The organism is Streptomyces sp. HUAS 15-9, assembly GCF_025642155.1.
Lineage (GTDB): Bacteria > Actinomycetota > Actinomycetes > Streptomycetales > Streptomycetaceae > Streptomyces.
This window is the reverse complement of record NZ_CP106798.1, coordinates 6,043,041-6,158,383: the sequence shown is the minus strand read 5'-3', so window position 1 is coordinate 6,158,383 and position 115,343 is coordinate 6,043,041. Positions and strand designations below refer to the sequence as shown.

The following is a 115,343-nucleotide window of genomic DNA, read 5'->3' as shown; positions in this document are numbered from 1 at the left end:
TTGATGATGGCGACCTTGATCGGGATGTTGTTCAGGGCGCAGGTGGTGAGTTCCTGATTGGTCATCTGGAAGCAGCCGTCGCCGTCGATCGCCCAGACCGCGCGGTCCGGCACGCCGGCCTTGGCGCCCATCGCGGCCGGGACCGCGTAGCCCATCGTCCCGGCGCCGCCGGAGTTCAGCCAGGTGGCGGGCTTCTCGTACTGGATGAAGTGCGCGGCCCACATCTGGTGCTGGCCGACGCCCGCCGCGAAGATCGTGCCCTCCGGGGCGAGCCGGCCGATGCGCTCGATGACCTGCTGCGGGGACAGCGAGCCGTCCTCGGGCTGGTCGTAGCCGAGCGGGTAGGTGTCGCGCCAGCGGCTGAGGTCCTTCCACCAGGCGGTGTAGTCGCCCTTGCGGCCCTCGCTGTGCTCCTTCTGGACGGCCTGGATCAGATCGGCGAGGACCTCGCGGGCGTCACCGACGATCGGCACGTCGGCCTCGCGGTTCTTGCCGATCTCGGCGGGGTCGATGTCGGCGTGGACGATCTTGGCGTACGGGGCGAAGCTGTCCAGCTTGCCGGTGACGCGGTCGTCGAAGCGGGCTCCGAGGGCGACGATCAGGTCGGCCTTCTGCAGCGCGGTGACGGCGGTGACCGAACCGTGCATGCCCGGCATTCCCACGTGCAGCGGGTGGCTGTCGGGGAACGCGCCGAGCGCCATCAGGGTGGTGGTGACGGGCGCTCCGGTGAGCTCGGCGAGAACCTTGAGCTCCGCGGTGGCGTGTGCCTTGAGGACACCGCCGCCGACGTAGAGGACGGGCCGCCTGGCGGAGGTGATCAGCTTGGCGGCCTCGCGGATCTGCTTGGCGTGCGGCTTGGTGACGGGCCGGTAGCCGGGCAGGTCCATGACGGGAGGCCAGGAGAAGGTGGTCTTCGCCTGGAGGGCGTCCTTGGCGATGTCGACCAGGACCGGGCCGGGGCGTCCGGTGGAGGCGATGTGGAACGCCTGCGCGATCACCCGCGGGATGTCCTCGGCCTTGGTGACGAGGAAGTTGTGCTTGGTGACGGGCATCGTGATGCCGACGATGTCCGCCTCCTGGAAGGCGTCCGTGCCGATCGCCTTGGACGCGACCTGGCCGGTGATCGCCACGAGCGGCACCGAGTCCATGTGCGCGTCGGCGATCGGCGTGACCAGGTTCGTCGCACCCGGGCCCGAGGTCGCCATGCAGACGCCGACCTTGCCGGTGGCCTGCGCATAGCCCGTGGCCGCGTGACCTGCGCCCTGCTCGTGGCGGACCAGGACGTGGCGGACCCTGGTGGAGTCCATCAGCGGGTCGTACGCCGGCAGGATCGCGCCGCCGGGAATGCCGAATACCGTGTCAGCGCCGACCTCCTCGAGCGAACGGATGAGGGACTGCGCACCCGTGACGTGCTCGACGGTCGCGGACTGCTGTCCGGAACGGGGCCGCGGCTGCGGATGGTGGGCCCCGGGGGCCTGCTCGGTCATCGGCATTCTCTTCTCGATGCTGAGGGTTTTCGCGAGGTTCGTACGGGTTTGTACGTCCGTACGGATGGTGCTGGTGCAACAAAAAACCCCTCGTGCCAAAAGGCAAGCGAGGGGAGCGCGCCGGTGTGGTCGCTGGGGTTTCCGGATCGTCCTCCGGTGGGCCCCAGGTCAGCCGACGCGCTGTCCAAGTACGAGAATTCGGGTGCGCATGGCACTGACCCTCCCCCCGACGCGCACCACGTGTCAAGTGGGTGGGACGGGAGTCTCATTATGTGAGCGAAGGGCACTTCCGCCTCCGAAGACAGCGGGCACACCACTTGTGTACACCCCCGCGCCGCCGCCCGCGAACGCCGGCTCGGCCGGTCCCAGCGGAACCGGATAATGGCCGGATCCGAGCGCCCGGCGCAGGCGGTACTCGTCGAGCGGTCCGGCGAACGCCATGCCCTGCCCGTGCGTGCAGCCCATCGAGCGCAGCGCGACCACCTGCTCCGGGAGGTCGACGCCCTCGGCCACGGACTGCATGCCCAGGTCGGCGGCGATGCGCAGCAGCCCATTGGTGATCTTGTGCAGCCGCGCGGACTCGACGACGCCCTCGACCAGGCTGCGGTCGAGTTTCAGCACGTCGACGGGGAGCCGCCGCAGGGCGGTGATCGCCGCGTAGCCGCTGCCGAAGCCGTCCAGCGCGATCCGGACTCCCAGCCGCTTGAGGGCGCCGAGACGCCGCTCCAGCTCGTCCAGGGAGACCCGTGGGTCGGTGTCGGACAGCTCGATCACCAGCGCGCCGGAGGGCAGCCCGTGCCGGGTGAGCAGGGCCTCCACCGAGCCGAGCGGCATCGACCGGTCGAGCAGCCGCCGGGCGGACATACGCACGCCCACGGGCACGGTGAGCCCCGTCGCGGCGCGCTCGGCGGCCTGCTCCACGGCCTCCTCCAGGATCCAGCGGTCCAGTTCGGAGGCCTTGTCGCTGTCCTCGGCGACCCGCAGGAACTCGGCCGGGGTGAACAGCACTCCCTGGGAGGAGCGCCAGCGCGCCTGCGCGGAGACCGCCGTGATCCGGCCGTCGGCCAGGCACACCACCGGCTGGTGCAGCAGGGCGAACTCGCCGTCGTGCAGCGCGGCACGCAGGCGCGTGGCCAGCTCCGCCTTCCGTACGACGTCCTGCTGCATCTGGGGCTTGTACAGCTCGACCCGGCCCTTTCCGGCCGACTTGGCGCGGTACATGGCGAGGTCGGCGTTGCGCAGCAACTCGCCCGCGCCCAGGCCCGGCTCGGCGAAGGCGACGCCGATGGAGGCGTTGACACGGACATCGTTGCCGTCAATCAGATACGGCTGGGAGAGGGTCAGCCTGAGGCGGTCGGCGAGCTCCAGGATGTGCCGCTCCCGGGCACTGCGGTCACGGGTGCCGTCCCCGACGATCAGGGCCGCGAACTCGTCGCCGCCCAGCCGGGAGGCGGTGTCGCCGTGCCGCACCGCGTCGTGGAGTCTGCGGGCGGCCTGGACGAGCAGTTCGTCCCCGGCCTGGTGCCCGATCGTGTCGTTGACGGCCTTGAATCCGTCCAGGTCGATGAAGAGGACGGCGGTGCCGCGCAGATGGGCGCCGCGGTCGGAGGCGCGGCGGCCGGACACGGCCTGCTGCACGCGCTGGGTGAACAGCGCGCGGTTGGGCAGGTCCGTGAGCGGGTCGTGCTCGGCGTTGTGCTGGAGCTGCGCCTGCAGCCGCACCCTCTCGGTCACGTCCCGGCTGTTGAAGATGAGGCCGCCGTGGTGGCGGTTGACCGTGGACTCGACGTTGAGCCAGCCTCCCCCACCGCCGGACCGGAACCGGCACTCGATGCGGGTGGTGGGTTCCTCCAGGGGGCTGGCGGCGAGGAACCGGCGCACCTCGTGCACCACGCAGCCCAGATCCTCCGGGTGGATGAGAGTGGCCAGCTCGGTGCCCACCAGGTCCTCCGCGGGCCGGCCGTAGACCCCGGCGGCGGCCGGGGAGACGTAGCGGAGGATGCCGTTGGGCGCGGCGATCATGATGACGTCGCTGGAGCCCTGGACCAGGGAGCGGAAGTGGTTCTCCTTCTGGGCCAGTTCCTGGGTGAGCGTGATGTTGTCGAGCAGCATGATGCCCTGGCGCACGACGAGCGCGAGCACGACGGCACCGGCGGTGATGAGCACTACGTGGTCGGGACTGCGGCCGTTGAGGACGTTGTACAGGATGCCCAGCGTGCACACGGCCGCGGCCAGATACGGGGTGAGCGCGGCCAGCGAGCCGGTGATGGGCCGGCCGGCCGGATACCGGCTGTGATCACCCCCCTGAGCGGGCGGGGGCACCTGCGGGTGACCGGCCTGCGGGTGGTCGGCCTGCGGATGGTCGACCGGCAGACAGCCGGCCTGCGGATGCCCGGCCGCACGCTGGCCGGGCACGTGCTCGTGGACCACGCGCGTGTGCCCGTCGCCGCCCGGTCGCTCGGGCTCCGGCGGGCCAGGCCGCCAGGGTGCGGCCCAGGGCGCGTAGGCGAGGAGCAGTGAACCGGCGAACCAGCCCGCGTCGAGCAGCTGGCCGGAGTGGTAGCTGCTGTGCAGCAGCGGCGAGGTGAACAGGGCGTCGCACATCACGGTCAGGGCGAGCGCGCCGATGGCGGTGTTGACCGCCGTGCGGTTGCCCGGCGAGCGCCGGAAGTGCAGCGCGAGCACCATGCTGACCAGGGCGATGTCGAGCAGCGGATACGCCAGCGACAGCGCGGTGTGCGCCACGCTCGGCCCGTCGAACCTGGCCGCCTGGGCGAGCGCCAGGCTCCAGGAGAGGGTCAGCAGCGAGCCGCCGATCAGCCAGGCATCGAGCGCCAGGCAGATCCATCCCGCCTTCGTCACCGGCCGCTTGGCGAGCACCAGCAGCCCCACGATCGCGGGCGGCGCGAAGCACAGGAAGAACAGATCGGCGTAACTGGGGCTGGGTACGGGCTCGTCCAGGACGACCTCGTACCACCCCCAGACCGCGTTGCCCAGGGCCGCCATCGCCGAGGAGAGGGCGAACAGCAGCCAGGCGGGTCGAAAGCGGATCCGGGGTGTGCGCGCGTAGAGGAAGCACGAGACGGCGGCGGTGCCCGCCGCGGCGGTCAGTCCGAAGTCACCCATGATCAGCGCGACTTCGTTCGAACCCCAGCCGAGCGCGGAACCGACGGCGTATCCCGCGCTCACCAGGGCCAGGACGAGTTGGTGGACCAGGCCGGACCCGCCGCCGAGAGCCGGCGGCCGGGTCAGCGGCGTCCTCGACGGAGGCTGCGCCCGCAGCGTCCCGTTGAGGGCGGTCGGCACTGCGGGCGGCGGGCTCACCGGGTGCTCCCGGTCCGCGTCGCTCCCGGGTCCCTCGGGCTCCGGGGCGCTGGGTGCGCATGCCTCCTGCGTCCGCTGGGCTTGTGGTGGTGATGGCTGCTGTGGTGATGGCTGCTGTGGTGGCCGCGTCTGCGCGCGGTCGTGCGCCAGGGTCGCCGCCGGCGACTCCGCCGCGTCGGATCGTTCGTCCATAGGCCGTGCATCGCCCGTCGCCCCCCTCACATATCTGAAATGTCCATCCCCGGCGCCGAACGGTGCGCGGCGCAACCCCTGTCGGGACGATACACCAGTCTCGTCACTCAGGGACATAGCTTCTCTACGCTCCGTGACGATCAGCGGCGAAAGGCGCACGCACCGCGTTTGGAAGACTGCGGAGGGTACCCGAAGCGGATTACACGCCTGTTGCGCTCGTCGTCATGCGCCGGTGGAGCCCGTCGTAAGGATCACGTTGCGCAGGGGTTCCCGGTTCACGAACCGGTGCAACTGGTCCACCAGCAGCCGCTTCGCGCGCGGCAGGAAGGCCGAGGTGGGCCCGCCGACGTGGGGGCTGATGAGCACACCGGGCGCCTGCCACAGGGGGTGCCCCGGGGGCAGCGGCTCCGGGTCGGTGACGTCGAGGGCCGCGCTGAGCCGCCCGGTCTCCAGCTCCGTGAGCAGGGCCTTCGTGTCGACGATCGGCCCGCGGGCGACGTTCACGAGCAGCGCCCCGTCCTTCATCCGGGCCAGGAACTCGGCGTCGACCAGGCCCATCGTGGACTCCGTCAGGGGCGTGGACAGGATGACGACGTCCGCTTCCGGAAGCAGAGCGGGCAGTTCGGTGAGCGGGTGCACCAGGCCGCGCGCCGTGGTGCGCTCGGAGCGCGCGACGCGCGCCACCCGCGCCACCTCGAAGGGCACGAGCCGGTCCTCGATGGCGGAGCCGATGGAGCCGTAGCCGACGATCAGGACGGACTTGTCGGCCAGGGCGGGGTGGAACTCGCTCTGCCACTGCCCCTGTTGCTGCGCCAGGACGAACTTCGGGATGCCGCGCAGGGCGGCGAGGGTGAGGGCGAGCGCGAGCTCGGCGGTGCTCGCCTCGTGCACACCGCGCGCATTGCAGAGCCGGACGCCGGGCACGATGGACGACAGTCGCGCGGTGACGTCGTCGACGCCGGCTGTCAGGGTCTGGACGACCTGGAGGTTCCGCATCGGCTCCAGGGGGCGCACCTTGACGGACTGGCGCTTCATGTACGGCACCACGTACACCACACAATCCGCGGGATCGCCGGGAAACGCCTGATTCCCGTCCTCGCCCCCGTCCCAGAACAGGTAGTTCAGCCCGTCGGGAAGCCCCTCGATGTCCTGCGGCGGAATGGGAAGCCATACGTCTGAGGTCATGGTCAGGAGGCTATGTCAGGTACCCGGGCAGGCAGAGGTTAGGTTGGGGGCCGGCACAGGGAGGTTCACGAGCAGGTGGAGCGCAGGACGATCGGCGCGGGGGCGCTCGCGGTGGGGGCCGTCGGACTTGGCTGCATGCCGATGAGCTGGGCCTACAGCGGGTCGCGGCAGCGGGGGGACGAGTCGCTCAGGGCGGTGCACCGGGCGCTGGACCTGGGCTCGACGCTGCTGGACACGGCCGACATGTACGGGCCGTTCACCAACGAGCTGCTGCTGGGCCGGGTACTGAAGGAGCGGCGCGCCGACGCCTTCGTGTCGACGAAGGTGGGCCTGCTGGTGGGCGATCAGCACATCGTGGCCAACGGGCGGCCCGGATATGTGAAGCGGGCCTGCGACGCCTCGCTGCGCAGGCTGCAGACGGATGTGATCGACCTCTATCAGCTGCACCGCGCCGACCCTGAGGTCCCCGTCGAGGAGACCTGGGGCGCGATGGCGGAGCTGGTGCGGGCCGGGAAGGTACGGGCGCTGGGTCTGTGCGCGGTGGGCGCGCGCGGCGGACGCCGGTCCGGAGCGCGGCTGCACGACGCGACGCTCCGGCAGCTGGGGCGGGTGCAGCAGGTCTTCCCGGTGAGCGCGGTACAGGCCGAGCTGTCGGTGTGGTCGCCGGAGGCCCTGGACGCGCTGCTGCCGTGGTGCGAGGCGCGGGGCATCGGCTTCCTGGCGGCGATGCCGCTGGGCAACGGGTTCCTGACCGGCACGCTCACGCCGGGCGAGGGGTTCGAACCCGACGACCTGCGGGCCCGCCACCCCCGCTTCACGGCCGAGATGATGGCCGCCAACCAGCCGATCGTCGCGGGCCTGCGCCGGGTGGCCCGTCGGCACGGGGAGGAGGTCACCCCCGCGCAGGTGGCGCTGGCCTGGGTGCTGTCCCAGGGCCGGCACGTGGTCCCGGTACCCGGCACCAAGCACCACCGATGGGCCACGGAGAACGCCGACGCGGCCGACGTACACCTGACCCCGGAAGACCTGACGACACTGGCCCAGCTGCCACCCGCACAGGGATCGTGGGACTGAGACATCGGACCGGGCTCCGATTCCCGGAGATCGGGAACCCGGGCGGTGTGCGCGGGTGTAAGAGAAGTAGGACCTGCCGCCGGGCCGCCGCGTCGAAGGGACGATGATCGTGCAACGTCGAGCTGTGACAGCCGTACTGGCCGCGGCCGCGCTCCTGCTGACGGCCGGCTGTTCCTCGGGGGGCGGGGGAGCGCCGTTCGGGGGCGTGAGTACGACGCCGAAGGGGACGGCGTCCGGTGGCTCCCCGTCCGGGTCGGCGACCGAGTCGACCCCGCCCGCGAAGGGCTCGGTGAAGGTGCTGCGTACGGTCGCCGAGGGTCTGAAGACCCCGTGGGGCCTGGCTCCCCTGCCGGACGGCGGGCTGCTCGTCTCCTCCCGCGACGACGGGACGATCACCCGCGTCGACGAGAAGACGGGCAAGAAGACCGAGCTGGGCACGGTCTCCGGGGTGTCCGCGGCCGGCGAGGGAGGCCTCCTGGGCATCGCCCTCTCCCCCGACTACGCCTCGGACCACATGATCTACGCGTACTTCACCTCGGCCTCGGACAACCGCATCGTCCGCATGATCTACGACGAGCACAGGCCCGCCGGTGATCAGCTGGGCGCCCCCGACACGATCTTCAAGGGCATCCCCAAGGGCTATATCCACAACGGCGGCCGGATCGCGTTCGGCCCGGACAACATGCTCTACGCGGGCACCGGCGAGAGCGGGCAGCGGGGCCTCGCCCAGGACAAGAAGTCGCTGGGCGGCAAGATCCTGCGCATGACCCCGGAGGGCGAGCCGGCCCCGGGCAACCCGTTCCCCGACTCTCCCGTGTACACCTATGGCCACCGCAATGTGCAGGGCCTCGCCTGGGACGACAAACAGCGGCTGTTCGCCTCGGAGTTCGGCCAGGACACCTGGGACGAGCTGAACGCGATCAAGCCCGGCGACAACTACGGCTGGCCGGAGGCGGAGGGCAGGTCGTCCGACCCCGCCTACCACAACCCGATCGCCCAGTGGCACACCGACGAGGCCTCCCCGAGCGGCATCGCCCATGTCGACGGGGTCATCTGGATGGCGGCCCTGAAGGGACAGCGCCTGTGGCGCATCCCCCTGAAGGGCACGCAGGCCTCGGCGGCCACGCAGGCCTTCCTCACCGGTGAGTACGGCCGCCTGCGCACGGTGTTCGCGGCAGGCGGCCACAAGGTGTGGCTGGTCACCAGCAACACCGACGGCCGGGGCACGCCGAAGAAGGGCGACGACCGGATCCTGGAACTGGAGGTGCGCTGACCGTCGGTCTACTCCTCCACAGACTCGTCAGCAGGCTTGGGCCGGCGCACCACGACCCTCCCGGATTCCAGGTCTATCGGCCCCCGCCCGGGATCGTTGTCACCCACGTCCTCCCGGGTCAGCTCCAGCCTGTTGGCCTCGTCGCGTGTGTGCTTACGGCCCGGTGCGAACAGGTCATCGAAGATGTTGAACACGGCGCCTCCCCCATGCCGGTCCTCACGGTGTCGGACTCACCCCGCCGTCCTGGCGCGGTGCGGGCCGGACGGAAACAGCCCCAGCCGATGGGCCACCGCCGCCGCCTCACCCCTTCCTGAGACGCCGAGCTTGCCCAGGATGTTCGACACGTGGACGCTCGCGGTCTTCGGGGAGATGAAGAGTTCCTCTGCGATCTGCCGGTTGGTGCGGCCGGCGGAGACCAGGCGGAGCACGTCGCGTTCCCTGCTGGTGAGGCCGAGCGCCTCGACGGGGTCGGCGGGGCCGGGCGTCTGCCGCGGGGCGCGGGTCAGGCCGAGGCGGGCGCGCTGGGCGAGGAGTGCCACGGCGTCGGCCAGCGGGCGGGCGCCGAGGTGGTCGGCGACGGCCCGGGCGAGGCGCAGCAGTTCCGTGGCCCGGTCGCGCTCGTCGTCGCCGCCGTCGGCGAGCAGGGCCTCGGCGAGGCGGCGGCGTACGCGCGCGCGAGGTCGTAGGGGCGCTCCAGCGACTCGAAGGAGGTGACCACCTCCGACCAGATGTCCGGGGTGTCCGTGCCCTCGGCGCGGTGGAGTTCGGCGCGGACCCATCTCTCGTGGGCGAGCCAGACGGGTGCACCGGTGGTGAGGCTCTGGGCGGTGTCGCGCACCCGGTCGAGGGCCTCGGCGCGGCCGGGCTCCGCGGCGGGCAGGGTGCGGGCGTCGGCCTCGGCGGTGGCGGCGGCGAGGAGCAGGGGCCAGGCGTAGCGATGCGTGCCGGGCGGGAGGCCTCCTCCAGGGCCCGCTCCAGCTCGGCGCGGGCGTCCAGCAGCCGGCCTTCCGCGGCGGCCACGCCCACAGCGGTGCGGGCGAGGGGCAGCCACTGCTGGGGCATGGGGTCGTGGGTGCCGAAGTGTCGGCGAGCCGCGGCGAGTTGACGGGCCGCCTCGGCGAGGTCGCCGGCGCCCAGGGCGAGATGGGCCAGGCACATCGCGGCCGCGCCGAGCGGCTTGGCGCTCGGTCCCCGGCGGGCCGCGTCGGCCGCGGCACGAGCGGCCTCTTCCCAGCGGCCGAGGGAGTACAGCGACTTGGAGAGGTTGGCCCACACCCAGGCCTCGGAGCCCAGCAGTCCGAACTTCCGGGTGAAGCGGGTGCCTTCCTCCAGGATCGGGGTGGCTTCCCGGGAGCGGCCGACCGCTTCGAGCTCGGAGGGGAGGTTCACATAGGCACGTCCGGCGACATAGGGGAAGCCCTCCTGGAGTGCCTGCTCCTTGACCCGGAACATCTCGGCGAGGCCCGCCTCGACCGCGCCCGAGTCGACCATGAGGCCGCCGAGCGTGACGCGCGCGTTCAGCTCCGTCTCGCGGGCGTCGACCATGCGCGCGTACTCCACGGCCCGTTCGGCGGCGGCGAGGGCCTCGGGGCCCGGCTCGTGCAGCATCGACCAGTTGGCGACGCTGCTCAGCACCTCGGCGTGCACCTCCGAGGGCGGCAGACCGCGCACCAGGTCCTGCGCCGTGGCCAGTTCGTGCCAGCCGTCGCCGCGCCCCATCGCCTGGACCAGGCTGGAGCGCTGGTTCCAGAACCAGGCGGCGCGCAGCCGGTCGTCCTCGTCCTCCAGCAGGCGCAGCGCCCGCTTGGTGATCTTCAGGGCGCGCTCGCGCTCCCCGCACAGCCGCCCGGCGACGGCGGCCTCCGCCATCAGGTCCAGAAAGCGCAGGGGTGAGGTGGCGGGGTCACAGCCGCAGGGAGGGTAGACGTCGGTGTAGTCGACGGGGCGCAGGGCGGCCCGTATGTCCTCGGGGGCGGCGTCCCACAGCTCCATCGCCCGCTCCAGAAGCCGTAGTTGCTCGCTGTAGGCGTGCCGGCGGCGGGCGGCGACGGAGGCGTCCAGGACTGCGGGCAGGGCCTTGGCGGGGTCGTGGGCCTGGTACCAGTAGCTGGCCAGGCGGGTGTCACGCTCGTCGGCGGGGACGAGTGCGGGGTCCGCCTCCAGGGCTTCGGCGTAGCGGCGGTTGAGGCGGGAGCGTTCGCCGGGCAGCAGGTCGTCGGCGACGGCCTCGCGGACCAGGGAGTGGCGGAAGCGATAGCCGTCGCCGCCGGGCGCGGCGATGAGGATGTTGGCGTTCACGGCGGCCCGCAGCGCCTCGATGAGGTCGTCCTCGGCGAGCCGGGCGACCGCGGCGAGCAGCCGGTACTCGACGGTGGAGCCGCCCTCGGCGACGATCCGGGCGACCCGCTGGGCGGACTCCGGCAGCGTCTCGACGCGCACGAGGAGCAGGTCGCGCAGGGAGTCGGTGAGTCCGGTGCAACAGCCCTCGTGGGCGGCGACGGCGAGTTCCTCGACGAAGAAGGCGTTGCCGTCGGAGCGCCGGAAGATCTCCTCGACCTGGACGGGGTCCGGTTCGGCGGCCAGGATGCCGGCGATCTGGCGGCCGACCTCGGCGCGGTTGAAGCGGTCGAGTTCGAGGCGGCGGACGGTGCGCAGCCGGTCGAGTTCGGCGAGCAGCGGGCGCAGCGGGTGGCGGCGGTGGATGTCGTCGGAGCGATAGGTGGCGAGGACGACGAGTCGGCCGGTGCGCAGGGTGCGCAGGAGGTAGGACAGGAGGTGCCGGGTGGAGGCGTCGGCCCAGTGGAGGTCCTCCAGGGCGAGGACGACCGTACGGTCGGCGGCGACGCGTTCCAGCAGGCGGGCGGTGAGTTCGAAGAGTCGGGCCATGCCCTCCTCGTCGTGCCGGCCCGCGGTCCGGGTCGGCGCGGCCTCGTCCAGCTCGGGCAGGAGCCGGGCCAGTTCCTCCTCCTGTCCGGCGGCCGCGGCGGCGAGTTCGCCGGGCAGGGCGCGGCGCAGGGCGCGCAGCGCGGTGGAGAAGGGCGCGAACGGCAGTCCGTCGGCGCCGATCTCCACACAGCCGCCGAACGCCACGACGGCGCCCCGGCGGCAGGCGGCGGTGGCGAACTCCTCGACGAGGCGGGTCTTGCCGACACCCGCCTCACCACCGACCACCCATGCCTGCGGCTCGCCCGCGTCGGCACGGGCGAGCGCGTCGTTCAGCATTGCCAACTCATCGGTACGACCGACGAAAACGGGACTGACGGACCTGGTCTCCACGGGTCCGAGCATCGCACGGGGGTCCGACAGCACGGCATCGGTTTTCCACAGGGCGACGGCATTCGTCGTACCGGACGCGACAGGTGTCGTACGGCGGACCGGGGAACGTTCCCCACGGCCGTACGGGAGGAGGCGGCCGACCCCCGTGCGGCCGCCCTCCCCCGTCCCGACGGTCATGCGGCACGGGCGAATCGGGGCCTGCGTGGGCGGTCGGTATGGGCCTCGGCCGTGGCGGCCCGGTGGGCCTCCTCCTCTCGGCGGGCGGCGCGACGGCCGCGTACGGCCGCGCGGGCCAGGCGCTCGTGCTCGGCCCGGCGGAGCAGTTCGGCGGCACGGAATCGGTGGAGTTCGTACTCGAACACGGTGTGTCCCCCAGTGAGTTCGGTTTCGGGCTTCGCTCTCTGCGATGCCTCTACCTTCGTCTCCCAGGGGGGTGTGCCACATCGGGAGAGTTCCGCATCTTGGGGCGGGCGACGGGCCCTGGACGCGCGTAAGGGGCCTTAGGAGCTCCGTAAGGTGCTTACGGATGCCCTAAGGCCCCTTGTGGACCGGGGTGATTCAGCTCGTGGTCGGCAGCGCGAGGAGTGCGTCGGAGTACTTGAGGACGGCCAGGAGCAGGCCGATGACGCCGAGCGAGACGCCCGCCCAGGCGACCGACTTGATCCAGGGGGCCTGCGGCCTGCCGGGGGTGCCGAACGCGGGACGGGCCAGGACGGCGACGCCGGTGATCAGCGCGGTCAGGGCGAACAGGCCGGCCCACAGCGCGGTGGTGTGCCAGGCGTCGCCGTACACCTCCTTGATCTGCTGGGCGACGGCCGCGTTCGACGCGGTCCGGAGCTGGCCTATGAGGGTCTCGCGGGCCGCGGCCACGGTGCCGACCCAGCCGCCCGTGAGCGAGACGAGGCCCAGGACGGCGGAGACGACGGCTGCGGCGCCCTGGCCGACGCCCGAGGGGCCCTCGCCCTCCGCGGCAGCTGTCTCATCGGCTGTCTCATCGGCCGTCTCGGGTTCGGCCACGTCATCGGGCCGGTCCTCGGCCTCGGTGACGTCCACCGCCGGATCGGCGTTCTTCGCGTCGTTGTCGTTCTTCACCTCGGTGCCCGTCCCGGCACCGTCGTCTGTCTTCGTTGCCATGCCCCGCACCGTACGGAGGCTGTCTGAGAGGTCCCTTAATGATCGCCGCGGGACGCACGCGCGCGTGCCGCTCGCCACTCGGGTGCCAGTACCGACCACACCTCGATGTCGTGCCGCACCCCCCGGTGCAGGCGGCTCTCGCGGAGCACCGCGTCCCGGGTCATCCCCAGCCGCCGGGCGACGTTGATGCTCGGCCCGTTGGCGGTCGCCGCGTACCACTCCACGCGGTGCATCCCGCGCTCGTCGACCGCCCAGTCGATGAGGACCGTGATCGCGCGGGTGACGAGTCCCCGTCCGGCCGCGGCGGGCTCCAGCCAGCAGCCGGCCTCGCAGTTGCCCTGCGCGGCGTCGAAGGTCCGGAACAGCACCCCGCCGACGAGCTTCCCGTCCAGCCAGATCCCGTGCAGGCTGCCGCTGTCCGCGGCGCGCTTCTCGGCGTAGGAGGTGAGCAGGGCCCGCGCGGAGTCCACGTCCGTCTCCCGCGCCCCGAAGCCGATGTACTGGCCGATGAACTCCCGCCCCCGGTCGAGGTGCGCCAGGAACTCCTCGGCGTGCCAGGGCTCCAGGGGGCGCAGTTCGGCGCCGTCGTCACCCAGGGAAATCGCGTACATCCTGCCGCCGCTCCTTCGTCAGTTCCTCCATGGCCTCGGTGAGCCTCTCATGGGCGGCGCGGCACTCGGGCGGTTCGATGCTGATCCGCGGCATACGGCGGTCCAGCCAGCGCGGGAGCCACCAGTTGGCGCCGCCGAGCAGATGCATCAGGGCGGGCACGAGGAGGGTGCGCAGGACGAAGGCGTCCAGGGCGACCGCGGAGGCCAGCGCGATACCGAACATGGCGATCACGCGGTCGCCGCTGAGCACGAAGGCGAGGAAGACGGAGATCATGATGACCGCGGCGGAGTTGATCACCCGGCTGGTCTCGGCCAGCCCGACGCGGACGGCCCGCCGGTTGTCGCCGGTCTCCAGCCACTCCTCGTACATCCGGCTGACCAGGAAGACCTGGTAGTCCATGGAGAGTCCGAAGAGGACCGACACCATGATCACGGGGAGGAAGGGCTCGATGGGGCCGGCCCGGCCGAGGCCGAGCGGTTCGCTGCCCCAGCCCCACTGGAAGACCGCGACGACGATGCCGAAGGCGGCGGCGACGGCGGCGATGTTCATGGCGGCGGCCTTCAGCGGGATGCCGAGCGAGCGGAAGGCGAGCAGGAGCAGCACGCAGCCGAGTCCGATGACGACGCCGACGAACAGCGGCAGCTTGCCGACGATCACCGCGGCGAAGTCGTCGTAGCCGGCGGTCACTCCACCCACCTGTAGATCGAGCGAGGTGCCGGTCTCCGCGCGCGGGAGGACCTCGGTACGCAGCCGGTCGACCAGGTCGCTGGTGCGCCGCGACTGGGGCGCGGAGTCGGGGACGACGGTGAGGTAGGCGGTGCCGCCGCCGGTGTCGAACCTGGCCGGTGTCGCCGAGGCGACGCCCGCGGTCTCGCGCAGCGTGGTGTCGAGGTTGTCGAGGGCGAGCCGGTCCGCGGCGCCGTCGACCCGGGTGACCAGGGTCAGCGGGCCGTTGACGCCGGGTCCGAAACCCTCGGCGAGCAGGTCGTACGCCTGTCGTGTGGTCGACGCCTCGGGGTCGTTGCCCTGGTCGGACGTGCCGAGGCGGAGGGAGAGCGTGGGCAGTGCGAGGGCCGTGATGACGGCCACGGCGAGGGTGCCGAGCAGCTTGGGGTGGCGCTCGACGAAGGCGGACCAGCGGGCGGCCAGTCCGGTCGGCAGCTCCGGCCGCGGCCCGCGCCGGGCCAGCCTGCGCCGCTCCCGGCGGCTCAGGGCGCGGGGTCCGATCCAGGACAGCAGGGCGGGCAGCAGGGTGACGGAGGCCGCGACGGTGAGCACGACCGCCAGCGAGGCGGCGACGGCGACGCCGTTGAGGAAGCTCAGCCGCAGGATCAGCATGCCCAGCAGGGCGATGCAAACGGTGGCGCCCGCGAACACGACCGCGCGGCCCGTGGTGGCGACGGCGTCGGTGGCGGCCTCGGTGACGGTCAGGCCGCGCTTCAGCCCGCGCCGGTGTCGCGTCACGATGAACAGCGCGTAGTCGATGCCGACGCCCAGTCCGATGAGCATGCCGAGCATGGGCGCGAAGTCGGCGACGGTCATGGCGTGTCCGAGCAGCACGATCACGGCGTACGCGGTGCCGACGCCCACCAGCGCGGTGGCGATGGGCAGCAGGGAGGCGGCGAGCGAGCCGAAGGCGAGGAACAGCACGACGGCGGCGACGACCACGCCGACCGCCTCGGCGACATGCCCGCTCGACGACTCGGTGAGCCCGACGGCGCTGCCGCCGAGCTCGACCTGGAGCCCGTCGGCCTCGGCGGACCTGGCGGCGCGGACGACGGCCAGAGCCTCGGCCTTGTCGATGTCCTCGGCCGGGTCGGCGAAGGTGACGGTGGCGTAGGCGGTGTGTCGGTCGTGGCTGATGCGACGGGTGCCCCGGCCCTCGTAGGGGCTGGTCACGGAGGACACACCGGGCAGGTCGGCGATCTCGTCGAGGGTGCGGGTCATCGTCTGCTCGACGTCGGCGGCGCGGACGGTGCCCGAGGTGGTGTGCCAGACGACGGTGTCGGTGTCGCCGCCGAGGCCCGGGAAGCCCTCCCGCAGCAGCTGGGCGGCGCGGCCCGACTCGGTGCCGGGCACCTCGTAGTCGTTGGAGTACGCGGAGCCGGTGACGGCGGCGGCCGCGGTGGCCCCGCCGAACGCGAGGAGCCAGAGCAGAACGGCGACCAGGCGGTGCCGGACACACCAACGCGCAAGGGCTGCCACGGACGTGCTCCCAGGTGACGATTTGAGGATCTTTGACCGGGAAGGATCGTCCATGAACTGAACAGCCCGCAAAGAACGCATGAGCAATCGGAAGGCACTCTTGCAGGTGAAAGTGATCGTTTATCGCGTTCCGGGGGTTCTCCACCAGAGTGGGAGGCACATCACAGGACAGTTCGGTGAACTCTGTCGCCCCGCCGCGCACTTCAGTCGAACTGGTCCCCCAGCGCCATGATCATCGTGCCCACGATCAGCAGCCACAGGGCCCGGCGGGTACGGCCCCGGGAGCCGAGCACCGCGGCGAACGTGCACACGGCGGCCCCGAAGGCGTAGGCGGCCGGGACGAGCACCGGGGCGGCACCGCTCAGGCGCAACAGGGCCGCCGCCAGGCCCGCGAGGGACAGCAGGGCTCCGGTGCCGGTCGCCGTCCAGCGGGCCCGGCGCGCCTGACCGGCGGGGTCCTCTTCGTCGTCGTCCACGTCGTCCATGTCGGCTGCGCCGTCCACCTCGGCCGTCTCGGTTCGGGTATCGGAATCCGTGCGTCCACTCATGGCGGGCGAGCGTAGTACGTGTGCCTGAACAATGCGGGTGCGGGGAGCGGGAAGCGCTGTTAGCGTCCCGGCGTCCGCGGTCCCCGAAGCCGGCACCTCGCCGCCGACCGAAGCAGGTGCGTTGTTCGACGGTCCGACCGAGCTCCTCCGCATACCTCTCCCGTACGAAGGACTCAAGGAGCCCGTTCACCGATGTCCGACAGCATGTCCGACGCCACATCCAAGACATCCACGACCTCCGACAACCCTGACACCCCTCTGGCCGACCGCCTGACCGACCCCCGCCACCCGCGCAGCGACCGCTACGACGTCCGCTGGACCATCGAGAACCAGATGGGCCCGCACGCCCTGTGGCTGCTGGAGTGGCTGGCGCCCGCGCTCGGCCTGGCGGATCTGCGCCCCGGGGCGCGCGTCCTCGACCTGGGCTGCGGCCGCGCCATGACCTCCGTCTTCCTCGCCCGGGAGTACGACGTCCAGGTCGTCGCCGCCGACCTGTGGGTGAAGCCCGACGACAACGCCGCCCGGATCGCCGAGGCCGGCGTCGCCGACCGGGTGCTGCCCGTGCACGCCGAGGCGCACGCTCTGCCCTTCGGCGAGGGGACGTTCGACGCGATCGTCTCCGTCGACGCGTACCAGTACTTCGGCACGGACGACCTGTATCTGCCCACACTGACCCGGCTGCTGAAGCCCGGCGGACGGATCGGCGTCGTCGTACCGGCACTTCGCGAGGAGCCGCGGGGCACGGAGCCGCCGGCGCATCTCGCGCCGTGGTGGGAGCCGGACTTCTGGTGCTTCCACTCCCCCGACTGGTGGCGGCGCCACTGGACGCGCGGCGGGGCCGTCGAGGTCGAGGCGGCCGACTGGCAGCCGGACGGCTGGCGGGACTGGCTGCTGTGGTGCGAGGTGGTCGCCGAGGAGAGCCCGGAGGAGTTCCATCGCACGATGGCCCGCCGGGTCGGCGAGATGGTCCGCGCGGACGAGGGCCGCGCACTGGGCTTCATACGGGTCGTGGGACGCCGTAGATAGCCGTACGGCCCCGGAGGCGACGCCTCCGGGGCCGTACCACACGCGGGACTCAGCCCTCGCCGACGCCCAGCTTCTCCAGGATCAGCCCCTTGACGCGGGCCGCGTCGGCCTGGCCGCGGGTGGCCTTCATGACCGCGCCGACCAGGGCGCCCACCGCGGCCACCTTGCCGCCGCGGATCTTGTCGGCGATGCCCGGGTTGCCGGCGATGGCCTCCTCGACGGCGGCCGTCAGCGCGCCCTCGTCGGAGACGACCTTCAGACCGCGCTTCTCGACGACCTCGTCCGGGGTGCCCTCGCCCGCGAGGACGCCCTCGATGACCTGACGGGCCAGCTTGTCGTTCAGGTCACCGGAGGAGACCAGGTGGGCGATCCGGGCGACCTGCTCGGGCGTGATGGCCAGCTCGTCGAGCGCCTTGCCCGACTCGTTGGCGCTGCGCGCCAGCTCACCCATCCACCACTTGCGGGCCGAGGCCGCGCCGGCACCGGCGTCGATCGTGGCGACGATCGGGTCCAGCGCGCCCGCGTTGAGGATCGCCTGCATGTCGGTGGCCGAGATGCCCCACTCCGCCAGCAGACGGGTGCGGCGGGCAAGCGGCATCTCCGGCAGCGCGGCGCGGATCTGCTCGACCCACTCGCGGGAGGGGGCCACCGGGACGAGGTCGGGCTCCGGGAAGTACCGGTAGTCCTCGGCCTCCTCCTTCACGCGGCCCGAGGTCGTGGACCCGGTGTCCTCGTGGAAGTGACGGGTCTCCTGGATGACCTTGCCACCGCCGTCGAGCACGGCCGCGTGCCGCATGATCTCGAAGCGGGCCGCGCGCTCCACGGAACGCAGCGAGTTGACGTTCTTCGTCTCGGAGCGCGTGCCGAACTTGTCACCGCCCTTGGGCATCAGCGACAGGTTCACGTCGCAGCGCATCTGGCCCATCTCCATACGGGCCTCGGACACGCCGAGCGCCTTGATGAGCTCGCGCAGCTCACGGACGTACGCCCGGGCGACCTCGGGAGCGCGCTCCCCGGCACCGACGATCGGCTTGGTGACGATCTCGATGAGCGGGATGCCGGCGCGGTTGTAGTCCAGCAGCGAGTGCTGCGCGCCGTGGATGCGGCCGGTGGCGCCGCCGACGTGCGTCGACTTGCCGGTGTCCTCCTCCATGTGGGCGCGCTCGATCTCCACGCGGAAGGTCTCGCCGTCCTCCAGCTGTACGTCGAGGTAGCCGTTGTAGGCGATCGGCTCGTCGTACTGGGAGGTCTGGAAGTTCTTCGGCATGTCCGGATAGAAGTAGTTCTTCCGGGCGAAGCGGCACCACTCGGCGATCTCGCAGTGCAGCGCGAGACCGATCTTGATCGCGGACTCGACGCCGGTCGCGTTGACGACCGGGAGCGAGCCGGGCAGGCCGAGGCAGGTCGGGCAGGTCTGCGAGTTGGGCTCGGCGCCCAGCTCGGTCGAACACCCGCAGAACATCTTGGTCTTGGTGCCGAGTTCGACATGGACCTCGAGGCCCATGACGGGGTCGTACGACGCCAGCGCATCTTCGTACGACACCAGGTCGGTCGTGGTGGTCACGGTGAAACTTCCCTCTCAGCCCAGCAGGACGTCGTCGTCGCCCAGCCGCTTCAGCTCGCGGTACAGGATGGCGAGGCCGGTGACGATCGCGACCGCGGAGACGGTGGCGTCGATGAGCCGCAGCGTGTCGTGCTCGGCGCGAGCCTTCTTGATCTGCTTGGTGACACCGATCGCGCCGAACGCGGTCGTTGCCATCGACAGGTACGTACCGGACTTGGACTTCTTGAAGCCCTTGGCCTTCGACAGTGCATTGCTCACAGCGACGGAGCCTCCTCGAGCAGCGGGTGACCCCACTTTTCCACGAACGCGGCCTCGACAGCGGCGCCGACCTTGTAAAGACGGTCGTCCTTCAGCGCCGGGGCGATGATCTGCAGACCGACCGGGAGGCCGTCCTCCGGGGCCAGACCGCAGGGCAGCGACATGGCCGCGTTGCCCGCCAGGTTGGTGGGGATGGTGCACAGGTCGGCGAGGTACATCGCCATCGGGTCGTCGGCGCGCTCGCCGATCGCGAAGGCGGTGGTCGGCGTCGTCGGGGAGACCATCACGTCGACCTGCTCGAAGGCCTTCTCGAAGTCGCGCGTGATCAGCGTGCGGACCTTCTGCGCGGAGCCGTAGTACGCGTCGTAGTAGCCGGAGCTCAGCGCGTACGTGCCCAGCATGATGCGGCGCTTGACCTCGGGGCCGAAACCCTCCTCACGGGTGAGGGAGGTGACCTCCTCGGCCGAGTGGCTGCCGTCGTCGCCGGTCCGCAGGCCGTAGCGCAGGCCGTCGAAGCGGGCGAGGTTGGACGAGCACTCGGACGGGGCGATCAGGTAGTACGCCGACAGGGCGAGGTCGAAGGACGGGCAGTCCAGCTCGACGATCTCGGCGCCCAGCTCCTTCAGCAGTTCGACGGACTCGTCGAAGCGCTGGATGACGCCGGCCTGGTAGCCCTCGCCGCGGAACTGCTTGACCACACCGATCCGCATGCCCTGGACGCTGCCGTTGCGGGCGGCCTCGACCACCGGCGGCACCGGGGCGTCGATGGAGGTGGAGTCGAGCGGGTCGTGTCCGGCGATCACCTCGTGCAGCAGCGCCGCGTCCAGGACCGTACGGGCGCAGGGCCCACCCTGGTCGAGGGAGGACGAGAAGGCGACCATGCCGAACCGGGAGACCGCGCCGTAGGTCGGCTTCACACCGACCGTGCCGGTGACGGCGGCCGGCTGACGGATGGAGCCGCCGGTGTCGGTGCCGATGGCGAGCGGGGCCTGGAAGGAGGCGAGGGCGGCGCTGGAGCCGCCGCCGGAACCGCCGGGGATCTTGGTGAGGTCCCAGGGGTTGCCGGTGGGCCCGAAGGCGCTGTTCTCCGTCGAGGACCCCATGGCGAACTCGTCCATGTTGGTCTTGCCGAGGATGACCACGTCGGCGGCCTTCAGCCGCTTGGTGAGCGTCGCGTCGTACGGCGGGATCCAGCCCTCGAGGATCTTCGAACCGACGGTCGTCGGAACGCCCTCGGTGGTGAAGATGTCCTTGAGCGCGAGGGGAACGCCGGCCAGCGGCCCGAGCTTCTCCCCCTTCGCCCGCTTCTCGTCGACGGCACGGGCCTGCGCCAGGGCGCCCTCGCGGTCGACGTGCAGGAAGGCGTGCACCTTCTCGTCGACGGCCTCGATCCGGGCGAGGTGGGCCTCGGTGACCTGGACGGCCGTGAGCTCACCGGAGGCGATCTTCTCCGCGGTCTCGGCGGCCGTGAGCTTGATGATGTCCGTCATGGATCAGTCCTCCCCCAGGATCTGCGGCACCTTGAAACGCTGCTGCTCCTGGGCCGGGGCGCCGGAGAGCGCCTGCGCGGGGGTGAGCGAGGGACGGACCTCGTCCGCGCGCATGACGTTCGTCAGCGGGAGCGGGTGAGAGGTCGGCGGTACGTCTTGGTCGGCGACCTCGCTGACGCGTGCGACCGCGCCGATGATGTCGTCCAGCTGGCCTGCGAAGTGTTCGAGTTCTTCGGGCTTCAGCTCCAGACGCGCCAGCCGGGCGAGGTGGGCGACCTCCTCGCGCGTGATGCCAGGCATGCAGCGATCCTCTGGGGTGAGAGTTTGTGGTTTGGGCCCAATCCTATGGGGCGGGGTGCGAAGACCGTTAAACGGTTTGCTCAGCGCTCGGGCCCTCGGCGGTGGGCGTCCCAGGCCGGGCTGCGCAGGAAGTGGTTGTCGTACAGGTCCTGCACCCCCAGAAGGCTCTCCGGGGTGGCCTCGCCGAGGGCGATGCGCCGCAGATGACGGAAGTACTCGAAGCGCTCGACGCCCGGCGTGATGACGATGAGCAGGTCGGCGTCGCAGCCGGGGACGGCGGCGAAGGCGTGCGGCCTGCCGGGCGGGACGACGACCAGGTCCCCGGGCCCGGCGGTGACGACCTCGTCGCCGGAGAGCAGTTCGGCGGCGCCGTCGAGCACGAAGAACATCTCGGCCGAGCCGTCGTGGCGGTGCGGGGAGGCGCCGTCGGCGCCCTGGGTGAGGGCGACGCGCTGCGTGGACAGGGCCCCGCCGGTACTGCCGCTGTCGGCCAGCAGCCGGACGGTGGTGGGCGCACGGCCGACGACCTCGGCCTCCGCCTGCCGGACGACCACGGTCTCGTCGAATGTCGGAACGATCAGGGACATGGCTGGTGGCATCGTCTTTCTGTACGGGCCCCGTACCGGTCCCGCGACGGCCGCGGCGGCCGTGCCGGGCTAGCCGATCCGCCCCGGGTCGTCCGCGGCGGCCGCCGGGAGGGCTGCCCTCGGACGCTGCCAGCCCCGCGAGCCGCGGGCACGCAGCCACGCCGTGGTCTCCTCCGGCGGCATCGCCGCGGCGACCAGCCAGCCCTGTACGGCGTCGCACCCCAGGTCGCGCAGCCGCTCCCAGGTCTCGTCGTCCTCGACGCCCTCGGCGACGACCAGCAGCCCGAGGGAGTGCGCCAGGTCGACCGTGCACCGCACGATCTCCGCGTCCTCCGTGTCCACGGCCAGCCGGGCGACGAACGAGCGGTCGATCTTCAGTTCGCTGACCGGCAGCCGGCGCAGATGCACCAGCGAGGAGTAGCCGGTGCCGAAGTCGTCCAGCGACATCTTCACGCCGTGCCCGGTCAGCCCGGCGAGGGTGTCGGCGGCCCGCTGCGGGTCCTCCAGCAGCACGTGCTCCGTTATCTCCAGTTGGAGCGCTCCCGCCGGAACGCCGTGCCGGGCGAGCCGCGCGGCCACGGATCCGGCGAAGCCGGGCGTGTGGACGTCACGCGGGGAGACGTTGACCGCGACCGGCACGCACAGGCCCTGAGCGCGCCACCGGGCGACCTGCGCGAGCGCCGTCTCCAGCACGTACTCCGTCAGATGGGGCATCAGCCCCGAGGACTCGGCGATCGCTATGAACTCGTCCGGCGGCACCTTGCCGCGCTCGGGGTGCACCCAGCGGACCAGCGCCTCGAGCCCGGCGACCTGGCCGTCGAAGCGGACCTTGGGCTGGTAGTGCAGCTGGACCTCGTGCGCGTCCAGGGCCCGGCGCAGATCGCCGAGCAGGCCGAGCCGGTCCGGGGTGTTGGAGTCCCGCTTCGACTCGTACACCTCGACGCCCGTACGGTCCCGCTTCGCCTGGTACATGGCCACGTCCGCCCGGCGCAGCAGCCCTTCGGCGTCCAGGGCGTGGTCGGGGAAGACGGCGACACCCGCGCTGGCCTCCAGGACCAGGGTGAGTCCGTCGAGGTCGAGCGGGGAGCTGAGGGCGGCCACCAGGCCGCGGGCGACCCGGGTCGCCGACGTCGTGGAGTCGGCGACGGGCAGTAAGACGGCGAACTCGTCGCCGCCGAGCCGGGCGGCCTCCGCACCGCGGGGCAGTGCCAACCGCAGCCGGTCGGCGATCTGCAGCAGCAGCCGGTCACCGGCGAGATGACCGAGGGTGTCGTTGACCGAGCGGAAGCGGTCGAGGTCGATGAGCATCAGGGCGGCCCGGGCGCCGATGCGTTCGGCGTCGTCGAGGGCCGTCCAGATCCGCTCCAGGAGCCACTGCCGGTTGGGCAGGCCCGTCAGCGGGTCGCGCAGCTGCTCCTCCGCCCGGGCCCGGGCTATCCACAGGGTGGAGTCGAGGGCGACGAGGGGGATGGAGAACAGCGGGAGCAGGACCGGCTGGGCGTCGGCGACCACACAGACCAGGGGTGCGATGCCGAGCAGCGCGACCGCGACCAGGCCCTGTCTGACCAGGGCCGTCCGGGCGACGGTGGGCAGTCCGCCGCCGCGCGGGGCGTGCAGGAACCACAGCAGACCGCGGGTGACGGCGAGATAGGCGGCCGCGACGAGGACGACCTCGGGGGCGGTGGCGAAGGTCCAGCTGTCGGGGTTCCAGGGCGACTCGACGGTCGGTACGCGACCGAAGGCGCCCAGCACCAGGGCGCCGGCGCCGATGCCGAGGATGTCCACCGCGCCCTGCAGCACGCCCTGTCGCCAGCGGTTGCGGCGGGCTGTGCCGACCAGGACGACGACGGTGAGGCTGACCATGCCGGCGGGCACCCAGCCGTAGAGCAGGAGTACGGCGAGGGTGAGGGCGGCGCCGGAGCCGGTGCCGCCCCACCAGCGGGAGCGGCCGAGCATGACGAGGTGGCCGACGATGATGCCGGTCAGCACGGCCAGCGACCAGCCGACCGTGCCGGACGGGAAGAGGGCGTGACCGTCGGTGAACGCCTGCAGGAAGCCGGCGCCCAGCGCGAACCCGGCGGCCGCGACGACGGCCGCGGGCAGCGCGGGCCAGGACAGTCGGCGTTCGTGGTCCGCGCCCGGGAGTTCCGGGGCGGCCTCGATGGCCAGGGGGCGGGGCCGAGCGGGTCCGTCGCGACACGCGGTCCCGCGGCGCGGACCGCCGCGCCCGCCCGCTCCGCGGCCCGTCCCGTCCACCGGCTCCCGCGCCAGGCGCCCATCTTCAGGCGCAGGCGCAGCCGTGCGTCAGGGGCGGCGCTCTCGGTCGGTTCCATTCCCGTCCCTCTCACAGCCGGCGGTGCCCACGCCACGCGGTCCGATGCCCGACGACCATCAACGGCTCCGCGTTGGAAAACCCTTCCCCGTGCTCATCAAGAGCACGGGGATGCCCCGACCGCAGCTGGGCACGGCAGGCGCACATCTCAACAGTAGGCCGCAGAAGGCTTCCACGGGCAGCGGTCGTCCACGGTTGCCCGAATGCGCCCCAGCCACCCGTATGCATCTGATATGCACCGATCGGGTGGCCTTCAACCGCTACTCCCCGGTCGGAAGGGCGACTTCGGCCGCAGCCTCCGGTCCCTGCTCCAACAGGACGCCGAAGCCGTCCTCGTCGAGCACCGGCACCTTGAGCTGCATGGCCTTGTCGTACTTCGATCCCGGGTTCTCCCCCACGACGACGAAAGACGTCTTCTTCGACACCGAACCGGTTACCTTCGCTCCGCGGCTCTGCAGCGCCTCCTTGGCGCCGTCGCGGGTGTGGTTCTCCAGGGTGCCGGTGACGACGACGGTAAGCCCTTCCAGCGGACGCGGGCCCTCCTCCTCGCCGGACGTCTCGTCCTCCAGCCGGACTCCGGCGGCCTTCCACTTGCGGACGATCTCGCGGTGCCAGTCCTCGGCGAACCATTCTCTGAGCGCGGCGGCGATGGTCGAGCCGACGCCCTCGATGCGCGCCAGCTCCTCCTCGCTCGCCTGTTCGATGCGGTCGATGGAGCGGAACTCACGCGCGAGGGCCTGCGCCGCGACCGGGCCGACGTGCCGGATCGACAGCCCGTTCAGGAACCGGGCGAGCGGCCGCTCCTTGGCGGCCTCGATGTTGGCCAGCAGCGCGAGGGTGTTCTTCTTCGGCCCGCCCTCCTTGTTGGCGAAGACCGTGGCGACCTTGTCCTCGCCCGTCCTGGGGTCCCGCTTGGGCAGTCCGCTGTCCGGGTCGAGGACGTACGCCTTGATGGGCAGCAGCTTGTCCACCGTGAGGTCGAACAGGTCACCCTCGTCGGCCAGCGGCGGGTCGGCCGGCTCCAGCGGCCGGGTGAGCGCGGCCGCCGCCACCTCGCCGAAGTGCTCGATGTCCAGGCACTCGCGGCCCGCGAGGTAGGAGACACGCTCCCTCAACTGGGCCGGGCAGGTACGGGCGTTGGGGCAGCGGAGGTCGATGTCGCCCTCCTTCATGGGCCGCAGGGCCGTCCCGCACTCGGGGCACTCGGCGGGCATCACGAACTCGCGCTCGCTGCCGTCGCGCAGGTCGACGACCGGGCCGAGGATCTCCGGGATCACGTCACCGGCCTTGCGGATCACCACCGTGTCGCCGATGAGCACGCCCTTGGCCTTGACCACCTCCTGGTTGTGCAGGGTGGCGAACTCGACCTCGGAGCCGGCGACCGTGACCGGCTCGACCTGGGCGTACGGCGTGACGCGGCCGGTGCGGCCGACGCCGACCTTGATGTCGATCAGCTTGGTGTTGACCTCCTCCGGCGCGTACTTGTACGCGATCGCCCAGCGCGGCGCGCGGGCCGTCGAGCCGAGCCGGCCCTGGAGGCGGATCTCGTCGAGCTTGACGACCACACCGTCGATCTCGTGCTCCACGGAGTGCCGGTTCTCGCCGTAGTACGCGATGAACTCCCGTACGCCGTCGAGGTCGTCGACCACCTTGTTGTGCGGAGAGGTGGGCAGGCCCCAGGTCTTGAGCAGGTCGTAGGCCTGCGAGAGGCGGGTGAGGCCCCCGTAGCCCGCCAGCGCGCCGATGCCGTGGACGACCATGTGCAGCGGGCGGGAGGCGGTGACCCGCGGGTCCTTCTGGCGCAGTGAACCGGCCGCCGCGTTGCGCGGGTTGGCGAAGGGCTTGTCACCGGCCGCGACCAGGCGCTCGTTGAGCTCGAGGAACTTCTCCATCGGGAAGTAGACCTCGCCGCGGATCTCCACGAGATCGGGGACCTGGTCACCCGTCAGCCGGTCCGGGATCTCCGCGATCGTACGGACGTTGGGGGTGATGTCCTCGCCGGTGCGGCCGTCGCCGCGGGTCGCCGCGCGCGTGAGGCGGCCGTGCTCATAGGTGAGGTTGACGGCGAGGCCGTCGACCTTGAGCTCGCACAGGAAGTGGTAGTCGGAGGTGCCGACGTCCTTGGCGACGCGCTCGGCCCAGGCGGCCAGTTCGTCGTCGTTGAAGGCGTTGTCGAGCGACAGCATGCGCTCGCGGTGCTCGACGGAGGTGAACTCCGTCTCGTACGCCCCCGCGACCTTCTGGGTCGGGGAGTCGGGCGTGCGCAGCTCGGGGTACTCCTGCTCCAACGCCTCCAGGGTGCGCAGGAGTCGGTCGAACTCCGCGTCGCTGACGACGGGAGCGTCCTTCACGTAGTACCGGAAGCGGTGCTCCTCGATCTGCTCGGCGAGCTGCGCGTGCCGCTCCCGTGCCTCGGCGGGCACCGCCGTCTCCGCTTGCTGCTTGTCGCCGGCCACCGTGTTGTCCTCCCGTTACTCTGGGTTGTCCGCAAGTGATCTCGCCGCCCGGACGCAATGGGCGAGAGCCTTGCGTGCGTACGCGGGGGAAGCGCCCGCGAGGCCGCACGAGGGGGTGATGGTGACCGCCTCCGCGAGAAGCCCCGGATGCAGCCCCAGCCTGCGCCACAGCGTCCTGACACCCATGACGCTACCGGCAGGGTCTGACAACGGGCCGTCCGTGCCGGGCACGACACCGGCGAACAGTCGCGTGCCGCCTTCCACGGCCTCGCCGATGGTGTCGTCGTCACGCTCGGTGAGGAGTGAGAAGTCGAGGGAGACCGCGGCGGCACCCGTGCGGCGCAGCAGGGCGATGGGCACGTCCGGGGCACAGGAGTGGACGACGACCGGGCCGGTGCGGTGCACCGCGACGAGGTCGCGGAGGGCGGCCTCGACGATCTGCCGGTCCACGGCCCGGTGGGTCCGGTAGCCGCTGGCGGACTTGACCTGGCCGCGCAGTACGGCGGTGAGGGAGGGCTCGTCCAGCTGCAGGACGAGCCGTGCGCCCGGGACGCGGCGCTGTACCTCGGCGAGGTGCAGGCGCAGGCCCTCGGCGAGGGAGGCGGCGAGGTCGCGGCAGGCGCCGGGGTCGGAGAGGGCGGCCTCGCCGTTCTTCAGCTCGACGGCGGTGGCCAGCGTCCACGGGCCGACGGCCTGCACCTTCAGCGGGCCCTCGTACCCCTGGGTGAACTCCTCAAGGGCGTCGAGGTCTTCCCCGAGCCAGGAGCGGGCCCGCTTGGTGTCCCGGCCCGGCCGGTCGCCGATCCGCCAGCCGCTGGGCTCCACGCGCGCGTACAGCTCGACGAGCATTCCGGCGGTACGGCCGATCATGTCCGCGCCGGGTCCGCGGGCCGGCAGCTCGGGCAGGAACGGGAAGTCCTCGAAGGACCCGGTGACGGTCTTGGCGGCCTCCCGCGCGTCATCACCGGGCATGGACCCGACCCCGGTGGCGGCGCCGAACCTGAACTGGCTGTTTTCACTCACCCCGAAAGCCTACGTATTCCACCGGGGGTGGCTTCAACGGGTGTGCCACGTGCCGTTCCAGGAACGCGAGCAGCCCGGCCGGATCGGCGACCGTGAGGTCATTGCGAAAGCGGCCGCGCTCCCGGGCGACGGCCTCCCCATGCAAGCTCCCGCCGCCGAGGAACTCGCCCTCAGCGTCCAGCAGGGCGACGGTCAGGCTGCCGAGGCAGCGGCAGATGTCGCCCGTGAAGTCGCCGGTCGTGGTCAGGACGCACAGCTCCGCGAGGGCGTCGTCGTCGTAGATCTCGGCCGGCACCGGGCGACGGCCGAGCGGCCCGGCGCCGTCGCCGCCCCGCAGGATCAGCGCGGCCTCGGTGCGGTCCCAGACCTCGTCCAGCCAGGCCCGGACGTCGTCGGCGTGCGCGTTCATCGCCCGGGGCGCACCGTCAGGTCGTTGATCTCCGCGTCCCTGGGCAGGTCGATGGCCAGCAGGATCGTCGTCGCCACCGATTCGGGGTCGATCCAGTGGGAGGCGTCGTAGTCCTTGCCCTCCTGCTGGTGGACCTTGGCCTGCATGGGGCTGGCGGTGCGGCCGGGGTAGACGGAGGTGACGCGGACGCCGTTGCCGTGCTCCTCGTGGCGCAGGGAGTCGGCCAGGGCCTTGAGGCCGTGCTTGGAGGCGGCGTACGCGGACCAGCCGGCGTGGGCGCTCAGGCCCGCGCCGGAGTTCACGAAGACCACGTGACCGCGGGCGGCGCGCAGTTGGGGCAGGAAGTGGCGGGTCAGCTCGGCGGGGGCGACCAGGTTGACGTTGAGCTGGTGGCGCCAGGACTTGGGGGTGAGGTCACCGACGTCGCCCAGGTCGACGACCCCGGCGATGTGCAGCAGCGAGTCCACGCGGTCGGGGAGCGTCTGGTGGGAGAAGGCCCAGGAGAGCTTGTCCGGGTCGGAGAGGTCGCCGACCAGGGTGCGCGCCCCCGGGTACTCGGCGGCCAGTTCCTTCGCCCGGCCCGCGTCGCGCGCGTGAAGCACGAGTTCGTCCCCGCGCGCGTGCAGACGGCGGGCCACGGCCGCGCCGATGCCGGAGCCCGCGCCGGTGATCACATGAGTAGCCATGTCCGCCATGCTCGCATCACCGCACGCCCAGGCTCTCCTCCAGGTACGCCAGTACGCCCACGGGCTCGTCCGCGAAGAACACCAGGTCGGTGAGCGGGCGGGGCAGGAAGCCCTCGTCCTCCATCCGGCGGAACTGCTCCTTCAGGCCGTCGTAGAAGCCTTCGGTGTTGAGCAGGACGACGGGCTTGTCCGTGTGCCCGTGCTTCTTCAGCTCCAGGATCTCGGTGGCCTCGTCCAGCGTCCCGGTGCCGCCCACCATGACCACCACCGCGTCGGCCTGCTCCAGCAGCAGCCGCTTGCGCTCCGCCAGGTCCTTGGCGATCACCATCTCGGCGCCGGGCCGCGCCTTGGCCGCGAGAAACCCCACGGAGACGCCGAGCAGTCTGCCGCCCGCCTCCTGGACGCCGTCGGCGACGACCTTCATCAGACCGACGTCGGACCCACCCCACACCAGCGTGTGGCCCCCCTTGCCGATCAGTTTCGCGAACTCGCGCGCGGGACGCGTGTAGCGGTCGTCGAGGTCGGCGGAGGAGAGGAAGACACAGATACGCATGAGGTCAGCCTAGGCGGGAAGAACCGGGGGCCCGCGAGCGCTTTCCAGGTATGGCCGATGGACACACGATCACGATCGAGCAGGGCGACCGGCCCGTACGCGTGGTGCGCGGGGACTTGGTGCTGGCGGAGAGCCGGCGCCCCCTGGTGCTGCGCGAGACCGGCTGTCCCGTGCGCTACTACATCCCGGCCGAGGACGTGCGCCTCGACCTCCTCACCCCCTCCGAAACCCACACCGTCTGTCCCTTCAAGGGGACGGCGTCCTACTGGTCCCTGCCGGACGCCCCCGACCTCGTATGGTCCTATCCCGAGCCCAAGGACGGGGTCGCGCAGATCAAGGACCACCTGTGCTTCTACGACGTGGAGGTCCAGGAGGAGACACGCGCGGTGTCGTGACCGATTAGTCGCGTGCCCGATGGCAGTCTCCTCAGGCATGGACAAGCAGATCATTTCGCGCGACGGCACCCGGATCGCGTACGAGCGCGGCGGGCAGGGTCCGGCGGTCGTCCTTGTGAGCGGTGCGATGTCCACGGGCGCCACGCTGGCCCCGCTGGCCGCACGGCTCGCCGGGCGCTTCACGGTCGTCCCGTACGACCGGCGGGGACGCGGCGCAAGCGGGGACACGGCGCCGTACGCCGTCGCCCGCGAGGTGGAGGACCTGGCGGCGCTGATCGAGGCCGTGGGCGGGGAAGCGGCGCTGTACGGCATCTCGTCGGGCGGCGCACTGGCGCTGGAGGCGGCGGCGAGCGGGCTGCCGGTCAGTCAGGTGGCCGTGTACGAGCCGCCGTTCGCCGTCTACGAGGGCGGCGCCGAGGAGCGGGCGGAGTACACCCGGAACCTGACCGAGGCGCTCGCGCAGGGCCACAGGGGAGACGCGGTGGAGCACTTCCTGCGGCTGACGGGCCTGGCCGAGGCGATGATCCAGGGCGCCCGCCGGTCCCCGATGTGGGCCGACATGGAGGCGATCGCCCCGACGCTGGCGTACGACGACGCCGCGATGGGCGACGGCCTGGTGCCCCGGGAGCGGCTCGCCGCGATCACCGTGCCCGTGCTGACGGTCGCGGGCGGTGCGAGCCCTTCCTGGCTGCGCGAGGCGGCACGGGCGGTGGCGGAAGCGGTCCCCGAGGGGACGTACCGCACCCTGGAGGGCCAGACCCACATGGTCGACCCGGACGTCCTGGCACCGGTGCTGGCGGAGTTCCTGGCCGATGGCTAGGCGGAGTTCCTGGCCGATGGCTAGGCGGAGTTCCTGGCCGATGGCTAGGCGGAGTTCCTGGCCGATGGCTAGGCGGAGTTCCTGGCCGATGGCTAGGCGGAGTTCCTGGCCGGTGGCTAGGCGGAGTTCCTGGCCGGTGACTGGACCGACGCGGCCGTGGCCCTGACCGTCGACGCGATCGTCGCCGAACCCACCACGCGCGTGCCGTCGTACAGCACGATCGCCTGGCCGGGGGCGACGCCGCGGACCGGCTCGGTGAAGGTGACCCGCAGCTCGCCGTCGACCGGCTCCGCCGTCACCTCGGTCTCGCCGCCGTGCGCCCGGAGCTGGGCGGTGTAGGTGCCGGGACCGGCCGGGGCCACGCCGCACCAGCGGGGCTTGATCGCGGTCAGTGCGGTCACGTCCAGCGCGGCGGCCGGGCCGACGGTCACCGTGTTGTTCACCGGGGAGATGTCGAGGACGTAGCGGGGCTTGCCGTCGGCCGCCGGGATGCCGATCCGCAGGCCCTTGCGCTGGCCGATGGTGAAGCCGAACGCGCCCTCGTGCGTGCCCACCTTGGCGCCGGACTCGTCGACGATGTCACCCTCGGCCCTGCCGAGGCGGGAGGCGAGGAAGCCCTGGGTGTCGCCGTCGGCGATGAAGCAGATGTCGTGCGAGTCGGGCTTCTTGGCGACCGCGAGGCCGCGGCGCTCGGCCTCGGCACGGATCTCGTCCTTGGTCGTCACCGTGTCGCCCAGCGGGAACAGCGCATGCGCGAGCTGCTGCTCGTCCAGGACGCCGAGGACGTACGACTGGTCCTTGGCCATGTCGGAGGCGCGGTGCAGCTCGCGGCTGCCGTCCTCGTTCACGAGCACCTTGGCGTAGTGGCCGGTGCAGACGGCGTCGAAGCCGAGGGCCAGGGCCTTGTCCAGGAGCGCGGCGAACTTGATCTTCTCGTTGCAGCGCAGACACGGGTTCGGCGTGCGGCCGGCCTCGTACTCGGCGATGAAGTCCTCGACGACGTCCTCGCGGAAGCGGTCGGCGAGGTCCCAGACGTAGAACGGGATGCCGATGACGTCGGCGGCGCGGCGGGCGTCGCGGGAGTCCTCGATGGTGCAGCAGCCCCGCGCTCCGGTGCGGAACGACTGCGGGTTCGCGGAGAGCGCGAGGTGGACGCCGGTCACGTCGTGGCCCGCCTCGGCCGCGCGGGCGGCGGCGACGGCGGAGTCCACGCCGCCCGACATGGCGGCGAGGACGCGGAGGGGACGGGTGCGCTGCGGGGTATCAGTCATAGCCCTTCCAGAGTACGGGGGCGCGGGAACCGGAGCCCGCGAGTATCCGTTGACGATCACATGGGGGAGACACGGGCGGACACGGCGAGCGGCGACTCGGATCGGCGGCTGGGGCGGCGGGCGCTGCTCGTCGGGGGTGTCGCGGCGGCCGTGGGGACCGCGGCGCTGGCCCGGGATGAGCTCTCCCATCTGTGGTGGCGGCTGCCGGGGGTGGAGAAGTCGCGGGTCGAGGGCGCGGTGGACTTCCGGGGCGCGCGCTGGGTGGCCGCGTCCCCGGCGAACTACCGGCGGGCGGACCGGCCGGACGACTATCCGATCGACCGGGTGGTCATCCATGTCACGCAGGGCGACTACAAAACCGCGGTCAAGGTCTTCCAGGACCCGGCGCACAAGGCGGCCGCGCACTACATCGTGCGCAAGGACGGGCGGGTCACCCAGCTGATCCGCGAGCTGGACGTGGCGTTCCACGCGGGGAACCGGGAGTACAACGAGCGGAGCGTCGGCATCGAACACGAGGGATTCGTGGAGCATGCCTCGTCCTTCACGGACGCGATGTACGCGTCCTCGGCGCGGCTGACGGCCGCGATATGCCGTCGGTACGACATACCCGTGGACCGGGAGCACATCATCGGGCATGTGGAGGTCCCGGGTACGGACCACACGGATCCGGGACGGCACTGGGACTGGGACCGGTACCTGGGGCTCGTGCGGCGGGCCTGAGGCTGGTGCAGCGGATCCGAGCCCCTGGGGCGGGCCCGAGCCTGTATGGCGCACGTCACAGATCTCCGTCAACGGCGAGGATCCCAGCGGGGTCGAACTCGGCTGGTACGACACCTACGAGGTGGTCGGCGGCGGCTCCATCGAGATCGCGATGGAGTTCACCGACTTCGCCGATGACACGTACATGTACATGCTCCACTGCCATCTCCTGCAACACGAGGACGAGGGCATGATGGCGTCCCTGATGGTGACGGAGAGTTAGCTCTTGGGCCTGCCGGCCCCTCAGCCTCTCAGGTGAGCCCCGCGGCTCGGGCACGCTCGACCGCCGGGCCGATCGCCTTCGCCACCGCCTCCACGTCCGCCTCCGTGGAGGTGTGGCCCAGGGAGAAGCGGAGGGTGCCGCGGGCCAGGTCGGGGGTGGTGCCGGTGGCGAGGAGGACGTGGCTGGGCTGGGCGACGCCGGCCGTGCAGGCGGAGCCGGTGGAGCACTCGATGCCCTGGGCGTCCAGCAGCAGGAGCAGGGAGTCGCCCTCGCAGCCCGGGAAGGTGAAGTGGGCGTTGGCCGGGAGGCGGTCCACCGGGTCACCGCCGAGGATCGCGTCCGGAACCGCCGTACGGACCGCCTCGATCAGGTGGTCCCGCAGGGCGCCGATCTCCCGGGCGAACCACTCGCGCTGCTCGGCGGCGAGCCGGGCGGCGACCGCGAACGCGGCGATCGCCGGGACGTCGAGGGTGCCGGAGCGGACGTGGCGCTCCTGGCCGCCGCCGTGCAGGACGGGGACGGGGGTGTACTCACGGCCGAGGAGGAGCGCCCCGATGCCGTAGGGTCCGCCGATCTTGTGGCCGGAGACCGTCATCGCGGCGAGGCCGGAGGCGGCGAAGTCGACCGGGACCTGGCCGACGGCCTGGACCGCGTCCGCGTGCAGCGGGATACCGAACTCGGCGGTGACGTCGGCGAGTTCACGGACCGGCATGATCGTGCCGATCTCGTTGTTGGCCCACATCACCGTCGCCAGGGCGACGTCGTCGGGGTTGCGGGCGATCGCCTCGCGCAGGGCCTGAGGGTGCACCCGGCCGTAGGTGTCGACGGGGAGGTACTCGACGGTGGCGCCCTCGTGTTCACCGAGCCAGTGGACGGCGTCGAGGACCGCGTGGTGTTCGACGGGGCTGGCGAGGACCCGGGTTCTGACCGGGTCGGCGTCACGGCGGGACCAGTACAGGCCCTTGACCGCGAGGTTGTCGGCCTCGGTGCCGCCAGAGGTGAAGACGACCTCGCTGGGGCGGGCGCCGAGCGCTTCGGCGAGCGTCTCGCGGGACTCCTCGACCGCACGGCGGGCCTTGCGGCCGGACGCGTGAAGGGAGGAGGCGTTGCCGGTGACGCTCAGCGCGGCGGTCAGCGCCTCTGCCGCCTCCGGGAGCATCGGTGTCGTCGCGGCGTGGTCGAGGTAAGCCATGGTGAGCCCGATTCTACGGACCCTTGGGGGCGGCGCGGAGGCCAGGGCCGGGCGTTGCCGGCGGCCGTGCCCCGTCGTCCTCGGGGCGTCAGCCGTTGGTCAAGGCACGTTCTGAGGGCTCACAGGCTCCACGAAACCGTGTTGGACACCTCCATGGCGAACGCCAGGACCGCCAGGTCGGCAACGCCCAGCGCGAGGCCGAGATACGCGCGGCCGCGACGGGCCGTGCCGCGCCACAGGGCGACACTCGCGAGGACGAGGGCGACCGGGCCGAGGAAGATGTTGAGGACGAGAAGGCCGACGAGGCCGAGGATGAAGGACGCCACGGCCATGCCGTCGGCGTCGCGCGTGCCCGAGCGGGTGTCGGTGCGAGGCGTGGCCGGTGCGGTGAGTTGCATGGTGCTCAGCTCCTGCGGATCGATGCGGGCGGTCAGTTGACCGATGAGTGACGACGGCGGCCGTGGCGCTCGCGGAGCGCGAAGATGCCGAGCCAGACGGCGATGGCGGCGGCCACGGCGAGGCTGACGGTCAGCGGCGCGTGGGCCACGGTGCCCAGCACGACACCGAACAGCATGAGCGCGGCGACAAGGAACAGCATGGGATTCGATCCCCCCTCCATGAAGTTTCGGTGAACGGTTGTAGTAACAGTTGTTCACTGACTTTGAGTCTAGCGCCTCCTACGGCTTTTCAATTCCGGAGAACAGTTGTTAACTGGATGACATGAGTCACACCCTCGGCATCCGGCAGGCCCAGAAGCAGAAGACCCGGCAGGCGCTCCTGGACGCCGCGTTGGGCCTGCTGGAGGAGCAGAGCCTGAGCAGCCTGGGCCTGCGTGAGGTCACCCGGGCCGTCGGCGTCGCCCCCACCGCCTTCTACCGGCATTTCCGCTCCACCGCGGACCTCGGCGTGGCCCTCGTCGACGAGGCGCTGGGCAGTCTGCACCCGATGGTGCGGACCACGGTGTCCACGGCCGGCGACAGCGACGAACGCATCACCCGCGCCATCCGTCTGATCGCCCGGCACGTTCAGACGCACCCCGCCCACGTCCGCTTCATCGCCCGCGAGCGGCACGGCGGCGTCCAGCCGGTGCGGGAGGCCATCCGGGCCCAGCTGACCAGGTTCGCCGAGGAGGTACGGACCGAACTGGCCAAGGACCCGGAGGCGGTCGGCTGGAACGAGGACGACCTGCTGATGCTCGCGCACCTCTACGTCGACCAGATGCTCATCACGGCCTCCCTGTTCCTGGAGGCCCTGGAAACCTCGGCCTCGGAGCAGGAGCGGGAGCGCGTCGCCCAGGTCGCGGCCCGTCAGCTGCGGCTGGTCAGCCTCGGCCGACGGCACTGGCTGGACTGACCCCGGCACGGCACGGCACAGCACACAGGGGCGGCGCGCCCGTTCACCGGGCGCGCCGCCCCTGTCGTACGCGATCCCGTCTCAGCCCTGCTGGGCCTGCTGCCCCTGGCCGGGCTGCCCGCCGCCCGGACCGCCGCAGTCGCCGCCCTGACCGCCACCCGGGCCGCCCTGACCGCCGCCGGGGGCACCACTCGGGCCGCCGCTCGGCATGCCCGAGGGGACGCCGGTGGGAGTGCCGGTCGGCCTGCCCGAGGGCGCGCCGGACGGGGCGCCGCTCGGGCGGCCCGACACACCGCCGGAGGGCATGCCGGACGGTGTTCGGCAACCCTGTTGCCCAAAGGTGCCGTTCGAGGACGACGAGTCGCCCGAGCCGCACGCGGTCAGCAGCAGCGGGGACAGCGCCAGCAGGGCGACGGCGGGGACGAGGCGTGCACGCTTCATGACAGACAGCTCCACGGATGCTGAGGAAGTCCTGAGGCGGGCACTCAATCAACGGCGCTTAGGCCGTTCTTGCGTCCTCCCTGTCGACGGCCTGTCAATCGGGTAAAGGGCACCCCAAGGAACCGCGTCGACCTGGTCTTTCAGTCGTGACCCTCGGCCGCCGTCTGGTACAGCTCCGTGACAGAACGCGCCGCGGACGCCAGCTCCGCGCGCACCTCGGGCGGGGAGAGCACCTCCACCGAGTCGGAGAACGCGAGGAGTTGACGGGTCGCGGGGAGAAACGGGTACGACAGCCGGGCGGTGACCCACCCCTCGTCGCCCTCCTCATCGCCCTCGCCATCGGGGAGTTCGGTGAGAGAGGAAGCCGCCACGCGCTGGAACATGTCGAGACGGTCCCTGCGGACCCGTACCGTGACGTCGATCCCGGCCGGCCGCTCCTCGACCTGGCGCCGCAACACCTCCCAGACATCGGCGAGTTCGACACCGCTCCGGCGCCGTACCGGGTCGTCCAGCAGACGCGCCGAACGCACCCGGTCGGCCCGGAACAGCCGCGGCCTCGCCCGCCGGTCCGCGACCAGGTACCAGACGCCCGCCTTGGCGACGAGGCCGTACGGGTCGACGGTGTACGTCCGCGCCTCCCGCTCCCCGCTGTGCCGGTACCGCAGCCTGAGCCGCCGGTCGGCGAACACCGCGTCCTGCAGCACCTCCAGGTCGACGGCCTTCTGCGGGCCGCCCTTCCAGCGCGTGGCGTCGACCAGGACGCGCCGCGAAGCGACCTCGGCCGCCGGGCGGTACGGCGCCGGCAGGGCCGCCATCACCTTGCGCAGCGCCGACGCGAGCGCCGCGTCCAGGCCGAGCGCCGCGTGCGCCCCCTGGGCGGCCAGGATGAACAGGGCCCGGGACTCGTCGGCGGTCAGGCCGGTGACGTCCGTGCGGAACCCGGCGAGCAGTTCGATGCCGCCGTGCCGGCCGCGCTCGGCGTACACGGGGACGCCGGAGGCCGACAGGGCCTCGATGTCGCGGTAGACGGTGCGCACCGACACCTCGAGGCGGTCGGCGAGTTCACGCGCCGGGACGCGGCCCCGGGTCTGCAGGAGCAGCAGGATCGACAGCAGGCGGTCGGACTTCACCCGGCCACGATCGCGCCGCCCGGGGCCCGGACGCAAATGTTGACGGAAACTGTCAGGTTATCCGGGGATCCTCGGCTCACCGACCCAAGGAGAGGCTCGTATGAACGCCACGAACGTGAACGCCACCAACGCCCTGCCCATGGACCCCCGTCCGCTCTACGCCCGCGCCACCGAACAGGCGGCCGCCCTCATCAGGACCGTACGGCCGGAGCAGCTGTCCGGACCGACTCCCTGTGCCGAGTTCGACGTCCGCACCCTGCTGAGCCATGTCGTCGGAGGCTCCCGGCGGATCGCGGTGGTCGGCGAGGGCGGCGACGGCATGGCCGTGCACCCGTTCGCGGACGGCGTCGAGGACGACGGCTGGGCGGCCGCGTACGACGAGGTCCGGGAGCGGGTGCTGAAGGCCTGGGCCTCCGACGAGCGCATGACGGCGACGGTCCGCGTGCCCTGGGGCGAGGCCCCCGGCCACGCGGCCCTGTCCGGGTACCTGATGGAACTGGTGACCCACACCTGGGACCTCTCCGAGTCCCTCGGTCACCCGCACGCACTCGACCCGGAGCTCGCCGAGGCCGCGCTCGCCACGGCCCGGCGTGTCCTGCCCGACCCGGAGCGCGACTCGCAGACCCCCTTCGCCTCGGCCCGTCCGGCCCCCGAGGGAGCCGACCCCTACCGGCAGCTGGCGGCCTGGCTGGGGCGCGAGCCGATCAGGGCAGCCTGACGCGGGCCAGCTGACGGGACTGGGCGACCAGACGGCCCTCGCTGTCCCAGACCTCGGCGTCCTCCTCCAGGAAGCCGCCCGCCAGATTGCGGGTGGTGATCGAGATCCGCAGGGGGCCAGGGGCCGGGCGGTGGCGCACGTGGACGGTGAGTTCGACCGTGGGGACCCAGCCCTTGAGGCCGATCTCGAACGCGGTGGGCGGCAGGGCGTCCACCGCGAGGAGGAGGGAGAAGGGGTCGGCGTCGCGGCCGTCCGCGAGACCGAACCAGGCGCGCATCTCCCCCTTGCCGGAGGGCGCGCCGAGGGCCCAGCCCAGGGTGGAGGGGTCGAGCTTGAGCATCAGACGGTCGGCGATGGCGGAGCTGCCGTCGACCGGGGCGGGACCACCCGACGGTAGTCGGATATCGGATGCGGCCTCGGGGCCGAAGCACTGGTCCATGGGTGGGATCGCGGGCGGCGTCGCCGTCGTACGGACGTCGTCGGGGAGGGTGTCGAGGTCGCCGTAGGAGGCGAGGACGCGGATGCGCTCGACCTCGTTGCCCTGCTCGTCGTACTGGAAGAGGGAGGCCTGGCCGGTGGACAGGCCGCGGCCGCTGCGCACGGTCTCGGTGCGGACGACCGCCGGGCCCGGCTGGGACGCCGTCAGGTAGTGCGCGGAGATGGTGAAGGGGTCCGGGTGCGGCAGGGCGTCGGCAAGGGCTCGGCCCAGCACGGCCAGCAGATAGCCGCCGTTGACGGCGTTGATGATCGTCCAGCCGGCCGAGAGGTCGATGTCGTAGACGCCGGGCTCGCGCCGGGCGACCGCGGTGTCGCGGTCGAACTCGCTGTCGCCGATCACGGCCCGCGACGATGAGAGTCCCCCCGCTCGAGCGAAACCGAGAGCGGGGGAGGGTGCGGTAGCTGCTTCTGGCATGCCTGAACGGTACAACACGAAATTACTAAGCGGTAGCTTTGGAGTGGTGGGCGACGCAGCCGGCCTGACGCTCGTCCGGTGATCGCCCTGCCGGGTGAGGTTCCGGCAATTTCTCGGTAAGTGTCAGGACACGTCCACAACCCCGAGCCGCTCGATCCCCTCTATGAGGACATGAGCCTCACCGGGACTCCGTTCCTCTACACGACCCTCGTGTTGTCCGTCGTCGCCCTCATACTGCCGCTCGTCCTGTGGTCGAGGATGCCGGGGCCCAAGGTCCTGCGCGCCACGGCCCGGGTCCTGATGCTGCTGTTCGCCCAGGGCACGGCCGTCACCCTGGTCTTCGTCCTGGTCAACAACCAGAACAACCTGTACGACAACTGGGCCGACCTGCTGGGCACCGGCAACCACGTCCAGCGGGCCGCGGACCTCGGCCGGGACGGCACCGGCGGGATAGCACTGAAGAAGCTGCCCAAAGTGAAGCAGACGTTCAGGGCGGCCGACGGACCGGGTATGCGCCAGGCCGGCGGCGTCCAGGTCACCCAGCTCAAGGGCCGGGTGTCCGGCGTGAACGCCGAGGTCTACGTCTGGCTGCCGCCGCAGTACGGCGAACCCGCCTACCGACACAAGAAGTTCCCGGTGGTGGAGGTGCTGCCCGGCTACCCCGGCTCGGCGAAGGCCTGGTTCGGGTCGCTGAAGGCGCACGAGCAGCTGCTGCCGCTGATGAGGAGCGGCCAGGTGGCGCCGTTCATCCTGGTGGCGCCCCGCACCAATCTGCTGGCCGGAGTGGACACCGGCTGCGCGAACACCCCCGGGGAGGTGAACGCCGACAGCTGGCTCAGCATCGACGTGCCGAAGATGGTCATGGACAACTTCCGCGCCGACCCCGCCCCGGCCGGCTGGGCCGTCGCCGGGTACTCGGCGGGCGCGCACTGCGCGGTCAAGCTGGCGGTCGCCCACCCCGACCGCTTCCGGGCCGCGGTCGGCCTGTCCGGCTACAACGACCCGATCGGCGAGCGCAACTCGCTGGCCGCGCAGAACCCGAGGGTGCGGGCCGAGAACAATCCTTACCTGATCCTCAAGAAGGCGGCCGTGCCGCCCAGGATCTCCCTCTACATCTCCGGCCAGCCCCACGACGGCTACGAGGCGGGCGTGGCCCTCGAATCGGTCGCCAAGGCGCCGACGACCGTGCACGTGGTGTTCCTGCCGCGCAGCGCGGGCGGCCACACCATGGCGCTGTGGAAGCCCCAGGTGGAGCCGGTCTTCCGCTGGCTGACCCTGCAGATGGGCCAGAGCCGGGTCAGGACCGGGACTACTCCTCGGTCACCGTCGACCGCCGATTCCACGCACGCGGCGCTCGCCAGTGGTACCGCATCGCGAGCAGGCGCAGGACGAAGGCGGTGACGACCGCGAGCCCGGTGGTGAACGGGGTCAGCGCGTCGTAGTGGATGCACAGCACCACCATGGTGGCGCCGACGATCGCTGGGACCGCGTACAGGTCGCGGTCCCAGCGCAGCAGCGAGGGCACCTCGTTGGCCAGCACGTCCCTGAGCACACCGCCGCCGACCGCGGTGGCCAGGCCCAGGGCCGCCGACGCGGTGAGGTTGAGGCCGAAGTCGTACGCCTTCGTCGTACCGCTGACGGCGAACAGGCCGAGGCCGGCCGCGTCGAACACGAGGACAGCCGACTGGATCCGCTCCACGTGCGGGTGCAGGAAGAACACCATCAGCGCGGCGAACAGCGGAGTGAGGAAGTACCCCAGGTCCGTGAAGGCGGCCGGGGGCACCGCCCCGATGATCACATCCCGGAAGATCCCTCCGCCCAGCGCGGTGACCTCGGCTAGCACGGCGATGCCGAAGACGTCGAAGTTCTTGCGGACGGCCAGCAGCGCGCCGGAGATCGCGAAGACGAAGATGCCGATGACATCGAGCGTGTGCTGGACGGAGGGAGTGAAGAGTTGCTGGAGCACCCTTCTATTCTTACTCAGAGAACGGCGTGCACCTTGCAATGCAAGGATCAGGCGGCAGGTTTCCCTGTCGTGAACAGCCACGTCCGGAACAGGTCGTCAAGCTGCCGCCCACTGATCCGCTCCGCGAGCCGGATGAAGTCGTCCGTGTCCGCGTTGCCGTAACGGTGCAGCCAGGTCCAGGCGGGCAGCAGCCTGAAGAAGGCCGCGTCACCGATCCGCTCCCGCAGCATCTGGAGCGTCATCGCGCCGCGCTGGTAGACGGCGGAGGCGAACATGGTGTCGCGCCGCGGGTCGGCGACCTCGGTCTGCCAGAAGGCCGAGCCGGCGGGGCGGGCGTCGTAGGCGGCGAGGAAGGAGTCGTGCGCCGAGCGGGTGCCCTGGTGTTCCGCCCACAGCCACTGGGCGTAGGTGGCGAAGCCCTCGTTGAGCCAGATGTCCTTCCACCGTGCCACGCTGACCGAGTCGCCGAACCACTGGTGGGCCAGCTCGTGCACGATCGTCGTCTCGTTGCGCACGGCCGAGTAGGCGGGCTTGGACTGCACCTCCAGCGAGAATCCCGCCTCGGGCATGTCGTCGACGATCGCGCCGGTCTCCTCGAACGGGTACGGCCCGAAGACCTGGGACCAGTAGTCGGTGGCGGCCGCGGTGACGGCGTACACGTCGACGGCGTTGCCGCCCGCGAGGGTCGGATCGATGGCGACATAGATCGGGATGCCACCGGGGGTCCGCCCGGTGCGCACGTCGAACTTCCCGATGGTGGCGGTGGCGAGGTAGGTCGCCATGGGCCTGCGCTCTCGCCAATGGGTATACGTCGAGCCGCCCTTGTCGTACGTCGACACGAGCCGGCCGTTGGACACCGCGGTCAGGCCTCTGGGGGCCTTGATCCGGATGTCGTAGGTGGCCTTGTCGGCGGGGTGGTCGCTGGACGGGAACCAGGTGGAGGCCGCGTTGGGTTCGCAGGCGACGAAGACCCCGTCGCCGGTCTTCATCCAGCCGTAGTCGGAGCCGAACACGATGGGGCCGTTGAGGGGCTGGGGGATGCCGCCGTAGGTGACGGTGGCGGTGAAGTCCCGGCCCCTTCGCAGGGGGCCTCGCGGGGCGACGACGAGTTCGTCGCCGTCGCGGGTGAACTGGGCCCGTCTGCCGTTCACTTCGACCTGGGTGACCTCCAGTTTCTGGAGGTCGAGGTCGAAGGAGGAGAGGTTCTGGGTGGCACGGGCGGTGAGGGTCGTACGGCCGTCGAGGCGGCCGGTGGCCGGGTCGTACGCGATGTCGAGGGCGTAGTGCCGGGCGTCGAAGCCGCCGTTGCCGAGCTGCGGGAAGTACGGGTCACCGATGCCGGGGGCGCCCGGGGTGGGGGCGGAGGAGGCGGCGATGACCAGGAAGGAGGCGGCCGCGGTGGCGACCGCGCCTGAACGTGCCGAACGGGAGAGTGCCATGAGTCGTCCCTTTCGAGCGGTGTCTGTCAGTGGACGGACACGGTCGACTCTGCGCTCTCCCGTTCGGCATGTACATGACTTTGCCAGTTGTCATGCGTTACTTGTCGGTTGACTCCTGGGAGTTGTCAGCGGCGGACTCGCCGGCAGGCGCCTCGGCGGCGTCCTCGGACACGACGGTGTCCTTGGCCACGGCCGCGGGCTCGTCCCCGGTCTCCGGGGCCTCCGCCTCGGCGACCGCCGCCGCCACCGCGGTGGAGGTCTCCGCCGACTCCTCCAGGACCGCGTCCGGCACCAGTTCCGACGCCTCCTTGGCGGCGGTGATGAGGACCGTGTCCTGGGGGGCCTGGTCGGCGAAGTTCTCCGGGTGGTGGCAGGCGACCCGCTGACCGGGCTTCAGCTCGATGAGCTGCGGCTCGGTCGTCTTGCAGATCTCCGTCGCCTTCCAGCAGCGGGTGTGGAACCGGCAGCCGGAGGGAGGCGCGATGGGGGACGGCACATCGCCCTTGAGCAGGATGCGCTCGCTCTTCGCGGACCTCCGCTTCGGGTCCGGGATCGGCACGGCCGACATCAGCGCCTTGGTGTACGGGTGCATCGGCGCCTTGTACAGCGACTCCCGGTCCGCCAGCTCGACGATCTTGCCGAGGTACATCACCGCGATCCGGTCCGAGACGTGCCGGACGACCGAGAGGTCGTGCGCGATGATCACGTACGTCAGGCCGAGCTCCTCCTGGAGGTCGTCCATCAGGTTGACCACCTGCGCCTGGATCGACACGTCCAGCGCGGAGACCGGCTCGTCGGCGACCACCAGCTTGGGCTTCAGGGCCAGGGCACGGGCGATGCCGATGCGCTGGCGCTGACCGCCGGAGAACTCGTGCGGGTAGCGGTTGTAGTGCTCGGGGTTGAGACCGACCACCGACAGCAGTCGCTGGACCTCCTTCTTGATGCCGCCCTCGGGCTCGACGCCCTGCAGCCGGAAGGGGGCGCCGACGATCGTGCCGATCGTGTGGCGCGGGTTCAGCGACGAGTACGGGTCCTGGAAGATCATCTGCACATCGCGGCGCAGCGGGCGCATGCCCCCGACACCGAGGTGCGTGATGTCCTTGCCCTCGAACTCGACCTTGCCGGCGGTCGGTTCGAGCAGCCGGGTGATCAGCCGGCCCATCGTGGACTTGCCGCAGCCCGACTCGCCCACGACGCCCAGGGTCTCACCGGCCCGGACCTCGAAGTCGATGCCGTCGACCGCGTGCACCGCGCCGACCTGCCGCTGAAGCAGCCCCTTCTTGATGGGGAAGTGCTTCTGCAGGCCGGTGACCTTCAGCAGGACCTCGCCGTCGGCGCGGTCGGCGCCGTTGCTCTGCGCAGGAATCGTCACTGCTTTCTTGTCACTCACAGCTTCGGCGCAATCTCTTCGGTCCAGATACGCTCCCGCTGCTCCTTGCTCAAGTGGCAGGCGGCCCAGTGCTTGCTGCCGACCTCGGTCAGCTCGGGGCGGACCGTGCGGGTGACGTTGTCCTTCGGGATGTCCGCGTACGGGCAGCGGGGGTGGAAGGCGCAGCCGGACGGGATGTTGATGAGGGAGGGCGGGGAGCCCTTGACCGGGATCAGGCGGTCCTGCTGCTCACGGTCGAGGCGCGGCATCGAGCCGAGCAGGCCCCAGGTGTAGGGGTGCCGGGGCTCGTAGAACACCTTGTCCGCCGGTCCCCGCTCGACGCAGCGGCCGCCGTACATCACCAGGATGTCGTCGGCCAGCTCGGCGACGACGCCCAGGTCGTGGGTGATGATGATGACCGCGGAGCCGAACTCCTTCTGCAGATCACGGATCAGGTCGAGGATCTGCGCCTGGACGGTCACGTCCAGGGCGGTCGTCGGCTCGTCCGCGATGAGCAGCTCGGGGTTGTTGACCAGCGACATCGCGATCATCGCGCGCTGACGCATACCGCCGGAGAACTCGTGCGGGTAGTTGTCGACGCGCTTGTCGGGCTGCGGAATGCCCACCCGGTCGAGCATCTCGACCGCTCGCCTGCGCGCGGTCTTCTTGTCGACCTTGTGGTGGGTCCGGTACGCCTCCACGATCTGCTGGCCGATCGTGTAGTACGGGTGCAGGGCCGACAGCGGATCCTGGAAGATCATCGCCATCTCGCGGCCGCGCAGCTTGCGTACGTGGTCGGGGTCCGCGGACAGCAGCTCGGTGCCGTCCAGCCAGATCTCTCCGGATATCCGCGCCTTGCGCTTGCCGTACTGGCCGGCGGTGTGCAGGCCCATGATGCCGAGCGAGGTCACCGACTTGCCGGAGCCGGACTCGCCCACGATGCCGAGGGTCTTGCCCTTCTCCAGCGTGAAGTTGAGCCCGTCCACGGACTTGACCAGGCCGTCGTCGGTCGGGAAGTGCACCTTCAGGTCGCGCACTTCGAGGAAGGCGGTCGGGGTGTGCGCGGAGGTGGGCTCGCCCACGGCGGCTCCGGTCTTGCTGAGTTCGGTCATGACAGCCTCACGCGGGGGTCGATCACGGCGTACAGGATGTCCACCAGGAGGTTGGCGATGAGCACCGCGAGAGAAGTGATCAGGGTGACGCCCAGGATGATGGGCAGGTCCTGGTTCTTGATGGCGTTGAGCACCGCCTGGCCCAGACCGGGCAGACTGAACGTCGACTCCGTCAGGATGGCACCGCCGATGAGGGCGCCGAGGTCCATGCCGAGCATGGTCAGGATCGGCGTCATCGTGGAGCGCATCGCGTGCTTGCCGATGACGACCTGCTCCTTGAGGCCCTTCGCCCGCGCCGTGCGGATGTAGTCCTCGCCGAGGATCTCCATCATGGTGGCGCGCGTGATCCGGGCGTACATCGCCGCGTAGAGGAAGGCGAGGGTGATCCAGGGGAGGATCATGCCGCCGAACCAGCCGCCGAGGCTCTGGTCGAGGGGCACGTACTTCGCGTCGAGCCACTTCAGACCGAAGGCGAAGATCGCCAGGGAGAGCATGCCGGTGAAGTAGATGGGGAGCGAGACACCCGACAGCGCCACGAGCATCGCGCCGCGGTCCCAGAGGCTGCCCCGCTTGAGCGCGGAGAGCACACCCGCCGCGATACCGAAGACCAGCCACAGCACGGCGGCACCGAGCGCGAGACCCAGGGTCACCGGGAAGCGGTCGGTCAGCACCGGCCAGACGGCCTGCTCGCTGCGGAAGGAGTAGCCGAAGCACGGCGCGGCACAGTGGGTGACGTCACCGCCGGCCGCGTAGGTGCGGCCCGCGAAGATGCCCTTGAAGAAGTGCCAGACCTGGGTGTAGATCGGGTCGCCGAGTCCCAGCTTCACGCGCACGGCTTCGACGGCGGCCGGGTCGGCCTGCTTGCCCACGAAGCTCGAGGCGATGTCCACCCCTGCCCACTTGGGGATGAGGAAGAAGATGCCGAAGACCACCATGACGATGACCACGAGCATCACTGCGGCGGCGAACAGCCGCCTGATGAGGTAAGCGAGCACAGCTCTCGGCCCGCCGCGGACCGCGGGCCACCTACGGTCTCCCCCACTGCCTTATGGGCGTGGGAGGTACCCCCAGGTGGCCCGCGATCACACGTCGCCGGCCTTCACCTGCCTTTCGTGCCGTTCGGCGGGTGTGCCGGGTTTACTTCGCTGACTTCAGGCCGAGGTTGACGAAGTCGTACGTACCGCTGTAGCCGTCGGTGGTGTACACGTTCGCCAGGTTGTCCCCGCGCCAGTTGATGAACTTCTCGAAGACGAAGGGCAGGTAGTACGCGCCCTCCATGACCTTGTGGTTGATCTCCGTGGAGATCTTGGTCTTGCCCGCGTCGTCCAGCGTGGTGGTGTACTGGTCGAACAGGCCGTCGATCGTCTTGTCCTTGATCAGCGCGTAGTTGGAGTTACCGCTGTCCAGGATGTACTTGCTGTCCCACAGCGGCAGACCGAAGCCCTGGACGGACGGGAAGTCCGGACCCCAGCCCATGATGATGATGCCGTAGTTCTTCTTCTTCACGTTGGCGGGGCTGCCGATGATGCCGGTGGTCTGCGAACCGTCGTACTGGTCGATCTCGGCGGTGATGCCGATCTTCTTCAGCGACGCCTGCAGGGACTGGGCGGTGGCCACCTCGACCGGCTTGTTGTTGCGGACGGCGATGGTGGTCTTGAAGCCGTTCGGCTTGCCGCAGGCCTTCAGCGCGGCCTTGGCGTCGGCCTCGTTGCCGCTCTTGTTGGCGCCGGCCAGCTTGTACGGGTCGTACTTCTGGCCCTCGGCGCCCGCGACGGACGGCGGGAGCATGTTGGTGCCGATGTCGCCACCGGCGATCGGGCCACCACGGGCGGTCTGCAGCGACACGTGGTCGGCGCCCAGGATGACGGCCTTGCGGCACTCGATGTTGTCGAACGGCTTCACGCTCTGCGGGAAGACCGCGTAGCGGATGTAGCCGGAGACCGGGTTGTCCAGGTTGGCCTTGTGCTCCTTCAGGGCGGTCGTGCGGCCCTGCGGCGACATGCCGGTCTGGTTGATGTCCAGGTCCAGGTCACCGTTGATCAGACGCTGGTCCAGCTGGTTGGCGTCCGAGAAGAACTGGACGGTGATCTTGTCCGGGTAGGCCTTGCGGATCGGGTCCGAGGCCTGGCTCCACTTGTCGTTGCGGACCAGGGTGAGGTCCTTGCCCGGGCTGTACGAGGCGAACTTGTACGGGCCGGAGGAGAACGGGTGCAGACCGTACTTGGACTTGGTGTCCATGTCCTGGCGGACCGGGGACGCCGAGACCAGGGCCAGCATCTCCTCGAAGTCCGAGTTGGCCTTCGGGAGGTGGAAGACGATGGTCTTGTCGTCCGGCGTGTCGATCGCCTTCAGACCCAGCTTGTCCTTGGCGGAGTCCTTGTACGGGCCCTTGTACGCGCCCTTGGGGTCGAGGACGTCCTTCAGGTACACCGGACCACCGGACAGCACGTCCTGCGCCCACACGCGCTCGATGCCGTACTTGATGTCCTTGGACGTGATCGGCTTGCCGTCTTCCCAGGTGACGCCGTCACGCAGGGTGTACGTGTAGGTCTTGCCCTTGTCGGTGACCTTGGCGAGACCGGTGGCGAGGTCCGGGGTCAGCGTGGCGCCGTCCTTGCCGGGCTCGGTCTTGTTCGTGACGAGCTGACGGCTGTAGTAGCGCGCGAAGTTCCACATGAAGCCGTAGTAGCCACGCGTGGTGTCCCACGAGTCGGCGTCCTGGGCACCACCGAACCGCAGCGTGCCGCCCTTCTTGGCGAGGTCGGCCTGGGCAACCTTGTTGTTGGCCGCGTCGAAACCGGCTGCGCCCGTCTTCGAGCCCTTGTCGCCGTCATCGCTGTTGCCGCCGCCGCACGCTGCCGTGGTCATCAGCGCGGCGACCGCGACAGCAGCGGCCAACGCCTGCTTCCGCCGCCCTGAGGTGCGTTGGGTAGTCACGATCTCGGATCCTCCGGATTTGATGAGAGACCCCGTGGCAGTGCCACGGGACGCTTGGGGTAAGGCGGTTCAGCGGGAGCCCTTCGGGTCCAGCGCGTCCCGCACGCCGTCGCCGAAGAGGTTGAAGGCAAGAACGGTCACGAAGATCGCCACGCCCGGAACCACCATGTACATGGGGTCCGACTCGTAGTAGTCGATCGCGCTCGAGAGCATCTGCCCCCAGGAGGCGGTAGGCGGCTTGACGCCTACGCCAAGGAAGCTGAGTGCCGCCTCGGTGAGGATGTTGGTCGGGATCATCATCGTCGTGTACACGACGATGGGCGCGACGAGGTTGGGCAGCAGTTCCTTGAAGAGGATGTAGAAGCGGCCGGCGCCCAGCGACCGGGCGGCCTCGACGTACTCGCGCTCACGCAGCGAGAGGGTCTGTCCTCGCACCACGCGCCCGATGTACGGCCAGCCGAAGAACCCGATGACCAGGATCATCACGAACACCCGCACGCTGGAGCCGGTCAGGCCGAGCATGTCGTTCGGCATGACGGAGACCAGGGCGATGGTGAACAGGAGCTGCGGGAAGGCCAGCAGACCGTCCATGACGCGGCTGATGAGGGAGTCCACCCAGCCGCCGAAGAAGCCGGCCAGGATGCCCAGCACGGTGCCGAGAACGACGGCGACCATGGCGGACAGGAAGCCGACCAGGAGCGAGACCTGAGCACCGTAGAGGATGCGGGCGAAGATGTCGCGGCCGTTGACCGGCTCGACACCCAGCAGATGGTCTCCGCTGATGCCGCCCAGCGACCCCTTCGGGGTGCCGAACAGCGGGTCGATCAGGCCCTCGTGGTAGGCGTCCGGGTCCTGCCCGAGCAGGTTGGTGATCACCGGCGCGAGCAGGGCGAGCGCGATGAGGGCAAGCACGACCACGCCACCCGTGAGGGCGAGTTTGTCCCGCTTGAGGCGCTCCCAGGCGATCCGGCCCAGGGAACGTCCCTGTACGGCCTTTTCACCGACAGCGGCAGCCGCCGCTTCTTCGGCCGCGCTCGGGGCCGCTTCCGCAGTCGGCTCGTGCAATGGTGCCGTCATCTGGCAGGGACCCCTCTCAACCGGCGGTAGCCGGCCCGCACTTGCCGCTGGTAGCGGCCTCATTCAGTCCGTCGTACACAGGGGCGAACCCCTTGAAGTGGGAGTCTTCAACGCTTCGCCGATCAGTTGCCAGACTTGACAGTGAATGGATGCGCAACCGTGATGCAGGCTGTGGTTACCCGTTATGCGGACGGGAAGTTGCGGGGGGCGGACACCGCCAAACCGCCTATGGATGAACAAAAGCCGAAAATTCACCCAAATCTACGCGCGAAGATCTCTCCAAAGCGACAAACCCGGACATACATGCTGAAGTTGGCCGCGGGGCTCAGTACGCTCCGCTCTGTGGCAGCTGGGCCCAGTAGCCCCCGCCTGCGGCGGGAGCCGCGTGTGCCTCGCGGTCGTAGAACGGGCGGGCGCCCGCTCGCATCCACATCACGACCGGGTCGTACTCGTCCGTCATCGCCACCGTCGACACCGGCAGCCCGTCCGGTACCGCGCCGACGGACTGCTGCATCATCGCCCGCACCGAGTCGACCGCGGGCGGGGAGGTGTCGTACACGTCCAGGCCGATGGCCAGGTACGGCGCCCCCAGCGCCGGCTGCACCCAGGCCCGGCGCAGCGAGCGGACCGCGGGGGTGCGGTGGGCGTTCTGCGCGAGCAGGGCGTAGAACTGGGGGATCTCGATGGCCGGTTCGGTCAGCCGCAGCGGGCCCGCGGGCTGGCGGTCCAGGCCCGTGGCGATGCGGCGCAGGTCGAGCCAGGGGATGCCCACGCCGCCGCCGGGCGCGTGCGGGTTCAGCCAGAGGCCGTACTGGTCGGGGTAGAGCGTGCGGGCCACGTCGAGGCCGTCGACGACCTCGTACGATCTGTTCCAGCCGCTGGCCGACAGCTCCTGGGCGGAGGTGACGCAGGGGGCGTAGCCGTACCCGTCGACCTCCATGTTTCCGTACTGGGCGTCCGGTGAGCCGCCCTGGCCGTGCCACAGGAGCATCCACACCTGGCCGGAGGACGGGGTCGCGAGTGCGCGCAGCAGCGCCTCGTAGGCGTCGTAACGCCCGGGCGTGACTTGCCGCAGCATGTGCTCGACCTGTCCGGTCGCGGTGCCGCTGCCGCTCGCGCTCACCTGGTTTACCGCCTCTTCGAGAAGTTGCCCCGCGTATGGAAACAGCTTAAGCGCCCAATGGCTCGAGACCCGGTGCGCGTCGGGGAAGCGCGCTTCAGTGGCCGTGCTGATAGAAGGGGCGGACGTTCGCCCTCATCCAGTGGCCCACCGGGTCCTCCGCCACGTCGAGCAGTACGAGGTTGACCGGCCAGCGCACCGGGACCTTTCCCAGGGCCTTGCCCAGGGCTTCCAGGGGGAGGGCTCGCAGGTCGCCCTCCCACTGGGACAGTTCGACGCCCACGAACATCACCGGGTCCGCGGTCTCGATCGCGGCCAGGCAGCGGCGGGCCGTGGCGACCACGCCCGCCGCGGCGAACTCCGCCGAGGCCGCGGTGAGGAAGTCGACCGGGTCGTCCTGCCAGTCGGGTTCGAAGAGGCGGACGCGGCCGCCGGTCGAGGGTCCGTCGAGTGCGGTGCGCCCGGCCCGGCACAGCTCGGCGACCGCGGCCGGCGGGAGCGGGACGCCGACCACGCCGTCCGGGTTGACGGCGAGGCCGACCTGCGGGGGCAGACCGCGGGCGAACTCCACGGCGGGCGCGATGGTGTACGACATGTGGGAGCCGACGACCTGGCGGAACTGCTCCTCGGAGCTGAACACCGGGACGTACACCTGGCCCTCTATCTCCAGCGTGGGCAGATCGAGGGGACCGCTGTCCGGGCCGCCGCCGTTGGGCAGCGGAATCCATACGAAGGCGCGGCTCAGGACCTCGACGATCCGGGCGCCGGCCGACGGCACGCCGAGGGACGCCGACAGCACCTCCTCCAGCTCGTTGCCGGGCCATCCGCCGTGCGGATGGGGGTGCGCCTGTGCCGGGAAGTCCGTGGGGAAGTCCGCCGGGAAGTCCATCTGCCTACCGCCTGCTGGGAACCACTGGTATGGCTCGAAAGGCTAGCGGGTTCCGGTGACCCGGTTTCACCCCGCGAAGCCGATCCGGTGCAGGACGTCCGCCGCCGCCCGGTCCAGCAGCACCGCCGAGCCGCAGCCCGGGGGCAGCTCGCCCCGTTCCACCGTGCGCAGGAGGCGGGCGGCGGCCCCGCGGTGGCGCAGGAAGGCGTAGCGGGAGACGCCGCGGCCGCGCTCGCGCTGGCCCTCCAGCGCGGTGCCCGGGGTGACGTCGAGCAGCAGCAGGTGCAGGGTGCCGCCGCGGCGGCGGGCCTCGCGGGCCAGCCAGTCGCGCACCCAGGTCTGGGCGCCGCAGTCGTGCACGACGACCCCCTCGCCGGAGCGCAGGGCGCGGCGCAGCCCTGCGTAATGAGCGAGGCGGACCAGGGGGCGGTAGAGCGCGTACGGCAGGAGGCGGGGCATGCGGGCGTCCCAGCGGTCGCGGGTGTCCTGGGAGTCGATGCGCGCGCCGCGGACCGCGCGCCGCATCAGGGTGGACTTGCCGCTGCCCGGCAGGCCGGTGATCACGACCAGGTCGCGGGGGCCGAAGAGCAGGCCGTGCGGGCTGTGCCCCGCACGGTCGCGCAGATCGCGGACGACCGGTGCCGGGTGCTCGTCGCAGCGTCCACGGGCCTGGGCCGCGGGCCGCTTCGGCAGTGCCATGCCCGTGGTCGTGGCGTACGCCGTGGTCCTGTTCACCGTGATCGTCCTCCCCTTGGGCTCGGAGACCGCCTGCCCGTCGAGTGTAAAGAGAAGGTAATGCCTGGTGTCTCGCGTTTTCGTGCGCGTACTGCCACAGCCCGGTTACAGAAGCCGACCTGCCGCACGCGGGCGAGGCGTGCAATGATGTGGCCGCCAACTGCATACCGGCCGTTTGAATCCGCGCGGGAGAGTCCTCGGCAACACTGCCGGGGCGCCGAAGGAGCAAGTCCCTCCCTTGAATCTCTCAGGCACCGTTACCGCGCGGGCGAGGCACATCTGAAAAGCGGGCCGCCGTGAGGTGGCCCCACCCAAGGTGCAAGTCCTGGTCGTCCCGACAGGGGTGGTCATGGCGAACCTCTCAGGTTCCGATGACAGATGGGGAGGAACGACCTCGCCCTCCCCCACGCTCGAATTCGGCTCGCGCGGGGGACCCCATCGCCTTGGGAGACGACCGACCGATGAGCAGTACCGAACTCCGTCATACCGCGCTCGATGCGCTGCATCGCTCGCTCGGTGCGACCATGACCGACTTCGCCGGCTGGGACATGCCGCTGCGTTACGGCTCGGAGCGCGACGAGCACATCGCCGTGCGCACGAAGGCCGGCCTCTTCGACCTCTCGCACATGGGCGAGATCACGGTGACCGGCGCGGAGGCGGCGAAGTTCCTGAACTTCGCGCTCGTCGGCAACATCGGCTCCGTCGGGGTGGGCCGTGCCCGCTACACCATGATCTGCCAGGCCGACGGCGGCATCCTGGACGACCTGATCGTCTACCGGCTGGCCGAGACCGAGTACATGGTCGTGGCCAACGCCTCCAACGCTCAGGTGGTCCTGGACGCGCTGCTGGAACGTTCGTCCGGCTTCGACGCCGAGGTTCGCGACGACCGCGACGCGTACGCCCTGATCGCCGTCCAGGGCCCCGAGTCCCCCGGCATCCTGAAGTCCCTCTCCCCCAAGCACTCGACTCCGCTCGTGCAGGGAGGTGCCCCCATCGCCGACCTGGACGGCCTGAAGTACTACGCGGGCCTGCCCGGCACCGTCGCCGGTGTCCCCGCGCTGATCGCCCGCACCGGCTACACCGGCGAGGACGGCTTCGAGCTGTTCGTGAAGCCGGAGCACGCCGTCGAGCTGTGGCAGGCGCTGACCAAGGCCGGCGAGGGCGTCGGTCTGGTCCCCTGTGGCCTGTCCTGCCGTGACACGCTCCGCCTGGAGGCGGGCATGCCGCTGTACGGGCACGAGCTGACGGCCTCCCTCACTCCCTTCGACGCCGGACTCGGCCGGGTGGTGAAGTTCGAGAAGGAGGGCGACTTCGTGGGGCGCGAGGCCCTCACCGAGGCCGCCGCCCGCGCCGAGCAGAACCCGCCGCGCGTCCTGGTCGGCCTGGTCGCCGAGGGGCGTCGGGTCCCCCGTGCGGGGTACGCGGTCGTCGCCGGCGGCGCGGTGATCGGCGAGGTCACCTCGGGTGCCCCCTCCCCGACGCTGGGCAAGCCCGTCGCGATGGCCTACGTCGACGCGGCGCACTCGGCGCCCGGTACGGCGGGCGTCGGCGTGGACATCCGCGGCAGCCATGAACCGTACGAGGTCGTGGCACTGCCCTTCTACAAGCGCCATAAGTAGAGACTGATCACCGGGGCCCTCACCCCGCCCGTTTGTGATGCCGGGCACATCACCCTGCTCACCTGCGGTTTCAGTACTCCCCCAGTCATCAGCACATCCCCGCGTACAGGAGAATTCAGGCCATGAGCAACCCCCAGCAGCTGCGCTACAGCAAGGAGCACGAGTGGCTGTCGGGCGCCGAGGACGGCGTCTCGACGGTCGGCATCACCGAGTTCGCGGCCAACGCGCTCGGCGATGTCGTCTACGCCCAGCTCCCCGAGGTCGGCTCCACGGTCACCGCGGGCGAGTCCTGCGGCGAGCTGGAGTCCACGAAGTCGGTCTCCGACCTGTACTCGCCGGTCACGGGTGAGGTCACCGAGATCAACGAGGACGTCGTCAACGACCCCTCCCTGGTGAACTCGGCCCCCTTCGAGGGCGGCTGGCTGTTCAAGGTGCGCGTCGCGGACGAGCCGGCCGACCTGCTCTCCGCCGACGAGTACGCCGCCCACACCGCCGGCTGAGGAGTCGTAGACGTATGTCCGTCCTGAACACGCCCCTGCACGAGCTCGACCCGGACGTGGCCGCCGCGGTCGACGCCGAGCTGCTGCGCCAGCAGTCCACCCTCGAGATGATCGCCTCGGAGAACTTCGCTCCGGCCGCGGTCATGGAGGCCCAAGGCTCGGTCCTCACCAACAAGTACGCCGAGGGCTACCCGGGCCGCCGCTACTACGGCGGCTGCGAGCACGTCGACGTCGCCGAGCAGATCGCCATCGACCGGGTCAAGGAACTGTTCGGCGCCGAGTACGCCAATGTGCAGCCGCACTCGGGCGCCTCGGCCAACCAGGCCGCGCTCTTCGCGCTGGCCCAGCCCGGCGACACCATCCTCGGTCTGGACCTGGCCCACGGCGGCCACCTGACCCACGGGATGCGGCTGAACTTCTCCGGCAAGCAGTTCAATGTGGTCGCCTACCACGTGGACGAGGCCGGCCTGGTCGACATGGCCGAGGTCGAGCGGCTCGCCAAGGAGCACCGTCCGAAGGTGATCATCGCGGGCTGGTCGGCGTACCCGCGGCAGCTGGACTTCACCGAGTTCCGCCGGATCGCCGACGAGGTCGAGGCGTATCTGTGGGTCGACATGGCGCACTTCGCCGGTCTGGTCGCGGCGGGTCTGCACCCGAACCCGGTCGAGTACGCCGATGTCGTCACCTCCACCACCCACAAGACGCTGGGCGGCCCGCGTGGCGGCATCATCCTCGCGAAGAAGGACTTCGCGAAGAAGCTGAACTCCTCCGTCTTCCCGGGCTTCCAGGGCGGTCCCCTGGAGCACGTGATCGCGGCCAAGGCGGTCTCCTTCAAGGTCGCCGCCTCGGAGGACTTCAAGGAGCGCCAGCGCCGTACGGTCGAGGGCGCGCGGATCCTCGCCGAGCGGCTCACCGCGGCCGACGCCCGCGAGGCCGGGGTGAACGTCCTGACCGGCGGCACCGATGTGCACCTGATCCTGGTCGACCTGCGCGAGTCCGAGCTGGACGGCCAGCAGGCCGAGGACCGCCTCCACGAGGTCGGCATCACGGTCAACCGGAACGCGGTCCCGAACGACCCGCGTCCGCCCATGGTGACCTCCGGTCTGCGGATCGGTACGCCGGCCCTGGCGACCCGCGGCTTCGCGGCCGAGGACTTCGCCGAGGTCGCGGATGTGATCGCGCAGGCGCTGAAGCCGTCCTACGACGCGGAGGCCCTCAAGGCCCGGGTCAAGGCCCTGGCCGACAAGCACCCGCTGTACCCGGGGCTCTCCAAGTAGTTCACCCCGGCGCGGGCACCGCGCACACTGGAAGCGCACGTTTCTTCCGTGGGCGCGGTGCCCCACCCCTTCGCACCACCCCCGTACTGAGGAGTCACCGTGGCCATCTCGGTCTTCGACCTGTTCTCGATCGGCATAGGCCCGTCCAGCTCCCACACGGTGGGACCGATGCGCGCGGCCCGCATGTTCGCCCGCCGACTGCGCAATGAGGGTGTGCTGGAGTCGGTCGCCTCCATACGCTCCGAGCTGTACGGCTCCCTCGGCGCCACGGGCCACGGCCACGGCACGCCCAAGGCGGTGCTGCTGGGCCTGGAGGGCGAGTCCCCGCGGACGGTGAACGTGGAGACGGCGGACGAGCGGGTCGCGGAGATCAAATCGGGCGGCCGGATCCGTCTCCTCGGCGAGCACGAGATCGCGTTCTCCTTCGACGACGACCTGAAGCTGCACCGCCGCAAGGCGCTGCCGTACCACGCGAACGGCATGACCCTGTGGGCGTACGACGCCGAGGGCACGGAGCTGCTCTCGAAGACGTACTACTCGGTGGGCGGCGGCTTCGTCGTCGACGAGGAAGCGGTCGGCGCCGACCGGATCAAGCTCGACGACACGGTCCTGAAGTACCCCTTCCGCACGGGCGACGAGCTGCTGCGCCTGACGAAGGAGACGGGTCTGTCGATCTCCGCGCTGATGCTGGAGAACGAGCGGGCCTGGCGCACCGAGGAGGAGATCCACGAGGGCCTGCTGGAGATCTGGCGCGTGATGCGGGCGTGCGTGTCCCGCGGTATGACCCGCGAGGGCATCCTGCCGGGCGGGCTGCGGGTCAAGCGCCGGGCGGCGGTCACCGCCCGCCAGCTGCGCGCCGAGGGCGACCCGCTGGCCCACGCGATGGAGTGGATCACGCTCTACGCGATGGCGGTGAACGAGGAGAACGCGGCGGGCGGACGTGTGGTGACCGCCCCCACCAACGGCGCGGCGGGCATCATCCCCGCGGTGCTGCACTACTACATCAACTTCGTCCCCGGCGCCGACGAGGACGGCGTGGTCCGCTTCCTCCTGGCCGCCGGCGCCATCGGCATGCTCTTCAAGGAGAACGCCTCGATCTCCGGCGCCGAGGTCGGCTGCCAGGGCGAGGTCGGCTCCGCGTGCTCGATGGCCGCGGGTGCCCTCGCCGAGGTCCTCGGCGGCAGCCCCGAGCAGGTCGAGAACGCGGCCGAGATCGGCATGGAGCACAACCTCGGCCTGACCTGCGACCCGGTCGGCGGCCTCGTCCAGATCCCGTGCATCGAGCGCAACGGCATGGCCGCGGTCAAGGCGGTCACGGCCGCCCGCATGGCCATGCGCGGCGACGGCTCCCACAAGGTGTCCCTGGACAAGGTCATCAAGACCATGAAGGACACCGGCGCGGACATGTCCGTGAAGTACAAGGAGACGGCGCGGGGCGGGCTGGCCGTGAACATCATCGAGTGCTAGGGAAGTAGGCCCTGACCAGCGCGTTCGTGTCACCCCACCTCAATAACAAGAGTTCTGAAATCGCTGCATGACCACGTCCTCGGCTCCCGGCGAAGGCCCGTCCGGCCTGTCTCCGTCTCTCTCCATGAAGGCACGATCGCGGCTCACAGGGCGCGTACGGGCAAGCGCGGCATGTCCGCCTGCGTCGAAGCCCTCATCCAGCGCCAGTTGGAGCGCGAACGACTGCGCGAACTCATCGAAGACGCGGAAGCCGAACACGGCCCGGTGGGCCAGGTAGCGGTCGAGACCAAGCGGGGCATCCTGCGTACGCCCTCGACGCCATCGTGGCAGCAACCGCACTCGCCTCACCCGCCCCCGTAAGCGTCCTGATGTCGGCCCCCGAGGACCTCCTCATGCTGTGCGGCCGCGGCATCCGCGTCGTCAAGGTCTGAGTATGTAGGCCGCGTCTCAACGGAACGCGGGTATCCCCGGTCAACGGCGAACGTGCCGGACAGGACTACAGCCTGACATCGGTGAGCATGGACAGCTTTGCTGACAATCCAGGCGCGCGAACGGATCACTCGTGCAAAGGTGGGACTGACAACACATCAGCTCCTGTCACCCCACTGGCACTTCAGGGAGTTCCGCATGTTGCACGGCATCGACGTGAGCGCGTTCCAGTCCTCCTCGTACGGCACGGACGGCCTCTCCTTCGCCTTCATCAAGGCGACGGAGGGGCGTTCGTACATCAACCCCAGGCTCACCGCCCAGACCAAGACCGCCCGTGACGCCGGACTGGTCGTCGGCTTCTACCACTTCCTGTGGCCCGGCCATCTCACCGCGCAGGCCGAGCACTTCGTCCGGCACGCCCCCGAGCGCGCGGGCGACATCCTCGCCGTCGACTGGGAGACGACGAGCGACGGAACGCACGCGAGCAACGCGGAGAAGGACCTGTTCATCCGGAAGGTCAAGGAACTGAGGCCGCACAACAAGGTCGTGCTGTACGCCAACCGGAACTACTGGCTGGATGTCGACGTCACCTCGTACGCAGGTGACGGCCTGTGGATCGCCGACTACGTCAGCGCGGGCAAGCCCCGCATCAAGGCCAAGTGGCTCTTCCACCAGTACACCAGCGAGCCGCACGACAAGGACGTCGCCGCGTTCGAGAGCAGGGCCGCGCTCCGGGAGTGGGCGGGCGACGACTGATCGGGCCACACTGGTGCGGTCCCGGTACGGTGGCCCGACGACGGGAGGACGGGGCATGGCGAGGACGGGTTCGATACGGGTCGGGCGGCGGTGGGCGCGGTGGGCGTCCGCACTTGGGTCCCTGGCCGTACGGCCGTTGGGCTGACCGCCGTGGGTCTTCGCCCCGCCCCCTTCTGGGAGGCGCTCGACGCCGATGACCGGGCCGCGGTGCTCCGGGCGGCGACCCGGGTCGTGGTGGCGGCCGAGCGGCAGTTCCTGACGCAGGGCGAGGACTCGGACCATCTGGTCGTGCTGGTGCGCGGCTGGGTCAAGGTGATCGCCCAGTCGCACGCCGGGTATCGGGCCCTGCTCGCGCTGCGCGGTCCCGGCGAACTCCTGGGCGAACAGGCCTCGGTGGAGAGCGGGCGGCGCTCGGCCTCGCTCGTCACGGCGACCCCGGCCGAACTGCTGCAGCTGCCCGCCACCCGCTTCCACGTCCTCGCCCGCGCCCGGCCGGGCATCGCCGCCTCCCTGGAACAGACCCTGTCGCGGCGGCTGCGCGAGGCCGATCTCCAGCGCGTCGGCATCACCGAGCCGGTGCCCGCCCGGCTCGCCGCGCTCCTGCTCGACCTCGTGGAGCGGTGCGGCATGCCGGAGCCGGACGGCACCGGCCGCCGTCTCGCCCTCGCCCTGTCCCAGGACGACCTGGCCGGCCTGCTGCTGACCTCCCGGCGCACGGTGAGCCGTGTGCTGGAGCAATGGCGAGGCAGAGGATGGGTGGTGACGGGGCGTCAGTACCTGTCGATCCGGGCGGTGGATCAGCTGAAGGCGCAGGCCTTCGGCGGGTGAGGGTCAGCAGGAGGTGTAACTCACCCCGTCCCTGGGCGCCTTGTAGATCCGGTAGCCGCTCGAGTCGGTCAGCTGGTAGGTGATCGTCCACTGGTCGCAGGTGTCGGACGGGCTGGAGGCGGGGCCGTATCCGGCGTCCTGGTGGCTGGTGAAGTTCAGGGTGGCCAGCGTGTAGGTGCCGTCCGAGGACAGGTCGCTCAGGACGAAGTCGCTGTCCTGGGTGGTGGACATGACGTCCTTCCACTGGTTCCGGGCCGACGTGGAGCCGAGGTTCACCACCGAGGTGCTGGGATCGTAGTGGTCCAGGGCCGTGTCGTAGTCGTGCTTGTTGATCGCGCCGAAGAAGCGGGCGAACATGGTGGCCACGTCCTCGGCCTCGGGGTCGTCCGCGACCTGGGAGTAGTCGACGGTGGCTCCGGGGGCCACGGCCCGGTCGGACGGGGTGTCCTCGCCGGAGTCCGGGGTGTTGACGCCGTCGTCCGAGTCACCGCTGGTGTGCACGTCATCGGTGGCCGTCGCCGAGGGCCCGCCCGGGGATGCCGACGCCGAGGCGTCCGTGGAGTCCATGTGGGTCGCCGCGTAGCCGACGAGGCCGCCCACCAGGACCGCGCCCAGCAGCCAGCCGGCCACCCTGTTGCCCATCGAGCCGCTCTGGGCCGGGCGGCGGGGCTGGGGCTGGGTGGGGAAGGTGAACCCCTGGGGAGGGGACACCGGCTGCGGCTGCGGCTGGGGCTGGGGCCGGTAGGGGCCCGCGGGCGTCGGGGTCGGGGCCGGCGGCTGCGTGGTGTGCGCCGTGGCGCGCCGGGTCCGCTTGACACGGTTGTGCACCAGTTCCAGCGCGGTCAGCCAGTCGGACATCGGCGGCCGTCGCTGCGGATCGCGGCTCTGGGCGAGGCTGGCGAGCTGGGCGAGCTCGGTGGACACGGCCCGCAGCGGGCCGAGGTCGGGACTGTGCTGGTCCCGGTTGAAGACCCGTGCGGCGAGCAGACCGAACTTCCACGAGTCTGAGGCGACCGTGGCCTTCTCCGGCTCCGGCGCCTCCCAGCCGGTGGTCTCCACCTGCTGAAGCACGTCCTTGCCGGTGTAGCGCATGGAGTCGCAGTCGATGAACCGGCAGCGGGCCTGGCCCCGCAGGGTGAACAGGACGTTCTTCGGCGAGAGGTCGCCCACCATCACCCCGCGCCGGTGCAGCCAGTCGAGGGTGCGGGCCAGATCGAGCAGGAGTTCCACGCGGTGCGCGTCGTCGACGAACAGGCCGACCCGGGTCATGTAGGCGTCCGAGTTGAGCAGGAACTCCAGCGCCTGCAGCTTCACCTCGCCGCTCGGCATGCGCAGCTCGTAGTCCTGGGTGACGCGCCGCATGAGGAAGCCGACGACCCTGCTGCGCGGGTTCCGTGACGGGCGGGGGTCCGTCGGGGTGTCGCCCAGGTAGACCAGGGCGAGCGGCCAGGTCAGCCGCTCGTCCAGGAAGGCACGGTCGGCCGGGGACAGCAGCTGGCGGAAGCACACCATGTCGTACAGGACGTCGCTGTCGTACGCCTCCGTCGGCCGGTACTCCTTGTACGCCAGATACTCGCCCGCGAACTTGCCCGGCGGGTCGGGCACCCCGTACACGATGCCCTGCCCGCCGTCGCCCAGCTGGTGCCCGGTGTAGGTGCCCAGCTTGTCCGGCAGTACCCAGGGCACCGTGACCGCGCTCATCGCGGACCCCCCGCCGCGCCCCCGCGCGGCCACAGGGCCACCAGCGTGCGGTCGTCGTCAAAGGTCTCCCGGTAGAAGTCGAGCAGATGGGCGAAGCCCAACGGCGGTACCGGGCGCTCCAGTTCACGGCAGAGCAGCTGGGCCACCACGCCCCGCCCGTCGCCGACCGGGTCACCGAATCCGTCCGTGCCGATCAGCAGCACACAGGGCGGCTCCAGGACGTACTCGAACGGGACGACCTCGGCGGGAACGTACGGCAGGGGCCGTACGGCGGAGGAGACCAGGCCGTCCGCGCCGACCGTCTTGCCGCCCTGGAGCGGATACAGCGCCCCGTTCTTGATCAGCCACACCCCGGAGTCGCCGACCGACACCAGCGCCACGCGTACCCCCGCCGGCGTGGGCGTGGCCGCCCCGGCGACCAGCGTGGTGGCCAGCAGGTCGGCCGTCTCGTCGACGGTGGCGTCCTCCTGGTGCAGCAGCCGGCGGGCCTGCACCCGCAGCTGCCAGTGGACGGTGCTCAGCAGCTTGGGCCAGTCGGTGACGAACCCGCCACTCGCGCGCACCTGCCCGAGCATCTCGTCGACCGCGCTGCGGCAGGCGAGCTGGGAGCCGATGTGCGGCTGGCGGGCGTCGGAGACACCGTCGGCGACGGCGAACACCACGGTGCGCGTGTGCTCGTCCCAGGCCGCGGCCGCGTCGTCCTCCCGCGGCCGGCCCTCGGCCCGGTGGGCATAGCCGCGCACCGAGGCGAGCCGCAGGTCGAGCGCCTCGGTGGACCAGCCGTCGCAGACGGTGTCGGGGCGGTACGACAGGGCTCCGATCGGCGGTCTCGGGTCGAACTCGGGAACGGCGCCGTCCACGCTGATCGTCTGCCATCCCTCGGCGAAAGCGTCGGACCGGGTGGCGGAAGCCGGTGCCGGGTCGGGGGGCGGGGGCGGCTGGGCGGGCCGGCCGACGGGCGGCCAGGGCCGCCCACCGGCCAGTCGTGGCCGTAGGAGCCCGCCGGATCCGGCCGGTCGTAGGGCTCGGCCGGTTGCTGCGGGTACAGGTCGGGCGCGGGCCGGGGAGGCGGCGGCACGGGCCGCTGCCCCTCCCGGTCGTCGTCGGGGTGCCGGTTGGGAATCCAGGTCACGTCAGATCACATCGATCGCGACGGTGAAGCCTTCCGGCTTGTCGACCACCAGCTGCGGGGACGCCGAGCCCAGCGAACGGCCCGAGGAGATCACGCTCTTGGTGAGAGCGGTGCAGAACTTCGCGATGGCACCGCCCACATCGACGCCCTTGTTGGCGACGAACCCGAACTGCGGTTCCGTGGCCACCTGGTCGATGGTCTGCGCGTCGGCGTCCACGATGCCGCACGCGATGATGTTCGGCGCGCCGAGCGTGACCGAGCGGTCGGTGAGCCTGCGGTGGGCGTCCTGCCAGTCCTCGCCGTGGTTGGGCAGTCCGTCGCTGAGGAAGAACACCGCGGGCCGGTGCACCTGGTAGCCCTCGCTCTTGAGGGCGTTGACATCGCCCGGGATGCGGTTGATCAGGTCCTCGAAGGCGGCGAGGTAGCTGGTCATGCCGCGGGTGCGCAGCAGTGGGAACTCATTGGCGCTGCGCAGGTCGACCAGGTGGACCCGTTCGACCACGTCGTCCGAGAAGCCCAGGACCGAGAAGCGCACCTTGGCCGCGGCCATCGGTTCACCGAGCAGCGCCTGGTGCAGTGAGCGCAGACCGTCGTTGAGGTCGTCTATGTGCTCGGTCATCGAGCCCGACTCGTCGGCCAGGACGTAGATGGGGAGCAAGTGCCCCCGATTGCTTTCCATCATCGTCTTTCCGTTCTTGCGTGGTGGGACTGACTGCGTGGGAGGTGGTACGGATCAGTAGGCGTCCTCGGCCCGCCGGAAGCCGTCGGGCGGGTTGACCGAGAACTGCGGGTCGCCGGAGGCGAGGCGCCGGGCGTAGCCGACGACGCTGTCGCGCAGGAACCCGGCACAGCTGTGGGCGGCCGACACGGCGTCCTGGTTCGGCGGTGCCATGAAGCCGAACTCGGGCCGGGTGGCGACGGCACGGACCGCGAAGGCGTCGGCCCGGCCGAGGCCGAGGGCGATCACGTTCGGCGCGGCCGGGTTGCCGCCGGTGTCGGTCAGCCGCTGATGGGCCTCGCGCCAGCCGTTGCCCTCGTCGGGGACGCCGCCGGTGAGGAAGTACACGATCGGCCGCAGCACCTGGACGCCCTCGGCCTTGACGACGGCGACGTCCTGTCCGACGACGGTCTTCAGCAGCTGGAAGGCGCTGCTGTACGACAGCCCCGGGCGGCCGGTGAGGATGGGCGTCCGGGTGCCGTGGGTGACGGTCTCCAGCTGGAGGCGAGGTTCCGCGGTGGCGGCCATGCCGAGCACGGACAGCCGCAGGGACCTGGCGACCTCCGGTGCGCCGGAGAGCGCGGCGTGCAGGTCGTTCAGGCCGCGGTTGAGCTCCTGCAGGCTGTCGCGGTCGAGGGACTCGTCGAGCACCAGGTAGATCAGGGCGGCGTAGGTGGGAACGGCGGGCCGTCCGGCGTACGGGGGGAGCGAGTCGCCCACGACGGTCGACCCGGGGCCTTGGCCGGTGAATCCGGCGCCTTGCACGGTGAAGCCGGGCCCTTGGCCGGTGAACCCGGGCCCCTGGCCAGCGAAGCCGGACCCTTGGTCCGCGGGCCGGGGCGGCGGTGCCTGGGTCTGTGTCTGGGCGGATCCGGCGGTGGACGCCGAGGGGAGCTGGGCGGCCGGGGCGTCCCAGGGCCGGGCGCCGGGAAGCTGCGGGGTGGTGGCTGAGGGGAGCTGGGCTGCGCCGCCGGTGGCGCGGCCGACCACGTCGGTCAGCAGCTGCCGCATCACCTCCAGGTCACCGGCCTGGACCAGGTTCTTGTCGGCCATCGCCTGGAAGAGGGCCAGCGCGCGCTGGTTCTGCAGTTCGGCGGTGGCGAAACGGGCCTCCTCCAGCTTGCGCAGCATGTCGAACGCGCCCGCGGCGTCCTCCGGGTGCGTGTTCATGTACTGCCGGATCAGGCCCTCGCTGTCCATGGCGACATGCCTGAGGGCCTCGGCCTGGCGGGCGGCGGCCTCCATCTCCTGTTCCTGCTTCTTGGCCGCGATCTGCCCCTCGCGCAGCACATCGCCCATGTTGGGCACGTGTTCGGCCTGGCCCAGTGCCTCCCGGCGGCCCGCCTCGATCAGGGACTCCAGGTAGGCCTTGGACTTGGCGTCGGGCTGCACCGACACCTGACAGCCGTAGACGACCAGCCCTTCGGCGAGGGTCACCTGCTGTCCGCACCGCTGGCCCAGGTAGTGCTGGAGGCCGAAGGAGTCCTCGATGGCGAAGCGCTGTCCGGCGGCGTGGAACAGGCTGGTGAGGTAGGTGTGCACCAGGGGCAGCGGGTTGTCGATGCCGGAGCGGACCAGGGCCTTGGCGCCGTCCCAGCCGTCCACGCGGAAGGCGAAGTCGACCTTCACCTCGAAGGCGTGCACGCCGTCCCGGGAGACCAGCGGGTTCCGGCCGAGGACGGCGCTGCGCCGGTAGCCGCGCAGATCGACCTCGTAGCGGGTGCGGTACTTGGAGAAGACCTGCTGCGAGGGGGTCATCGGGCGGCCCTCGAAGCACTCCACCTCGCCGGCGGCGGTGGCGTACACGACCGCCAGGTGCGGCTGGGTCGCCTTGGTGGGCCCCACCGCCATGCGGGGCACCGGACTCCGGTTGACGATCAATGAGACCGGCTCGGTCACCGGCCACCTCCTGGCTGAGTGGGTCGGGCGGGCGGGGCGGTGTTCAGTCGGGCGCCGAGGACCCGGGCGGAGCGGGGCAGCGGGCGGAAGCGGTCGCGGTCGGTCCAGTGCCGGGCGTAGCGCTCCAGGAGCATTCCGGCCCGGGGACTGCGCGCAGCCACGTCCTCCACGAGGATGCGAACCAGGTCGTCGAGGAGCTGGGGGTCGGCCTCGGCCTGGGCGGCCCAGGCCTCCAGCACGGTCCCTGCCTGGTCGGCGAAGAGTTCGCCGCCGATCGCCTCGGACCACAGATAGCCGAGCAGGCGGCGCAGTTCGCCGCCGGGCGGGGCCTGGGCGGCCAGCCGGAGCAGGGTGGGGCGGCTGCGCGGAGGGGCGCCGCCCGCCGCCGGCTCGTCGGTGGCCAGGGCGTCGGCGAGGATGAGGAACGCGAGGTGGCCGGAGGGGCGGCTGGCGGGCTCGTGCGACATCTCGGCGATGGCGCGCAGCACCAGGGGGGCGTGGGTGTCGACGTCCTCCTCCATCAGGTCGGCGAAGGCGTCGCCGATCTCGATGGCGACCTGGATGTGGTCGACGGTGCCGAGCCGGGTGAGGGTCTGCAGGGCCGTCGGGAGGTCGGCGCCGCCCAGGCACAGGCCGTGGGCGCGGGCGGCCGCGGCCTGGAACTGCCAGGTGCCGCTCATGTACCAGCCGTCGACGAGGTTGCGCACGCCGGTGCGCAGCGCGGGGTCGCGGGCGCACACGCGCAGGGCGTAGGCGATGGCCTCGCGGCGCTGCGGGCCGGTGTCCTCGTCCATGACCCAGCCGGGGAAGATCTGGGTGGCGATGTGGTCGAAGGACTCGGTGGCGATCAGACCGAGCGCGGTCCCGGCGAAGCTGCGCACCTGTTGGGAGGGCCGGTCGACCAACTCGCCGAGCCAGGCGACGAGTTCCTGCTGGATGCGGTACTCCGACCAGACGTGCCGGATGATCCGCGCCGGGTACTCGAGGTTGCGGTACTCGGCGACGGTGCACGGCAGCCAGCCGAAGTCGCCCCGGGTGACGGCGGAGTAGGTGCGCGCCCGGAGTTTCTCGGCGAACTGCCGGCGGGACTGGCTGAAGGGGTCCTGGCGCAGCGGTACGGGTCCTTGCTCGACGCTGGCGGCAAGGACGCCGCGGTCGCTGCGGAACCGGTCGAGGAGGGAGCTCGCGGCCAGGGAGACATACTCCTGGGGCAGTCCGCCGAGGACGGCGAGGGCGATGGCCTGGGTGCGCAGTCCCATGTCGCCGAGTCCCTCGAACCACTCCTCGGGGCCCTCTCCGCCGGTCTGTTCCATGCGGGAGCGGATCCGCCGCGGGTCGACGGCGCCGTCGCGGTGTTCCTGTTCGAGGATCCAGGCCAGCTGGGCGGCGATCCGGCAGGCGGCGCCCTGGTCCAGGAGTTCGGCGGTGAGTTCGGCGACGCCGTTCGTGGCGAGGACGAGTTCGGCCTCCGATTCGCCGATCCGGTGGGCGAGATGGGCGGCGAGCACGGTGTCCAGGGCCTCGGGGTGGGCGATGCGCTGCACGTACTCGCCGAGGTCGCGGTCGAGTTCGGCCTCCGGTCCCGCGGTCACGACGACATGGGCGTCGGCGTCCCGCAGCAGGCTCTCCAGGCCGGCCAGCTGGGGGCCGCGCAGCAGACCGAGGTCGACGGGCCGGTCGAGCAGCAGGCCGGCGCCGGCGATCTGTCTGAGGTCGGTCAGCCGGGTCAGTTCGGCCACCGAGTCGATCAGATAGAAGGCCTTGGCCCGGGCGGATATCAGCAGGCGTACGGCGGCCGCGGTCTTGCCCGCGCCGCCGGGGCCGCGCAGTACGACCGAGCGGCGCTGCCAGGCGTCGACGACGACGTCGTCCCAGCGGGGCGGGGCCCGGAAGGTGTGCTGGACGGCTTCCACGTCCATGGCGGCCAGGGTGCGCAGCACGACACGGTGTTCGCCCCCGGCATGGATGACGATCTTGTCGCCCTCGACCCGGTCGCCGCCGATGTGGGTCCAGGCGGTGCGCAGCAGCCCGGCGCGCAGACTGCCCTGTCCGGTACGGGCGGTGGCCTGGCTGGCGCTGTCGCTGCCGCCGACGGTGTTGTCGGGGGCCGCCGGTTGGGGTGTGCCGCCAGGCTGGGGCGTACCGCCGTCCGCGCCGCCTGCGGTGCCGGGCTGGGGCGAGCCGCTGTTGCCGCTGCCCGCGGCACCGCCCTGCCCGGTGTGCCGCCGCCGGGCGGAGGTGCGCCCTGCGGGGACGGCGCCCCTCCCCCGGTGGGCGCCGTCGTCGTGGGGGTGGGGGCAGGGGCGGCGGCGCGGGGGCGGGCGGTGTGGTCATGAGCCGTCCGCCGAGGTGCCGCGGTGGGGTACGTCGCGGGAGCCGTGGTGATGCTCGATCTTGTTGCCGTGCACATAGTCACCGCCCACGGCCATCGCCCCCTCCCCCACGGCGATCTGAGCGTGCGTCACATCGCCGACGTGGAGTGAGGGCGGCAGGACCGGGCTCCCCGGTTCGGCCCCACCGCCCGCTCCTCCCGCGGTACCGCCCGTGCCGGGGTCCGCCCCCGGTCTCGTTCTGCCACGTGGCGGCTCCCCCGATTCCGCGGGAAGTCCTGGTGGCGCCGGATAGCCGGGCACGGTGACCCAGCCCCGGCGCGGTTCGCCGTGCTTGGTGACGAAGTCGGCGGGCAGATACGCCGCCGGGTCGATGCCCGGGTAGCGGCCCAGCACCACCTTGCGGTGGATGTCCTCGGAGACGACCACCACCAGATGGGCCCGGCCGGCCCGGGCCAGCACCTGCTTGACAGGGCCGGCGTCGACCAGCCGGGAGAGGTCGTTGATGGCATTGCTGGTCCACCGCTCGCCGCGCCTGCTGACCAGCCCCTGCTCGAACCCGACCCGCAGCCGCATCCGGTGGTCGTGGTTGTAGGTGTCCCGGTGGTGGACCAGCGCGTCCTCCAGGCCCCGCACCAACTCCCTGAGCAGCAGGGTGGGTCTGGTGTCCGGCGGGGCCAGCAGCAGCATGCCGTCCCCGCGGTCCTGCACCTCGCATCCGTCCAGGCCGAGCCCGGCCCGCCGTAACCCGAACTCGACCACGTGGTACAGGTCGTCGTGCAGCGTCGCCTGGGTGGTCTCCGCGCGCAGACTGAAGTCCTCGATGTCGAGGAGCACGATCCAGTGGCTGTGCGGATCTTCCGGAACCACCACCATGTGCGACCTCCCCGTGCCTGTAGCAGGGGCCGCGTCCGCCCCACGCATCTCTGGATAGAACCTGCTGTCGGCAGTGTCTACGCCAACTGGCGCACAGTGCCCTCTTGTCGACGCCTTCGCCGCCGTATCCGACGGAACGTCACACTGCTGCGCAACATGCCGCGACGACGTTCACGTAACCCCCCGAACGGAAACCGCCGTTCCGTCATAATCGATGCGACAGATGGTAGTTGACTGCCTACTGCCCGCGCAGACGGATGATGGAGGGGGCTCCGGGTGCGCCAGTTCCGCGTCCCGCCGCAGCTGCTGATCGGCTTCGTCCTCGGTCTGGTGGTCGTGGTGTTCGCCCGCTCCTGCGGGGACGGCCCCGCCGGCCCGGACGGCGCCGCGGCCGCGGCCCCCTCGGCGGCCGACGGCAAGGCGCGTACCACCCGCGCCGGAAGCACTCCGGCGGATCTACCGGCCCTGTGGCCCGCGCCGCGCAGCGTGCGCCGTGACGCGGGTTCGGTGCGGATCGGGCGCGGTGTGGCCGTGCGCGCGGACGCGGGGACGGACGCGGCCACCCTGGACGCCGTCACCCGGGCGCTACGCGCGGGCGGCGCGGGCGAGATACGCCTGGGGGACGCGCCGAAGTCCGGCGAGCTGCTGGTCACGGTGGCGTCGGGCGGCACGCCGGGCGCCCTGGCTCCGCTGCGTGCCGCCCCACCCACCGGTCTCGCCGCGGGCGGGTACGTCCTCGCCGTCGGCACCGACCACGGGCAGCCCCGGGCCGTCCTCGCCGGGGTGGATCCGGACGGTGCCTTCCACGCCGCGCAGACCCTCGCCCAGTTGGTGCGCCCCGTCGGTTCCCGGGCCGCGCGCACCTCGCTGCCCGCCGTCCGCATCCGGGACTGGCCGGCCACCGCCGCCCGCGGGATCGTCGAGGGCTTCTACGGCACACCCTGGTCCCGGCAAGAGCGCCTGGATCAGCTGGACTTCGCGGCACGCTGGAAGCTCGACACGTACCTGTACAGCCCGAAGGACGACCCCTATCTGCGCGGCCGCTGGCGCGACCCGTACCCCGAGCCCCGGCTCGCCGGACTGCGCACCCTGGCCGCGCGGGCCGCGGCCGACCACATCTCCTTCGTGTACGCGCTCTCCCCCGGCCCTTCCATCTGCTACTCGTCGGCCTCGGACACGGCCGCGCTGGTGCACAAGTTCCGGCAGCTGTGGGACGGCGCCGGGGTGCGGGCCTTCGCCGTGCCGCTCGACGACATCGAGATCGACCGCTGGAACTGCGCGCGCGACGCCTCCGTGTACGGCAGCGGGCGGGGCGCGGTCGGGCGGGCCCAGGCGGATCTGCTGAACAAGGTGCAGCGCCAGTTCCTCGACACGCGCACCGGTGCCGCTCCGCTGATCACCGTACCCACCGAGTACGACGGGGCGCGGGCGAGCGCGTACAAGACCGCGCTGGCCGGGCGTCTGGACCGGGACGTACGGGTCATGTGGACCGGGCCCCTGGTCGTCTCACCGGCACTGCGCACCGAGCAGGCCCGCGAGGCCGCGCGGCTGTACGGGCACCCGCTGCTGGTGTGGGACAACTACCCGGTCAACGACTACACGGCGGACCATCTGCTGCTCGGCCCCTACACGGGCCGCGAGGACAGCCTGCCCGGCGCGGTCGCGGGCCTCCTGGCCAACCCGATGAACCAGGCGGCCGCCTCCGACCCGGCGCTGTTCTCGATGGCCGCGTACGCCTGGAACCCCACCGCGTACCGGCCGGCCACGGCACTCGACGCGGGCCTGTCCGCGCTGGCCGGCGGCGACCGGCGCGCGCTCACCGCCCTGCGCGCCTTCGCCGACGTCAACCGCGCCTCCCGCCTGAACACCACACAGGCACCGCAGCTCGCGACGCTCATGGCGGCCTACTGGCGAAGCGGCGCGAAGGCCGAACCGGCCCTGCGGGAAAGGCTCACCGTCCTGGCCGGGGTACCGGACACGGTCCCCGCGCCCCTGGGCACCTCGGCCGCCCCCTGGCTGGCGTCCACCCGGGACTGGGCCCGCGCCGCCCTCGCCGCCCTCGACCTACGGGACGGCAAGGGCACCGGGGCCCAGGTCCGGTCCCTGCGCACGGCGGCCCGTTCCCACACGATCACCGACTGGCAGGGGCGCACCCGTGCGGTCGAGGTGGGGGCGGGGGTCCTGGACACGTTCGTGGCGAGGGCGCTGGGCTGAGGACCGGACCGGTCCCCGCCTCTACCCCCTGAAGTCCGCCGGCCTGTCCTTCGGCGCCTCGGCCAGCGCCTCGGTCACCCCGTCGACGCCCGCGCGCAGGCCGTACACCGGGGTGCCGGGCTGCTGGTGCCAGGAGTCGTCGATACCGCCCGCGTCGACCGTGTCGAAGCCGAGCTCGTGGATCAGGTCGCGTACGACCCGCTTGGCGGCCGCGTCGTCCCCTGCCACCGGGAGGGCCAGCCGGTCGGGGTCGCCGACGGGACGGGGGCCGTCCAGGATGTCCTGGGCGTAGGTGCCGTTGAAGGCCTTGATCACAGGGTGCCCGATGTGCCGCTCGGTCCAGCGGCTCTCAGTGAGGCCCTCGTCCTCGATGCCCGCGATCCTGCCGTCGCGCTGGGGGTAGTAGTTGCCGGTGTCGATCACGGCGACCCCCTCGGCCGCGCCGTCCAGCAGCCCCGACGGAAGGCCCGGGACCGCCTTCAGCGGGACCGTGACCACGACGACCTGCGCGCCGCGCGCGGCCTCCTCGACCGGTACGGGGGTCGCGCCCGTCTCCTGGGCGAGTTCGGTGAGCGTGTGCGGGCCACGGGAGTTGGCGACCGAGACGTCGTGACCGAGGGCGGTGAGCCGCCGGGTGAGGTTGCCGCCGATGTTGCCCGCGCCGATGATGCCGATCTTCATGACAGGCCCTTCCAGGATCGATGCATGTGCATGCGTCTGCTGTGCGGCGTCAACCCCGCGGGCCGGTGGACTATTCCGATGCGGAAGGGGGGCACCCGGGCCGGGTGCCCCCCTTCCGTGCGGGCGTCACTTGTTCAGGTAGGCCCAGAACTCGTCGAACGACAGGACCTTGTCGCCGTTCAGGTCACGGCTCTTGATGATGGCCTCGGCCACCGCCTCGGTGACGTTCCAGTCACCCTCCTGGGCCATGGCGGACTTGAGCTCGGCGGCGGTGATGAAACCGTCGCCGTTCGCATCGATCCGCTGGAACTGCTTGCGTGCTTCCTCGATGTCCGCCACCGATCCGCCCCTTTTTGTCGCGTTTTCTAGGTCATACAGGCGTACTGCCGCAGGTCAGACTAACGGCCCGCGCGAAACTCCAGTGCGGCGACCACCCAGGCGAGGTCCTCCTCGTGGGCGGGCTGGGCCGTCCCCTTGAGGATGCCGAGCAGTTCCCGGTAGCGGGCGGCCCGGACGTTGTGGGTCGCCTTCCTGCGGGCGAGCACGTCGCCGCGGTCGGCCGTGCCGAGCAGATCCCGCAGTACCGGCTCGGCCTGCGGCGACTCCGGGGTGATCCCGCGCTCCCGGGCCCGGCCCACCAGCTCGACGAGCCGCTTGAAGAACCACATCGACGCCCCGGCACGCGCGTCGTGCCCCCGGTCGGCGGCGTTGAACCCGGCCGCGCCGCGCATCAGCGCCCGGAACTCGGGGTCCTGGATCAGCTCGGCCAGCTCCACCCAGGCGTCGACCTGCTCCGGCGTCGGATCGTCCGGCAGCGAGAGCGCGGTGTTCCGCATCCGCTCGCGGATGTCCGGGTCCGCCGTGGCCAGTCCGTGGAACATCTCGTCCACGAACTCCTCCAGGATCCGCCTCCGCTCGGCCGCCGACAGCCGTGCCGGCTTGTTCATCAGGGGCATCTCCTCTGCGGTCGAACCGCGTCGCGCCACGGTCGACAGCACCGCACGGGTCAGCCGCAGCGAACTGATCTGCGCGTCCAGCGCGGCCACATGGGCGGCCGCCACCCGCGCCACCGTCGTCTCGCCCGTCGGCACCGCGCGCACGTCGTCCAGGCCGAGGCCGAGCTCGCGCAGGGTGCGGATCAGCTCCAGGCGGGCGACGGACTCGGCGTCGTACAGGCGGTAGCCGCCCGCGGAGCGGGTCACGGGGGACAGCACGCCCTCGTCGGACCAGTACCGGATGGTGCGGACCGTGAGTCCGGTGCTCCGGGCCAGCTCGCCGATGGTGAGAAGTCCGGTGCCGTCGTCGATCATGTCTGCGAGTCTGGGGCTTCCAGTCGGTGGAGACTCAAGGGGCGCGGTGGTGGCAGAGACTCTGCGGGACATTCTCGACGCGGCCGCGCGCGGTGTCTTCCCGCCGGACGACGGCGGTACGACGGTCGTGCCCCAGCACACGCGCCGGGACGCCGGGGTCATCGCCTTCACGGCGCACTCGGTCGTCTTCACGGACGAGGATCCGCGGTGGGTGCGCGAGACGCTGCGGGCGGTGGCGGGCGACTGCGACGCGCTCGCCGCGACGCTGAACGCGCGGTTCCTGGCGGCCTTCGTGGAGCGCACGGGCCGTACGACCGACACCATCGACGCCCTCGTGGTGGGCTCGCCCCTGCCGGGCCGGCCGCCGCTCGCGCTCACGCAGATCGCCGACCCCGGCCATCCGCGCGCCGTACGGGCCCGTGCGCGCCGTGACGACGTGCGGCTGTGGGAGGCGGACGGCGGTGTGGTCGTCCTGGGACGCGGGGTCGCGGGCCGGCTGGAGGTCGCGGTCGAGGTGGACGAGGGGGTACGGCACCGGGGGCTGGGACGCCGGCTGGTGACGGCCGCCCTGCACCTGGCCGGGGAACCGGTGTGGGCCCAGGTCTCCCCGGGGAACGCCCGCAGCCTGCGGGCGTTCCAGGCGGCCGGATACCTGCCGGTGGGGGCGGAGGCGCTGCTCCTCGCGCCCTGCGGGCAGGCTGATGACCGTGCCTAGCGGAAGATGCCGGTGTGGCCCAGCGAGTAGCGGCCCGGCTGCGGGTAGACGGCGAGACCGTGCGGGCCGCTGCCGACCCTGATGCGGGCCAGTTCGGCCCCCGTGGCGGTGTCGATGGCGTACACCTCGGAGTTGTAGCGGCCGGACAGCCACAGGACCTTGCCGTCGGCCGAGACCCCGCCCATGTCGGGGCTGCCGCCGCCCGGCAGGTGCCACTTCTTGGTGAGCCCGTTCTGGGCGAAGTCGAAGATGGAGATGGTGCCCTCGCCCCGGTTGGAGATGTACATCTCGCGGGAGTCGCGGCTGACGTACAGGCCGTGGGCCCCCTTGCCGGTGGGCAGGAGGGAGGGTCTGGTGAACCGGTCGCCGTCCAGGATCCACACGCCGTCGGCCATCATGTCGGCGATGTAGAACCGCTTGCCGTCGGGCGACACCTTGACATCCTGCGGCATCGCGCCCTGGAACGGCAGCTTCTCCTGGCCGACGACCTTCATCCGCGCGGTGTCGACCTTGAGCAGCTCGCCGCTGAACTCGCAGGAGACGATGAAGTAGCGCCCGTCGAGGGAGAAGTCGGCGTGGTTGACGCCGTAACAGCTGACGGGCACGGTCTTCACGCGCTTCATGGTGTGCGCGTCGCGGAAGACGAGTTCGCGGTCGAGGGAGGCCATGACGACGGCGTACTTGCCGTCGGGTGTGAAGTAGAGGTTGTACGGGTCGTGGACGGAGACCGTCTTACCCGCCTTCGCGGTCCTCGGGTCGATGGGGGTGAGGGTGTTGCCCTTGTCGTTGTTGACCCACAGCGTCTGCAGGTCCCAGGAGGGCACGACGTGCTGGGGCTGCCAGCCGACCGGGATCGTCTCGATGACCCTGTACGTCTTCGGGTCGATCACGGAGACGGTGTTGGAGTTGGTGTTGGGGACGTAGACCCGGGACGGGAAGTCCTTCACAGCCGGTGAGAAGAGGTTGGGGCGGTCGGCGGCGTAGACGTCGTGGGGGTCGAGCACGGGCGGCATCCCGGGCAGTCCGTCGACCAGTTGCTTCTTCTGGGGCGGTGCGGGCGCCTTGCTGCCGAGGGCCTCGTTCTCGTGGCGCTCGGACCCGCTGCTGCACGCGGGCAGCAGCGTCAGGGCGGCGAGGGCGGCGCCGGCGGCCAGGACGCGGACGGCTTTGGTGGGACGCATCAGCTCAGCAGCTCCGTGGTGGTGACCGCGTGCAGTCCGCGGCTGTCGAGTTCTTGGAGTACGGCGGGAAGGGCGGCGACCGTGTCCGGGTATCCGAAGTGCATGCTCACCACGGACCCGTTTCGGACCTCGGCCAGGACCTTCCGGGTGACGGCGGGGGCGCCCGGCCGGGTGTAGTCGAGCGAGTCGACGTCGTACGACAGCACATGGGGGTAGCCCGCGGCGCGGGCCAGCCGGACAACGAGCGGGGAGGCCGTCGGGGCACGGGAGGGGCGGAACCAGGTGCCGATCGAACCGGTGAGCCGTCTCAGCCGGTCCGCGCACTCGGTGATCTCGGCGCGGGCGCCGGTCTCCGGCATGGTGTTGACGGCGACGTGCCGCTGGGTGTGGTTGCCCAGGTCGTGGCCGCCGTCCAGGATCCGGCGGGCGATCTCGGGCTGCTCGTCCAGCCAGGTGCCCACGGCGAGCACGGTGATCCGGGCGCCGTGCCGCTCGGCCTCGGTGAGCAGGGCGTGGGCCAGCGCGGGGTCGCCCTGGCCGTGGAAGGTGAGTGCGACGCGGGGGTGGTCGCGGGAGCCGTGGGTGATCTGCGCGGGCTGCCGGGGGAAGGCGCGCGGGGCGGGGGCGGCGAGGGGGGTGGGCTTCGCGGGGGTGCGCGAGGGGGCGGCTCTGGCGGGCGTGGGCTGCGCGACGGGGCCGGTGGCGGACGAGCATCCGCCGACGAGGGCGCCCCCGGCGACGAGCCCGGCCCCCGCCCGCAACGCCCCGCGGCGGTCGGTCGTGGTCACCCGCACCATTTAAGGGCGATTGGGTAAGAAAACCGCCGATTGACCCGTTCGGTGGAACCGTACGGGTCGTCACCTCCGCGCATGCGCGCTCAGCGGTCGGCGACCCTCATCTCGAACCAGGTCGTCTTGCCCCGGGGCAGCAGATCGACGCCCCATCGGTCGGCCAGCTTGTCCACCAGGAACAGCCCCCGGCCGCTGATGTCCAGCTCCTGAACCGGCATCAGACAGGGCAGCCCGCGGGAGGGATCGCGGATCTCGACGCGGATCCAGCCACGGCGGCGGCGCATCCGGAGCCCGAAGACGCGGGCGCCGGTGTGCCGTACGGCGTTGCCGACGAGTTCGGAGACGAGCAGGACCGCGTCCTCCGTCATCTTCGGGGTGAGTCCCCAGTGGCGCAGAACGACGACCTGGGCGAGCCGGCGCGCGGTGGCCGCGGACTCGGGGCGGGACGGCAGCGGGACTTCGGCCTCCGTCGGATTGCCGAACAGCTCCAGTGCTTTGAGTGCCCGTTCGTCCTCGACCGCGGGCGACCAGCGCGCCGCGGCCGCACGGCTGTGTCCCCGCGGCTGTTCGATGCCCTCCAGCCCCGCCATGCCCCCCATCATGGCCGCCCGGAGCGCCCTCCGTGGGCGTTCCTGAGGAATACGACCCCCGGAAACCCCTATTCCGGGCCATCCGGTCGGCATATGCCGGTGGCATTTCGGTGGCGTCGGCGGCACACCCCACCTGCGCGGACGGCCCGAATCCGGGCATGGGACGGATCACCTCGACAAGACAGGCTTAAGGTTGCCTTAAGGTTTCCATAAACCGCCCCATCGAGGGACCCGGGTGAGACGTCACGTCAATTGCAAGGGGGTTGCACGGAAAACCCGGCGAAGTACGGGAACCCGGCGGAACTCAGAGGAACTTGGCCTTGCCGGGCCCTTCCTCCACAAAGCTCTTCATGCCCCGCTCGCGGTCCTCGGTGGCGAACAGGCCCGCGAACCAGTTCCGTTCGACGGCGAGACCGGTGTCGAGGTCCGTCTCCACCCCCGTGTCGATCGACTCCTTCGCCGCGCGCAGCGCGATCGCCGGACCCTGCGCCAGCCGGGCCGCCCAGGCGTGGGCCTCGGTGTACACGTCGGCGGCCGGGACGACCCGGTCCACCAGGCCGATCGCCAGGGCCTCGTCGGCCTTCACCATCCGGCCCGTGAAGATGAGGTCCTTGGCCTTGGAGGGGCCGACGAGCCGGGGCAGCCGCTGGGTGCCGCCCGCGCCCGGGATGAGGCCGAGCAGGATCTCCGGCTGGCCCAGCTTGGCGTTGTCGGCGGCGATGCGGTAGTCGGCACACAGGGCCAGTTCGCAGCCCCCGCCCAGCGCGTAGCCGGTGACGGCGGCGACGACGGGCTTGGGGATGCGGGCCACGGCGGTGAAGGAGTCCTGAAGGGCGCGGGCGCGCAGGACCATCGCGGTGTGGTCCATGGCCTGCATCTCCTTGATGTCCGCGCCCGCCGCGAACACCTTCTCGCCGCCGTAGATCACCACGGCGCGCACGTCGTCGCGCCGCGTGGCCTCTTCGGCGAGTTCCTTGAGCCGGTCCTGGGTGGCGACGTCCAGCGCGTTCATGGGCGGCCGGTCCAGGCGCAGCGTACCGACGCCTTCGGCGACTTCGAGAGAGACGGTCATGCTCCGCAGGTTAGCGGGCGTTCACGCGCCGTGGGACACCGGTACGCCGTCGACCACCGGCCGTGGTGGGTCGCTCGCGCCTCGCGGCGGAGCCGCATGTCGGCAGAGCCCCGCGCCCCTGAGGGGCGCGGGCGCGCCCGTCCTCTTACGACTTCCACTTCTCCCAGGACATGTTCCAGCCGTTGAGGCCGTTGTCCGGGGCCACGGTGTCGTCGTGGGAGTTCTTGACGACCAGCACGTCGCCGATCATCGAGTGGTTGAAGAACCAGGCCGCCGGCACGCTCTTGCTCCAGCCGCCGCGCACGTCCCGCAGGCCCACGCAGCCGTGGCTGGCGTTGAAGTTGCCGAAGGCGCCGCCGCCCCAGTAGTTGCCGTGCACGAAGGTGCCGGAGTCGGTCAGGCGGATGGCGTGCGGGACGTCCTTGATGTCGTACTCGCCGCCGTAGCCGACGGTGTCGCCGTTCATCCGGGTCACCGTGAGCTTCTCGCTCATGACCATCTGGCCGTTCCAGGTCTCGTAGCCGGGCTTGCCGGTGGTGACCGGGACGGTCTTGATGACCTTGCCGTCCTGGGTGACCTTCATCGTGTGCTTCTTGGCGTCCACGACGGAGACCTGGTTGCGGCCGATGGTGAACTTCACCGTCTTGGCCTGCTTGCCGTAGACCCCGGGGCGGCCCTCGACGCCGTCGAGGTTGAGGTCGACGGTGACCTTCGTGCCCGCCGCCCAGTACTTCTCGGGCCGGAAGTCCAGGCGGTCGTTGCCGAACCAGTGGCCCTCGACGTCGACGGCCGGCTCGGTCTTGACGGTGATGGCCTTCTCGACGTCCTCGGGGTGCGTGATGCCCCGGGTGAAGCGGATGGAGAACGGCATACCGACGCCGACCGTGGAGCCGTCCTCGGGAGTGAACGAACCGGCGAAGGTGTTCTGCGGCGTCAGGGTGGTGAAGCTGGAGTCCTCGGCCGCCTCGCGGCCCGCGGAGTCCTTGGCGACCGCGTGCACCGTGTACTTGGTGGAGGCGGCCAGGTGGGACGAGGGCGTCCAGGTGGCGCCCCCGTCGGATATCTTGCCGTCTATCCTGCCGCCCTTGGCGTCCTTGACCTCGACCACGGTCAACTTGCCCTTACCGGCGGTCACCTTGAGCGCCCCGCTGGTCTTCACCGACTTCGCGCCGTCCTTGGGCGCGATGCCGACGACCGCTTCGGACTGCTTGCCCTGCTGCGTCGCGTCCTTGCCGTTCCCGGCACCGGAGCCGGAACCCGAGTCCGACTCTCCCCCGCCGCACGCGGTCACGGCCATGAGCAGGACGCCGGCTATGAGCACCGGCATCCCCTTCCGGCCCCGCCCCCGCGCGTCAACCGACGCCCCCGATATCGGCCGCACGTTCACGTTCTCTCCCCTCGCGGGGCCTGGTCAGGCCCGCTACCCGGCGCGTCCCGCGCACCCACTGGCGCATATTAACCGCAGGGTTTTGAGCTTCGCGTCAGGCAAAGGTCACCGTTCCGTCGCAACTTCGGCGGTTTGTCGTCGCCCCGAACCTCGTCCCCCTCCTGGTTACTTGACCGCGCTGCCCGCCTTCCACTCGTTCCACCCCATGTTCCACCCTCCGAACCCATTGTCGGGAGAGACCTTTTTGTCATTGCTGTTGACGACTTCGACGACGTCCCCGATCAGGGTGCGGTCGAAGAACCAGCCCGCGGGCGTGTCCGCACTGCCGCCCTTGACGTCCATCAGGCCCACGCAGCCGTGGCTGACATTGCTGTTCCCGAAGGCGTCCCCCGCCCAGTAGTTGCCGTGCAGGAAGGTCCCGGAGTCGGTGAGCTTGATGGCGTGCGGGACGTCGGGGATGTCGTACTCGCCGCCGAAGCCGACCGTCTGGCTGTTCATGCGGGTGACCTCGAGCATCTCCATCACCACCATCTTCCCGTTGTAGGTGGTGGTCTTCGGGGCGCCCGCGGTGATGGGCACGGTGGTGAGCAGCCGGCCGTCGCGTTTGACCTCCATGGTGTGCGCGGCCGCGTCCACCAGCGAGACCTGGCTGCGGCCGATGGTGAAGGTCACCGTCCTGTACTGGAGTCCGTAGACGCCGGGCGCCGCCTCGACGTCGCGCAGCCGCAGCCCGACGGTGACCTTGGTGCCGGGCTTCCAGTACTGCTGGGGGCGGAAGTCGAGGCGGTCCTTGCCGAACCAGTGCGGGCTGATCTCGACGGGGGGCTTCGCCGTGACGCGGACGGCGCGTTCGACGGCCGCGCGGTTCTCGATCGGCCGGTTGAAGGCCAGCGAGACGATCATTCCGGTGCCGACCGTGGAGCGGTTCTCGGGGGTGACGTACCCGATGAACCGCTTGTCGGGGACGTACGTCGTGAAGGTGGCGTGCCGGGCCGAGCGGCGCCCGTGCCCGTCCAGCGCCACCGCGTCGACGGTGTACTTGGCGGCGAGCGCCAGCTTCCGCTCGTCGGGTTGCCAGGTCCTGCCGTCGTCGGTGATGTGTCCGGCCACGGGGGTGTCCTGGGCGTCCTGGACCCGGACCACGCTCACCGATTCGAGTCGTCCGTCGGACACCCGTACCCGTAGTGGCTCGCCGGAGCGAACGGCCTTGCTGCCGTCGTCCGGGGAGACGCGGATGATGTCCGCGGCTGCCGGGGGTTTGCCGAAGATCCGGTCGAGGGCGTCGCCGCCCGAGCCGTCCCCGGTACAGCCGGCGGCTCCCGCCAGCAGTCCTGCCCATGTCAGTACGGCGGCCAGCACGGCCCCCGCGCGCCGTGCGCGCCCTTGTGCATACCTCACGAGCGGCTCAACGACCGGGCCCGCCCTGGGGAAACGTGAGTGCGACGCAAGCGCTGGGCAGAACAGTGGGAGGACGACGCGATGGGGAGCCGCGCCCGTGAGCCGCGGGGACAGCCGGCGCCGGGAGGTCGTGCGCGCAGCGGCCCCGCCGGGGGCCGGGCGCGGCGGCCGCCTGGGCACTGGCTGAGAGCGCTCCGAAGGCGAACGAGCCGACACAAAGGGGCCGCAAGGTGACGAGCGCAGCCGAGCAGCAGACAGTGGCCCAGGAGCGGGCCCTCGACGGCGGCCGCCCGGCCTCCGCGGTGAACGGCGCCCAGCGCGCCACCGCGCCGACTCCACCCGTTTGGCCGGGCGCGCCCATGCCGCTGGGCGCCCGTTTCCGGGCGGGCCCGGACGGGGTGGCGGGCACCAACTTCGCGTTGTGGGCGGCCGGGGCGGAGGCGGTCCAGCTGTGTCTGTTCGACGAGCGGGGCCGGGAGACGGGGGTGCGGCTGACCGAGCTGACGCACGAGATCTGGCACGGCTTCGTGCCGGGGGTGATGCCAGGACAGCGCTACGGCTATCGGGTGGACGGCCGCTGGGACCCGTGGATCGGCGCCCGCTGGAACCCGGCGAAGCTGCTCCTCGACCCGTACGCGCGCGCGGTGGACGGCGAGTTCAGCCTGCCGCCGGAGGTGTACGGGCATGTCCGCGACTGGCCGGAGCAGCATGTCGCGGACACTGTGCGCGACGACCGGGACTCGGCGCCGTACGTCCCCAAGGGCGTGGTCGTCCACGATGACGACGACTGGGCGGACGACCGCCGCCCCAAGACGCCGTGGGCCGACTCGGTCATCTACGAGTTGCATGTACGCGGCTTCACGCGACTGCACCCGGACATCCCGCCCGAGCTGCGCGGCACGTACGCGGGCCTGGCGCACCCGGCGGCGGTCGAGCACCTGGTGAAGCTGGGCGTGACGGCGGTCGAGCTGCTCCCGGTGCACCAGTTCGCGCACGAGGACCATCTGCTGCGCCGCGGTCTGAAGAACTACTGGGGCTACAACTCGATCGGATACTTCGCCCCGCACGCGGCGTACGCGGCCTCCGGTTCGACGGGACAGCAGGTCGGCGAGTTCAAGCGGATGGTCCGCGCCCTGCACGCGGCGGGCATCGAGGTCATCCTGGACGTGGTCTACAACCACACCGCGGAGGCGGGCGAACTGGGCCCGACGCTCTCCCTCAAGGGCATCGACAACCGCGGCTACTACCGCCTCCAGGACGACGCCCGCCGCTACGCCGACTACACCGGCTGCGGCAACACGCTGCACGTGGTGCAGCCGCAGGTCCTGCGCCTCATCACCGACTCGCTGCGGTACTGGGTGACGGAGATGGGCGTGGACGGCTTCCGCTTCGACCTGGCGGCGGCGCTGGCGCGCTCCATGCACGACGTCGACATGCTCTCCCCCTTCCTCGCGGTGATCGCCCAGGACCCGGTGCTGCGCCGGGTGAAGCTGATCGCCGAGCCCTGGGACATCGGCTCCGGCGGCTACCAGGTGGGGGCCTTCCCCCCGCTCTGGACGGAGTGGAACGACCGCTACCGCAACGCGATCCGCGACTTCTGGCGCGGCGCGCTCCCCGATGTGCGCGACCTCGGCTACCGCCTCTCCGGCTCCAGCGACCTGTACGCCTGGGGCGGCCGCCGCCCCTACGCCTCGGTCAACTTCATCACCGCCCACGACGGCTTCACCCTGCGCGACCTGGTCTCCTACGAGGGCAAGCACAACGAGGCGAACGGCGAGAACAACCGCGACGGCTCGAACGACAACCGCTCCTGGAACGGCGGCGCGGAGGGCGAGACGGGCGAGGAGCCGGTACGTGCGCTGCGCCGCCGCCAGTTGCGCAACCTGCTGACCACGCTGCTGCTGTCGACCGGTGTGCCGATGCTGGTGGCGGGCGATGAGCTGGGCCGCACACAGCGCGGCAACAACAACGCGTACTGCCAGGACAACGAGATCAGCTGGCTGGACTGGTCCCTCCTGGACGACCCGGCCTGGCGCCGGCTCTTCGACCTGACCTCCCGTCTCATCGCCCTGCGCCACCGCCATCCGGTCCTGCGCCGCCGCGCCTTCTTCTCCGGCCGCGCCCACTCGGCGGACGGCCTGCGGGACCTGGCCTGGTTCACGGCACGCGGCGAGGAGATGACCGAAAGCGACTGGTACGCCCCCGCGGCCACGCTCGGCATGTACCTCTCCGGCCGCGACATACCGGGCCGCGACGAACAGGGCGCCCCCATCACCGACGACAGCTTCCTCACCCTCCTGCACGCAGGCGACCGCCCGGCGACATTCGTCCTGCCGGGCCCCCCGTGGGCGGAGCGGTACGAGGTCGTGGTCGACACCTCGCGGGAGGAGCAGGGGGAGGCACCGGGGGTGGTGCACGGGGCGGGTACTGCGATCACGGTGCCGGCACAGGCGGTACTGTTGCTGAAGGTGGGCTGAGGGTGGGCAGAGGGTGCTGAAGGCGGGCTGAGGGCCCGCCCCATTGCTCCCGTACGACCCCTCGAACTCGCTGGTCGTAGGACCAGCGGCCGATCGCGGTCCGGCCAAAACTCGGTGGGCGTTGTCAGTGGCGGTCCGTAGGCTCGCGAGTGATGCCCACGACACGTGCAACCACCAGCGATCGCTCAACTGTACGCATCCTGTTGCGGCTGTGGCCGTACGTCCGGCCGGTGCGGGTGCGGCTGTTCACCGCCGCGTTCGTCGCGGTCGTCGCCTCCTGTCTGGGGCTGGTGATCCCGCTCGTCCTGAAGTGGATGGTGGACGGGCCGGTCGCCGACCGGGATCCGGGCGGGGTGTGGCTCGGCGCGCTGTATCTGCTGCTGCTCGGGGTCGCGGAGGCGGGGCTGTTCGGGCTGCGGCGGTGGCTGGTCGCGCGGCCGCTGTCGAACGTCGAGGCGGAGATGCGGGCGGGCCTGTACCGGCATCTGCAACGGCTGCCGGTGGCCTTCCACGACCGGTGGGCCTCCGGCCAGTTGCTGTCCCGCGCCACGACCGATCTGATGCTGCTGCGCATGTTCCTCGCCTTTCCGCTGACGTTCCTGCTGGTCAACGGGGTGACGATCCTTGTCGGCCTGGTCATCATGCTCCAGCAGGATTGGACCCTGGGGCTGGTCGTCCTGGGTCCCGCCGTGCCCGTGATGTGGACCTGCGTCGTCTTCGAGCGGCGGTACGCCGAGGTGGCCCGGCTGGCCCAGGACCAGGTCGGCGACCTGACGACGGTCGTCGAGGAGAGCGTGCTCGGGATCCGGATCATCAAGGGGTTCGGCCGGCACCGCAGCCAGGCGCGGGTGTTCCGCACACTGTCGTGGACGCTGCGCGGCACCGAGCTGCGCAAGGCCCGGCTGCTGGCGACCATCTGGGGCGTCATCGTGACACTGCCGGAACTGGCGATCGGCGCGGCGCTGGTGCTGGGGGCCGTACAGGTGGCGGACGGGGACCTGTCGACGGGGACCCTGGTCGCCTTTCTGAGTACGGCACTCGCGCTGCGCTGGCCCGTGGACTCCATCGGGTTCCTGCTGGCGATGACCCAGGAGGCGGCGACCGCGACAGAGCGGTACTTCGAGGTGATGGACGCCCGGCCGGAGGACCCGCACGTCACCGGCCGGACCGGGAGACCGGCGGCCGCACGGTCCGGTCTGCGGTTCGACGGCGTCACGTTCCGCTACCCCGACGCCCCGCCCGGCTCCCCGCCCGTCCTCGACCGCATCGACCTCCACATCCGCCCCGGCGAGTCCATGGCCCTGGTCGGGGCCACCGGCAGTGGCAAGACCACGCTCACCGCGCTCGTCCCCCGGCTGCACGAGGTGACCTCCGGGCGGATCACGCTGGACGGCGAGGACATCACCGCGATGTCCCGCGAGGAACTGCGCTCCAAGGTGGCGGTCGCCTTCGAGGAGCCCACCCTGTTCTCGGCGAGCGTCGGGGAGAACGTGCTCATGGGGGCCGACGACGGCGCCGGTGCGCCGGAGCTGGAGCGGGCGCTCGCCGTCGCACAGGCCGAGTTCGCGCACGGGCTGCCGCAGGGCACGGGGACACAGGTCGGTGAGCAGGGGCTGAGCCTGTCCGGCGGGCAGCGGCAGCGACTGGCGCTGGCCCGCGCCGTCGTCGGCCGGCCCGGGTTCCTGGTCCTCGACGACCCGCTGTCCGCGCTCGACGTGCACACGGAGGCCGCCGTGGAGGCCGCGCTGCGACAGGTCCTCGCCGACACCACCGCGCTCATCGTGGCCCACCGGCCCTCCACGGTGCTGCTCGCCGACCGCGTCGCCCTGCTCTCCGAAGGCCGCATCACCGCGGTCGGCACCCACCACGAACTGCTGCGCACGAACGCCGAATACGCCCATCTGATGTCGGGCGAACCAACGAGGGAACCGGCCGGGGATCCGGACGGAGAACCGGGCGAGCAGCTGGCCAAGGAAGCGAGCGGGCAACCGACCGAGGAAGCGGAGGACGACCGATGACCGCCCCCACCACCTCCACGTCCACCTCCACCTCCCCCGCGACCGGTGACGACGGCGAACTCCCCCGCCCGCCCGACGGCACCGACCCCTTCGACCGCGACGTCCTGCCCACCCGGCCCGGTGCCACGGCCGCCCTGCTGCGGTCGCTGCTCGCCCCGATGAAGGCCCGTGTCGCCGTCACCACCCTTGTGCTGCTGCTCCAGCAGGCGGCCGTCCAGGCGGGCCCGCTCCTGGTGGCGTACGCCATCGACCGCGCCGTACCGGCGTTCCAGGACCACGACCACGGTCCGCTGATCGCGGTGGCCGTCGCCTACGGCCTGTGCGCGCTGGTCTCCGGCGTGCTCCAGTTCGCGTTCATCGAGGCCTCCGCGCGCGTCAACCAGGACGTGCTGCTCGATCTGCGCGGCCGGATCTTCCGGCACGCCCAGGCGCTCAGCGTCGACTTCCACGAGCGGTACACCAGCGGTCGCCTCATCTCCCGCTCCACCACGGATGTCGAGTCGCTGCGCGAGCTGCTCAGCGAGGGGCTCCAGGAACTGGTCACGGTCGTCCTGTCGTTCGTCTACATCTCGGCGATGCTGCTCTGGCTCGACCTCGGCCTGGGCGCGGTCGCCGTGGTCTCGTTCGTGCCGCTCTATCTCCTCGTACGGCTGTACCAGCGGCGCGCGGGACGGGTGTTCACCGCGCGGTCCACGGCGATCGCGGCCGTGATCGTGAAGTTCGTGGAGACGATGAACGGCATCCGGCCGGTGCGCACCTTCCGCCGGGAGGCCGCGAACGACGCCGACTTCCGCGTCCTGAACCGGCGCCACGAACGCACCAACGGCGACGCCCTGCTGGAGATGGCCCGCTATGTGGTCGGCTCCCGGCTGGTCGCCAACACGGCGGTCGCGGTGATCGTGCTGTGGGGCGCCCACCGGGTGGCGTCCGGCTCGCTGGAACTCGGTGTGCTCGCGGCCGCGGTGCTGTATCTGCGGCGGCTGTACGACCCGATCGACCGGCTGGGCATGTTCCTCAACTCGTACCAGTCGGCGGCCGCCTCCCTGGAGAAGATCGCCGGGCTGCTCGCCCAGACCCCGTCCGTGCCGGAACCCTCGGCACCCAAGGAGCTCCCGGCGCTCGAGTCGGCGGACCACCCCGGCCGCGAGGTCGTCTTCGACGGCGTGCGGTTCGCCTACCGCACCGGCGGCGAGGTGCTCCCCCGCTTCGATCTCACGCTGCCGGCCGGGCAGACGGTCGCGGTCGTCGGCTCGACCGGCGCGGGCAAGTCGACGCTGGCCAAGCTGCTCGCCCGCTTCTACGACCCGTCCGACGGCCGGGTCCTGCTGGACGGAGTCGACCTGCGCGAGCTGGCCGTGCGCGAACTGCGGCGCGGGGTGGTCATGGTGACCCAGGAGGCATTCCTGTTCTCCGGCACGGTCGCCGAGAACATCGCGATCGGGCGGCCGGACGCGAGCCGTGCGGAGATCGAGCGGGCGGCCAAGGCGATCGGCGCGCACGAGTTCATCAGCGCGCTGCCCGACGGGTACGACACGGACGTACGCAAGCGCGGCGGCCGCATCTCCGCGGGGCAGCGCCAACTGGTGGCCTTCGCAAGGGCCTTGCTCGCCGACCCGGCGGTGCTGATCCTCGACGAGGCGACCAGTTCGCTGGACGTCCCCGGCGAGCGGGCGGTGCAGCGCGCGATGTCGACGGTGCTGCGGGGCCGTACGGCCGTGGTGATCGCACACCGGCTGTCGACCGTGGCGATCGCCGACCGGGTACTGGTGATGGAGCACGGACGGATCGTCGAGGACGGCCCGCCGGACGAACTGATCGTCGGCACGGGCCGGTTCGCCGATCTGCACCGGGCCTGGCGGGACAGTCTGGCGTAGTGGGCGGAAACGGGGGCTGAGGATGATCGACGCGTACGAGGATCCAGGGACGCCCGACTGCCGTGGCGGCTGGCGCTTCCTGTGGTGGCTGGTGCTGCGGCAGCCGGGCCGGTCGCTGTGCGGGGCGCTGCTGGCCAGCGTCTGGATGGTGCTGATGGCGATGGCGCCCTATCTGATGTCCCGGGCCGTCGACGACGGTCTGGTGCCGGGGGAGCTGGGCCGGCTGGCCTGGTGGACGCTGTTGCTGTTCCTGGTCGGGGCCGTCAACTCATGGGTGAGCATCATGCGGCACCGCACGATGACACGGGTACGGATGGACGCCAACTTCCGCACGGTCAAGGTGGTCGTCGGGCAGGCCGTGCGGCTGGGTGCCGCGCTGCCGCGGCGGGCCGGGGCCGGGGAGGTCGTCACGATCGGCGTCGGCGACGTGCAGACCATCACGCAGTCCCTGACCGTCGTCGGGCCCGGGGTGGGCGCCGTGGTCGTCTACGCGGTGGTGGCCGGGGTGCTGCTGTCGATCTCGGCGCCGCTGGCCGCGGTGGTGCTGCTCGGGGTACCGGTGATCGTGCTGGTCGCCGGGCCGCTGACGGTGCGGTTGCAGGGGGCGGAGGCCGAGTACCGGGAGCGGCAGGGTGTGCTGACCGCGCGCATCGGCGACCTCGCGGGCGGGCTTCGCGTCCTCAACGGCCTCGGCGGGAAGGGCCTGTTCGCGGACACCTTCCGACGGGACTCGCAGCGGCTGCGGGAGCAGGGCTACCGGGTCGGCGCGGTGGCCAGCTGGGTGCAGGCACTCGGGGTCGGGCTGCCGACGCTGTTCCTTGCGGTGGTGACCTGGCTGGCGGCCCGGCTGGCCGCCCAGGGGCAGCTCACCATCGGCGAGTTGGTGTCGGTGTACGGCTATGTGGCCGTGCTGGTCGGGCCGGTGGCGTTCTTCCTGGAGATGGGCTACCAGCTCAGCCGTGGCGTGGTGGCCGCGCGCCGGGTCGTACGGCTGCTGCGGCTGGAGCCGGAGCCGGACGACGGCACGCTGTCCGCGCCCGCGGAACCGTCCGCGCTGTACGACCCCGAGTCGGGGGTGCGGGTGCTGCCGGGACGGCTCACCGCCCTGGTCGGCGCCCGCCCCGCGGACACCGCCGCGGTGATCGACCGCCTCGGCCGGTACGCGCCGTCGGCCGCCACCTGGGGAGACATACGGCTCGACGCCATTGAGCTGGCCGAGGTGCGGGCGCGGATCCTGGTCGCCGACAACGAGGCCGACCTGTTCGCGGGTCCGCTGCGGGAGGTGGTGAGCGGGCACCGGGACCACGACGACGCCACCGTCGGGCGGGCGGTGCACGCGGCGGCCGCCGACGACGTCGTGCAGGGCCTGCCGGACGGCCTGGACTCGGCCGTGACCGCCCAGGGCCGCAGCCTCTCCGGGGGCCAGCGGCAGCGGGTGCGGCTGGTGCGGGCGCTGCTGGCCGACCCGGAGGTGCTGCTCGCCGTGGAACCCACCTCGGCCCTGGACGCCCACACGGAGTCCACGGTCGCGCACCGGCTGCACACCGCCCGTGCGGGCCGTACGACCGTGGTGACCACCACCTCCCCGCTGGTCCTGGACCGGGCGGACACCGTCCACTACCTGGTCGACGGCAAGGTCGCGGCGAGCGGTACGCACCGCGGGCTGCTGGAGTACGAGCCCGGGTACCGGGCACTGGTGGCACGGGACACGGAGGAGGTCGTACGGTGACGCAGCCTGCCGCGGGTCAACTGCCCGTCGCCGAACGGGCCGAGGTACGACGGGCGGCCGTCCGGCTGGTGAAGGCCGACCGAGGGTCCTTCGCCGCCGTACTGGCGCTGAACGCGCTGGCCGCCGGGTCCGGTCTGGCCGGGCCGTGGCTGCTGGGGCGGATCGTGGACGAGGTGCGGGCCGGGCACGGGACCGGGGCCGTGGACCGGCTGGCGCTGTGGATCCTGGCGTGTGCGCTGGCGCAACTGCTGCTGGCCCGCTGGGCCCGGTACGTGGGGCACCGCTTCGGGGAGCGGATCCTGGCCCGGGTCCGTGAGGAGTTCGTCGACCGGGCGCTGGCGCTGCCGGCGTCGGTGGTGGAGCGGGCCGGCGCCGGTGATCTGACCGCGCGCGGCACCGCCGACGTGGGCACGGTGGGCGCCACGCTGCGGGACACCGGGCCCGAGCTGCTGGTCTGCTCGGTGCAGGCGCTGTTCGTGCTGGGCGCGGTGTTCGCGCTCGACCCGCTGCTCGGGCTCGTCGGGGTGTTCGGGCTGACGCCGATCTGGTTCGCGCTGCGCTGGTATCTGCGCCGGGCCCGGGACGGGTATCTGGCCGAGGGCGCGGCCACCTCGCAGGTCGCGGAGATCCTCGCGGCGACCGCGTCCGGGGCCCGTACGGTGGAGGCGTTCCGGCTCGGGGAGCGGCGGACCGCGGCGAGCCGGGACGCGCTGGAGACGTCCCGCAGGACCCGGCTGTACACGCTGTATCTGCGGAGCGTGTTCTTCCCCGCGGTCGAGGTGTCGTACACGGTGCCGGTGGCCGGGGTGCTGCTGATCGGCGGGGTGCTGCACGCACACGGGCGGGTGGGGCTGGGTGCGGTGGTGGCGGCCGCGCTGTATCTGCGGCAGTTCACCGAGCCGCTGGACCAGATCCTGATGCGGGTGGAGCAACTCCAGAACAGCGGGGCCTCGTTCGCCCGGGTGGAGGGGCTGGCGCGAGCCCCGCGGGCGGCGGAGGACGCCGGCTCCCCGACTCCCGCGGACGACCGGATCGACGTGTGCGGGGTGCGGTACGCCTATGAGCGCGGCGGCGAGGTGCTGCGCGGGGTCGATCTGACGGTGCGGCCCGGGGAACGGCTGGCCGTGGTGGGCCCCTCCGGCGCGGGCAAGACGACCCTGAGCCGGCTGCTCGCGGGCGTCGACGCGCCGGGCGCGGGCACGGTGACGGTGGGCGGGGTGCCGATCGCCTCGCTGGAGCCGGAACGGCTGCGCCGTCAGGTGGTACTGGTCACCCAGGAGCACCATGTCTTCCTCGGCACGGTCCGCGACAACCTGCTGATCGCCGAACCGTCGGCCACGGACGAGGAGTTGTGGACGGCGCTTGCGGCGGTGGGCGCGGAGGACTGGGTACGCGAGCTGCCGAACGGCCTCAACGCCACCCTCGGTACGGGCGGTTGCCCCACGGACGGCTCCCAGGCCCAGCAACTGGCCCTCGCCCGGGTGGTGCTGGCCGACCCGCACACCCTGATCCTGGACGAGGCCACGGCCCTGCTGGACCCGACGACCGCCCGGCACACCGAGCGCGCCCTGGCCGCCGTACTGGAGGGCCGCACGGTCATCGCCATCGCCCACCGCCTGCACACCGCCCACGACGCCGACCGCGTGGCGGTGATGGAGAACGGCCACCTCACCGAACTCGGCACCCACGAAGCCCTGGTGGCGGCGGAGGGTGCGTATGCGGCCCTGTGGCGCACGTGGCACGGGGACGCCGCGCGCTGAGCGGGCTCAGGAGGGCTTCGCCTTCGCCCATCCGGCGGCGTTCGAGAAGGACTCGTGGGAGTAGCGGGTGTCCCGGCCCCACGGCTCGCCGGTGAGGTGTGCGTACGCCGCGTCCGGCACATGGAGCAAGGGCTCCGCCCAGACCAGGCCGGTGGCGTACGGCTCGAAGCGGGCCGGGTCCCGGAGGACCGCCTCGTACCGGCCGCGGCCGTCGGCGACGACGGCGGCACGCGTGTTCAGGAAGGCGTCCCCCGACAGCCCCTCCCCGAACTCCCGCCGGTCCAGGCGGTACAGCGCCCACGACAGCTGTTCGGCGAATCCGACGACCGACGCGACCGGACCGTTGGACAGGCGGGCCGTGAGGGCCGCCGCCAGCTCTTCCGCGTCGGGATCGAGGGCGCCGGGGCGGCAGTCGTCGATCAGCTGCCAGAAGGCGTTCTCGTGCATGCGCCGAGCATGACGGACGGCACTGACACTCGGCGCACCCCCGGCCGGTCGCACCCCGGGCCAACGGTCCGCATAGCGAACATGAACATCCGGTCAACGGACCATTTCCGGCCAAATTTCTGACGCGGTCCTGACAGATGGCTTGATCCCCTGCCACTCTTCCCACGGCCGACTCACAGCAACCCCACAGCTACATCTGCTCCGTACGAGCCGGCCCCGCACAGGCACATGGTTCCGCGTTACGCCCTGTTCTGCCCGGACGCCCCAACCCACCGTCCGGATCTCCCCTGGCCGCGCGACCCGCGGCCATGCAGAAGGAGTCAGTGTTGAGAAGCAGTTCCTCTCGCGGACGCACCTCCCACACCATGCACCGCCGCACCGCAGCCGTCGCCCTCGCAGGCGTCACCGCGCTGATCGCCGCCGCCGTCCAGTCCGGCGCGGCCAGCGCCGCACCGGCGTCCCAGGCCCCGTCGGCCAAGGGCAACCCGGCTCACTCGGCGGTCCGGCTCACCCCCTCGCAGCGCGCCGAACTGATCCGCGACGCCGGTGCCGCCAAGGCGGACACGGCCAAGGCGATAGGCCTCGGGTCGCAGGAGCGGCTCGTCGCCCGTGACGTCGTCAAGGACACCGACGGCACCCTCCACACCCGCTACGAGCGCACCTACGCCGGCCTCCCGGTCCTCGGCGGCGACCTGATCGTCGACACCGCGAAGTCGGGTGCGACCCAGCGTGTCATCAAGGCCACGAACGCCACCATCAAGGTCGCCGGCCTCACTCCGGGCGTCACGAAGGCGGCCGCCGAGCGGCAGGCCGTCAAGCGCGCCCAGGCCCTCGGCGGCACCCGGTCGACCGCCGACAGCGCCCGCAAGGTGATCTGGGCGGCCACCGGCAAGCCCGTCCTCGCCTACGAGACCGTCGTCGGCGGACTGCAGGACGACGGCACCCCGAACCAGTTGCACGTCATCACCGACGCGGCCACCGGCAAGAAGCTCTACGAGTACCAGGGCATCGAGACCGGCGTCGGCAACACGCGGTACAGCGGCCAGGTCACGCTGACCACCACCCAGTCCGGGTCGAACTACACCCTCACCGACGGGGCGCGCGGCGGCCACAAGACGTACAACCTGAACCACGGCACGTCCGGCACCGGCACGCTCTTCTCGCAGACCAACGACACCTGGGGCAACGGCACCAACTCGAACGCCGCCACCGCGGGCGCGGACGCGCACTACGGCGCCGCCCTCACCTGGGACTACTACAAGGCCGTCTTCGGCCGCACCGGCATCAAGAACAACGGCGTGGGCGCGTACTCCCGGGTGCACTACGGCAACTCGTACGTCAACGCGTTCTGGGACGACAGCTGCTTCTGCATGACCTACGGCGACGGGTCCGGCAACAACGACCCGCTGACCGCCGTCGACGTGGCCGGTCACGAGATGAGCCACGGTGTCACCTCCAACACCGCCCGCCTCAACTACAGCGGCGAGTCCGGCGGTCTCAACGAGGCGACCTCCGACATCATGGCCGCCGGCGTGGAGTTCTACGCCAACAACTCCGCCGACCCCGGCGACTATCTCGTCGGCGAGAAGATCGACATCAACGGCGACGGCACCCCGCTGCGCTACATGGACAAGCCCAGCAAGGACGGCGCGTCCAAGGACAGCTGGTACTCCGGGCTCGGCGGCATCGACGTGCACTACTCGTCGGGCCCCGCGAACCACTTCTTCTACCTGCTGAGCGAGGGCAGCGGCGCCAAGGTCATCAACGGTGTCACCTACAACTCGCCCACGGCGGACGGGCTTCCGGTGACCGGCATCGGCCGGGACAAGGCGCTGCAGATCTGGTATCGCGCGCTGACCACCAAGTGGACGTCCACCACCAACTACGCGGGCGCCCGCACCGGCACCCTCGCGGCGGCGGGTGAGCTGTACGGCACCACCAGCACCGAGTACAAGGCGGTGCAGGACGCCTGGGCGGGCGTGGCGGTCGGCTCGCGGTCCGGCGGCGGGGGCGGCGGCGGTACGTCGTACGAGAACACCACGCCCGTGTCGATCCCGGACAACGGGCCCGCGGTCACCTCGAACATCACCGTCTCCGGCCGGAGCGGCAACGCCCCGAACAACCTCCAGGTGACGGTCGACATCTCGCACACCTGGCGCGGTGACCTGGTGATCGACCTGGTCGGCCCGTCGGGCACCGCGTATCGCCTGAAGAACTTCAGCTCGTCGGACTCGGCGGACGACGTGAACCAGACCTTCACGGTCAACGCCTCCTCCGAATCGGCCAATGGAACCTGGAAGTTGAAGGTCCAGGACCAGGCGGCACAGGACGTCGGAACGATCAACAGCTGGAAGCTCACGTTCCCGTAAACCGCACGTCACCGGCTCGTCGGCAGGGCGCCGTCCGGGAGGTTCGACTCCCCCGGGCGGCGCCCGTTTTACATGGCCGCAACATTTACCGGACAGTCGGTTTTCGGCCAACATCACTTCAAGGTCCTGACATGTACGCGTCCTCGATGTCACTCTTCCCTCACCCGCCGCACAGCTGCACTTCCCACTCCGGTCAGTAACCCCACACTGCCCGGACTCCCCCACGAGAAGGAGCTTGAGTGAGCCCCCTCTACGCGCGTCACAAGCGCACCACTCTGGCCATCGCCACCGCTGTCGCGGCCGGAGCCCTGCTCTCCACCGGTCTGACCACCAGTGCCTCCGCGCAGACCCCGAACGGGTCCGCCTCCGCCAAGCCCCTGGCCGCCGCCCCGACCACGCTGTCGGCCGCGGCCCGCACCACCCTGGTCCAGCAGGCGCAGGCCGACGCCGCCGAGACCGCCCGCAGCATAGGCCTCGGCACCAAGGAGAAGCTGGTCGTCAAGGACGTCGTGAAGGACGTCGACGGCACCGTCCACACCCGCTACGAGCGCACCTACGCGGGCCTCCCGGTGCTCGGCGGCGACCTGGTCGTCCACACCTCGAAGGCGGGCAAGGCCGAGGGCGTCACCAGAGCCGCGAAGGACGCCATCAAGGTGGCGTCGCTCAAGCCGCAGATCGCCGCCGCCAAGGCCGAGAAGCAGGCGCTGACCGCCGCCAAGTCCCTCGGCTCGGCCAAGACCGCCGCCGACGGCGCGCGCAAGGTCATCTGGGCCGGCTCCGGCAAGCCCGTCCTCGCCTACGAGACCGTCGTCGGCGGCCTCCAGGACGACGGCACCCCCAACCGGCTGCACGTCATCACCGACGCGGCCACCGGCAAGAAGCTCTTCGAGTACCAGGGCATCGAGAACGCCACCGGCACCGGCAAGACGCTGTACTCCGGCACCGTCAGCCTCAACACCAACCTGTCGGGCTCGACGTACCAGCTGTACGACACCACCCGCGGCGGGCACAAGACGTACAACCTGAAGCACACCACCAGCTCCGGCACCGGCACGCTGTTCACCGACTCGGACAACGTCTGGGGCACCGGCAGCGCCTCCAGCTCCACCACCGACCAGACCGCGGCCGCCGACGCCGCCTACGGCGCGCAGGAGACCTGGGACTTCTACAAGAACACCTTCGGCCGCAGCGGCATCAAGAACGACGGTGTCGGCGCCTACTCGCGCGTCCACTACGGCAGCTCGTACGTCAACGCCTTCTGGGACGACGACTGCTTCTGCATGACCTACGGCGACGGCGAGACCAACAACCACCCGCTGACCTCGCTGGACGTGGCCGGCCACGAAATGAGCCACGGCGTCACCGCGAACACCGCGGGCCTGAACTACTCGGGCGAGTCCGGCGGCCTGAACGAGGCCACCTCGGACATCTTCGGCACCGGTGTGGAGTTCTACGCCAACAACTCCTCCGACGTCGGCGACTACCTCATCGGCGAGAAGATCGACATCAACGGCGACGGCTCGCCGCTGCGCTACATGGACAAGCCCAGCAAGGACGGCGGCTCGGCGGACTACTGGTCCTCCACGGTCGGCAACAAGGACGTGCACTACTCGTCCGGCGTCGCGAACCACTTCTTCTACCTGCTGTCGGAGGGCAGCGGCTCGAAGACGATCAACGGCGTCACCTACAACTCGCCGACCTACAACGGCTCCACCGTCACCGGAATCGGCCGCGCCAAGGCGCTGCAGATCTGGTACAAGGCGCTGACGACGTACTTCACGTCGACGACCAACTACAAGTCGGCCCGCACGGGTACGCTGAGCGCGGCCTCCGCGCTGTACGGCTCCAGCAGCACCGAGTACAAGGCGGTGGCGGCGGCCTGGTCCGCGGTCAACGTCAGCTAGTCACAGTCACCTCGTAGCCGACAGGACGGCCCCCGGGACGAAGGCATCCCCGGGGGCCGTCCTACGCTAGGGACCCATGTCCTTCACCTACGAGCCGGTAGGCGCGACCCGCGAGAACCTCACCGTCTGCCCGCCCGGCTTCCACCCCCTGCACGTGCGCACGCGCATCGGCGAGGGCGAGGAGGTGTTCCAACGGGCGGCCGCGGCGGTGCTCGACTGGGAGATGCACCGCGCCATGGGCGTCGGCATCGACGCCACCGCCGACCGAGCGGCCCCCGACGTCGACGTCACGGTCACCCTCGCCGGCCTGATCAAGGCCCCCTGCCGCATCATCTGGACGGTCGAGGAACCCCGCCGCGCCGGCTGGGCCTACGGCACCCTGGCCGGCCACCCCGAATGCGGCGAGGAGGCCTTCGTGGTGGACCGCACGGGAGACGGCACGGTGTGGCTGACGGTGGCCGCGTTCAGCAAGGCCCAGAGCTGGTACGCCCGCGCGGGCGGGGCGGCGACCCGGGGACTGCAGCATGCGTACGCCCGCCGCTGCGGGGTGGTACTACGACGGCTGTGCGCCGACGCCGCGACGGACTGACCGTCCTCCCGGCCTGACGGCTCCGCAATGCCACGGGCTCCGCCGAAGGATTTCCCTCAGCGGAGCCCGTGGCACATCTCCGCGGCCCGCCTGGCCGGAAACTACCCGTCCGCCATCGTGGCAGGGGCCACGTCCCAGCCGAGGACCTCTGCGAAGTCAGCGGTGCGCATGACCCGGTCCGGCGCTCCGGGACGGCCCGACAGCAGACCGTCGACGATCGCGCGCGCCCGGGCCGAGCCGAGTCCGCCGGAGACCGGCCAGACGAGTCGGCCGGTCTCCTCGTCCCCGAACTCCCGGACGAGCACCGCACTGTCGGCGTCCGGGATCGACCAGATCCAGAAGAGCCTGTCGTCCAGGTCCGAGGAATCCGCGCACTCCGCGAGCAGCTTGAAGTAACAGCAGGCAGCGCGGCCCCTCCACCTCAGGATCCCCTCGAGCGGCCCGTCGCGCCAATCGAAGATCACCACTACGTCGACAGGGCCGTACCGGTCGCCGGTTTCCCCGGCCATGTCATCGCCTTCCGAAGACCTCATTGAAGGCTTTCTACGCGGTCGAAGTCCCTAGCGCATCAGCACCCCCGCCCCCTCCACGACCTCCTCCGACGGCACCGCGACCAGCCCCAACTCGACACTGGAAGCGAGCAGTTGGTGAGCGGGGAGGATGCGGACCGTGTAGCCGTAGGGGCCGGTGCGGTCGAGGGACAGGGGGCCCTCGTAGACCCAGCGGCCCTCCAGGTCGGCGCCGCCCGCCGGCTTCAGCGGGACCGTCGTCGCGTCGGTGATGCGGTCCTGAGAGTCGACGCGGCCGGAGACCACCTGCACCTCGACGTCGTCCGGGCCGAGGTCGCCGAGGGCCACGCGCACGCGCAGACCCAGCGTCGTGCCCAGCTCCGCCGTGGCCAGGGCGGCCGTCGTCTCCACGTGGTCGACCGTCACCCCGTGCCACGCAGCGCGCACCCGGGACTTCCAGCGGGCCAGTTCGCCGGCCGAGTCCGCGGTCAGTGCCCGGTCGGCCTGGGCGGCGGGGGCGTAGAGCCGCTCGACGTACTCCCGGACCATGCGGCCCGCCAGCACCTTCGGACCGAGCAGCGTCAGCGTCTGGCGGACCATCTCGATCCAGCGGTCGGGCAGGCCCGCCTGGCCACGCTCGTAGAAGCGGGGGGTCACCCGCTGTTCGAGGAGGTCGTAGAGGGCGGCGGCCTCGATGTCGTCGCGGTGGTCGGGGTCCGTGCCCGCGCCGTCCGCCGTCGGGATCGCCCAGCCGAAGTCCGGCTGGAACCACTCGTCCCACCAGCCGTCCAGGACGGACAGGTTGAGGCAGCCGTTCAGGGCCGCCTTCATACCGGAGGTCCCGCAGGCCTCCAGTGGGCGCAGGGGGTTGTTCAGCCAGATGTCGCAGCCAGGGTAGAGCTTCTGCGCCATCGCCATGCCGTAGTCCGGGAGGAAGACGATGCGATGGCGCACGCGCGGGTCGTCGGCGAACCGGACCAGCTCCTGGACGAGCCGCTTGCCTCCGTCGTCCGCGGGGTGCGCCTTGCCCGCGACCACGATCTGGATCGGGCGTTCGGGGTGCAGCAGCAGGTCCATCAGGCGGTCGCGGTCGCGCAGCATCAGGGTCAGGCGCTTGTACGACGGGACCCGGCGGGCGAACCCGATGGTCAGCACGTCGGGGTCCAGGACACCGTCGATCCAGCCCAACTCGGCCGTGCCCGCGCCGCGTTGCCGCCAGGAGGCGCGCAGCCGCTCCCGTACCTCCACGACCAGCTGCTCGCGCAGACTGCGCCGCAGCTCCCAGATCTCCTGGTCCGGGATGTCCGCGACCACGTCCCAGCGCTCCGCGCCACCGGCCGACAGCTCGTCCTCGGCGCGCTCGGCACCGAGCTGGCGGGCGCCGAGGCTGAACACCTCCGGGGCGACCCAGGTGGGAGCGTGCACTCCGTTGGTGACGGAGGTGATCGGCACCTCGTCGGGGTCGAATCCCGGCCACAGTCCCGAGAACATCTCACGGCTGACGTGCCCGTGCAGCTGGGAGACGCCGTTGGCGCGCTGGGCGAGCCTGAGGCCCATCACGGCCATGTTGAAGAGATTGGCCTCGCCGCCGGGGTAGGTCTCCATGCCGAGCCGCAGGATGTGCTCGACGTCGATGCGCGGCAGTTCGGCGTCGGGGCCGAAGTGGTGGGCGACCAGCTCCCGGTCGAAGCGGTCGATGCCGGCCGGGACGGGCGTGTGCGTGGTGAACACCGTTCCGGCGCGTACGGCTTCCAGTCCCGCGTCGAAGTCCAGTCCCTGGTCGCAGAGTTCGGCGATGCGCTCCAGGCCGAGGAAGCCGGCGTGGCCCTCGTTGGTGTGGAAGACCTCGGGCTCCGGGTGGCCGGTGAGCCGGCAGTACGTCCGTACGGCCCGTACCCCTCCGATGCCGAGCAGCATCTCCTGCAGCAGCCGGTGCTCGCTGCCGCCGCCGTAGAGCCGGTCGGTGACGCCGCGTTCGCCGAGGTCGTTCTCCTCGACGTCCGAGTCCAGCATCAGCAGGGGCACGCGGCCGACCTGGGCCAGCCAGATCCGGGCGTGCAGCTGTCGGCCGCCGGGCAGGGCGAGGGAGACCTGGGCGGGGGTGCCGTCGGGCTCCTTCAGGAGCGCCACCGGCAGCTCGTTGGGGTCGAGCACCGGGTAGTGCTCCTGCTGCCAGCCGTCCCGGGAAAGGCTCTGCCGGAAGTAGCCGTGCCGGTAGAGGAGGCCGACCCCGATCAGCGGTACGCCGAGGTCGCTGGCGGCCTTGAGATGGTCACCGGCGAGGATGCCGAGGCCGCCGGAGTACTGGGGCAGGGCTGCCGTGATGCCGAACTCCGGGGAGAAGTAGGCGATGGCGGCGGGCAGTTCGGCGGACTGGGTCTGGTACCAGCGGTCGCCGGTCACATAGTCGGTCAGGTCGTCGGCGGCCGCGGTCAGGCGACGCAGGAAGCGGCGGTCCTCGGCGAGCTCGGCGAGCCGCCCGGGGCGCACACTGCCCAGCAGGCGGACCGGGTCGCCCTCGGAGGCGGCCCAGCGTTCGGGGTCGACGGACTGGAAGAGTTCGCGCGTTTCCGTATGCCAGGACCAGCGCAGATTGCGCGCCAGGTCGCTCAGCGGCCGGAGGGGTTCGGGGAGCACGGGACGGACGGTGAACCGACGGATCGCCTTCACTAGCCACCTCGGCGCGTTCGCTGGATGGACGCACGGCACTGTGCGTCCGGTCACGCAGCACGGTACCGGTGTTGCCCTGAGCTCCGCTGGGACCTCGCGTTCAAAGTTCGCCCTCGAACTTCTCCCTCGAAGCTCGCCCTCGAACTTCGCCCTCAGACTTCGCCCTCGAACCCCCTCGAAGCCCTTCGAACACCGGAACGACCGTACGGCGCGAACCGGTGAGATGGCCGATTCTGCGCACCCAGGCGTTCTTGTGGCGCTCCGCCCCGCACGAGACGCTGCCACTGGAGTGGAGGAGGGGAACTCGGACCATGGCACGGACGCGAACCGGGCGTCTGCGCCGGGCGGGAGGCCTGACCGCGGCCGTCACGGCCGCGGTGCTCTCGGCCGCCACCCTGCCCGCGCACGCCGCACCGGAGGGGAACATACTCGGCGCCGACGAGCCCGGCTCCGTCGGCGGAAGCTATCTGGTGACCCTGGGAAAGGGGATCGAGGCCCCGTCGGACGCGGGAAAGAGCCTCGCCGCGAAGTACGGGGTCGAAATAGGCCATACCTACGGCAGTGTCCTCAACGGGTATGCCGTCAAGGCCAATGAGAGACAGGCGAGGCTGCTCGCGGCCGACCCGCGGGTCGCCTCGGTCGCCCAGGACGGTCGCGTGGCGCTGGACCGCACCCAGAAGAGTCCGCCGTCCTGGGGCCTGGACCGCGTCGACCAGCGGAACCTGCCGCTCGACCAGCGCTACGGCTGGCCGGACTCCGGGGGCGCCGGAGTGACGGTGTACGTGATCGACACCGGCATCCGGATCACCCACCGCGACTTCGGCGGACGGGCGAGCTACGGCTGGGACTTCGTCGACGGCGACCGGACGGCCGGGGACGGCAACGGGCACGGCACCCATGTCGCCGGGACCATCGCCGGAACGCGGTACGGCGTCGCCAAGAAGGCCAGGGTCGTCGCCGTACGTGTGCTGGACGACGCGGGCTCGGGCACCATCGCCCGGGTCATCGCCGGCATCGACTGGGTGACCCGGCACGCGCACCGGCCCGCGGTCGCCAACCTCAGTCTGGGCGGCGGCCACAGCGAGCAGCTCGACGCCGCCGTGCGCGCCTCCATCGCGTCCGGCGTCACCTACACGGTCGCGGCGGGCAACGAGGGTCTTCCGGCCGGCCGTTACTCCCCCGCCGACGTGCCGGAGGCGATCACCGTCGGCGCCACGGACCGGACGGACACGCGGGCCGCGTTCTCCAACTTCGGTGTCGCGCTGGACCTGTTCGCGCCGGGAGTCTCGATCACCTCGGCGTCCCGGACGAGCGACACCGGGACGGCGACCTACTCCGGTACGTCGATGGCGGCCCCGCACGCCGCGGGCGCGGCCGCCCTCTACCTTGCCGAGCACCGCAGAGCCGGCCCCGCTCAGGTCGCCAAGGCCCTTGTGGGGCACGCGGCGACCGGCGAGGTGTCCGGTGCGGGACCTGGCTCCCCGGACAAACTCCTGCAGGCTCCGCCGCCGTGATGGCAGAGTGTCGCCGCCGGCCCCGTTCTCACCGGACGGGGCCGGTCCTGTGCGAAGAGATACGCGTGAGTAGTTAACAAAGTGCCGGATTGCTCACCCGAACAGGGTGGGAAGGCTCCTCCGGTAGACCCCGCAGAGGCACCACGGACACACCCCGCAGAAGCACCACAGGTACACCCGCAGGACCCACCTCCCCCATCCATCCGCCACACCCACGTTGACGCGGACAGGAGCGGTCATGCCCGCCAAGCACCACTCGTCAGCACCCCCGACAAGCAGCAGGAACAGCTCGAAGGGCACGGCCGGCACAGCCGCCGCCCTGCCCCCGCCGGTACGCCCGGCCGACTCCGGCCCCCCGACGCGGCAGCAGTCCTCCGCGGGCGGGACCACCGTGACGGGCCGCATCCCCGTCCTCGACGTCCGCCCGGTCGTCCAGCGTGGATCCAGGCCCGCCAAGGCGGTCACTGGAGAGACGTTCGAGGTCTCGGCCACGGTGTTCCGAGAGGGACACGACGCCGTGGCCGCCAATGTCGTACTGCGGGACCCCGAGGGCCGCCCCGGACCCTGGACGCCGATGCGTGAACTCGCCCCGGGCACCGACCGCTGGGGCGCGGACGTCACCGTGGGCGAAGCCGGTCGCTGGACGTACACGGTGGAGGCGTGGGGAGATCCGGTCACCACCTGGCGGCACCACGCGCAGATCAAGATCCCGGCGGGGATGGACACCGAACTGGTGCTGGAGGAGGGCGCCCGGCTGTACGAGCGGGCGGCCGGCGCGGTACCGAAGCGCGACGGGCAACGGGACGTCCTGCTCACCGCGGTTGACGCCCTGCGGGACGAGGGACGGCCGGCCGCCTGGCGCCTTGCGGCGGCGTTGGCGCCGGAGGTGGACGGGGTGCTGGCGCGGTATCCGCTGCGGGAGCTGGTGACCGCGTCGGAGCCGATGCCGCTGCTGGTGGAGCGTGAACGCGCGTTGTACGGCTCGTGGTACGAGTTCTTCCCGCGCTCGGAGGGCACGCCCCAGCAGCCGCACGGCACGTTCCGTACCGCCGCGCGGCGTCTGGAGGCGATCGCCGCGATGGGCTTCGACGTGGTCTACCTCCCGCCGATCCACCCGATCGGGACGACGTTCCGCAAGGGCCGCAACAACACCCTGACCATGCGGCCCCGACGACGTCGGCGTGCCCTGGGCGATCGGCTCCCCCGAGGGCGGCCACGACGCCGTCCACCCCGGCCTGGGCACCCTGGAGGACTTCGACCGCTTCGTGGACCGGGCCCGCGGACTGGGTCTGGAGGTGGCGCTCGACTTCGCGCTGCAGTGCTCCCCGGACCACCCCTGGGTGCACAAGCACCCCGAGTGGTTCCACCACCGCCCCGACGGCACGATCGCCCACGCGGAGAACCCGCCCAAGAAGTACCAGGACATCTACCCCATCGCCTTCGACACCGACCTGGACGGACTGGTCGCCGAGACGCTGCGGGTGCTGCGGCACTGGATGGCGCACGGGGTACGGATCTTCCGGGTGGACAACCCGCACACCAAACCGGTCATGTTCTGGGAGCGGGTGATCGCGGACGTCAACGCCTCCGACCCCGATGTGCTCTTCCTGGCCGAGGCGTTCACCCGCCCGGCGATGATGCACACCCTGGCGCAGATCGGTTTCCAGCAGTCGTACACGTACTTCACCTGGCGCAACACCAAGCAGGAGCTGACCGAGTACCTGACGGAACTGTCCGGGGAGGCGGCCGCCTACATGCGGCCCAACTTCTTCGCCAACACCCCCGACATCCTGCACGCCTACCTCCAGCACGGCGGCCGGCCCGCCTTCGAGGTGCGCGCCGTGCTCGCCGCGACCCTCTCCCCCGCGTGGGGCATCTACAGCGGCTACGAACTGTGCGAGAACACCCCGCTCCGGCAGGGCGGCGAGGAGTACCTCGACTCGGAGAAGTACCAGCTCAAAGCACGCGACTGGGCCGCCGCCGAACGCGACGGACACACCATCACCCCCCTGATCACCCGCCTCAACACCATCCGGCGCCACAGCCCGGCCCTGCGGCAGCTGCGTGATCTCCACTTCCATCACACCGACAAGGAAGCGGTGATCGCGTACAGCAAGCGGAGTGGATCGAACACGGTTCTGGTGGTCGCCAACCTCGACCCCCACGACACCCAGGAGGCCACGGTCTCGTTGGACATGCCGCAACTCGGCCTGGAATGGCACGAGTCGGTGCCGGTGCGTGACGAACTCACCGGCGAGACCTACCACTGGGGCAGGACCAACTACGTGCGTCTCGAACCGGGTCGGCGACCCGCGCACGTCTGCACGGTTCTGCGACCGTCCAACCCGCAGATCGGAGGGTCACCCACAAAATGATCGTCAACGAGCCCGTTCCGGACACCTTCGAGGACACACCCGCCAAGGACCGGGACCCGGATTGGTTCAAACGCGCCGTGTTCTACGAGGTCCTGGTCCGCTCCTTCCAGGACAGCGACGGCGACGGCATCGGCGACCTCAAGGGCCTGACCGCGAAACTCGACTACCTGCAGTGGCTCGGCGTCGACTGCCTCTGGCTGCCGCCGTTCTTCAAGTCCCCGCTCCGCGACGGCGGTTACGACGTCTCGGACTACACCGCCGTGCTGCCCGAGTTCGGCGACCTCGCCGACTTCGTGGAGTTCGTCGACGCCGCCCACCAGCGGGGCATGCGCGTCATCATCGACTTCGTCATGAACCACACCAGCGACCAGCACCCGTGGTTCCAGGAGTCCCGCCGGGACCCGGACGGGCCCTACGGCGACTACTACGTCTGGGCGAAGGACGACAAGCAGTTCCAGGACGCGCGGATCATCTTCGTCGACACCGAGGCCTCCAACTGGACCTACGACCCGGTCCGCAAGGAGTACTACTGGCACCGCTTCTTCTCCCACCAGCCGGACCTCAACTACGAGAACCCGGCGGTCCAGGAGGAGATGATCTCCGCGCTGAAGTTCTGGCTGGACCTGGGCATCGACGGCTTCCGGCTGGACGCGGTGCCGTATCTGTACCAGCAGGAGGGCACCAACTGCGAGAACCTGCCCGCCACGCACGAGTTCCTGAAGCGGGTGCGCAAGGAGATCGACGCGCAGTACCCGGACACCGTGCTCCTGGCGGAGGCGAACCAGTGGCCGGAGGACGTGGTCGACTACTTCGGCGACTTCCGCAGCGGCGGCGACGAGTGCCACATGGCCTTCCACTTCCCGGTCATGCCCCGCATCTTCATGGCCGTACGCCGCGAATCCCGCTACCCCGTCTCCGAGATCCTCGCCAAGACCCCCGCCATCCCCGCCGGCTGCCAGTGGGGCATCTTCCTGCGCAACCACGACGAACTCACCCTGGAGATGGTCACCGACGAGGAACGCGACTACATGTGGGCCGAATACGCCAAGGACCCCCGCATGCGCGCCAACATCGGCATCCGCCGCCGCCTCGCCCCCCTCCTCGACAACGACCGCAACCAGATCGAACTCTTCACCGCCCTGCTGCTCTCCCTCCCGGGCTCCCCGATCCTCTACTACGGCGACGAGATCGGCATGGGCGACAACATCTGGCTCGGCGACCGCGACGCCGTCCGCACCCCCATGCAATGGACCCCCGACCGCAACGCCGGCTTCTCCTCCTCCGACCCCGGCCGCCTCTACCTCCCCACCATCATGGACCCGGTCTACGGCTACCAGGTCACCAACGTCGAGGCCTCCATGTCCTCCCCGTCCAGCCTGCTGCACTGGACCCGCCGCATGATCGAGATCCGCAAACAGAACCCCGCCTTCGGACTCGGCTCCTACACCGAGCTCCAGTCCTCCAACCCCGCGGTCCTCGCCTTCCTGCGCGAGCACGAGGACGACCTCGTCCTGTGCGTGCACAACTTCTCCCGCTTCGCCCAGCCGACCGAACTCGACCTGCGGCGGTTCAACGGCAGGCATCCGGTCGAGCTGTTCGGCGGGGTCCGCTTCCCGGCGATCGGCGAACTGCCGTATCTGCTGACCCTGGCGGGGCACGGCTTCTACTGGTTCCGTTTACGGAGGGAACACGGTGAGTAGTGGTACGATTACGCCGTTCCGGTGATCGGAACCCGAGCCCGCCGGGCGGGTGGCTCGGTCATCAACTGCGCCCGCTCGTCGCGTAAAACCGTTCCGGGCGATCGGAACGGACACGCCACCGGCTTGGGTGGCGTGAACGCCAATGGTTCCGGCTCCGCAACCCGCCGGTCGCGGCCTCTGGTCGCACTTGAGGGCGGGACGGTTTTCGCCGTCCCGCCCTGGGAACTCTTCACGCAACCCGATGCTCCTCCGCAATGCGACGCGGAAAGGACGCACGCCATGTCGGAAGCCGTCACACGTTCCGCCACGACAACTCCCGGCTCCCTCCTCGCGTCCCTTGATCCACTGCTGCGCGAGTGGCTGCCGAGGCAGCGGTGGTTCGCGGGCAAGGGGCGCCCGGTCACCGGCTTCTCCCTGGTCTCGGCCACCGAGCTGCTGCCCTCCGACGGCAGGCTGGGCCTGCACCATCTGCTCGTCCGTGCCCATCAGCCACCCGTCCTGGGCGCCGCGGCCCACCCCGGCGACTGCTACCAGCTCCTGATAGGCGTGCGCGAGGCGCTGCCGCCCCGGCTCGCGCCCGCGCTGATCGGACACGTGGAGGAAGGGCCGCTCGCCGGACGCACGGTGTACGACGCCCTGTACGACCCCCGGCCCGCCGAGGTGCTCCTGGAGGCCCTGCGCACCCAGGCCCGCATCGGCGGGCTGCGCTTCGAGCGGGACGGACGCCAGGAGATACGCGACGGCCTGGTGGCCCGTCTGATGACCGCGGAGCAGTCCAACTCCTCGGTCGTCTACGGCGATACGTTCATACTGAAGCTGCTGCGCCGGATCGTCCCCGGCGACAACCCCGACCTCGAGATACCGCTGGTCCTGGCCCGCAAGGGCTGCGCCCGGGTGCCCGCGCCGACGGCTTGGCTGATGGCCGACACCGGCGAGCCCGGCGAGGAGTCCTATGTCCTCGCCGTGCTCCAGCCGTTCGTGCGGGGCGCGACGGACGGCTGGGAGCTGGCGCTGCGCGAGCTGGCCAAGGGCGAGGACTTCACCGCCGAGGCCCGCGCGCTGGGCCGGGCCACCGCCGAGGTGCACACGGCCCTCGCCCACGCGCTTCCCACGACCACCCTGGGCCATGTCCAGCTGCGGCTCCTGGTGGACGGCATGATCGAGCGGCTGGAGGCGGCCGTACAGGCGGTGCCGACGTTAGGTCCGTACGAGCCGGGGCTGCGCTGCGCCTACGAGGCGCTGGCCGAGCTGGCCGCCGAGGGCCGCACCTGGACCGCCCAGCGCATCCACGGCGACCTGCACCTCGGCCAGTGTCTGCGCTCACCCTCCGGGCAGTGGTCGCTGATCGACTTCGAGGGCGAACCGGCCCGCCCGCTGGCCGAACGGCGTATGCCGCAGCCGACGGTGCGGGACATCGCGGGGATGCTCCGCTCCTTCGACTACGCGGCGCACTCGGCGACCCCGCCGGCCCCGGGCTGGGCGGCGGCGTGCCGGGCCGCGTACTGCTCCGGGTACGCCGAGGTCGCCGGGCGCGACCCGCGCACGGATCCCGTTCTGCTGCGGGCCCACGAGACCGACAAGGCGGTCTACGAGGTCGTCTACGAGGCCCGCCACCGCCCCGACTGGCTCCCCGTACCGATGTCGGCGGTACACCGCCTGGCCCTGTCCGACCAGCTCTGACCTCACCCTCGCCCAGGAGGCTCGTCCGTGACCCCCAGCCCCCCGTCCAGCGGTTCGGATCCGAAGAATCCACAGAAGACGGCGGCCAAGAAGACAGCGAAGACAGCCGAGCAAGCGGCCGAGACGTCGGCCGAGAAGCCAACGGCCAGTAAGGCAGCGGCCAAGAAGACGGCCGGCGCGAAGAAGGCGACCACGAAGGCCGGCGCGAAGAAAGCCACGGCCAAGAGGGCGACAGCCAAGAAGGCCCCGGCGAAGAAGGCCTCCGCCAAGAAGGCTTCCCCGAAGAAGGCGGTCACGAAGACGGCCGTCACGAAGAAGGTGGTCCCGAAGACGGCCGTCGCCCCCGCCGAGACCGCCGTGTCCCCCGCCCTCGACGCCGCCGACCGCGAGCGGCTGCTGCACGGCACGCACCACGACCCGCACTCCGTCCTCGGCGCCCACCCGGTGCCCGGCGGGATCGCCGTCCGGGCCCTGCGCCCGTACGCCCGGTCCGTCACGGTGGTGTCGGGCAGTCTGCGGGCCGAACTGCACGACGACGGCGACGGCTTCTTCTCCGGGCTGCTGCCCCTGATCGGGGTCCCGGAGTACCGGCTGCTGGTGGCGTACGACGAGACGGTGCGGGAGACCGAGGACGCCTACCGGTTCCTGCCCACGCTCGGTGACCTCGATCTGCATCTGATCGGCGAGGGCCGGCACGAGCAGCTGTGGCAGGCCCTGGGCGCCGAGCCGATGACGCACCAGGGCGTGACCGGCACCCGCTTCACGGTGTGGGCGCCGAACGCTCGGGGCGTACGGCTGGCCGGTGGCTTCAACTTCTGGGACGGCACGGGCCACCCCATGCGGTCGCTGGGCTCCTCGGGGGTGTGGGAGCTGTTCGTGCCGGGCATCGGCGAGGGCGAGCTGTACAAGTTCGAGATCACCCGCCCGGACGGCTCCCGGACCCTGCGCGCCGACCCGCTGGCCCGCCGCACCGAGGCCCCGCCGAACACCTCCTCGATCGTGCACGCCTCGCGGTACGAGTGGGGCGACACGGAGTGGATGGCACGCCGGGCGGACACTGCGGTGCACGAGGCCCCGTTCTCCGTGTACGAGATCCACCTCGCCTCCTGGCGTCCCGGCCTGACCTACCGCCAACTGGCCGAACAACTCCCCGCGTACATCAAGGACCTGGGCTTCACCCACGTCGAGCTGATGCCGGTCGCCGAGCACCCCTTCGGCGGCTCGTGGGGATACCAGGTCACCGGCTTCTACGCCCCCACCGCCCGGCTGGGCACCCCCGACGATTTCAAGTACCTGGTCGACGCCCTGCACCGGGCGGGCATCGGTGTGCTGATGGACTGGGTGCCGGCCCATTTCCCGCGGGACGACTGGGCGTTGGCGGAGTTCGACGGGCGCCCGCTGTACGAGCACGAGGATCCGTCGCGGGCCGCGCATCCCGACTGGGGCACGCTGGAGTTCGACTTCGGCCGCCGCGAGGTGCGCAACTTCCTGGTGGCGAACGCCGTGTTCTGGTGCGAGGAGTTCCACATGGACGGGCTCCGGGTGGACGCGGTCGCCTCGATGCTCTACCTCGACTACTCCCGTGAGCCCGGCCAGTGGTCGCCGAACGAGCACGGGGGCCGGGAGAACCTGGACGCGGTGGCGTTCCTGCAGGAGATGAACGCGACCGTCTACCGCCGGGCGCCCGGCGTGGTGACGATCGCGGAGGAGTCGACCGCCTGGGACGGCGTGACGCGCCCCACGCACCACCGGGGCCCGAGCGGCTTCGGCGGTCTCGGCTTCGGGCTGAAGTGGAACATGGGGTGGATGCACGACTCGCTGGAGTACATGCAGCACGAACCGGTGCACCGCAGGTTCCACCACCACGAGATGACCTTCTCGATGGTGTACGCCTACAGCGAGAACTACGTCCTGCCGATCTCCCACGACGAGGTCGTCCACGGCAAGCGTTCGCTGGTGTCGAAGATGCCGGGCGACTGGTGGCAGCAGCGCGCCAACCACCGTGCGTACCTGGGCTTCATGTGGGCCCACCCCGGCAAGCAACTCCTCTTCATGGGCCAGGAGTTCGCCCAGGGCGCCGAATGGTCCGAGGCCCACGGCCCCGACTGGTGGCTGCTGGATTCGGCGTACGGCGCCGAGGCGGACCACCGCGGCATCCGCGACCTGGTCCGCGACCTCAACGCCCTCTACCGCGCGACCCCGGCCCTGTGGCAGCGGGACACCGACCCGGCCGGCTTTCAGTGGATCGTCGGTGACGCCGCGGACGACAACGTCTTCGCCTTCCTGAGACTGGACGCCGAGGGCAACCCCCTCCTGTCGGTCTCGAACCTCTCCCCGGTCGTCCGCCACGACTACCGCCTCGGCGTACCGGAGGACGTCCCCGCCTGGCACGAGACCCTCAACACGGACCTCGGGAGGTACGGCGGCGGCGACGTCACCAACCCCGACCCGGTCAAACCGGAGCCGCAGGGCGCACACGGCCGCCCCTCGAGCGTCCGCCTGACCCTGCCGCCCCTGGCTACGGTGTGGCTGCGGCCTGCCTGAGCCCCTCGGGCAGCGCGCCCTTGTGCAACACGCCGAGCCGCTGTGTCGCCCGGGTCAGGGCCACGTACAGGTCGCTGGTTCCATAGCTGCCCGGCTCCACCACCAGGACGGAGTCGAACTCCAGGCCCTTGGCCTGGCGCGGATCGAGCAGGACGACGGTCCGCGTCAGGTCGGGCTCGGCGCCCGCCGTCACCCCGTCCAGCCGTGCGGCCAGCTTCCGGTGCAGGTGGCGCGGGGCGATGACGGCGAGCCGGCCCTCGGCGGGGGTCAGTTCCTTCACCGCCTCGGCCACGGCGCCCGGCAGGTCGTCGCTCGCGCGCACCCACGGCCGTACGCCCGTCGACCGCACCGAACTCGGCGGCTCGAAGCCGGGGTCCTCGGCGCGCACCACGGCCGCCGCGACCTCCATGATCTCCGCCGGCGTCCGGTAGTTGACGCCGAGGCGGGTGTGCTCCCAGCGGTCCTCGACGTACGGCTGGAGGATCTTCTGCCAGGAGCCGACGCCCGCCGCCTCCGCGGTCTGCACCGGGTCGCCGACCAGGGTCATCGAGCGGGTCGGGCTGCGCCGCATCAGCAGCCGCCACGCCATCGGCGACAGCTCCTGCGCCTCGTCGACGATGATGTGCCCGAACGCCCAGGTCCGGTCGGCCGCCGCGCGCTCGGCGGCGCTGCGGTGGTCCTCCTCCTCATGGCGCTCGGCGAACCGCTCGGCGTCGATGATGTCGTGCGCGGACAGGACCTCCGAGCCGTCGGGATCGCTGTCCTCCTTGTCCTCGAACTCGTACGTCCGCGAGGCGTACGAGACATCGAGGACGCCCTGGGCAAAGGCCACCTGCGTCTCCCGCTCCTTCTCCGCCCGCGCCCGTGCCAACCGCTCGTCGACCCCGAGCAGTTCGGCCGCCTCGTCGAGCAGCGGTACGTCCGCCACCGTCCACGCCCGTGTGGTCGGGCGGCGGACCGCGGCCGCGTCCTCGTCCGAGAGGTATCCCACGGGGTCGGCGAGGAAGTCCGCGACCAGGCGCTGCGGCGTCAGGCGCGGCCACAACTGGTCGATGGCGGCCCATACTTCGGGGTTCTCGGCGAGTTCGTCGCGGATCTGGGTGATGTCGCTGGGGTCGAGGAGGTTCGTGCCGTCGTACGGGTCGGTGCCGATGCGTTCGGCCACCATGTCGGTGAGCGTGTTGAGGATGTGACCCTCGAAGTGCTCGCGGGCGACGTTGTGCGGCAGCCGGGCGGCACGGGTGCGCTCACGGGCCACCTTCACCAGGCCGTCGTCGAGCATCAGGATCTCGCGGTCGTGCTCGATCGCGATCACCGGGTCGGGCAGCGACTGCCAGTCCCGTACGACCTCGGCGAGCACGTCCGCCATATCGGCACGGCCCTTGATCGCGGCCGCCTCGCGGCTGTCGGTCGCCGTCGCCTTCACGCCGGGGAAGAGTTCGCCGACCGTCGCGAGCAGCACGCCCGTCTCGCCCAGCGAGGGCAGCACCTCGCCGATGTAGCCGAGGAACGCCGGGTTGGGGCCGACGATCAGGACGGCCCGCTTGGCGAGCAGTTCCCGGTGCTCGTAGAGGAGATACGCGGCGCGGTGCAGCGCGACCGCCGTCTTGCCGGTGCCGGGTCCGCCCTCCACCACCAGCACCCCGCGGTGCGGCGCCCGGATGATCTCGTCCTGCTCGGCCTGGATGGTCTGCACGATGTCGTTCATCCGGCCGGTGCGCGCGGAGTTGAGCGCGGCCAGGAGCACGGCGTCCCCAGTGGGGTCCTCGTGACCGGTGCGGGTGGCGTCGCCGAGGTCGAGGATCTCGTCGTGCAGGGTGGTGACGCGGCGCCCGTCGGTGGCGATGTGCCGGCGCCGGCGCAGCCCCAGCGGGGTGTGCCCGGTGGCCAGATAGAAGGGGCGGGCGACGTCGGCCCGCCAGTCGATGAGGACGGGGGTGCGCTCGGCGTCGTCGGTGCGCAGCCCGATACGGCCGATGTGGTGGCTGACACCTGAGGTCAGGTCGATGCGGCCGAAGCAGAGCGAGCCGTCGACGGCGTTCAGCGCGGCGAGCAGCCCGGAGCGCTCGGCGACCAGGATGTCCCGCTCCAGCCGGGCCTGCATGGGCTTGTCGCCCTGCGCGAGGGCGTCCGCGACGGAGACCTCGGTGTCGCCGCGCAGCGCGTCGACGCGCGCGTACAGTCCGTCGATGAATTCCTGCTCGTGCCGCAATTCATCGTCCGGAAATTCGGTGTTTGACAATTCCGCTCCCGCCCGGATATACTGTGCTCACAGAACTTCACCGCGCCTCAGTTCATTTGAAGTCGCGAACCACTGAATATACGCACAGAAATCCCCCGAGCGCAATTGCTCGGGGGATTTTTTGTGAGCCCGTGGCTTTACCTACCAGACGTCGGAGAGCTCCTCCAGAAGCCTGCGCCCGGAACGCGCCCCGACCATCGCCTTGACGGGTTCACCGGCGCGGAACACCATGAACGTCGGCATCGACAGCACCTTGTACGCGTTGGTGGTCGACGGGTTGGTGTCCACGTCCAGCTGTACGACCTTCAGGCGGTCGCTCGTCTCTTGGGCGAGTGCGCCGAGCACCGGCCCCATCTGCCGGCACGGCGGGCACCAGTCGGCGGTGAACTCCACCAGTACGGGCAGATCCGAGCCGAGCACCTGAGCCGCGAAGTCCGCGTCCGTCACCTCGGTCACGCCGTCCGCCTTGATCAACGCTCCTGCCCTCCCAGTTCGCACAACGGTTCCGGACCTCCCGGAACCAGCGCTTCGGCGGCCAGTTCGGACCGCGCCCGCTCGGCCCGGACCAGCTGCCCGGCGACCTTCTCCCGCACCGCCCGCAGCTCCCCGATGAGCGCGTCGAGCTCGTCCAGCTTGCGCCGGTAGACCGCGAGCGAGGCGGGGCACGAGTCACCCTCCGGGTGCCCGGCCCGCAGACACTCCACGAACGGCCGCGTCTCCTCCAGGTCGAACCCGAAGTCCCGCAGCGTCCGTATCTGGGTGAGCAGCCTGAGGTCGGCCTCGTCGTAGGACCGGTACCCCTTGTCGTCGCGCCGCGCGGGCAGCAGCCCCCGCGACTCGTAGTACCGCAGCGCCCGCGTGGTGGTCCCGGCCCGTGCGGCCAGCTCGCCGATTCGCATGGGTACGACCGTAGGCGTTGACGTCGGCGTCAGGGCAAGGCCGGCGGGAACGGAGTCATTCGTCTTCGTCCTCTTCTTCCTCGTCCCCGTCGCCGTCCCGCACGCCGAGCAGGCGGCGGGTCAGGCGGTCGCGGTCGGAGAGGAGCTCGTCGAGGGCCTCGCGGACGTCCTCCGGCTCGGTGCGGGGCGACTCGCGCTCCGCCGCGATCAAGACGGACCGCCGCACCAGCTCCTTGGTGAAGGAGGCCGTCGTGCCCTCCGTACGGACCACCACCTCGTCGGCGATGTCCTTGCCGAGGCCGAGCCCCGCGCCGTACAGGCCGAGCAGGGCCGCGCGGCCCTCCGCGTCCGGCAGCGGGATCTCCACGGCGAGGTCGACGCGGCCGGGGCGCTGCACGAGGGCCGGTTCCAGCAGGTCGGCGCGGTTGGTGGTGAGCAGGAAGGCGACGTCGGCGTCGTCGCCGAGGCCGTCCATCTCGTTCAGCACCTGGAAGAGCAGGGGCTGTTCGCCGCCGCCGTAGTCACGGGACTCGGCGATCAGGTCGCAGTCCTCCAGGACGACGAGCGCGGGCTGGAGCATCCGGGCCAGGGCGCAGGCCGGGCCGATGGCCTCGATGCTCTCGCCGGACAGGATCACGACCGTGAACTGCGGGAGGTGGGAGAGGAGATAGCGGATCGTGTGGGTCTTGCCGGTGCCGGGCGGGCCGTACAGCAGGAGGCCCCGGCGCAGGTGCTGGCCCGCCGCGCGCAGTTGCTCACGACGCCGGGCCACGCCCACGACCTGCCGCTCCACCCGCTCCAGGAGCCCGGCCGGCAGCACGATGTCGTCACGGGTCAGGCCGGGGCGGCGGTGGAAGCGGAACGGGCCGAGGCCGTGCCCGAACTCCGAGCCCTCGAAGGAGAGCACCTGCCCGCGGAAGACACTGTGCTCGCGCACGAGCGCGTCGATCCCGGCAAGCAGCCGGTCCGCGAACTCCTTCTCCCCGGCGAGGACTTCGACCTCGACCTTGTTGCGCCCGTACTCGTCCTGCGGGCCGCGCAGGAGGACGACGAACCGCTCGTCGTCCTCCGCACCGAGGTAGAACCCGCAGGAGACGCAGGCCAGTTCCTCGTCGGGTGAGACCGGCAGATGGGCGTAGTCGACGGCGCCGACCACGAAGCGGTCGTAGCGGTCGGCGGCGTCGATGATGTCGCCGAGGGTGAGGTCGCCGTGGTGCTGGGCGCCGCGCATACCGATCAGCTCGTACGAGCGGCCGTCCGCGGCGAACCAGCGCTCCAGGGCGAGGTGGACGTTGGGCAGGTCGAAGGAGGCGTAGGCGGCCTTCACCACCGGGCGGTCCGTCGGCGCCGACCCCAGGTGATCGCGCAGCCGCTTGGCGAGGTCGCGGCTGCCGTCGGTGTCCGGACGCTTCGGGCGGGCGACCGCCATGAGGAACTCGGAGAACAACTCGTTGATCTGCTCCAGCGAGAGGGGTGACGGCTCCCTCTCCGGACCGTATCGGGCCTCGTACTCCTGCTTGCTGACGATCTCCACCCTGCCCGGCTCTCCCATGTCCACCTCCGTACGTCGCGTGCGCTTCGAGGCCATCAAGCCTGGGCCGGACCGGCGGGCGGGTCAAAGGAATTGAGGTGAGGTTCGCCGAGCCGTTCACCACGAGCCGGCGAAGCGGCGGGCCCGGTCGCGAACCCGCCGCTTCACTCCCCCGCGGTCCCCCGTGGTCCCTGGGTGTCTCACTGCTCCGGTACGGCGGCCCGCTCGAACCACTCGCGCGCCGCTTCCGGACGCCCGGTGAGCAGCAGGAGCAGGGCCGCGATCGGGCCGTGGACCTCCTCGCCCCCGCCGCGCGTCCACGCGATGTCCGTGGCGACGAGCCGGGCGTGCGGGAGGGGCCATGGCCGGGGCGGGACGCGCATGGTCCACACCCGGTCGGCGGCGTCGCGGGCGGCCTCTCGGGGCATCTCGCGGGTCCGGCCGAGAGCGAGGGCGATGTCCTGGCCGTGGACGAGAACGTCGAGGAGGGACTCGCGGGGCGTGGTGAACGGTGCCGCACGGCGGGAGCCGACGAGTGAGCGCAGGTGAGCGACGATCTCCTCGACCGGCGCCTGTCCCTCGCAGACCGAGGCGTCGTGGATCATCCGGTCGAGGTTGCCGCGGGCCCGGACGAGTTCGCCCAGCACCTGCCGGTAGCTGAAGCGCGCACCCATGGTCAGATGCGCGGCGACGTCCCGCACCCGCCAGTCCCCGCACCGCGTCCGCGTCTCCCACTCCCCGGGGCTCAGGCCCGCCAGCAGGTCGGCCAGACCCGCCCGCTCGCGGTCGACGACCTGCCAGAGTTCGTCCACGTCCAACGCCACGCCCATGCGGATCACCGCCCACTCAAGTGGTAAGCTTCTCTGACCAAAGTAGTCAGAGACTCTGACCAAAGTCAAGGCATGCGAAGGGGGCGTAGACGGTGGTGGCGGAGAGCGAACTCAACACGGGACTGCTCCTGTTCATCCCGTACCGGGCCCTGGAGAACCGTATCTTCGGTGTGCTCGCCGAGGCCGGCTTCGACGACTTCACGCCCGCCCAGGCCCGGGTCCTCCAGCGCGTCGGCCCGGACGGCACACGCCTGACGGAACTGGCGGAACAGGCCCAGATCACCAAGCAGACCGCGGGCTTCCTGGTCGACCAGCTGGAGAAGGCGGGCTATGTACGCCGGGCCCCGGACCCGACCGACAAGCGGGCCCGGCTGGTGTGTCTGGCGGAACGGGCGTGGGCGGCCAAGGAGATCGCCGACGCGGTGGTCGCCGAGGTGGAACGGGAGTGGGAGACCCACCTGGGCAAGCGGCGCATGCAGCAACTGCGCGAAGCGCTGACCCTGCTGCGGGAGATCACGGATCCCTGGGCGCAGGCCTGACCCGCCTCAACGGCAGAGTTCGTCGAGATCCTCGGCAAAGGAGGGCAACACCGCACGGGCCTCGGCGACGATCTCCAGGGCCGGCCGACGCGGGGTGCTCGCATGGCGCGCGGCGAGTTCGGCCAGACCGGGGTCGGGCCCGGCCGAGCGCTCCTCGTCCTCGTGCAGGGCGGCCTCCCGAGGGCCGTAGCCGTCGGCCGGCACCCACAGAAAGCCGGAAAGGTTTCCCGCGACCAGGCCACACTCGCCCTCCGAGCCCATGAACACCACGGGCTGCTCCCCGAGCGGACGGCCCGGCCGGGCGAACCAGACGGCGACGAGACCACCGGAACCGACCCGACCGAAGACCCGGTAGGCGCCGCCGTCGAGTTCACGGTTGCCGGTCCACAGCGCACCCAGTCTGTGGTCTCTTCGGCGGAGTCGAAGACGGGGTACGGCTCGAAGTCGACGCCCTCACCGTCGGCGTGGTCGAACTCGACCCGCGCCACGTCGGCCAGGGCAGGAGGAAGGCGGCGGTCGTCCTCTGTCACGTGCACCCGCGCAGGGTATCCGCCGCCACGGACAGGCGCCCCTAGACCGCCACGCCGGCCGACTCCTCCACCTCCATCAGCGAGGCGCTGTGCCGCTCCTCGTCGAAGGCTTTCCGTCCGCCCCGCAGCCCGAACAGCCGCTTGGTGACGGCGATGTAGAGGACGGCGAGGATGTTGAGGACGAGGGTGGTGATCTTCAACCAGCTGATGTGCTCGGTGAGTTCGTAGATCTCCAGCGGGAGGAACGCGGCGGTGGCGACCACCGTGAGGTACTCCGCCCAGCGCTTGGCGTACCAGAGGCCGACCGCCTCGACGAGTTCGATCACCGCGTAGGCCAGCAGCAGGGCGGCCACCAGCAGCAGCGTGGAGTGCTTGTAGCCGAATGCCTTCTGGATGGAGCCGACGACCGGTGAGTGGTCGAGGTCGTAGTGGAAGTGCCTGAAGACCGGGCGGAAGACGTCGAGGTTCTCGTTGAAGAGCCGCCGTACCGCGTCCTGGCTGTTGCTGAACTTCCACACCGCCACCGCGACCAGCACGATGAACACGCCGCGCACGGCCCGCTCGATCGACAGGAACCGCAGGATGAACAGGTCCCGCAGCACCTTCCCGCGCGGCACCAGCGGCGCGTCGTCGGCCGGCCCCGAACCGTGCGGCTCACCGAGCACGAAGTCGCCGCAGCGCAGACAGCGCCATACGTCGCCGAGGGCGGTCTGGGCGTGCAGCCGCTCCCGGAACCTCGGCTCGTCCGGCACATACGTCACGTGTCCCTTACGTGCGCAGTGCCGCCGGTCCCAGTCGATCTTCATCCCCCGTGCCTCCATGCATACATACGAGCAAACGAACACGCAAAAATATGAACGTGCCGTTCCGGCTGGTCCGGCACGGCACGTTATTGACTGCTCCCCTCCCGGGGGGAAGGGGATTCCTGGCTCAGGCCGCCTCTTGGAGCAGCGCTCCAAGAGGCCTTACGCCATCCACACCAGCCGGGGCCAGACCAGCCCGGACGAGCATCACACGCGCGGAGTTCTTGTCCCTTGGAGAGACGGATCCGCACGCGGTGCAAGTGTAGGTGCGTTCCGACAGCGGAAGTGCGTGCTTGGTTCTCGCTCCGCACCGTCCGCAGTCCATGGTGGTGTGCGCGGGATGCACCAGACGCACGTCCCGCCCGTGCTTGCGGCCCATGTCCAACAGGGCCTTCTTCGTCACGCCGATCGCGGCATCCGCCGCCTTGCGCGCCATCGACGTCTTCGCAAGGAACTTCGGCTTGAAGTCCTCCACCGCGATCGAGTCATGGTCCCGCACCACCTTCTTCGCCCACTTGCGGGCCCCGTCCTGCCGCTGGCGGGCAATCTTCTGGTAGGTCTTCGCCCGCCACTTCTTCGCCTCCCGATACCCCTTCGACGCGGCCCGCCCATTCTTCGGCCTGCGGCGGGCCATCATCCGGTCATATCGCGACAGCTTCGCCTTCGCCTTCTTGCCGTGCTCGGGGTGGGGCTGGTCGTGGGTATCAGACGTGGTGGTCGCGATCTCCTTCACGCCCCAGTCCACACCGACCACTCGGCCGGTTTTCGGCAGCGGCTCGACACGAACAGGGACGACGAAGGAGGCGTACCAGTCACCAACCCCGTCCCGGAACACCCGCACTGACGAGGGCTCGACAGGCAACTCCCGCGACCACACCACCCTCAGCACGATCCCGCCTGCCAGGTGGAGCCGCCCGTCCCTGAGCCGGAAATTGCGCCGCGTGTAATTCAGACTCGGATCAGCCTCATGCTTCTTCTTGTAGCCTGGCATCCCCGCCCGCTGCTTCACCGGCAGCCGTTCCCTGATGTCCTTGAGCGCTTTCGCCCGGGACTTGCCGAAGTCACGGATCAGTTGCTGCTGCGGCACGCTGGCCCCCTCGGCCAGCCACGGTGTGACCGCGCGGGCCTCGGTCAACATCCGATCCAGCCGTGCCGCACCGCACTCCTCGCCCTCCGCATGGGCCTTCTTGGAGCGAGCCACGCACTCGTTCCACACCCACCGGCACCGGTCCCACTCCCCAGCAGCCCCGCCCGGGCCGTTGCCGACACCCGCAGCCGGTAGGTGTACCGAACATGCCCCACCCCGTCCTCTTCCTTCACCACCAGACCGTACGTACGCCAAACGAACACCCGCACCCTCATCCCGCCTCCGCCACCCCAACCAGGGAACGTAAGTACAGACGTTCGATCCCTGACTCCACCAGGCAGGCCATGCGGGCGTTCCGCAACGGGTGCGCGGGTCAACCAGCCGCGCTGTCCACCAGTTCCCGCTCCTCTTCCCGTACCGCCGGAACAGCCGACTCTTGGCGGGGGAGCAGGAAGGCCACCAGGATCGTGCCGACGCCCAGGACCACCGCGCCGACCAAACTCGTGTGGGCCACCGCGTCCGAGAAGGCGGAGCCGACCGCGTCGGCCATCTGGTGCGCTCCCGTGGCCAGTTGGGCCGATTGTTCCTTCAGCTTCGCGGCCTGTTGCGGGTCGGTCGCCTCGGCCGCCTGCGCCGCGAGTCGGCGCGCCTTCCCGCCGATGCCCTGCGCGACCGCGTAGCCGGCGCCGACCGAGTCCTGGGCGGTGGTCAGGGCGTCCGCCGGGAGCCCGCTGCCCGCGGTGGCGTCGGTGAGGTGGTTGCCGTACGACGTCGACAGCAGCGAGCCGAGGATCGCGATGCCGAGCGAGCCGCCGAGCTCCAGCGAGGTGTCGTTCACCGCGCCGCCGACGCCCAGTTCGGACTCCGGGAAGGCGCCCATGATCGCGTCCGTGCAGGGCGAGAGGGCGAGCCCGATGGCCAGGCCGAGCACGATGAGCGGGGCGACGAGATCACCGTACGACGACGACGCGTCCACCCGGGTCAGCAGGGCCAGCGCGG

At 71.1% G+C, this 115,343-nt stretch carries 93 protein-coding genes, 6 pseudogenes and 2 riboswitches (2 of these 101 cut by a window edge); of the genes and pseudogenes, 34 read left to right on the top strand and 65 right to left on the bottom strand.

The window, feature by feature from the left end:
* The 3 genes from N8I87_RS28545 to N8I87_RS28535 form a co-directional block, all read right to left on the bottom strand.
* On the bottom strand, positions 1-1,487 hold the 5' portion of the coding sequence (locus tag N8I87_RS28545; protein WP_263213050.1) for an acetolactate synthase large subunit. It extends 361 nt beyond the left edge of the window; 1,487 of the gene's 1,848 nt are visible here — the first part of the coding sequence; the start codon lies at positions 1,485-1,487; the stop codon falls past the left edge of the window.
* A 243-nt stretch (positions 1,488-1,730) separates the two neighbouring features.
* A complete protein-coding gene (locus N8I87_RS28540) occupies positions 1,731-4,811 on the bottom strand; it encodes a putative bifunctional diguanylate cyclase/phosphodiesterase (protein ID WP_263216716.1) in 3,081 nt (1,026 codons plus the stop codon).
* 414 nt (positions 4,812-5,225) lie between these two features.
* A complete protein-coding gene (locus N8I87_RS28535; RefSeq protein ID WP_263213049.1) occupies positions 5,226-6,188 on the bottom strand; it encodes a 2-hydroxyacid dehydrogenase in 963 nt (320 codons plus the stop codon).
* A 75-nt stretch (positions 6,189-6,263) separates the two neighbouring features.
* Here N8I87_RS28535 and N8I87_RS28530 point away from each other — a divergent pair, with 75 nt between their 5' ends.
* Both N8I87_RS28530 and N8I87_RS28525 read left to right on the top strand, forming a co-directional pair.
* Entirely contained in the window at positions 6,264-7,262 is a 999-nt protein-coding gene (locus tag N8I87_RS28530; RefSeq protein ID WP_263213047.1) for an aldo/keto reductase, read from the top strand.
* Positions 7,263-7,365: 103 nt separating this feature from the next.
* Complete coding sequence (locus N8I87_RS28525) at positions 7,366-8,535, top strand: PQQ-dependent sugar dehydrogenase (protein ID WP_411577300.1); 1,170 nt, start codon at positions 7,366-7,368, stop codon at positions 8,533-8,535.
* A gap of 8 nt (positions 8,536-8,543) precedes the next feature.
* Here the strand turns inward: N8I87_RS28525 and N8I87_RS28520 are convergent, their stop codons facing one another.
* The 7 genes and pseudogenes from N8I87_RS28520 to N8I87_RS28485 all read right to left on the bottom strand — a co-directional run bounded on the left by N8I87_RS28520 (position 8,544) and on the right by N8I87_RS28485 (position 16,310).
* Positions 8,544-8,729: a DUF6191 domain-containing protein gene (locus N8I87_RS28520; protein ID WP_263213043.1), complete on the bottom strand. Its 186-nt coding sequence runs from the start codon at positions 8,727-8,729 to the stop codon at positions 8,544-8,546.
* A 36-nt stretch (positions 8,730-8,765) separates the two neighbouring features.
* Positions 8,766-11,823 (bottom strand): annotated as a pseudogene (locus N8I87_RS44080) (helix-turn-helix transcriptional regulator).
* 161 nt (positions 11,824-11,984) lie between these two features.
* Positions 11,985-12,173, bottom strand: a complete 189-nt coding sequence (locus tag N8I87_RS28505; protein ID WP_263213039.1) for a hypothetical protein — start codon at positions 12,171-12,173, stop codon at positions 11,985-11,987.
* 196 nt (positions 12,174-12,369) lie between these two features.
* On the bottom strand, positions 12,370-12,945 hold the full coding sequence (locus N8I87_RS28500) for a hypothetical protein (protein ID WP_263213038.1): 576 nt from the start codon (positions 12,943-12,945) through the stop codon (positions 12,370-12,372).
* 35 nt (positions 12,946-12,980) lie between these two features.
* Complete coding sequence (locus tag N8I87_RS28495; protein ID WP_263213036.1) at positions 12,981-13,556, bottom strand: GNAT family N-acetyltransferase; 576 nt, start codon at positions 13,554-13,556, stop codon at positions 12,981-12,983.
* The gene (locus tag N8I87_RS28490) at positions 13,534-15,762 is read right to left on the bottom strand and encodes an MMPL family transporter (RefSeq protein ID WP_263213035.1); all 2,229 of its coding nucleotides are present in this window, start codon (positions 15,760-15,762) and stop codon (positions 13,534-13,536) included. Before N8I87_RS28490 ends, N8I87_RS28495 begins: the two co-directional genes overlap by 23 nt.
* Positions 15,763-15,965: 203 nt before the next feature.
* The gene (locus N8I87_RS28485) at positions 15,966-16,310 is read right to left on the bottom strand and encodes a hypothetical protein (RefSeq protein WP_263213033.1); all 345 of its coding nucleotides are present in this window, start codon (positions 16,308-16,310) and stop codon (positions 15,966-15,968) included.
* Positions 16,311-16,514: 204 nt separating this feature from the next.
* Here N8I87_RS28485 and N8I87_RS28480 point away from each other — a divergent pair, with 204 nt between their 5' ends.
* Positions 16,515-17,336 carry an SAM-dependent methyltransferase gene (locus N8I87_RS28480; protein ID WP_263216715.1) on the top strand — a complete coding sequence of 274 codons (822 nt, stop codon included), beginning with the start codon at positions 16,515-16,517 and terminating at the stop codon, positions 17,334-17,336.
* 49 nt (positions 17,337-17,385) lie between these two features.
* On the opposite strand, the gene gatB is transcribed toward N8I87_RS28480, so the two are convergent.
* The 11 genes from gatB to N8I87_RS28425 all read right to left on the bottom strand — a co-directional run bounded on the left by gatB (position 17,386) and on the right by N8I87_RS28425 (position 28,994).
* Positions 17,386-18,900: an Asp-tRNA(Asn)/Glu-tRNA(Gln) amidotransferase subunit GatB gene (gene gatB, locus N8I87_RS28475; protein WP_263213032.1), complete on the bottom strand. Its 1,515-nt coding sequence runs from the start codon at positions 18,898-18,900 to the stop codon at positions 17,386-17,388.
* A gap of 15 nt (positions 18,901-18,915) precedes the next feature.
* Positions 18,916-19,158, bottom strand: a complete 243-nt coding sequence (locus N8I87_RS28470; RefSeq protein WP_263213030.1) for a hypothetical protein — start codon at positions 19,156-19,158, stop codon at positions 18,916-18,918.
* Entirely contained in the window at positions 19,155-20,648 is a 1,494-nt protein-coding gene (gatA, locus tag N8I87_RS28465) for an Asp-tRNA(Asn)/Glu-tRNA(Gln) amidotransferase subunit GatA (protein ID WP_263213028.1), read from the bottom strand. Before gatA ends, N8I87_RS28470 begins: the two co-directional genes overlap by 4 nt.
* A 3-nt stretch (positions 20,649-20,651) precedes the next feature.
* On the bottom strand, positions 20,652-20,948 hold the full coding sequence (gatC, locus tag N8I87_RS28460) for an Asp-tRNA(Asn)/Glu-tRNA(Gln) amidotransferase subunit GatC (RefSeq protein ID WP_067164579.1): 297 nt from the start codon (positions 20,946-20,948) through the stop codon (positions 20,652-20,654).
* Between the two features lie 80 nt (positions 20,949-21,028).
* A complete protein-coding gene (locus N8I87_RS28455) occupies positions 21,029-21,535 on the bottom strand; it encodes a cupin domain-containing protein (RefSeq protein ID WP_263213023.1) in 507 nt (168 codons plus the stop codon).
* 69 nt (positions 21,536-21,604) lie between these two features.
* Complete coding sequence (locus tag N8I87_RS28450; protein WP_411577299.1) at positions 21,605-23,791, bottom strand: putative bifunctional diguanylate cyclase/phosphodiesterase; 2,187 nt, start codon at positions 23,789-23,791, stop codon at positions 21,605-21,607.
* A 336-nt stretch (positions 23,792-24,127) separates the two neighbouring features.
* On the bottom strand, positions 24,128-26,323 hold the full coding sequence (ligA, locus tag N8I87_RS28445) for an NAD-dependent DNA ligase LigA (RefSeq protein ID WP_263213021.1): 2,196 nt from the start codon (positions 26,321-26,323) through the stop codon (positions 24,128-24,130).
* A gap of 15 nt (positions 26,324-26,338) precedes the next feature.
* The gene (locus N8I87_RS28440; protein ID WP_263213020.1) at positions 26,339-27,346 is read right to left on the bottom strand and encodes a methionine synthase; all 1,008 of its coding nucleotides are present in this window, start codon (positions 27,344-27,346) and stop codon (positions 26,339-26,341) included.
* Positions 27,339-27,755, bottom strand: a complete 417-nt coding sequence (locus N8I87_RS28435; RefSeq protein WP_263213019.1) for a hypothetical protein — start codon at positions 27,753-27,755, stop codon at positions 27,339-27,341. The genes N8I87_RS28440 and N8I87_RS28435 overlap by 8 nt, the downstream gene beginning before the upstream one ends.
* Positions 27,752-28,450: an SDR family oxidoreductase gene (locus tag N8I87_RS28430; RefSeq protein ID WP_263213018.1), complete on the bottom strand. Its 699-nt coding sequence runs from the start codon at positions 28,448-28,450 to the stop codon at positions 27,752-27,754. Before N8I87_RS28430 ends, N8I87_RS28435 begins: the two co-directional genes overlap by 4 nt.
* 7 nt (positions 28,451-28,457) lie before the next feature.
* The gene (locus tag N8I87_RS28425) at positions 28,458-28,994 is read right to left on the bottom strand and encodes an LOG family protein (protein WP_263213017.1); all 537 of its coding nucleotides are present in this window, start codon (positions 28,992-28,994) and stop codon (positions 28,458-28,460) included.
* Positions 28,995-29,044: 50 nt separating this feature from the next.
* On the opposite strand from N8I87_RS28425, the gene N8I87_RS28420 reads away from it, so the two are divergent.
* On the top strand, positions 29,045-29,389 hold the full coding sequence (locus N8I87_RS28420; protein ID WP_263213016.1) for a DUF427 domain-containing protein: 345 nt from the start codon (positions 29,045-29,047) through the stop codon (positions 29,387-29,389).
* A gap of 37 nt (positions 29,390-29,426) precedes the next feature.
* The gene (locus tag N8I87_RS28415; RefSeq protein WP_263213015.1) at positions 29,427-30,209 is read left to right on the top strand and encodes an alpha/beta fold hydrolase; all 783 of its coding nucleotides are present in this window, start codon (positions 29,427-29,429) and stop codon (positions 30,207-30,209) included.
* Positions 30,210-30,325: 116 nt separating this feature from the next.
* On the opposite strand, the gene mnmA is transcribed toward N8I87_RS28415, so the two are convergent.
* A complete protein-coding gene (gene mnmA, locus N8I87_RS28410; RefSeq protein ID WP_263213014.1) occupies positions 30,326-31,480 on the bottom strand; it encodes a tRNA 2-thiouridine(34) synthase MnmA in 1,155 nt (384 codons plus the stop codon).
* Positions 31,481-31,540: 60 nt separating this feature from the next.
* On the opposite strand from mnmA, the gene N8I87_RS28405 reads away from it, so the two are divergent.
* Positions 31,541-32,200 carry an N-acetylmuramoyl-L-alanine amidase gene (locus N8I87_RS28405; protein ID WP_263213012.1) on the top strand — a complete coding sequence of 220 codons (660 nt, stop codon included), beginning with the start codon at positions 31,541-31,543 and terminating at the stop codon, positions 32,198-32,200.
* A 61-nt stretch (positions 32,201-32,261) separates the two neighbouring features.
* A pseudogene (locus N8I87_RS28400) lies at positions 32,262-32,462 on the top strand (multicopper oxidase domain-containing protein); the annotation flags it as partial.
* A gap of 28 nt (positions 32,463-32,490) precedes the next feature.
* Here the strand turns inward: N8I87_RS28400 and N8I87_RS28395 are convergent.
* From N8I87_RS28395 to N8I87_RS28385, 3 genes are all read right to left on the bottom strand, one after another.
* Positions 32,491-33,654 carry a cysteine desulfurase family protein gene (locus tag N8I87_RS28395; protein WP_263213010.1) on the bottom strand — a complete coding sequence of 388 codons (1,164 nt, stop codon included), beginning with the start codon at positions 33,652-33,654 and terminating at the stop codon, positions 32,491-32,493.
* Positions 33,655-33,773: 119 nt separating this feature from the next.
* The gene (locus tag N8I87_RS28390; RefSeq protein ID WP_263213009.1) at positions 33,774-34,052 is read right to left on the bottom strand and encodes a DUF4190 domain-containing protein; all 279 of its coding nucleotides are present in this window, start codon (positions 34,050-34,052) and stop codon (positions 33,774-33,776) included.
* Between the two features lie 32 nt (positions 34,053-34,084).
* Complete coding sequence (locus N8I87_RS28385; RefSeq protein WP_263213008.1) at positions 34,085-34,252, bottom strand: hypothetical protein; 168 nt, start codon at positions 34,250-34,252, stop codon at positions 34,085-34,087.
* 122 nt (positions 34,253-34,374) lie between these two features.
* Between N8I87_RS28385 and N8I87_RS28380 the strand changes: the two genes are divergently transcribed.
* A complete protein-coding gene (locus N8I87_RS28380) occupies positions 34,375-35,007 on the top strand; it encodes a TetR family transcriptional regulator (protein ID WP_263213007.1) in 633 nt (210 codons plus the stop codon).
* Positions 35,008-35,088: 81 nt separating this feature from the next.
* Here the strand turns inward: N8I87_RS28380 and N8I87_RS28375 are convergent, their stop codons facing one another.
* Positions 35,089-35,448 (bottom strand): hypothetical protein, encoded by a 360-nt coding sequence (locus tag N8I87_RS28375; RefSeq protein WP_263213005.1) that lies wholly within the window; start codon positions 35,446-35,448, stop codon positions 35,089-35,091.
* 140 nt (positions 35,449-35,588) lie between these two features.
* The gene (locus tag N8I87_RS28370; protein WP_263213003.1) at positions 35,589-36,578 is read right to left on the bottom strand and encodes a helix-turn-helix transcriptional regulator; all 990 of its coding nucleotides are present in this window, start codon (positions 36,576-36,578) and stop codon (positions 35,589-35,591) included.
* Between the two features lie 100 nt (positions 36,579-36,678).
* On the opposite strand from N8I87_RS28370, the gene N8I87_RS28365 reads away from it, so the two are divergent.
* Positions 36,679-37,296, top strand: coding sequence for a TIGR03086 family metal-binding protein (locus tag N8I87_RS28365; RefSeq protein WP_263213000.1), 618 nt, complete (start codon positions 36,679-36,681; stop codon positions 37,294-37,296).
* Here N8I87_RS28365 and N8I87_RS28360 read toward each other — a convergent pair.
* Positions 37,283-38,209, bottom strand: coding sequence for a thioesterase family protein (locus N8I87_RS28360; RefSeq protein ID WP_263212998.1), 927 nt, complete (start codon positions 38,207-38,209; stop codon positions 37,283-37,285). The two genes, N8I87_RS28365 and N8I87_RS28360, sit on opposite strands and share 14 nt — an antisense overlap.
* A gap of 171 nt (positions 38,210-38,380) precedes the next feature.
* Between N8I87_RS28360 and N8I87_RS28355 the strand changes: the two genes are divergently transcribed.
* Positions 38,381-39,610 (top strand): alpha/beta hydrolase, encoded by a 1,230-nt coding sequence (locus N8I87_RS28355; protein WP_263216713.1) that lies wholly within the window; start codon positions 38,381-38,383, stop codon positions 39,608-39,610.
* Here N8I87_RS28355 and N8I87_RS28350 read toward each other — a convergent pair.
* The 10 genes from N8I87_RS28350 to N8I87_RS28305 all read right to left on the bottom strand — a co-directional run bounded on the left by N8I87_RS28350 (position 39,519) and on the right by N8I87_RS28305 (position 50,853).
* Positions 39,519-40,175 (bottom strand): trimeric intracellular cation channel family protein, encoded by a 657-nt coding sequence (locus tag N8I87_RS28350; RefSeq protein WP_263212995.1) that lies wholly within the window; start codon positions 40,173-40,175, stop codon positions 39,519-39,521. The two genes, N8I87_RS28355 and N8I87_RS28350, sit on opposite strands and share 92 nt — an antisense overlap.
* 47 nt (positions 40,176-40,222) lie before the next feature.
* Positions 40,223-41,614: a M1 family metallopeptidase gene (locus N8I87_RS28345; protein ID WP_263212993.1), complete on the bottom strand. Its 1,392-nt coding sequence runs from the start codon at positions 41,612-41,614 to the stop codon at positions 40,223-40,225.
* A 97-nt stretch (positions 41,615-41,711) separates the two neighbouring features.
* A complete protein-coding gene (locus N8I87_RS28340; protein WP_263212991.1) occupies positions 41,712-42,986 on the bottom strand; it encodes an ABC transporter ATP-binding protein in 1,275 nt (424 codons plus the stop codon).
* A 14-nt stretch (positions 42,987-43,000) separates the two neighbouring features.
* Positions 43,001-44,095, bottom strand: a complete 1,095-nt coding sequence (locus N8I87_RS28335; RefSeq protein WP_263212989.1) for an ABC transporter ATP-binding protein — start codon at positions 44,093-44,095, stop codon at positions 43,001-43,003.
* Positions 44,092-45,090, bottom strand: coding sequence for an ABC transporter permease (locus N8I87_RS28330; protein ID WP_263212987.1), 999 nt, complete (start codon positions 45,088-45,090; stop codon positions 44,092-44,094). The genes N8I87_RS28335 and N8I87_RS28330 overlap by 4 nt, the downstream gene beginning before the upstream one ends.
* A 142-nt stretch (positions 45,091-45,232) precedes the next feature.
* On the bottom strand, positions 45,233-47,032 hold the full coding sequence (locus N8I87_RS28325; RefSeq protein WP_263212986.1) for an ABC transporter substrate-binding protein: 1,800 nt from the start codon (positions 47,030-47,032) through the stop codon (positions 45,233-45,235).
* Between the two features lie 69 nt (positions 47,033-47,101).
* Positions 47,102-48,109, bottom strand: coding sequence for an ABC transporter permease (locus N8I87_RS28320; protein WP_263212983.1), 1,008 nt, complete (start codon positions 48,107-48,109; stop codon positions 47,102-47,104).
* A 325-nt stretch (positions 48,110-48,434) separates the two neighbouring features.
* Positions 48,435-49,187: an enhanced serine sensitivity protein SseB C-terminal domain-containing protein gene (locus N8I87_RS28315; protein ID WP_263216712.1), complete on the bottom strand. Its 753-nt coding sequence runs from the start codon at positions 49,185-49,187 to the stop codon at positions 48,435-48,437.
* Positions 49,188-49,326: 139 nt separating this feature from the next.
* On the bottom strand, positions 49,327-50,118 hold the full coding sequence (locus tag N8I87_RS28310; protein ID WP_263212981.1) for an enhanced serine sensitivity protein SseB: 792 nt from the start codon (positions 50,116-50,118) through the stop codon (positions 49,327-49,329).
* A 66-nt stretch (positions 50,119-50,184) separates the two neighbouring features.
* Positions 50,185-50,853 carry an ATP-binding protein gene (locus tag N8I87_RS28305; protein ID WP_263212979.1) on the bottom strand — a complete coding sequence of 223 codons (669 nt, stop codon included), beginning with the start codon at positions 50,851-50,853 and terminating at the stop codon, positions 50,185-50,187.
* A 176-nt stretch (positions 50,854-51,029) separates the two neighbouring features.
* A riboswitch (glycine riboswitch) is annotated at positions 51,030-51,126 on the top strand.
* A riboswitch (glycine riboswitch) is annotated at positions 51,127-51,241 on the top strand.
* Positions 51,242-51,314: 73 nt separating this feature from the next.
* Here N8I87_RS28305 and gcvT point away from each other — a divergent pair.
* From gcvT to N8I87_RS28270, 7 genes and pseudogenes are all read left to right on the top strand, one after another.
* Positions 51,315-52,472, top strand: coding sequence for a glycine cleavage system aminomethyltransferase GcvT (gene gcvT, locus N8I87_RS28300; RefSeq protein ID WP_263212977.1), 1,158 nt, complete (start codon positions 51,315-51,317; stop codon positions 52,470-52,472).
* A 122-nt stretch (positions 52,473-52,594) separates the two neighbouring features.
* Positions 52,595-52,972 (top strand): glycine cleavage system protein GcvH, encoded by a 378-nt coding sequence (gene gcvH / locus N8I87_RS28295; RefSeq protein WP_263212975.1) that lies wholly within the window; start codon positions 52,595-52,597, stop codon positions 52,970-52,972.
* A 14-nt stretch (positions 52,973-52,986) separates the two neighbouring features.
* A complete protein-coding gene (gene glyA, locus N8I87_RS28290) occupies positions 52,987-54,249 on the top strand; it encodes a serine hydroxymethyltransferase (protein WP_263212973.1) in 1,263 nt (420 codons plus the stop codon).
* A 99-nt stretch (positions 54,250-54,348) separates the two neighbouring features.
* Complete coding sequence (locus tag N8I87_RS28285) at positions 54,349-55,716, top strand: L-serine ammonia-lyase (RefSeq protein WP_263212969.1); 1,368 nt, start codon at positions 54,349-54,351, stop codon at positions 55,714-55,716.
* A gap of 302 nt (positions 55,717-56,018) precedes the next feature.
* Positions 56,019-56,147: pseudogene (locus tag N8I87_RS28280) on the top strand (DNA-binding protein); the annotation flags it as partial.
* A 196-nt stretch (positions 56,148-56,343) separates the two neighbouring features.
* Entirely contained in the window at positions 56,344-56,901 is a 558-nt protein-coding gene (locus N8I87_RS28275) for a glycoside hydrolase family 25 protein (protein ID WP_263212966.1), read from the top strand.
* A gap of 150 nt (positions 56,902-57,051) precedes the next feature.
* The gene (locus N8I87_RS28270; RefSeq protein ID WP_263212963.1) at positions 57,052-57,729 is read left to right on the top strand and encodes a Crp/Fnr family transcriptional regulator; all 678 of its coding nucleotides are present in this window, start codon (positions 57,052-57,054) and stop codon (positions 57,727-57,729) included.
* Positions 57,730-57,732: 3 nt separating this feature from the next.
* Here N8I87_RS28270 and N8I87_RS28265 read toward each other — a convergent pair whose 3' ends face one another.
* The 5 genes from N8I87_RS28265 to N8I87_RS28245 all read right to left on the bottom strand — a co-directional run bounded on the left by N8I87_RS28265 (position 57,733) and on the right by N8I87_RS28245 (position 65,119).
* The gene (locus N8I87_RS28265) at positions 57,733-59,430 is read right to left on the bottom strand and encodes a hypothetical protein (RefSeq protein WP_263212960.1); all 1,698 of its coding nucleotides are present in this window, start codon (positions 59,428-59,430) and stop codon (positions 57,733-57,735) included.
* The gene (locus N8I87_RS28260) at positions 59,427-60,290 is read right to left on the bottom strand and encodes a protein phosphatase 2C domain-containing protein (protein ID WP_263212959.1); all 864 of its coding nucleotides are present in this window, start codon (positions 60,288-60,290) and stop codon (positions 59,427-59,429) included. Before N8I87_RS28260 ends, N8I87_RS28265 begins: the two co-directional genes overlap by 4 nt.
* 273 nt (positions 60,291-60,563) lie before the next feature.
* Positions 60,564-61,244 (bottom strand): vWA domain-containing protein, encoded by a 681-nt coding sequence (locus N8I87_RS28255; protein ID WP_263212957.1) that lies wholly within the window; start codon positions 61,242-61,244, stop codon positions 60,564-60,566.
* A gap of 51 nt (positions 61,245-61,295) precedes the next feature.
* A complete protein-coding gene (locus N8I87_RS28250; protein WP_263212955.1) occupies positions 61,296-63,179 on the bottom strand; it encodes a vWA domain-containing protein in 1,884 nt (627 codons plus the stop codon).
* Positions 63,176-65,119 (bottom strand): hypothetical protein, encoded by a 1,944-nt coding sequence (locus N8I87_RS28245; RefSeq protein ID WP_263212953.1) that lies wholly within the window; start codon positions 65,117-65,119, stop codon positions 63,176-63,178. Before N8I87_RS28245 ends, N8I87_RS28250 begins: the two co-directional genes overlap by 4 nt.
* Positions 65,120-65,140: 21 nt before the next feature.
* Here N8I87_RS28245 and N8I87_RS28240 point away from each other — a divergent pair, with 21 nt between their 5' ends.
* Positions 65,141-65,515, top strand: a complete 375-nt coding sequence (locus tag N8I87_RS28240) for a hypothetical protein (protein WP_263212950.1) — start codon at positions 65,141-65,143, stop codon at positions 65,513-65,515.
* Here the strand turns inward: N8I87_RS28240 and N8I87_RS28235 are convergent.
* A complete protein-coding gene (locus tag N8I87_RS28235) occupies positions 65,510-66,385 on the bottom strand; it encodes a hypothetical protein (protein ID WP_263212947.1) in 876 nt (291 codons plus the stop codon). The two genes, N8I87_RS28240 and N8I87_RS28235, sit on opposite strands and share 6 nt — an antisense overlap.
* Positions 66,386-66,661: 276 nt before the next feature.
* Between N8I87_RS28235 and N8I87_RS28230 the strand changes: the two genes are divergently transcribed.
* Positions 66,662-68,599: a glycoside hydrolase family 84 protein gene (locus N8I87_RS28230; RefSeq protein ID WP_263212907.1), complete on the top strand. Its 1,938-nt coding sequence runs from the start codon at positions 66,662-66,664 to the stop codon at positions 68,597-68,599.
* Between the two features lie 21 nt (positions 68,600-68,620).
* Here the strand turns inward: N8I87_RS28230 and N8I87_RS28225 are convergent, their stop codons facing one another.
* The 3 genes from N8I87_RS28225 to N8I87_RS28215 form a co-directional block, all read right to left on the bottom strand.
* A complete protein-coding gene (locus N8I87_RS28225; protein WP_411577391.1) occupies positions 68,621-69,295 on the bottom strand; it encodes an NADPH-dependent F420 reductase in 675 nt (224 codons plus the stop codon).
* 111 nt (positions 69,296-69,406) lie between these two features.
* The gene (locus N8I87_RS28220; protein ID WP_263212902.1) at positions 69,407-69,619 is read right to left on the bottom strand and encodes an EF-hand domain-containing protein; all 213 of its coding nucleotides are present in this window, start codon (positions 69,617-69,619) and stop codon (positions 69,407-69,409) included.
* 59 nt (positions 69,620-69,678) lie between these two features.
* Positions 69,679-70,590 carry a helix-turn-helix domain-containing protein gene (locus N8I87_RS28215; RefSeq protein WP_263212900.1) on the bottom strand — a complete coding sequence of 304 codons (912 nt, stop codon included), beginning with the start codon at positions 70,588-70,590 and terminating at the stop codon, positions 69,679-69,681.
* Positions 70,591-70,639: 49 nt separating this feature from the next.
* Here N8I87_RS28215 and N8I87_RS28210 point away from each other — a divergent pair, with 49 nt between their 5' ends.
* Positions 70,640-71,305: a GNAT family N-acetyltransferase gene (locus N8I87_RS28210; protein WP_263212898.1), complete on the top strand. Its 666-nt coding sequence runs from the start codon at positions 70,640-70,642 to the stop codon at positions 71,303-71,305.
* On the opposite strand, the gene N8I87_RS28205 is transcribed toward N8I87_RS28210, so the two are convergent.
* The 6 genes from N8I87_RS28205 to N8I87_RS28180 all read right to left on the bottom strand — a co-directional run bounded on the left by N8I87_RS28205 (position 71,302) and on the right by N8I87_RS28180 (position 77,724).
* A complete protein-coding gene (locus N8I87_RS28205) occupies positions 71,302-72,486 on the bottom strand; it encodes a YncE family protein (RefSeq protein ID WP_263212896.1) in 1,185 nt (394 codons plus the stop codon). The two genes, N8I87_RS28210 and N8I87_RS28205, sit on opposite strands and share 4 nt — an antisense overlap.
* Positions 72,486-73,274, bottom strand: a complete 789-nt coding sequence (locus N8I87_RS28200) for a polysaccharide deacetylase family protein (RefSeq protein WP_411577298.1) — start codon at positions 73,272-73,274, stop codon at positions 72,486-72,488. The genes N8I87_RS28205 and N8I87_RS28200 overlap by 1 nt, the downstream gene beginning before the upstream one ends.
* An 89-nt stretch (positions 73,275-73,363) precedes the next feature.
* Positions 73,364-73,867, bottom strand: a complete 504-nt coding sequence (locus N8I87_RS28195; protein ID WP_263212893.1) for an ATP-binding protein — start codon at positions 73,865-73,867, stop codon at positions 73,364-73,366.
* Between the two features lie 304 nt (positions 73,868-74,171).
* Positions 74,172-74,939, bottom strand: a complete 768-nt coding sequence (locus N8I87_RS28190) for an enoyl-CoA hydratase/isomerase family protein (RefSeq protein ID WP_263212891.1) — start codon at positions 74,937-74,939, stop codon at positions 74,172-74,174.
* Positions 74,940-75,084: 145 nt separating this feature from the next.
* On the bottom strand, positions 75,085-76,326 hold the full coding sequence (locus tag N8I87_RS28185) for a L,D-transpeptidase (protein ID WP_411577297.1): 1,242 nt from the start codon (positions 76,324-76,326) through the stop codon (positions 75,085-75,087).
* A gap of 165 nt (positions 76,327-76,491) precedes the next feature.
* Positions 76,492-77,724 (bottom strand): L,D-transpeptidase, encoded by a 1,233-nt coding sequence (locus N8I87_RS28180; RefSeq protein WP_263212886.1) that lies wholly within the window; start codon positions 77,722-77,724, stop codon positions 76,492-76,494.
* Positions 77,725-77,954: 230 nt separating this feature from the next.
* On the opposite strand from N8I87_RS28180, the gene glgX reads away from it, so the two are divergent.
* The 5 genes from glgX to N8I87_RS28155 all read left to right on the top strand — a co-directional run bounded on the left by glgX (position 77,955) and on the right by N8I87_RS28155 (position 87,582).
* Positions 77,955-80,201, top strand: a complete 2,247-nt coding sequence (glgX, locus tag N8I87_RS28175) for a glycogen debranching protein GlgX (protein ID WP_263212885.1) — start codon at positions 77,955-77,957, stop codon at positions 80,199-80,201.
* Positions 80,202-80,353: 152 nt separating this feature from the next.
* Positions 80,354-82,219 carry an ABC transporter ATP-binding protein gene (locus N8I87_RS28170; protein ID WP_411577296.1) on the top strand — a complete coding sequence of 622 codons (1,866 nt, stop codon included), beginning with the start codon at positions 80,354-80,356 and terminating at the stop codon, positions 82,217-82,219.
* Positions 82,216-84,093: an ABC transporter ATP-binding protein gene (locus tag N8I87_RS28165; protein ID WP_263212883.1), complete on the top strand. Its 1,878-nt coding sequence runs from the start codon at positions 82,216-82,218 to the stop codon at positions 84,091-84,093. Before N8I87_RS28170 ends, N8I87_RS28165 begins: the two co-directional genes overlap by 4 nt.
* Positions 84,094-84,115: 22 nt before the next feature.
* A complete protein-coding gene (locus N8I87_RS28160; RefSeq protein ID WP_263212882.1) occupies positions 84,116-85,822 on the top strand; it encodes an ABC transporter transmembrane domain-containing protein in 1,707 nt (568 codons plus the stop codon).
* A complete protein-coding gene (locus tag N8I87_RS28155) occupies positions 85,819-87,582 on the top strand; it encodes an ABC transporter ATP-binding protein (protein WP_263212880.1) in 1,764 nt (587 codons plus the stop codon). The genes N8I87_RS28160 and N8I87_RS28155 overlap by 4 nt, the downstream gene beginning before the upstream one ends.
* A 6-nt stretch (positions 87,583-87,588) precedes the next feature.
* Here the strand turns inward: N8I87_RS28155 and N8I87_RS28150 are convergent, their stop codons facing one another.
* A complete protein-coding gene (locus N8I87_RS28150) occupies positions 87,589-88,029 on the bottom strand; it encodes a DUF4240 domain-containing protein (RefSeq protein ID WP_263212879.1) in 441 nt (146 codons plus the stop codon).
* 326 nt (positions 88,030-88,355) lie between these two features.
* Between N8I87_RS28150 and N8I87_RS28145 the strand changes: the two genes are divergently transcribed.
* The 3 genes from N8I87_RS28145 to N8I87_RS28135 all read left to right on the top strand — a co-directional run bounded on the left by N8I87_RS28145 (position 88,356) and on the right by N8I87_RS28135 (position 92,891).
* Entirely contained in the window at positions 88,356-90,398 is a 2,043-nt protein-coding gene (locus N8I87_RS28145; protein WP_263212877.1) for a M4 family metallopeptidase, read from the top strand.
* Between the two features lie 239 nt (positions 90,399-90,637).
* Positions 90,638-92,302 carry a M4 family metallopeptidase gene (locus N8I87_RS28140; protein ID WP_263212874.1) on the top strand — a complete coding sequence of 555 codons (1,665 nt, stop codon included), beginning with the start codon at positions 90,638-90,640 and terminating at the stop codon, positions 92,300-92,302.
* A 76-nt stretch (positions 92,303-92,378) separates the two neighbouring features.
* Positions 92,379-92,891 carry a DUF1990 domain-containing protein gene (locus tag N8I87_RS28135; RefSeq protein ID WP_263212871.1) on the top strand — a complete coding sequence of 171 codons (513 nt, stop codon included), beginning with the start codon at positions 92,379-92,381 and terminating at the stop codon, positions 92,889-92,891.
* Positions 92,892-92,992: 101 nt separating this feature from the next.
* On the opposite strand, the gene N8I87_RS28130 is transcribed toward N8I87_RS28135, so the two are convergent.
* Entirely contained in the window at positions 92,993-93,400 is a 408-nt protein-coding gene (locus tag N8I87_RS28130) for a hypothetical protein (RefSeq protein ID WP_263212868.1), read from the bottom strand.
* A gap of 51 nt (positions 93,401-93,451) precedes the next feature.
* Positions 93,452-96,070 (bottom strand): glycosyltransferase family 1 protein, encoded by a 2,619-nt coding sequence (locus N8I87_RS28125; RefSeq protein WP_263212867.1) that lies wholly within the window; start codon positions 96,068-96,070, stop codon positions 93,452-93,454.
* 311 nt (positions 96,071-96,381) lie between these two features.
* Here N8I87_RS28125 and N8I87_RS28120 point away from each other — a divergent pair, with 311 nt between their 5' ends.
* From N8I87_RS28120 to glgB, 5 genes and pseudogenes are all read left to right on the top strand, one after another.
* Positions 96,382-97,584 carry a S8 family peptidase gene (locus tag N8I87_RS28120; RefSeq protein WP_263212865.1) on the top strand — a complete coding sequence of 401 codons (1,203 nt, stop codon included), beginning with the start codon at positions 96,382-96,384 and terminating at the stop codon, positions 97,582-97,584.
* Positions 97,585-97,822: 238 nt separating this feature from the next.
* A pseudogene (locus tag N8I87_RS28115) lies at positions 97,823-99,959 on the top strand (alpha-1,4-glucan--maltose-1-phosphate maltosyltransferase).
* Positions 99,956-101,659 (top strand): maltose alpha-D-glucosyltransferase, encoded by a 1,704-nt coding sequence (treS, locus tag N8I87_RS28110; RefSeq protein ID WP_263212863.1) that lies wholly within the window; start codon positions 99,956-99,958, stop codon positions 101,657-101,659. Before N8I87_RS28115 ends, treS begins: the two are co-directional and overlap by 4 nt.
* A 279-nt stretch (positions 101,660-101,938) precedes the next feature.
* On the top strand, positions 101,939-103,339 hold the full coding sequence (locus N8I87_RS28105) for a maltokinase N-terminal cap-like domain-containing protein (RefSeq protein WP_263212861.1): 1,401 nt from the start codon (positions 101,939-101,941) through the stop codon (positions 103,337-103,339).
* Between the two features lie 27 nt (positions 103,340-103,366).
* Positions 103,367-105,883 (top strand): 1,4-alpha-glucan branching enzyme, encoded by a 2,517-nt coding sequence (gene glgB, locus N8I87_RS28100; RefSeq protein ID WP_263212858.1) that lies wholly within the window; start codon positions 103,367-103,369, stop codon positions 105,881-105,883.
* Here glgB and N8I87_RS28095 read toward each other — a convergent pair.
* The 5 genes from N8I87_RS28095 to N8I87_RS28075 form a co-directional block, all read right to left on the bottom strand.
* Positions 105,858-108,125 carry a HelD family protein gene (locus N8I87_RS28095; RefSeq protein ID WP_263212857.1) on the bottom strand — a complete coding sequence of 756 codons (2,268 nt, stop codon included), beginning with the start codon at positions 108,123-108,125 and terminating at the stop codon, positions 105,858-105,860. The two genes, glgB and N8I87_RS28095, sit on opposite strands and share 26 nt — an antisense overlap.
* 141 nt (positions 108,126-108,266) lie before the next feature.
* Positions 108,267-108,599 (bottom strand): thioredoxin family protein, encoded by a 333-nt coding sequence (locus N8I87_RS28090; RefSeq protein ID WP_317633500.1) that lies wholly within the window; start codon positions 108,597-108,599, stop codon positions 108,267-108,269.
* Positions 108,596-109,024, bottom strand: coding sequence for a MerR family transcriptional regulator (locus N8I87_RS28085; RefSeq protein WP_263212853.1), 429 nt, complete (start codon positions 109,022-109,024; stop codon positions 108,596-108,598). Before N8I87_RS28085 ends, N8I87_RS28090 begins: the two co-directional genes overlap by 4 nt.
* A 55-nt stretch (positions 109,025-109,079) precedes the next feature.
* On the bottom strand, positions 109,080-110,576 hold the full coding sequence (locus tag N8I87_RS28080) for an AAA family ATPase (protein ID WP_263212850.1): 1,497 nt from the start codon (positions 110,574-110,576) through the stop codon (positions 109,080-109,082).
* A 179-nt stretch (positions 110,577-110,755) separates the two neighbouring features.
* The gene (locus N8I87_RS28075; protein ID WP_263212847.1) at positions 110,756-111,385 is read right to left on the bottom strand and encodes a maleylpyruvate isomerase family mycothiol-dependent enzyme; all 630 of its coding nucleotides are present in this window, start codon (positions 111,383-111,385) and stop codon (positions 110,756-110,758) included.
* Positions 111,386-111,477: 92 nt separating this feature from the next.
* On the opposite strand from N8I87_RS28075, the gene N8I87_RS28070 reads away from it, so the two are divergent.
* A complete protein-coding gene (locus N8I87_RS28070) occupies positions 111,478-111,924 on the top strand; it encodes a MarR family winged helix-turn-helix transcriptional regulator (RefSeq protein WP_263212843.1) in 447 nt (148 codons plus the stop codon).
* 6 nt (positions 111,925-111,930) lie between these two features.
* On the opposite strand, the pseudogene N8I87_RS28065 reads toward N8I87_RS28070, so the two are convergent.
* The 4 genes and pseudogenes from N8I87_RS28065 to N8I87_RS28050 form a co-directional block, all read right to left on the bottom strand.
* Positions 111,931-112,454 (bottom strand): annotated as a pseudogene (locus N8I87_RS28065) (SMI1/KNR4 family protein).
* 41 nt (positions 112,455-112,495) lie between these two features.
* Positions 112,496-113,260 (bottom strand): DUF2127 domain-containing protein, encoded by a 765-nt coding sequence (locus tag N8I87_RS28060; RefSeq protein ID WP_263212840.1) that lies wholly within the window; start codon positions 113,258-113,260, stop codon positions 112,496-112,498.
* A gap of 124 nt (positions 113,261-113,384) precedes the next feature.
* Positions 113,385-114,619 (bottom strand): annotated as a pseudogene (locus tag N8I87_RS28055) (RNA-guided endonuclease InsQ/TnpB family protein).
* 98 nt (positions 114,620-114,717) lie between these two features.
* On the bottom strand, positions 114,718-115,343 hold the 3' end of the coding sequence (locus N8I87_RS28050) for an MFS transporter (RefSeq protein ID WP_263212838.1). 1,048 nt of this gene lie beyond the right edge of the window; only the last 626 of its 1,674 coding nucleotides appear in the window; its start codon lies off the right edge, out of view — the gene reads right to left on this strand; its stop codon occupies positions 114,718-114,720.

Bases quoted from the DNA above. Each gene is read 5' to 3' on its own strand.
- N8I87_RS28120 (WP_263212865.1), top strand. From the start codon at position 96,382: ATGGCACGGACGCGAACCGGGCGTCTGCGCCGGGCGGGAGGCCTGACC.
- N8I87_RS28455 (WP_263213023.1), bottom strand. From the start codon at position 21,535: ATGTCCCTGATCGTTCCGACATTCGACGAGACCGTGGTCGTCCGGCAG.
- N8I87_RS28360 (WP_263212998.1), bottom strand. From the start codon at position 38,209: ATGCCAGAAGCAGCTACCGCACCCTCCCCCGCTCTCGGTTTCGCTCGA.
- N8I87_RS28060 (WP_263212840.1), bottom strand. From the start codon at position 113,260: ATGAAGATCGACTGGGACCGGCGGCACTGCGCACGTAAGGGACACGTG.
- N8I87_RS28205 (WP_263212896.1), bottom strand. From the start codon at position 72,486: ATGCGTCCCACCAAAGCCGTCCGCGTCCTGGCCGCCGGCGCCGCCCTC.
- N8I87_RS28275 (WP_263212966.1), top strand. From the start codon at position 56,344: ATGTTGCACGGCATCGACGTGAGCGCGTTCCAGTCCTCCTCGTACGGC.
- N8I87_RS28390 (WP_263213009.1), bottom strand. From the start codon at position 34,052: ATGCAACTCACCGCACCGGCCACGCCTCGCACCGACACCCGCTCGGGC.
- N8I87_RS28130 (WP_263212868.1), bottom strand. From the start codon at position 93,400: ATGGCCGGGGAAACCGGCGACCGGTACGGCCCTGTCGACGTAGTGGTG.
- N8I87_RS28495 (WP_263213036.1), bottom strand. From the start codon at position 13,556: ATGTACGCGATTTCCCTGGGTGACGACGGCGCCGAACTGCGCCCCCTG.
- N8I87_RS28105 (WP_263212861.1), top strand. From the start codon at position 101,939: ATGTCGGAAGCCGTCACACGTTCCGCCACGACAACTCCCGGCTCCCTC.
- N8I87_RS28135 (WP_263212871.1), top strand. From the start codon at position 92,379: ATGTCCTTCACCTACGAGCCGGTAGGCGCGACCCGCGAGAACCTCACC.
- N8I87_RS28165 (WP_263212883.1), top strand. From the start codon at position 82,216: ATGACCGCCCCCACCACCTCCACGTCCACCTCCACCTCCCCCGCGACC.
- N8I87_RS28485 (WP_263213033.1), bottom strand. From the start codon at position 16,310: ATGAGTGGACGCACGGATTCCGATACCCGAACCGAGACGGCCGAGGTG.
- N8I87_RS28150 (WP_263212879.1), bottom strand. From the start codon at position 88,029: ATGCACGAGAACGCCTTCTGGCAGCTGATCGACGACTGCCGCCCCGGC.
- N8I87_RS28425 (WP_263213017.1), bottom strand. From the start codon at position 28,994: ATGCGTATCTGTGTCTTCCTCTCCTCCGCCGACCTCGACGACCGCTAC.
- N8I87_RS28355 (WP_263216713.1), top strand. From the start codon at position 38,381: ATGAGCCTCACCGGGACTCCGTTCCTCTACACGACCCTCGTGTTGTCC.
- N8I87_RS28415 (WP_263213015.1), top strand. From the start codon at position 29,427: ATGGACAAGCAGATCATTTCGCGCGACGGCACCCGGATCGCGTACGAG.
- N8I87_RS28320 (WP_263212983.1), bottom strand. From the start codon at position 48,109: ATGACGGCACCATTGCACGAGCCGACTGCGGAAGCGGCCCCGAGCGCG.
- N8I87_RS28500 (WP_263213038.1), bottom strand. From the start codon at position 12,945: ATGGCAACGAAGACAGACGACGGTGCCGGGACGGGCACCGAGGTGAAG.
- N8I87_RS28190 (WP_263212891.1), bottom strand. From the start codon at position 74,939: ATGACCGTCTCTCTCGAAGTCGCCGAAGGCGTCGGTACGCTGCGCCTG.
- N8I87_RS28375 (WP_263213005.1), bottom strand. From the start codon at position 35,448: ATGAAGCGTGCACGCCTCGTCCCCGCCGTCGCCCTGCTGGCGCTGTCC.
- gatA (WP_263213028.1), bottom strand. From the start codon at position 20,648: ATGACGGACATCATCAAGCTCACGGCCGCCGAGACCGCGGAGAAGATC.
- N8I87_RS28335 (WP_263212989.1), bottom strand. From the start codon at position 44,095: ATGACCGAACTCAGCAAGACCGGAGCCGCCGTGGGCGAGCCCACCTCC.
- N8I87_RS28075 (WP_263212847.1), bottom strand. From the start codon at position 111,385: ATGGGCGTGGCGTTGGACGTGGACGAACTCTGGCAGGTCGTCGACCGC.
- N8I87_RS28315 (WP_263216712.1), bottom strand. From the start codon at position 49,187: ATGCTGCGGCAAGTCACGCCCGGGCGTTACGACGCCTACGAGGCGCTG.
- N8I87_RS28405 (WP_263213012.1), top strand. From the start codon at position 31,541: ATGGGGGAGACACGGGCGGACACGGCGAGCGGCGACTCGGATCGGCGG.
- N8I87_RS28170 (WP_411577296.1), top strand. From the start codon at position 80,354: ATGCCCACGACACGTGCAACCACCAGCGATCGCTCAACTGTACGCATC.
- N8I87_RS28215 (WP_263212900.1), bottom strand. From the start codon at position 70,590: ATGATCGACGACGGCACCGGACTTCTCACCATCGGCGAGCTGGCCCGG.
- N8I87_RS28080 (WP_263212850.1), bottom strand. From the start codon at position 110,576: ATGGGAGAGCCGGGCAGGGTGGAGATCGTCAGCAAGCAGGAGTACGAG.
- N8I87_RS28345 (WP_263212993.1), bottom strand. From the start codon at position 41,614: ATGGCACTCTCCCGTTCGGCACGTTCAGGCGCGGTCGCCACCGCGGCC.
- N8I87_RS28365 (WP_263213000.1), top strand. From the start codon at position 36,679: ATGAACGCCACGAACGTGAACGCCACCAACGCCCTGCCCATGGACCCC.
- N8I87_RS28395 (WP_263213010.1), bottom strand. From the start codon at position 33,654: ATGGCTTACCTCGACCACGCCGCGACGACACCGATGCTCCCGGAGGCG.
- gcvT (WP_263212977.1), top strand. From the start codon at position 51,315: ATGAGCAGTACCGAACTCCGTCATACCGCGCTCGATGCGCTGCATCGC.
- N8I87_RS28160 (WP_263212882.1), top strand. From the start codon at position 84,116: ATGATCGACGCGTACGAGGATCCAGGGACGCCCGACTGCCGTGGCGGC.
- N8I87_RS28255 (WP_263212957.1), bottom strand. From the start codon at position 61,244: ATGATGGAAAGCAATCGGGGGCACTTGCTCCCCATCTACGTCCTGGCC.
- N8I87_RS28235 (WP_263212947.1), bottom strand. From the start codon at position 66,385: ATGGTGGTGGTTCCGGAAGATCCGCACAGCCACTGGATCGTGCTCCTC.
- N8I87_RS28435 (WP_263213019.1), bottom strand. From the start codon at position 27,755: ATGAACGCGCACGCCGACGACGTCCGGGCCTGGCTGGACGAGGTCTGG.
- N8I87_RS28085 (WP_263212853.1), bottom strand. From the start codon at position 109,024: ATGCGAATCGGCGAGCTGGCCGCACGGGCCGGGACCACCACGCGGGCG.
- N8I87_RS28525 (WP_411577300.1), top strand. From the start codon at position 7,366: ATGATCGTGCAACGTCGAGCTGTGACAGCCGTACTGGCCGCGGCCGCG.
- N8I87_RS28240 (WP_263212950.1), top strand. From the start codon at position 65,141: ATGGATGACGATCTTGTCGCCCTCGACCCGGTCGCCGCCGATGTGGGT.
- N8I87_RS28380 (WP_263213007.1), top strand. From the start codon at position 34,375: ATGAGTCACACCCTCGGCATCCGGCAGGCCCAGAAGCAGAAGACCCGG.
- N8I87_RS28195 (WP_263212893.1), bottom strand. From the start codon at position 73,867: ATGGCGGGGCTGGAGGGCATCGAACAGCCGCGGGGACACAGCCGTGCG.
- N8I87_RS28265 (WP_263212960.1), bottom strand. From the start codon at position 59,430: ATGAGCGCGGTCACGGTGCCCTGGGTACTGCCGGACAAGCTGGGCACC.
- N8I87_RS28480 (WP_263216715.1), top strand. From the start codon at position 16,515: ATGTCCGACGCCACATCCAAGACATCCACGACCTCCGACAACCCTGAC.
- mnmA (WP_263213014.1), bottom strand. From the start codon at position 31,480: ATGACTGATACCCCGCAGCGCACCCGTCCCCTCCGCGTCCTCGCCGCC.
- gcvH (WP_263212975.1), top strand. From the start codon at position 52,595: ATGAGCAACCCCCAGCAGCTGCGCTACAGCAAGGAGCACGAGTGGCTG.
- gatC (WP_067164579.1), bottom strand. From the start codon at position 20,948: ATGCCTGGCATCACGCGCGAGGAGGTCGCCCACCTCGCCCGGCTGGCG.
- N8I87_RS28310 (WP_263212981.1), bottom strand. From the start codon at position 50,118: ATGGACTTCCCGGCGGACTTCCCCACGGACTTCCCGGCACAGGCGCAC.
- N8I87_RS28420 (WP_263213016.1), top strand. From the start codon at position 29,045: ATGGCCGATGGACACACGATCACGATCGAGCAGGGCGACCGGCCCGTA.
- N8I87_RS28430 (WP_263213018.1), bottom strand. From the start codon at position 28,450: ATGGCGGACATGGCTACTCATGTGATCACCGGCGCGGGCTCCGGCATC.
- treS (WP_263212863.1), top strand. From the start codon at position 99,956: ATGATCGTCAACGAGCCCGTTCCGGACACCTTCGAGGACACACCCGCC.
- N8I87_RS28535 (WP_263213049.1), bottom strand. From the start codon at position 6,188: ATGACCTCAGACGTATGGCTTCCCATTCCGCCGCAGGACATCGAGGGG.
- N8I87_RS28385 (WP_263213008.1), bottom strand. From the start codon at position 34,252: ATGCTGTTCCTTGTCGCCGCGCTCATGCTGTTCGGTGTCGTGCTGGGC.
- glyA (WP_263212973.1), top strand. From the start codon at position 52,987: ATGTCCGTCCTGAACACGCCCCTGCACGAGCTCGACCCGGACGTGGCC.